At 70.1% G+C, this 112,184-nt stretch carries 105 protein-coding genes and 3 pseudogenes (1 of these 108 only partly in view); 57 read left to right on the forward strand and 51 right to left on the reverse strand.

What is annotated here, in order from left to right; translation table 11 throughout:
- A protein-coding gene (locus tag AB0B90_RS18445; RefSeq protein WP_350949709.1) for an Ig-like domain-containing protein crosses the window boundary here: on the reverse strand, positions 1-58 show its beginning. 1,136 nt of this gene lie to the left of the window's left edge; only the first 58 of its 1,194 coding nucleotides appear in the window; the start codon lies at positions 56-58; the stop codon falls past the left edge of the window.
- A gap of 382 nt (positions 59-440) precedes the next feature.
- Here AB0B90_RS18445 and AB0B90_RS18450 point away from each other — a divergent pair, with 382 nt between their 5' ends.
- The 4 genes from AB0B90_RS18450 (at position 441) to AB0B90_RS18465 (ending at position 4,419) form a co-directional block, all read left to right on the forward strand.
- Complete coding sequence (locus AB0B90_RS18450) at positions 441-2,114, forward strand: SpoIIE family protein phosphatase (protein ID WP_362923600.1); 1,674 nt, start codon at positions 441-443, stop codon at positions 2,112-2,114.
- A complete protein-coding gene (locus tag AB0B90_RS18455; RefSeq protein ID WP_362923602.1) occupies positions 2,111-3,196 on the forward strand; it encodes a cobalamin B12-binding domain-containing protein in 1,086 nt (361 codons plus the stop codon). The genes AB0B90_RS18450 and AB0B90_RS18455 overlap by 4 nt, the downstream gene beginning before the upstream one ends.
- Positions 3,197-3,202: 6 nt before the next feature.
- Positions 3,203-3,538 carry an STAS domain-containing protein gene (locus AB0B90_RS18460; RefSeq protein ID WP_350949706.1) on the forward strand — a complete coding sequence of 112 codons (336 nt, stop codon included), beginning with the start codon at positions 3,203-3,205 and terminating at the stop codon, positions 3,536-3,538.
- Between the two features lie 104 nt (positions 3,539-3,642).
- On the forward strand, positions 3,643-4,419 hold the full coding sequence (locus AB0B90_RS18465; protein WP_350949705.1) for a winged helix-turn-helix domain-containing protein: 777 nt from the start codon (positions 3,643-3,645) through the stop codon (positions 4,417-4,419).
- Here the strand turns inward: AB0B90_RS18465 and AB0B90_RS18470 are convergent.
- The gene (locus tag AB0B90_RS18470; protein ID WP_362923605.1) at positions 4,394-6,610 is read right to left on the reverse strand and encodes an ATP-dependent RecD-like DNA helicase; all 2,217 of its coding nucleotides are present in this window, start codon (positions 6,608-6,610) and stop codon (positions 4,394-4,396) included. The two genes, AB0B90_RS18465 and AB0B90_RS18470, sit on opposite strands and share 26 nt — an antisense overlap.
- A 365-nt stretch (positions 6,611-6,975) precedes the next feature.
- Between AB0B90_RS18470 and AB0B90_RS18475 the strand changes: the two genes are divergently transcribed.
- Positions 6,976-7,989 carry a DUF4394 domain-containing protein gene (locus AB0B90_RS18475; RefSeq protein WP_362923607.1) on the forward strand — a complete coding sequence of 338 codons (1,014 nt, stop codon included), beginning with the start codon at positions 6,976-6,978 and terminating at the stop codon, positions 7,987-7,989.
- Between the two features lie 394 nt (positions 7,990-8,383).
- Positions 8,384-9,121 (forward strand): sulfite exporter TauE/SafE family protein, encoded by a 738-nt coding sequence (locus AB0B90_RS18480; RefSeq protein ID WP_350949702.1) that lies wholly within the window; start codon positions 8,384-8,386, stop codon positions 9,119-9,121.
- Here the strand turns inward: AB0B90_RS18480 and AB0B90_RS18485 are convergent.
- The 5 genes from AB0B90_RS18485 to AB0B90_RS18505 form a co-directional block, all read right to left on the reverse strand.
- The gene (locus AB0B90_RS18485; protein WP_362923609.1) at positions 9,110-9,880 is read right to left on the reverse strand and encodes a glycosyltransferase; all 771 of its coding nucleotides are present in this window, start codon (positions 9,878-9,880) and stop codon (positions 9,110-9,112) included. The genes AB0B90_RS18480 and AB0B90_RS18485 overlap by 12 nt on opposite strands.
- A complete protein-coding gene (locus AB0B90_RS18490; RefSeq protein ID WP_362923611.1) occupies positions 9,877-10,512 on the reverse strand; it encodes a class I SAM-dependent methyltransferase in 636 nt (211 codons plus the stop codon). Before AB0B90_RS18490 ends, AB0B90_RS18485 begins: the two co-directional genes overlap by 4 nt.
- 49 nt (positions 10,513-10,561) lie before the next feature.
- Complete coding sequence (locus tag AB0B90_RS18495; RefSeq protein ID WP_350949699.1) at positions 10,562-11,329, reverse strand: PIG-L family deacetylase; 768 nt, start codon at positions 11,327-11,329, stop codon at positions 10,562-10,564.
- The gene (locus tag AB0B90_RS18500; RefSeq protein ID WP_362923614.1) at positions 11,326-12,306 is read right to left on the reverse strand and encodes an acyl-CoA dehydrogenase; all 981 of its coding nucleotides are present in this window, start codon (positions 12,304-12,306) and stop codon (positions 11,326-11,328) included. The genes AB0B90_RS18495 and AB0B90_RS18500 overlap by 4 nt, the downstream gene beginning before the upstream one ends.
- 191 nt (positions 12,307-12,497) lie before the next feature.
- The gene (locus AB0B90_RS18505) at positions 12,498-13,268 is read right to left on the reverse strand and encodes an SDR family oxidoreductase (RefSeq protein ID WP_362923616.1); all 771 of its coding nucleotides are present in this window, start codon (positions 13,266-13,268) and stop codon (positions 12,498-12,500) included.
- A gap of 222 nt (positions 13,269-13,490) precedes the next feature.
- Between AB0B90_RS18505 and AB0B90_RS18510 the strand changes: the two genes are divergently transcribed.
- Positions 13,491-14,489: a LacI family DNA-binding transcriptional regulator gene (locus AB0B90_RS18510; protein WP_350949696.1), complete on the forward strand. Its 999-nt coding sequence runs from the start codon at positions 13,491-13,493 to the stop codon at positions 14,487-14,489.
- A 15-nt stretch (positions 14,490-14,504) separates the two neighbouring features.
- Here the strand turns inward: AB0B90_RS18510 and AB0B90_RS18515 are convergent, their stop codons facing one another.
- Positions 14,505-15,188 carry a TioE family transcriptional regulator gene (locus tag AB0B90_RS18515; protein ID WP_362923619.1) on the reverse strand — a complete coding sequence of 228 codons (684 nt, stop codon included), beginning with the start codon at positions 15,186-15,188 and terminating at the stop codon, positions 14,505-14,507.
- Positions 15,189-15,278: 90 nt separating this feature from the next.
- Here AB0B90_RS18515 and AB0B90_RS18520 point away from each other — a divergent pair, with 90 nt between their 5' ends.
- The 4 genes from AB0B90_RS18520 to AB0B90_RS18535 all read left to right on the forward strand — a co-directional run bounded on the left by AB0B90_RS18520 (position 15,279) and on the right by AB0B90_RS18535 (position 20,400).
- The gene (locus tag AB0B90_RS18520) at positions 15,279-16,454 is read left to right on the forward strand and encodes an erythromycin esterase family protein (RefSeq protein WP_362923621.1); all 1,176 of its coding nucleotides are present in this window, start codon (positions 15,279-15,281) and stop codon (positions 16,452-16,454) included.
- Positions 16,455-16,679: 225 nt separating this feature from the next.
- Entirely contained in the window at positions 16,680-17,300 is a 621-nt protein-coding gene (locus AB0B90_RS18525) for a helix-turn-helix domain-containing protein (RefSeq protein ID WP_350949693.1), read from the forward strand.
- A gap of 125 nt (positions 17,301-17,425) precedes the next feature.
- The gene (locus AB0B90_RS18530) at positions 17,426-18,961 is read left to right on the forward strand and encodes an FAD-dependent monooxygenase (protein WP_362923624.1); all 1,536 of its coding nucleotides are present in this window, start codon (positions 17,426-17,428) and stop codon (positions 18,959-18,961) included.
- Between the two features lie 146 nt (positions 18,962-19,107).
- On the forward strand, positions 19,108-20,400 hold the full coding sequence (locus AB0B90_RS18535) for a YibE/F family protein (RefSeq protein ID WP_362923626.1): 1,293 nt from the start codon (positions 19,108-19,110) through the stop codon (positions 20,398-20,400).
- Positions 20,401-20,541: 141 nt separating this feature from the next.
- Here AB0B90_RS18535 and AB0B90_RS18540 read toward each other — a convergent pair whose 3' ends face one another.
- Positions 20,542-21,303, reverse strand: coding sequence for an NAD(P)H-binding protein (locus AB0B90_RS18540; protein ID WP_362904246.1), 762 nt, complete (start codon positions 21,301-21,303; stop codon positions 20,542-20,544).
- 105 nt (positions 21,304-21,408) lie between these two features.
- Here AB0B90_RS18540 and AB0B90_RS18545 point away from each other — a divergent pair, with 105 nt between their 5' ends.
- A complete protein-coding gene (locus AB0B90_RS18545; protein WP_362923628.1) occupies positions 21,409-22,302 on the forward strand; it encodes a sigma-70 family RNA polymerase sigma factor in 894 nt (297 codons plus the stop codon).
- A gap of 87 nt (positions 22,303-22,389) precedes the next feature.
- Here AB0B90_RS18545 and helR read toward each other — a convergent pair whose 3' ends face one another.
- On the reverse strand, positions 22,390-24,543 hold the full coding sequence (helR, locus tag AB0B90_RS18550) for an RNA polymerase recycling motor ATPase HelR (RefSeq protein WP_362923630.1): 2,154 nt from the start codon (positions 24,541-24,543) through the stop codon (positions 22,390-22,392).
- A gap of 593 nt (positions 24,544-25,136) precedes the next feature.
- Between helR and AB0B90_RS18555 the strand changes: the two genes are divergently transcribed.
- The 3 genes from AB0B90_RS18555 to AB0B90_RS18565 all read left to right on the forward strand — a co-directional run bounded on the left by AB0B90_RS18555 (position 25,137) and on the right by AB0B90_RS18565 (position 28,525).
- On the forward strand, positions 25,137-26,492 hold the full coding sequence (locus AB0B90_RS18555) for a serine hydrolase domain-containing protein (RefSeq protein ID WP_350949687.1): 1,356 nt from the start codon (positions 25,137-25,139) through the stop codon (positions 26,490-26,492).
- Positions 26,493-26,792: 300 nt separating this feature from the next.
- A complete protein-coding gene (locus AB0B90_RS18560) occupies positions 26,793-27,674 on the forward strand; it encodes a hypothetical protein (RefSeq protein ID WP_362923632.1) in 882 nt (293 codons plus the stop codon).
- Entirely contained in the window at positions 27,671-28,525 is an 855-nt protein-coding gene (locus AB0B90_RS18565; RefSeq protein ID WP_350949685.1) for an isocitrate lyase/phosphoenolpyruvate mutase family protein, read from the forward strand. The genes AB0B90_RS18560 and AB0B90_RS18565 overlap by 4 nt, the downstream gene beginning before the upstream one ends.
- Here AB0B90_RS18565 and AB0B90_RS18570 read toward each other — a convergent pair.
- Both AB0B90_RS18570 and AB0B90_RS18575 read right to left on the reverse strand, forming a co-directional pair.
- Entirely contained in the window at positions 28,489-29,151 is a 663-nt protein-coding gene (locus AB0B90_RS18570) for a response regulator transcription factor (RefSeq protein WP_350949684.1), read from the reverse strand. The genes AB0B90_RS18565 and AB0B90_RS18570 overlap by 37 nt on opposite strands.
- Positions 29,148-30,275: a histidine kinase gene (locus tag AB0B90_RS18575; protein ID WP_362923635.1), complete on the reverse strand. Its 1,128-nt coding sequence runs from the start codon at positions 30,273-30,275 to the stop codon at positions 29,148-29,150. The genes AB0B90_RS18570 and AB0B90_RS18575 overlap by 4 nt, the downstream gene beginning before the upstream one ends.
- 227 nt (positions 30,276-30,502) lie before the next feature.
- Here AB0B90_RS18575 and AB0B90_RS18580 point away from each other — a divergent pair, with 227 nt between their 5' ends.
- Entirely contained in the window at positions 30,503-30,922 is a 420-nt protein-coding gene (locus AB0B90_RS18580) for a DUF6223 family protein (RefSeq protein ID WP_350949682.1), read from the forward strand.
- Positions 30,923-31,424: 502 nt separating this feature from the next.
- Positions 31,425-32,012 carry a DUF1062 domain-containing protein gene (locus tag AB0B90_RS18585; RefSeq protein ID WP_362923638.1) on the forward strand — a complete coding sequence of 196 codons (588 nt, stop codon included), beginning with the start codon at positions 31,425-31,427 and terminating at the stop codon, positions 32,010-32,012.
- Positions 32,013-33,114: 1,102 nt separating this feature from the next.
- Here AB0B90_RS18585 and AB0B90_RS18590 read toward each other — a convergent pair.
- Positions 33,115-33,411, reverse strand: coding sequence for a hypothetical protein (locus tag AB0B90_RS18590; RefSeq protein ID WP_362923640.1), 297 nt, complete (start codon positions 33,409-33,411; stop codon positions 33,115-33,117).
- A 123-nt stretch (positions 33,412-33,534) separates the two neighbouring features.
- Between AB0B90_RS18590 and AB0B90_RS18595 the strand changes: the two are divergent.
- Positions 33,535-33,879, forward strand: a pseudogene (locus AB0B90_RS18595) (transposase); the annotation flags it as partial.
- A gap of 166 nt (positions 33,880-34,045) precedes the next feature.
- Here AB0B90_RS18595 and AB0B90_RS18600 read toward each other — a convergent pair.
- From AB0B90_RS18600 to AB0B90_RS18615, 4 genes are all read right to left on the reverse strand, one after another.
- A complete protein-coding gene (locus AB0B90_RS18600; protein ID WP_350949679.1) occupies positions 34,046-34,564 on the reverse strand; it encodes an SRPBCC domain-containing protein in 519 nt (172 codons plus the stop codon).
- Complete coding sequence (locus AB0B90_RS18605; RefSeq protein WP_362904284.1) at positions 34,561-34,863, reverse strand: metalloregulator ArsR/SmtB family transcription factor; 303 nt, start codon at positions 34,861-34,863, stop codon at positions 34,561-34,563. The genes AB0B90_RS18600 and AB0B90_RS18605 overlap by 4 nt, the downstream gene beginning before the upstream one ends.
- Positions 34,864-34,960: 97 nt before the next feature.
- On the reverse strand, positions 34,961-35,509 hold the full coding sequence (locus AB0B90_RS18610; protein ID WP_350949677.1) for a YciI family protein: 549 nt from the start codon (positions 35,507-35,509) through the stop codon (positions 34,961-34,963).
- Positions 35,510-35,680: 171 nt separating this feature from the next.
- Positions 35,681-36,544, reverse strand: a complete 864-nt coding sequence (locus AB0B90_RS18615) for a LysR family transcriptional regulator (RefSeq protein ID WP_350949676.1) — start codon at positions 36,542-36,544, stop codon at positions 35,681-35,683.
- Positions 36,545-36,637: 93 nt separating this feature from the next.
- On the opposite strand from AB0B90_RS18615, the gene AB0B90_RS18620 reads away from it, so the two are divergent.
- A complete protein-coding gene (locus tag AB0B90_RS18620; RefSeq protein WP_350949675.1) occupies positions 36,638-37,375 on the forward strand; it encodes an SDR family oxidoreductase in 738 nt (245 codons plus the stop codon).
- Between the two features lie 48 nt (positions 37,376-37,423).
- Here the strand turns inward: AB0B90_RS18620 and AB0B90_RS18625 are convergent, their stop codons facing one another.
- A complete protein-coding gene (locus AB0B90_RS18625) occupies positions 37,424-38,488 on the reverse strand; it encodes a hypothetical protein (protein ID WP_350949674.1) in 1,065 nt (354 codons plus the stop codon).
- Positions 38,489-39,190: 702 nt separating this feature from the next.
- Between AB0B90_RS18625 and AB0B90_RS18630 the strand changes: the two genes are divergently transcribed.
- Positions 39,191-39,844 carry a hypothetical protein gene (locus AB0B90_RS18630; protein ID WP_350950089.1) on the forward strand — a complete coding sequence of 218 codons (654 nt, stop codon included), beginning with the start codon at positions 39,191-39,193 and terminating at the stop codon, positions 39,842-39,844.
- 631 nt (positions 39,845-40,475) lie between these two features.
- Complete coding sequence (locus AB0B90_RS18635) at positions 40,476-41,036, forward strand: acyl-homoserine-lactone synthase (protein ID WP_362923643.1); 561 nt, start codon at positions 40,476-40,478, stop codon at positions 41,034-41,036.
- Between the two features lie 383 nt (positions 41,037-41,419).
- On the opposite strand, the gene AB0B90_RS18640 is transcribed toward AB0B90_RS18635, so the two are convergent.
- Positions 41,420-42,376, reverse strand: coding sequence for a nucleoside hydrolase (locus AB0B90_RS18640; protein ID WP_350950087.1), 957 nt, complete (start codon positions 42,374-42,376; stop codon positions 41,420-41,422).
- Between the two features lie 351 nt (positions 42,377-42,727).
- On the reverse strand, positions 42,728-43,315 hold the full coding sequence (locus AB0B90_RS18645) for an XRE family transcriptional regulator (RefSeq protein ID WP_350950086.1): 588 nt from the start codon (positions 43,313-43,315) through the stop codon (positions 42,728-42,730).
- Positions 43,316-43,395: 80 nt separating this feature from the next.
- Here AB0B90_RS18645 and AB0B90_RS18650 point away from each other — a divergent pair, with 80 nt between their 5' ends.
- The 3 genes from AB0B90_RS18650 to AB0B90_RS18660 all read left to right on the forward strand — a co-directional run bounded on the left by AB0B90_RS18650 (position 43,396) and on the right by AB0B90_RS18660 (position 45,416).
- Positions 43,396-44,460: an alpha/beta hydrolase gene (locus AB0B90_RS18650; RefSeq protein WP_350950085.1), complete on the forward strand. Its 1,065-nt coding sequence runs from the start codon at positions 43,396-43,398 to the stop codon at positions 44,458-44,460.
- Positions 44,457-44,621 (forward strand): hypothetical protein, encoded by a 165-nt coding sequence (locus AB0B90_RS18655; RefSeq protein ID WP_350950084.1) that lies wholly within the window; start codon positions 44,457-44,459, stop codon positions 44,619-44,621. Before AB0B90_RS18650 ends, AB0B90_RS18655 begins: the two co-directional genes overlap by 4 nt.
- Before the next feature lie 222 nt (positions 44,622-44,843).
- Entirely contained in the window at positions 44,844-45,416 is a 573-nt protein-coding gene (locus AB0B90_RS18660) for a hypothetical protein (RefSeq protein WP_350950083.1), read from the forward strand.
- On the opposite strand, the gene AB0B90_RS18665 is transcribed toward AB0B90_RS18660, so the two are convergent.
- The 6 genes from AB0B90_RS18665 to AB0B90_RS18690 all read right to left on the reverse strand — a co-directional run bounded on the left by AB0B90_RS18665 (position 45,343) and on the right by AB0B90_RS18690 (position 49,500).
- Positions 45,343-45,669 carry a DUF1048 domain-containing protein gene (locus tag AB0B90_RS18665; protein ID WP_350950082.1) on the reverse strand — a complete coding sequence of 109 codons (327 nt, stop codon included), beginning with the start codon at positions 45,667-45,669 and terminating at the stop codon, positions 45,343-45,345. The genes AB0B90_RS18660 and AB0B90_RS18665 overlap by 74 nt on opposite strands.
- A gap of 1 nt (position 45,670) precedes the next feature.
- Positions 45,671-46,027 (reverse strand): DUF1048 domain-containing protein, encoded by a 357-nt coding sequence (locus tag AB0B90_RS18670; protein ID WP_350950081.1) that lies wholly within the window; start codon positions 46,025-46,027, stop codon positions 45,671-45,673.
- Positions 46,024-46,353, reverse strand: coding sequence for a PadR family transcriptional regulator (locus AB0B90_RS18675; RefSeq protein ID WP_362923647.1), 330 nt, complete (start codon positions 46,351-46,353; stop codon positions 46,024-46,026). The genes AB0B90_RS18670 and AB0B90_RS18675 overlap by 4 nt, the downstream gene beginning before the upstream one ends.
- Before the next feature lie 570 nt (positions 46,354-46,923).
- A complete protein-coding gene (locus AB0B90_RS18680; RefSeq protein WP_362923649.1) occupies positions 46,924-47,781 on the reverse strand; it encodes a phosphotransferase in 858 nt (285 codons plus the stop codon).
- 489 nt (positions 47,782-48,270) lie between these two features.
- Positions 48,271-48,558: a hypothetical protein gene (locus tag AB0B90_RS18685; RefSeq protein ID WP_362923651.1), complete on the reverse strand. Its 288-nt coding sequence runs from the start codon at positions 48,556-48,558 to the stop codon at positions 48,271-48,273.
- Positions 48,559-48,639: 81 nt separating this feature from the next.
- Complete coding sequence (locus AB0B90_RS18690; RefSeq protein WP_362923653.1) at positions 48,640-49,500, reverse strand: alpha/beta hydrolase; 861 nt, start codon at positions 49,498-49,500, stop codon at positions 48,640-48,642.
- A 109-nt stretch (positions 49,501-49,609) separates the two neighbouring features.
- Between AB0B90_RS18690 and AB0B90_RS18695 the strand changes: the two genes are divergently transcribed.
- Genes AB0B90_RS18695 through AB0B90_RS18705 form a run of 3 tightly spaced genes read left to right on the forward strand, consistent with a single transcriptional unit; the run spans position 49,610 to position 51,857 of the window.
- The gene (locus AB0B90_RS18695; protein WP_362923655.1) at positions 49,610-50,239 is read left to right on the forward strand and encodes a TetR family transcriptional regulator; all 630 of its coding nucleotides are present in this window, start codon (positions 49,610-49,612) and stop codon (positions 50,237-50,239) included.
- Positions 50,236-51,495: a glycosyltransferase gene (locus tag AB0B90_RS18700; RefSeq protein WP_362923657.1), complete on the forward strand. Its 1,260-nt coding sequence runs from the start codon at positions 50,236-50,238 to the stop codon at positions 51,493-51,495. The genes AB0B90_RS18695 and AB0B90_RS18700 overlap by 4 nt, the downstream gene beginning before the upstream one ends.
- 35 nt (positions 51,496-51,530) lie before the next feature.
- Positions 51,531-51,857 (forward strand): site-specific integrase, encoded by a 327-nt coding sequence (locus tag AB0B90_RS18705; protein WP_362923849.1) that lies wholly within the window; start codon positions 51,531-51,533, stop codon positions 51,855-51,857.
- Positions 51,858-51,897: 40 nt separating this feature from the next.
- Here AB0B90_RS18705 and AB0B90_RS18710 read toward each other — a convergent pair whose 3' ends face one another.
- Positions 51,898-55,668 (reverse strand): tetratricopeptide repeat protein, encoded by a 3,771-nt coding sequence (locus tag AB0B90_RS18710; RefSeq protein ID WP_362923659.1) that lies wholly within the window; start codon positions 55,666-55,668, stop codon positions 51,898-51,900.
- A 171-nt stretch (positions 55,669-55,839) separates the two neighbouring features.
- Here AB0B90_RS18710 and AB0B90_RS18715 point away from each other — a divergent pair, with 171 nt between their 5' ends.
- On the forward strand, positions 55,840-56,007 hold the full coding sequence (locus AB0B90_RS18715; RefSeq protein ID WP_350950073.1) for a hypothetical protein: 168 nt from the start codon (positions 55,840-55,842) through the stop codon (positions 56,005-56,007).
- 79 nt (positions 56,008-56,086) lie between these two features.
- Positions 56,087-56,371, forward strand: coding sequence for a hypothetical protein (locus AB0B90_RS18720; RefSeq protein ID WP_362923661.1), 285 nt, complete (start codon positions 56,087-56,089; stop codon positions 56,369-56,371).
- A gap of 181 nt (positions 56,372-56,552) precedes the next feature.
- Here AB0B90_RS18720 and AB0B90_RS18725 read toward each other — a convergent pair whose 3' ends face one another.
- Both AB0B90_RS18725 and AB0B90_RS18730 read right to left on the reverse strand, forming a co-directional pair.
- Positions 56,553-57,218, reverse strand: coding sequence for a helix-turn-helix domain-containing protein (locus AB0B90_RS18725; RefSeq protein ID WP_362923663.1), 666 nt, complete (start codon positions 57,216-57,218; stop codon positions 56,553-56,555).
- 95 nt (positions 57,219-57,313) lie between these two features.
- Entirely contained in the window at positions 57,314-58,054 is a 741-nt protein-coding gene (locus tag AB0B90_RS18730; RefSeq protein WP_350950070.1) for an SDR family oxidoreductase, read from the reverse strand.
- Positions 58,055-58,152: 98 nt separating this feature from the next.
- On the opposite strand from AB0B90_RS18730, the gene AB0B90_RS18735 reads away from it, so the two are divergent.
- From AB0B90_RS18735 to AB0B90_RS18755, 5 genes and pseudogenes are all read left to right on the forward strand, one after another.
- On the forward strand, positions 58,153-58,704 hold the full coding sequence (locus AB0B90_RS18735; RefSeq protein WP_362923666.1) for a TetR/AcrR family transcriptional regulator: 552 nt from the start codon (positions 58,153-58,155) through the stop codon (positions 58,702-58,704).
- A 156-nt stretch (positions 58,705-58,860) separates the two neighbouring features.
- Entirely contained in the window at positions 58,861-59,073 is a 213-nt protein-coding gene (locus AB0B90_RS18740; protein WP_362923668.1) for a hypothetical protein, read from the forward strand.
- Positions 59,074-59,195: 122 nt separating this feature from the next.
- Positions 59,196-59,303, forward strand: a pseudogene (locus AB0B90_RS18745) (transcriptional regulator); the annotation flags it as partial.
- A gap of 49 nt (positions 59,304-59,352) precedes the next feature.
- A complete protein-coding gene (locus tag AB0B90_RS18750) occupies positions 59,353-59,595 on the forward strand; it encodes a hypothetical protein (protein WP_350950067.1) in 243 nt (80 codons plus the stop codon).
- A gap of 116 nt (positions 59,596-59,711) precedes the next feature.
- On the forward strand, positions 59,712-60,653 hold the full coding sequence (locus tag AB0B90_RS18755; protein ID WP_362923670.1) for an NADP-dependent oxidoreductase: 942 nt from the start codon (positions 59,712-59,714) through the stop codon (positions 60,651-60,653).
- A 138-nt stretch (positions 60,654-60,791) separates the two neighbouring features.
- On the opposite strand, the gene AB0B90_RS18760 is transcribed toward AB0B90_RS18755, so the two are convergent.
- The gene (locus AB0B90_RS18760) at positions 60,792-60,929 is read right to left on the reverse strand and encodes an SDR family oxidoreductase (RefSeq protein ID WP_350950065.1); all 138 of its coding nucleotides are present in this window, start codon (positions 60,927-60,929) and stop codon (positions 60,792-60,794) included.
- Positions 60,930-61,109: 180 nt separating this feature from the next.
- Complete coding sequence (locus AB0B90_RS18765) at positions 61,110-61,790, reverse strand: polymer-forming cytoskeletal protein (protein WP_350950064.1); 681 nt, start codon at positions 61,788-61,790, stop codon at positions 61,110-61,112.
- A 260-nt stretch (positions 61,791-62,050) separates the two neighbouring features.
- Between AB0B90_RS18765 and AB0B90_RS18770 the strand changes: the two genes are divergently transcribed.
- The 4 genes and pseudogenes from AB0B90_RS18770 to AB0B90_RS18785 all read left to right on the forward strand — a co-directional run bounded on the left by AB0B90_RS18770 (position 62,051) and on the right by AB0B90_RS18785 (position 65,063).
- On the forward strand, positions 62,051-63,403 hold the full coding sequence (locus tag AB0B90_RS18770) for a hypothetical protein (protein ID WP_362923673.1): 1,353 nt from the start codon (positions 62,051-62,053) through the stop codon (positions 63,401-63,403).
- A 293-nt stretch (positions 63,404-63,696) separates the two neighbouring features.
- Positions 63,697-64,208, forward strand: a pseudogene (locus AB0B90_RS18775) (SDR family NAD(P)-dependent oxidoreductase); the annotation flags it as partial.
- A 21-nt stretch (positions 64,209-64,229) separates the two neighbouring features.
- A complete protein-coding gene (locus tag AB0B90_RS18780) occupies positions 64,230-64,568 on the forward strand; it encodes a hypothetical protein (RefSeq protein ID WP_362923857.1) in 339 nt (112 codons plus the stop codon).
- A gap of 9 nt (positions 64,569-64,577) precedes the next feature.
- Entirely contained in the window at positions 64,578-65,063 is a 486-nt protein-coding gene (locus AB0B90_RS18785) for a MerR family transcriptional regulator (protein WP_362923675.1), read from the forward strand.
- A gap of 166 nt (positions 65,064-65,229) precedes the next feature.
- Here the strand turns inward: AB0B90_RS18785 and AB0B90_RS18790 are convergent, their stop codons facing one another.
- From AB0B90_RS18790 to AB0B90_RS18800, 3 genes are all read right to left on the reverse strand, one after another.
- Positions 65,230-66,051, reverse strand: coding sequence for an alpha/beta hydrolase (locus AB0B90_RS18790; RefSeq protein ID WP_350950060.1), 822 nt, complete (start codon positions 66,049-66,051; stop codon positions 65,230-65,232).
- A 19-nt stretch (positions 66,052-66,070) separates the two neighbouring features.
- On the reverse strand, positions 66,071-66,640 hold the full coding sequence (locus AB0B90_RS18795; protein ID WP_344744621.1) for a DJ-1/PfpI family protein: 570 nt from the start codon (positions 66,638-66,640) through the stop codon (positions 66,071-66,073).
- A gap of 96 nt (positions 66,641-66,736) precedes the next feature.
- Positions 66,737-67,480: a GntR family transcriptional regulator gene (locus tag AB0B90_RS18800; protein ID WP_350949955.1), complete on the reverse strand. Its 744-nt coding sequence runs from the start codon at positions 67,478-67,480 to the stop codon at positions 66,737-66,739.
- Between the two features lie 441 nt (positions 67,481-67,921).
- Between AB0B90_RS18800 and AB0B90_RS18805 the strand changes: the two genes are divergently transcribed.
- The 9 genes from AB0B90_RS18805 to AB0B90_RS18845 all read left to right on the forward strand — a co-directional run bounded on the left by AB0B90_RS18805 (position 67,922) and on the right by AB0B90_RS18845 (position 76,470).
- The gene (locus tag AB0B90_RS18805) at positions 67,922-69,298 is read left to right on the forward strand and encodes an extracellular solute-binding protein (protein ID WP_350949954.1); all 1,377 of its coding nucleotides are present in this window, start codon (positions 67,922-67,924) and stop codon (positions 69,296-69,298) included.
- Between the two features lie 47 nt (positions 69,299-69,345).
- Entirely contained in the window at positions 69,346-70,245 is a 900-nt protein-coding gene (locus AB0B90_RS18810) for a sugar ABC transporter permease (RefSeq protein ID WP_350949953.1), read from the forward strand.
- Positions 70,245-71,156 carry a carbohydrate ABC transporter permease gene (locus AB0B90_RS18815; protein ID WP_350949952.1) on the forward strand — a complete coding sequence of 304 codons (912 nt, stop codon included), beginning with the start codon at positions 70,245-70,247 and terminating at the stop codon, positions 71,154-71,156. Before AB0B90_RS18810 ends, AB0B90_RS18815 begins: the two co-directional genes overlap by 1 nt.
- Positions 71,156-72,223: an ABC transporter ATP-binding protein gene (locus AB0B90_RS18820; protein ID WP_350949951.1), complete on the forward strand. Its 1,068-nt coding sequence runs from the start codon at positions 71,156-71,158 to the stop codon at positions 72,221-72,223. The genes AB0B90_RS18815 and AB0B90_RS18820 overlap by 1 nt, the downstream gene beginning before the upstream one ends.
- Positions 72,223-73,299 (forward strand): ABC transporter ATP-binding protein, encoded by a 1,077-nt coding sequence (locus tag AB0B90_RS18825; RefSeq protein ID WP_350949950.1) that lies wholly within the window; start codon positions 72,223-72,225, stop codon positions 73,297-73,299. Before AB0B90_RS18820 ends, AB0B90_RS18825 begins: the two co-directional genes overlap by 1 nt.
- A 20-nt stretch (positions 73,300-73,319) precedes the next feature.
- On the forward strand, positions 73,320-73,496 hold the full coding sequence (locus AB0B90_RS18830; protein ID WP_362923679.1) for a hypothetical protein: 177 nt from the start codon (positions 73,320-73,322) through the stop codon (positions 73,494-73,496).
- A gap of 76 nt (positions 73,497-73,572) precedes the next feature.
- Positions 73,573-75,033 carry an NAD-dependent succinate-semialdehyde dehydrogenase gene (locus AB0B90_RS18835; RefSeq protein WP_350949948.1) on the forward strand — a complete coding sequence of 487 codons (1,461 nt, stop codon included), beginning with the start codon at positions 73,573-73,575 and terminating at the stop codon, positions 75,031-75,033.
- The gene (locus AB0B90_RS18840; RefSeq protein WP_350949947.1) at positions 75,030-75,230 is read left to right on the forward strand and encodes a hypothetical protein; all 201 of its coding nucleotides are present in this window, start codon (positions 75,030-75,032) and stop codon (positions 75,228-75,230) included. Before AB0B90_RS18835 ends, AB0B90_RS18840 begins: the two co-directional genes overlap by 4 nt.
- Position 75,231: 1 nt before the next feature.
- Positions 75,232-76,470 carry an iron-containing alcohol dehydrogenase gene (locus AB0B90_RS18845; RefSeq protein ID WP_350949946.1) on the forward strand — a complete coding sequence of 413 codons (1,239 nt, stop codon included), beginning with the start codon at positions 75,232-75,234 and terminating at the stop codon, positions 76,468-76,470.
- 257 nt (positions 76,471-76,727) lie between these two features.
- On the opposite strand, the gene AB0B90_RS18850 is transcribed toward AB0B90_RS18845, so the two are convergent.
- Positions 76,728-77,075, reverse strand: coding sequence for a DoxX family protein (locus AB0B90_RS18850; protein WP_350949945.1), 348 nt, complete (start codon positions 77,073-77,075; stop codon positions 76,728-76,730).
- Positions 77,076-77,171: 96 nt separating this feature from the next.
- Positions 77,172-78,098: an RNA polymerase sigma factor SigJ gene (gene sigJ / locus AB0B90_RS18855; protein WP_362923682.1), complete on the reverse strand. Its 927-nt coding sequence runs from the start codon at positions 78,096-78,098 to the stop codon at positions 77,172-77,174.
- 41 nt (positions 78,099-78,139) lie between these two features.
- On the opposite strand from sigJ, the gene AB0B90_RS18860 reads away from it, so the two are divergent.
- Entirely contained in the window at positions 78,140-78,304 is a 165-nt protein-coding gene (locus AB0B90_RS18860) for a hypothetical protein (protein ID WP_362923684.1), read from the forward strand.
- Positions 78,305-78,644: 340 nt separating this feature from the next.
- Here AB0B90_RS18860 and AB0B90_RS18865 read toward each other — a convergent pair whose 3' ends face one another.
- Positions 78,645-79,607 (reverse strand): NAD(P)-dependent alcohol dehydrogenase, encoded by a 963-nt coding sequence (locus AB0B90_RS18865; RefSeq protein ID WP_362923686.1) that lies wholly within the window; start codon positions 79,605-79,607, stop codon positions 78,645-78,647.
- Positions 79,608-79,709: 102 nt separating this feature from the next.
- Here AB0B90_RS18865 and AB0B90_RS18870 point away from each other — a divergent pair, with 102 nt between their 5' ends.
- Entirely contained in the window at positions 79,710-80,387 is a 678-nt protein-coding gene (locus AB0B90_RS18870) for a helix-turn-helix domain-containing protein (RefSeq protein ID WP_350949941.1), read from the forward strand.
- A 32-nt stretch (positions 80,388-80,419) separates the two neighbouring features.
- Here AB0B90_RS18870 and AB0B90_RS18875 read toward each other — a convergent pair whose 3' ends face one another.
- Both AB0B90_RS18875 and AB0B90_RS18880 read right to left on the reverse strand, forming a co-directional pair.
- On the reverse strand, positions 80,420-81,412 hold the full coding sequence (locus tag AB0B90_RS18875) for a MerR family transcriptional regulator (RefSeq protein WP_350949940.1): 993 nt from the start codon (positions 81,410-81,412) through the stop codon (positions 80,420-80,422).
- A 111-nt stretch (positions 81,413-81,523) separates the two neighbouring features.
- Positions 81,524-83,461 (reverse strand): AfsR/SARP family transcriptional regulator, encoded by a 1,938-nt coding sequence (locus AB0B90_RS18880; protein WP_350949939.1) that lies wholly within the window; start codon positions 83,459-83,461, stop codon positions 81,524-81,526.
- Positions 83,462-83,573: 112 nt separating this feature from the next.
- Between AB0B90_RS18880 and AB0B90_RS18885 the strand changes: the two genes are divergently transcribed.
- The 6 genes from AB0B90_RS18885 (at position 83,574) to AB0B90_RS18910 (ending at position 88,922) form a co-directional block, all read left to right on the forward strand.
- Positions 83,574-84,452 carry an alpha/beta hydrolase gene (locus tag AB0B90_RS18885; protein WP_362923689.1) on the forward strand — a complete coding sequence of 293 codons (879 nt, stop codon included), beginning with the start codon at positions 83,574-83,576 and terminating at the stop codon, positions 84,450-84,452.
- Positions 84,453-84,568: 116 nt separating this feature from the next.
- Positions 84,569-85,804, forward strand: coding sequence for an epoxide hydrolase family protein (locus AB0B90_RS18890; RefSeq protein ID WP_362923691.1), 1,236 nt, complete (start codon positions 84,569-84,571; stop codon positions 85,802-85,804).
- 251 nt (positions 85,805-86,055) lie between these two features.
- Positions 86,056-86,613 carry a hypothetical protein gene (locus AB0B90_RS18895; protein ID WP_362923693.1) on the forward strand — a complete coding sequence of 186 codons (558 nt, stop codon included), beginning with the start codon at positions 86,056-86,058 and terminating at the stop codon, positions 86,611-86,613.
- Between the two features lie 144 nt (positions 86,614-86,757).
- Positions 86,758-87,411 (forward strand): copper resistance protein CopC, encoded by a 654-nt coding sequence (locus tag AB0B90_RS18900; protein ID WP_350949935.1) that lies wholly within the window; start codon positions 86,758-86,760, stop codon positions 87,409-87,411.
- Positions 87,401-87,982, forward strand: coding sequence for an MFS transporter (locus AB0B90_RS18905; RefSeq protein ID WP_362923695.1), 582 nt, complete (start codon positions 87,401-87,403; stop codon positions 87,980-87,982). The genes AB0B90_RS18900 and AB0B90_RS18905 overlap by 11 nt, the downstream gene beginning before the upstream one ends.
- Before the next feature lie 340 nt (positions 87,983-88,322).
- Positions 88,323-88,922, forward strand: coding sequence for a sigma-70 family RNA polymerase sigma factor (locus AB0B90_RS18910; protein WP_350949933.1), 600 nt, complete (start codon positions 88,323-88,325; stop codon positions 88,920-88,922).
- 158 nt (positions 88,923-89,080) lie between these two features.
- Here AB0B90_RS18910 and AB0B90_RS18915 read toward each other — a convergent pair whose 3' ends face one another.
- The 5 genes from AB0B90_RS18915 to AB0B90_RS18935 all read right to left on the reverse strand — a co-directional run bounded on the left by AB0B90_RS18915 (position 89,081) and on the right by AB0B90_RS18935 (position 96,915).
- Positions 89,081-89,881, reverse strand: a complete 801-nt coding sequence (locus AB0B90_RS18915) for an alpha/beta fold hydrolase (protein ID WP_362923698.1) — start codon at positions 89,879-89,881, stop codon at positions 89,081-89,083.
- Between the two features lie 28 nt (positions 89,882-89,909).
- A complete protein-coding gene (locus AB0B90_RS18920) occupies positions 89,910-90,680 on the reverse strand; it encodes an alpha/beta hydrolase (RefSeq protein ID WP_362923700.1) in 771 nt (256 codons plus the stop codon).
- A gap of 62 nt (positions 90,681-90,742) precedes the next feature.
- On the reverse strand, positions 90,743-93,673 hold the full coding sequence (locus AB0B90_RS18925; protein WP_362923702.1) for an AAA family ATPase: 2,931 nt from the start codon (positions 93,671-93,673) through the stop codon (positions 90,743-90,745).
- Between the two features lie 151 nt (positions 93,674-93,824).
- Positions 93,825-94,505 carry an alpha/beta hydrolase gene (locus AB0B90_RS18930; protein WP_350949929.1) on the reverse strand — a complete coding sequence of 227 codons (681 nt, stop codon included), beginning with the start codon at positions 94,503-94,505 and terminating at the stop codon, positions 93,825-93,827.
- Between the two features lie 115 nt (positions 94,506-94,620).
- Entirely contained in the window at positions 94,621-96,915 is a 2,295-nt protein-coding gene (locus AB0B90_RS18935; RefSeq protein WP_362923704.1) for a helix-turn-helix domain-containing protein, read from the reverse strand.
- A 329-nt stretch (positions 96,916-97,244) separates the two neighbouring features.
- On the opposite strand from AB0B90_RS18935, the gene AB0B90_RS18940 reads away from it, so the two are divergent.
- Positions 97,245-98,276, forward strand: a complete 1,032-nt coding sequence (locus tag AB0B90_RS18940) for an alpha/beta hydrolase (protein WP_362923706.1) — start codon at positions 97,245-97,247, stop codon at positions 98,274-98,276.
- Positions 98,277-98,831: 555 nt separating this feature from the next.
- Here the strand turns inward: AB0B90_RS18940 and AB0B90_RS18945 are convergent.
- From AB0B90_RS18945 to AB0B90_RS18960, 4 genes are all read right to left on the reverse strand, one after another.
- Positions 98,832-99,467: an RICIN domain-containing protein gene (locus AB0B90_RS18945; protein ID WP_362923708.1), complete on the reverse strand. Its 636-nt coding sequence runs from the start codon at positions 99,465-99,467 to the stop codon at positions 98,832-98,834.
- A gap of 498 nt (positions 99,468-99,965) precedes the next feature.
- The gene (locus AB0B90_RS18950; protein WP_362923710.1) at positions 99,966-101,111 is read right to left on the reverse strand and encodes a DUF6596 domain-containing protein; all 1,146 of its coding nucleotides are present in this window, start codon (positions 101,109-101,111) and stop codon (positions 99,966-99,968) included.
- Positions 101,108-101,512, reverse strand: coding sequence for a YciI family protein (locus AB0B90_RS18955; RefSeq protein ID WP_362906167.1), 405 nt, complete (start codon positions 101,510-101,512; stop codon positions 101,108-101,110). Before AB0B90_RS18955 ends, AB0B90_RS18950 begins: the two co-directional genes overlap by 4 nt.
- 254 nt (positions 101,513-101,766) lie before the next feature.
- Entirely contained in the window at positions 101,767-102,192 is a 426-nt protein-coding gene (locus AB0B90_RS18960) for a VOC family protein (RefSeq protein ID WP_362923851.1), read from the reverse strand.
- A gap of 262 nt (positions 102,193-102,454) precedes the next feature.
- On the opposite strand from AB0B90_RS18960, the gene AB0B90_RS18965 reads away from it, so the two are divergent.
- On the forward strand, positions 102,455-102,841 hold the full coding sequence (locus AB0B90_RS18965; protein WP_362923712.1) for a MarR family winged helix-turn-helix transcriptional regulator: 387 nt from the start codon (positions 102,455-102,457) through the stop codon (positions 102,839-102,841).
- A 473-nt stretch (positions 102,842-103,314) separates the two neighbouring features.
- Here the strand turns inward: AB0B90_RS18965 and AB0B90_RS18970 are convergent, their stop codons facing one another.
- The 3 genes from AB0B90_RS18970 to AB0B90_RS18980 form a co-directional block, all read right to left on the reverse strand.
- On the reverse strand, positions 103,315-109,986 hold the full coding sequence (locus AB0B90_RS18970; protein ID WP_362923714.1) for a LamG-like jellyroll fold domain-containing protein: 6,672 nt from the start codon (positions 109,984-109,986) through the stop codon (positions 103,315-103,317).
- 918 nt (positions 109,987-110,904) lie between these two features.
- The gene (locus AB0B90_RS18975) at positions 110,905-111,450 is read right to left on the reverse strand and encodes a hypothetical protein (protein ID WP_362923716.1); all 546 of its coding nucleotides are present in this window, start codon (positions 111,448-111,450) and stop codon (positions 110,905-110,907) included.
- Between the two features lie 245 nt (positions 111,451-111,695).
- A complete protein-coding gene (locus tag AB0B90_RS18980; RefSeq protein WP_350949921.1) occupies positions 111,696-112,169 on the reverse strand; it encodes a nuclear transport factor 2 family protein in 474 nt (157 codons plus the stop codon).
- Between the last annotated feature and the right edge of the window lie 15 nt (positions 112,170-112,184).

Below are 112,184 nucleotides of genomic sequence, written 5' to 3' on the forward strand. Positions count from 1 at the left end.
CCGTCGTGGTCGCCAGGGCCGCGGCGGCCAGTGGCGTCCTGAGGCGTCGGTGTTGCATGGTCAGCACAATGTCTCTCCCCCACTACAGCAAACTGCTCTTAAAACACTAATAGGAGATGCATGGTGACTCGGCATGGTTGCGGCGGGTTTGGTAACGTTTCGGACTCTTCGTAAAGTCGGAAAAATACCAACCGAGAGTCAGGGGACGGCGAAGTGCCCACGTCACCGGCCCCGACGTGAAAGCCCTGCTCCGGCGGGGTGGGCGGCCGCAGGCGCGGTTTCCCGCCGTAAACCGTCGCGCGCCGGCCGCATCAACGGCCCTGTGAGGGGCATGGGCAGCAAAGGACCCTCCGGCCTCACGCGCCGGTTCCCCGCCCCGTCCCGACGGCGCGGCGGGAAGATAGTCTGACCGATCCCTCTCAACACGGAAGCCCAGGGTGATGACAGGACCTCCCCCGCTGCGCGACCCCGGCCACGCGCTCACCGCCGCGGCCGGCCTCGACCGCGACACCGGCACCGGTGAGCGCGATCTTTCGCGTCCACCGGGTGAAGAGGTGCTGCGCGCCATCGTGGAGGCCAGCGGCGAGGGGGTCGTGTTGTGCGGCACCGACGGTGTCGTGGTGATGCTGAACGCCGCCGCGGCCGAGATGGCGCCGGAGATCGTCGTGGGCCGCCCGCTGTGCCAGGGGCCGGCCGCGTCCCTGTTCGAAGGTGAGCACCCCGACGGCGAGAGCCGCGAGAGCGATCACGGGCGGCACCGGATCCGGGTACGTCGCGAGGTCTTCGGCCTCAGCCACCGGGCCTGGTACCTGCGTGACGTCACCACCGATGCCGCCAGGACCGACGCGTTGCTGGCCGAGCGCCGGCGCGCCGACTTCCTCATCGAGGCGGGCCGCAGGCTGTCGGCCTCGCTCAACATGCGCCGCTGCGCCCGCACCACGATCGAGCTGGCCACCCCGTTCCTGGCCGATGCCGCCATGGTCGTGCTGCCGCCCTCGGGGCGCCGCCACGCCGGCTGGCTCCGCCTGACCAGCACCGACCGGTCCCTGCAGGAGGGCAACGTCGCCGTCGCCGACACCGCGCAGGTGCCCGGCCTGGCCGAGGCGCTGGCGGGTTTCCCGCCCGTGCCCAGCCGCTGGCTGGATCCTGGGCAGGTGCCCGGCTGGCTGCTGCCCGACAGGTTCGGGGCGGCCGGGCATCTGCTGGTCACCCCGCTGCCCGGCAACGGGGTGCCCGCCGGAGCGCTCGTGCTCGCCCGTCACGAAGACGGGCCGCCCTTCGACGAGGACGCCGAGACCCTGGTGCGGATCTTCGCCGCCCGGGCCGGGGCCGCCATCTCCGCCGCCGCCCTCTACCAGGAGCAAAGCGCCACCAACGCGATCCTCAGCAGCGACCTGCTGCCCCCGCCGCTGCCGGCGCTGGCCGGGGCGGAGCTGGCCGGATCGCTGCGCGCCGCCCGCCAGGCCGGGCTCATCGGCGGCGATTTCTACGACGTCTACCTGCCCGAGCCCGGCGAGTCCGGCGATCCGCTGGTGGTGCTGGGCGACGTCTGCGGCAAGGGCGCCCGCGCCGCCGTCCTGGCCGGGCACATCCGCCACTGCCTGCGCGCCCTGCTGCTGCTGGAAGAGCGCCCCGAGCATCTGGTCGCCCTGCTCAACCGCTCCCTGCGGGGCTCGCCCATCCCCAACTCCTACGCCACCCTCGTGCTCGGCGCGCTCAGCGCCGCCCCGGGCGGGCACGTCCAGGTGAACCTGGCGGTCGCCGGGCACCCGGCGCCGCTGATCCTGCGCCTGGACGGCACCGTGCAGGAGTGCACGGCCCACGGACCCATGCTCGGCGCGTTCGCCGGGGCCGACCTGGCCCCGGCCGGGGTCGACCTGGCCCCCGGCGAGGTGTGCCTGTTCTACAGCGACGGCATCACCGAGGCCTTCGGCGGCCCCACCGGCAGGGAGATGTACGGCGCCCAGCGGCTGAAGGCCGCCCTGGCCGGTTGCGCGGGCATGCCGGTCGCGGCACTGGTCGAGCGGCTGGAGCAGATCAGCACCGACTGGCTGGGCGGCGACGTCCAAGACGACCGGGCACTGCTGGCGGTGCAGGCGAGGCCGTCCCGATGAGCACCCTGAGCACCACGGATACGCCGGGCGCGACCGCACCGCGCGGGGCGGGCCCGCACGAGGCCCTCGGCCGGTACCTGGAGCACATCGGGCGCGCCGACGAGTTCGCCGCCATCGACCTGGTGCTCGACCTGCTGGAGCAGGGGGCGGACGCCGAGCGGCTGCTGCTCGATCTCATCGCCCCCGCCCAGCGGCGCGTCGGCGAGCTGTGGGCGGCCAACGAGTGGTCCATCGCCCGCGAGCACGGCGCCACCGCCGTCAGCGAGCGCGCCGTGGCCGCGATCGCCGCCCGCGTCCGGCCCGAGCCCACCCGCGGGCGCCTCACCGTCGCCTGCGCCGACGGCGAGTACCACGCGCTGCCCACCCGCCTGCTGGCCGAGGTCTTGCGCCTGCGCGGCTGGCGGGTCGACTTCCTGGGCGCCAGCGTGCCGGGCCCGCACCTGATCACCCACCTGCACCAGAGCGGGCCCGACGCGGTCGCGCTGGGCTGCGCATTGGCCACCCGGCTGCCCCGGGCGCACGCCACGCTCACCGCCTGCCAGGCCGTCGGTGTGCCGGTCATGGCCGGCGGGGCCGGCTTCGGCGCCGACGGCCGCTACGCCCGCCTGCTGGGCGCCGACGCCTGGGCGCCCAGCGCCGACGCCGCGGCCGACCTGCTGGAGCGCGGCGACCTGACCGGCCCGCCCCGCCAGGCCGCCGCGCCGGCCCATCTGGCCGACGAGGAGTACACCCATCTGACGCGCCGGCGCGCCGAGCTGCTCACCTGCGCCTTGGCGGCCCTGGCCCGCGCCTACCCGCCGATGGCGGCCTACGACCCGCAGCAGGTCGACGCCACCGCCGCCGACCTGGGCCATCTGCTCGACTTTCTGGCCGCGTCCCTGTACGTCGACGACGCGCAGCTGTTCACCGGCTTCATCGGCTGGACCGGTTCCGTGCTCGCCGCACGCGGCGTCCCCGCCGAGGCCGTGACGGTGGGATTGCGCGTTTTCCACGACGAACTGCGAGACTTCCCCCGTGCCCGTCACATGCTGGTCCAGGCAGCCGAGGCGGCACCTGTCCCCGGCCCCGATCAGGAGACCTGACGTTTGATGTTCGACAAGACCCCGTTGCGTACCGAGGTGCGCACCACCGCTGCGGACACCACCCTGCTCGTCCTCAGCGGTGACCTCGACTACGACACGGCCCCTGAGCTCTTCGGTTTCGCGCGAGAGCTGCTGTCGGGACAGATGCGCAACCTCGATCTGGACCTGTCGGGTCTGGAGTTCATCGACTCCTCGGGGGTGGCGGCGCTGATCAACGTCTACAACTCCGCGGGCGAGCACGACATCGCCATGCGCATCGTCGCCCTCACCCCCTACCTGCGCCATCTGCTGCGGGTCACCGCCTTGGACCGGGTCTTCCGGCTTCCCCAGGAGCAGGAGTGAGCGCCGGCGACCGCCACTAGAGCACCGAAGGCCACCGAAGGCCACGGAGGGCCACGGAGAAGGCTTCGGCCGGCGCCGAAGCGGTGCCGGCCGATGATGGGGACATGACACCTGCCATGACGCCGGGCGGGCCGGTGCCGCTGGCCGCGCTGGCGGCCCTGCTCGCCGACGCCACCCGTGCCACGTTCTGCCTGGCCCTGCTGGACGGGCGCGCCTGGAGCGCCGGGGAGCTGGCCGCTCACGCCGGGGTCGCCGCCTCCACCGCCAGCGAGCACCTGTCGCGGCTCGTCGCCGGTGGGTTGCTGGCCGAACAGCGCCGGGGACGCCGGCGCTACGTGCGCCTGGCCGGGCCGCGGGTGGCCCAGCTCATCGAGGATCTGGCCTCCCACGCGGCCCACACCGGCCCCGGGGGCGGGCCCCGGCCCGCGACGCTGCGCGCTGTGAGCGCGGCCCGCGCGCTGGCTGAGGCCCGCACCTGTTATGACCACCTGGCCGGGCGGCTCGGCGTGACGATCACCGACGCGCTCACCGCGCGCGGCCTGCTGCGCCAGGACGCCGGGTTCGCGCTCAGCGACGAGGGATTGTCGTGGTTCGCCGTCGAGCTGGGGGCGCCGCTGCCCGGCGGCGGGCGCCGCCCCCAGGCCCGGCCCTGCCTGGACTGGACCGAACGCCGCCCCCATCTGGCCGGCAGCGCCGGGGCCGTGCTGTGCACGACCGTGCTGGAGCGTGGCTGGGTCGTCCGCATCGGCTCAGGGCGCGCCGTGGCCGTCACCGGCGCCGGGGGCGAGGCCCTGGAACGCCTGCTGGGCCTCACCGCCTGGGCGAGCGCCGCGGCGCCGCGGCCGCAGGAGGTGCTCAGCGCACGCGCAGGCGGTGGGTGAGGCTGGTGTGGCGGCGCCCGGCGCCCCGGGTGCGTACCGCCTGGGCGAGCGCGCGGCGCGAGCCGACGATGACGACGAGCCTCTTGGCCCGGGTGATCGCGGTGTAGAGGAGGTTGCGCTGCAGCATCATCCACGCGCTGGTCGACAACGGGATGACCACCGCCGGGTACTCGCTGCCCTGGGATCGGTGGATCGACACCGCGTAGGCGTGGGTCAGCTCGTCCAGCTCGTCGAAGGCGTACTCGACGTTCTCGTCCTCGTCGGTCAGCACGGTCAGCTTGTGCTCGTCGGGCCTGATGTCGACCACCGTGCCCACGGTGCCGTTGAACACCCCCGCCGCGCCTTTCTCGTAGTTGTTGCGCAGCTGGGTGACCTTGTCGCCGACCCGGAAGACCCGCCCGCCGTAGCGGCGCTCGGGCATGCCCTCCCGGAAGGGGGTGAGCGCCTCCTGCAGCGCGTTGTTGAGGTTGCCGGCCCCGGCCGGGCCCCGGTGCATCGGGGAGAGGACCTGTACGTCGCGGCGCGGGTTGAGGCCGAACCGGCGCGGGATGCGGTTGGCGACCACGTCGACGGTCAGCGCCGCGATCTCCTCGGGCTCCTCGCAGGGAAACAGGAAGAAGTCGTTCATGCCCTCCAGCGCCGGGGGCAGGCCGGTGTTGATGCGGTGGGCGTTGACGACCACCCCCGACTCCTGGGCCTGGCGGAAGATGTGGGTCAGCCGCACCCGGGGGATCTCCTGCTCGGCGGCGAGCAGGTCGCGCAGCACCTCACCGGCGCCGACCGAGGGCAGCTGGTCGACGTCTCCGACGAAGAGCAGGTGTGTGCCCGGCGCCACGGCCTTGACCAGCTTGTTGGCCAGCAGCAGGTCCAGCATCGAGGCCTCGTCGACCACGACCAGGTCGGCGTCCAGGGGGTTGTCGCGGTCGAAGGTGGCCTCCCCGCCGGGACGCAGCTGCAGCAGCCGGTGCACGGTGGTGGCCTCGTGGCCGGTCAGCTCCGCCAGGCGCTTGGCCGCCCTGCCGGTGGGCGCGGCCAAGATGACCTTGGCCTTCTTGGCGCGGGCCAGGGTGACGATGGAGCGCACGGTGAAGCTCTTGCCGCAGCCGGGGCCGCCGGTCAGCACCGCGACCTTCTCGGTCAGCGCCAGCCGTACCGACTGGGCCTGCTCCTCGGCGAGGTCGGCGCCGGTCTTGGTCCGCAGCCACCTCAGCGCCGCGTCCCAGTCGACGCCGGCGAAGGCGCCCAGCCGATCGTGCTCGCAGGCCAGCAGGGAACGCAGCGCGCCGGCCAGGGACAGCTCGGCGCGGTGGAAGGGCACCAGGTAGACCGCGGGGACGCCGGCGTCGCCGACCGGGACCTCCTCGCGGACCACGCCCTCCTCGGCGATGAGCTCCTCCAGGCAGCGGGCGGTGAGCTCGGCGGGAACCTCCAAGATCTTCACCGCGTCGCCGACGAGGTTGGGTGCCGGCAGGTAGCAGTGGCCGTCGTCGGCGGCCTGCGACAGGGTGTAGCGCAGGCCCGCCTTGACGCGCTCGGGGCTGTCGTGCGGGATGCCCACGGCCTGGGCGATGGTGTCGGCGGTCTTGAAACCGATGCCCCACACGTCGTCGGCCAGCCGGTAGGGCTCGCTCTTGACGACGGTGATGGACTTGTCGCCGTACTGCTTGAAGATGCGGACCGCGATGGAGGTGGACACGCCGACCCCCTGCAGGAAGATCATCACCTCTTTGATGATCTTCTGTTCCTCCCAGGCGACGCCGATCATCTTGGTCCGCTTGGGGCCGAGCCCGGGAACCTCCACCAGCCGCTCGGGGGTGGTCTCGATGACCTCCAGGGTGTCGACGCCGAAGTGGTCGACGATCCGCTCGGCCATCTTCGGCCCGATGCCCTTGATCAGCCCGGAGCCCAGATAGCGGCGGATGCCCTGGATGGTGGCGGGCAGTACGGTGGCGTAGGACCACACCTCGAACTGCTTGCCGTACTTGGGGTGGGAGGCCCAGCGCCCGGTCAGCCGCAGCGACTCACCGGGCTGGGCACCCAGCAGCGGCCCGACCACGGTCAGCAGATCGGCGCCGGAGCGGTCGGTGGCCACCCGGGCGATGGTGTAGCCCGTCTCCTCGTTGGCGTAGGTGATGCGCTCGAGCACGGCCGAGATCGACACGCCCGCGACTGCCCGTTGCTCCGGCTGCACGCCACCTCCTTCGCGCTGGATCGGCTGGATCCGCTCGCGCAAGTGTAGGACAGCCTTCGCGGCCGGAAGACGCGTGTTTCCCCGTCCTGACCGCCCCCGCGCCGGGCCCGCCGGGAGGAAGTGGTCAGTGGCTCGCCGGATCGATGGGAGAGGCCGGTGGGGCGCGGGGCGGGGTTTCGCGGGTTTCGGCAGGCTCCGTCCGGGGGTGGGCGAGGTGGCTTGCCCGCCGATCCCCGACACGCCGGTGGCCGGCCGCGCCTTTCACGTGCGCGTCGTCGCGGTGTGTGATGAAGTCTTCGCGATCTGCGACGACCTGGTCGCCGAACAGGCCGGTGCTCCGGTAGCCGGTCGCGAAGGAGAGGCACATGCGAAGGACACTCCTGGCCGCCGTGGTGGCGCTGAGCACGATGGCGGGCCCTGCGACAGGAGCCGCGACAGGCCCTGTCGCAGGCCGGGCGGCAGACACTGCGGCAGACACCACGGCGGGCGCTGTGAGCGGCGGTGCGCCGGGCGGTGCGCCGGGGACGGCCAGGCGCGGCCTCGACGTCATCGGGCTGACCGCCGACCGGCGCCTGGTGGGGTTCGAGATCCGCTCCCCCGGCCGTACCCGCGACCTCGGCAGGGTCCGCGGGCTCGCCGGTGACACCACCCTGGTCGGCATCGACTACCGGGTGCGCGACGGCAGGCTGTACGGCGTCGGCGACCAGGGCGGCGTCTACACGCTCAGCGGGCGCTCCAGGGCGGTCAAGGTCTCGCAGCTGAGCGTGCCGCTGAGCGGCGCCGACTTCGGTGTCGACTTCGACCCCGCCACCGACCGGCTGCGGGTGATCAGTGACACCGGGCAGAATCTGCGCCACAACCTCGACGATCCGCGGGGCGCTCCGGCGGCGGGACAGAGCGTGGCCGACGATCCGCTGACCCGCCCGCGGCCAGGACCCGAGACCGACGTGCTCACCGCTTCGCAGGCCGGCTCCCCCGGCGGCCCGTTCCTGCCGCCGGCCGTCGCCGCGGTGGCCGCGACCGGCGTCACGGGCGCCGGGTACACCAACAACGACCTCAGCCCGGCCACCGCCACGACGCTCTTCGTCGTGGACACCACGGCCGCCCGGGTGTTGCTGCAGTCCCCGGCCAACACGGGCGTGCTGGTGGCGATCGGCAACCTGCGGGTGGCCGCGACCGGCGCGGCGGGCCTGGACGTGCACAGCTCCCTGCGCAACGGCGTCACCGTCTCCAACAGCGCCTTCGCCGCGCTGAGGGTCGGCGGGCGCTACGGGTTCTACGGCATCAACCTGCTCACCGGCGCCGTCAACTACAACTACGGCCTCTTTCCCGCCGACCGGCAGGTGTTCGACATCGCCATCCGGCCCGACCGTGGCTGACCAGCGCGCGGGGAGGCGCTGAAAGGTGTTCGTCTGACGGCCCACCGCCCCGGCCGTCGGCGAGCGTCACGGTCCGGGCTGCGGGACGCGCCTGAGCACCCCGAACCGCAGGTCCGCGAACTCGTTCGCCGCGGTCAGGGCGCGCCGGGCGGGGAAGGGTTCGCCGCGGCGTCCGCGAAAGGCGAGCAGCCGGACGCGAAGACGGCGGTGACCGCGGCCGGCCCGGCCTCGGGGATGGCCGGCGCTTTGAGCGGGCAGTTCGATCACCGGAGCCGCCCGCACCGCTGTGACCAGTGGATATCTCCCTCGGCGACCCCTTCCGCCGTGTTCGATTGCCACCCGTTGTACGGTCATCTGTGACCTCATATCCCCTTTCCTCCCGTCGGCGAGGCTGATGCCCTCCCTCGACGTCGTCCAGTGGGTGGTCCTGCTGGCCGCCCTGTTCCTGGTGGGCTTCTCCAAGACCGGTGTCTCCGGTACCGGGATGGTGGCGATCGCCCTGTTCGCGCTCGTGCTGCCGACCAAGCAGTCGACGGGCACCCTGTTGCCGCTGCTGCTCGTCGGCGACCTGGTCGCCGTGGCCTCCTACCGGCGGCACGCCGACTGGCCGAGGCTGATCAGGTTGTTCCCATGGGTCGCCCTGGGCGTGGTCGCCGGGGCGGTGGTGGTGCGCTGGGTCGACGACACGCAGATGAGACGGCTCATCGGGGCGATCCTGGTGGTGATCATCGCGGTGCACCTGTGGAACCGGCGCCAGGCGCCGCAGGACTCACTCGCCCACCGTCCCCCGGTGGCCGCCCTGGCGGGCGTCTTCGCGGGTTTCGCCACCATGACGGCGAACGCGGCCGGCCCCATCATGGCCGTCTACCTTCTGGCGGCGGGCCTGCCGATGCTGGGCTTCTTGGGCACCAGCGCCTGGTTCTTCCTGACGATCAACGCCTTCAAGGTGCCCTTCAGCGTCGCGCTGGGCCTCATCACCCCCTCCGGCCTCGTCTTCGCCGCGCTGGGCACCCCGGCGGTCCTGGCCGGGGCCGCGGTCGGGCGCGCGGTCATCAGCCGCATCGACCGCACCCTGTTCGAGTGGCTCACGCTGGGGCTCACGCTGCTGGCCGCGGTACGCCTACTGCTGTGAGACCTGCTGTGAGACGGTGTCGGCTTCGAGCCGGGCGAGGAAGTGGCCGAAGCCGTCCGGCGCCCGCGGGTCGCGGCGTGCCGAGGTCACCACGCTCACCCCGGTGGTGCGCAGGACCCGCCGGCCGGCCGACTCCAGGGCACCGACCAGGGCCCGGTCCTCACCGGTCGCCACCGGGCCGAACCCGCCGACGGCCAGGTAGGCGGCGGCGGTGACGCCGAGGTTGGCGCCGTGCACGTGCGGATGCCACCGCGCGCCGTCGCCTCTCCTGGCGGCGGCGTTCCCGCCGCTCGCCGGCGTCAGGCTCGCCGGCGTCGCGGCGTAGCTCTGGGCGTAGGCCAGGTGGAGGGGCGGCGGGTAGCCGGACCAGTCGGTGACCGTCACGGTGCCGACGACGGCCTCCCAGCCCTGGGCGGCGTGCCTGAGCTGGCGGCTGAGCCAGCAGGGCGGGACCAGGGTGTCGGCGTCGGTGGTGGCGACCCAGACGGTGGCCGGGTCCAGGGCGCGGGTCTGCCGCAACAGCACCCGGGTACCCGCCAGCCGCGCCCGCCCGACGTTGGTCATGGCGCCCTCGACGACGGTCGCACCGGCCCGCGTGGCCAGGAGCGCCGTACGGTCGGTGCAGGTGTCGGCGACGACGATCAGGTGGAACGCCACGCCGGGAACCATGCGCCCGGCCAGCTTCACCGAGGCCAGGCAGGCGGGCAGCAGTTTCTCCTCGTCGCGGGCGGGCACCACGACTCCGACGGCCTGGATCACACAAGTCCCTCGGCCTCGGCCACCGAGCGGGCCCCGGGGCCGGACAGGTAGACCTCGGCGAGGAAATCCGGTTCACGATGGTCGACAAGACGCCTCAGCCCCGCCCGCCCGGCAAGGGCCGCCAGGGCGCGGTGCGCGTCTTCGCCGCCGCGCGGATACTCCGCGACGGGATGCCTCCAGTGCACCGCGAGCAGGGTGCCCCCGGGGCTCAGCGCGCCGACCGCCAGGTCGAGCACCCGCTCCAGGTCCGCGTCGCCGAAGTAGTAGAGCACCTCCGACAGCACGACGAGGTCGAACCTCCCCTCGTCGGTGGGCCACTCCTCGGGCAGGACGCGCCGCTGCACCCGCGTCCCCGGGTGGGCGGCGGTGCGCCGCGAGGCCGCCTCGACCGCGGCGAAGGACAGGTCGCAGGCGAGCAGCCGCTCACAGCGCGGGGCGAGCAGGGCGGTGAACACCCCGATGGAGCAGCCGGCCTCGAAGGCGTCGCGGTAGCGGCGCGCGGGCAGCAGCGCGGCACTGATGGCGTACTTGCGCTCCTCGTACCAGCGGGAGGTGAATCCCCACGGGTCGGGTGAGGCCGAGTACATCTCCTCGAAGTACTGCGGCCCGAGCGTCTTGGGGCGGGACGTCATCGGACACCTCCGGCGTGGGGTCCGGTGGACTGCGGCGGTGGAAGGGATGTCAACGAAAGAGCACCTCGTACTCGCGGGTGAAGTGGGCGACGATGCCGGGGGGCAGCACCGCCTCCAGGCCGGCGGCGCGGGGTTCCAGCTGGCTGGCGAAACAGCCGATGGCCTCCCGTTTGCGCGCCAGGACCGCCGGCGGCAGGCAGATCCGCGACGCCCGCTCCCAGGGCAGCCGCCCGTCGCCGGGCCTGGCCCAGTGCCAGGCCCAGATCGGGTAGAAGTAGGGGCGCAACCCCGCGGCGGCCGCGGCCCTGCCGGCGGCCTCGTGGTCGGAGTGCGCGTCCGCCTCCCACGGGGCCAGGCACACCTGGAAGCCGGCCGAGGCCTCCTTCAGCGCCTGGGTGAGCTCGCCCTCGCGGGCCGCGAGAGCGGTGTCCGGCATGCCCAGCCGCACGATCTCGACGTCGCCGGCGCCCAGGGCCTCCAGCGCGGCCCCGGTCTCCCGCACCCGCCGCGCCGCCAGCGCCGCCGCGTCGGCGATGTCCGGATGGGAGGCCTCGCCGTCGGTGACGGCGACCAGGCGCAGCCGCACGCCCGAGGCCGCCAGCAGCGACAGCAGCCCGCCCACGCCCAGCACCTCGTCGTCGGGGTGGGCGGCGACCACCACCGCGCTGCGCCAGTTGTCGTGGGCGAGCGCCGAAAGCGCGCCGAGTCCCGGCCAGGCGCGCCACTCGGACTCGCGGGTGCCCGGGGCGTCGATGGGATTGGGGGGAAGGTCGTCCCCGGCGTCCCGCTCGGCGCGGTCGGCTCGTTCGGCGCTCACCATCGGGCTCCCTGCTCGGCGACGATCGCTCCCAGCGCGGCGAGGTCGCGTTCGGCGTGATGCTGGCGCAGGTAGACCGTGAGGTCGGCGACCCGGCGCCCGTGCGCGGCGTCGTGGCCGAGCGGCCCGGCGCCCAGCGCCCTGCCCACCCGCCCCATGACGTCGGTGGCCACGGCCTCCACCAGCGCCTTGAGCCGCAGGGAACGCGTTCTTCCCGCGTTCTTGAGGTCGCGTGGGTCGGCGTCGATCTCGTCGGCCGCCTCCTCCAAGGCGGCCTTCGCGGTCCGCAGCGCCACGTCGACCGCGCCCAGGTGGGCCAGGGCGTGCGGGCCGACCTCCCGCTCGGCCGCTGCGGCGAGCAACGCCTCGGCCACGCCTTTGGCCCCTCCGTACCAGCACGCGGCCACACCCGCGCCGCCCTGGTGGAAACCGGGCCTTCTGACATACCCCTCCACCGGCCCCACCGGCTCGCCCGCGACATCGTCGAAGCGGACGTCCAGGGTGTCACTGGCGGCCATTCCCGTCGCCGGCCAGCTGCCCTCCACCGGCCGCAGGTCCTCGGCCGCCACGGCGAACAGCCGGTGGCCGTCCGGAGTCTCGGCGGTCACCAGGGCGTGGGTGCACACCCGCGCTCCCGAGCAGTACCGTTTGGTCCCGCTCAGCCGCCATCCGGTGGCCACCGGACGCGCCGACAGGGACGGGCCGGGAGGCTGCGCGGCCCACACACCCCACCGGCTGCCGGCCGCCGGTGCGGGCCCGGCGAGTTCGGCGAGGATCGCGACGGCGTCGGTGTGCCCCTCGCACAGCCGCGCCAGCGACAGGTCCCGCCGGGCCAGCGCGGCCAGCGCCTCCCAGCGCAGCCTGGTCCGCCCGGCACCGGGCAGCGGAAGCTTCAGCCGTCCCGACTCCACCTCGGCGACGAATCCTCTTTCCACCTCGGCGCGCCAGGCAGCGCCGTCCTGCCGTTCCCCGTCCATGAATCCGGCCCTACCCTGCCGGAAGCGTTCATATCATTCCTGGTGAAAGGGGGTGTTCCGCCTCGGCGCGCTCGACGCCGGATCGCCCTATCGGGGCAGTGGTCGCTGGGCGCCCAGCGGCCGGGTGAGGAGGAGCGTCCCATCACCCGGGATCGGCGTGGGCCCGCACGGCGGCCGCCGTTGGCCGGAAATCATGACTCGGGATCGTGCGCGAGCACCGACCGGCCGCCGTCGACGGGCACGGTCGCGCCGGTGATGAAGCCGGCGTCGTCCGAGAGCAGGTAGACGATCGCGGCCGCGACCTCCGCGGAGCGCGCCACCCGGCCCAGCGGGTGCAACAGCGCCATCTGGCGCTGGATGCGGGCGGCCGCCGCGGGCTGCTGGGAGCCGAGGAAGTGCGCGTAGCGCTCGGTGTCCACCGAACCCGGCGCCACGACGTTGACGCGGATGCCGGACGGCCCGTACTCGACCGCGAGCGCACGGGTCATCCCCTCGACGGCCGCCTTGGCCGTCACGTACGGCAGGCAGCCGGGGACCGCCCGGCGCGCCTGGTGTGAGGAGAGGTTGACGATCGCCCCCGGTGTGCGGGCCGCGAGGAAGCGGCGGATCGCGGTGGCACAGCCGACGACGGCGGCGTCGAGGTTGGCCGCGATGAGCTCCAGCACGCGTGCGGTCGTGGCCGAGTGCAGGGAGGCGTCCCCGAACACGGCGGCGTTGTTGACCCAACCGGCGAGGGGGCCCGCGGCCTGCGCGGCGTCGGCGGCTCGCCGCGCCACGCTCTCGTCGGCCGCGTCGCCGACCACGCCGACCAGGCGTGCGCCGGCGGAATGGCCCTGCGTCCAGGTCAGGGCCGCCGGATCGCGCTCGACGGCGACCACGACGGCGCCCTCGCCGAGCAGGCGCTCGACGACGGCCCTGCCGATGCCTCGGCCCCCTCCCGTCACCACGTACGAACGGCTCATGCCCTCTCCTTTGTTCGTCGATGCGCAGGCTCGCCAAGACCCTCGACATGACGCGGTCGTGCCCTGTGCCATCCGGGCACCGGCCGCGCAGCCGTTTCCCCACCATGAGACGGGGCCTCCGGCGAAAATGTCAAACGCTTCTATCGAAGCACTTCGATCCTTTCCGGCACTTGATACGATTCCTGCCGACGGCGAGAGCACGTCTCGCGGGAGGAGGGGCACGTGGCGGCCAGGACGACCATCTACGACGTCGCCACCGCGGCGGGCGTCAGCATCTCCACCGTCTCGCTCGCCCTCAACTCCCCGGCCCGGGTCAGTCAGGAGACCAGGCGCAAGGTCCTCCAGGCCGCGGACGCGCTCGGCTTCGTGCCCAAGCAGGACGCGATCGCCAAGGCACGGCGAGGTGTGGGGCGCGTCGGCGTCATCGCGCCGTTCACCTCCTATCCGTCGGTCGCCCGGCGCCTGAACGGCATCCTGCGGGCCGTGGGCCACCGTCCCCTGGAAATCGTCCTGTTCGACCAGGAGTCGGCCGCGCAGAGCGCCTCCCCCCTGCTCGCCAGCCTGCCCATCACCGGACGCCTGGACGGGCTCGTCGTCATCAGTCTCACCCTGGACGAGGCGGTGGCCGGCCGCCTGAGCGGCATGCGGCTGCCGACGGTGCTGATCGACGTCCGCCACCCCCGCTTCGACTCCGTGCACACCGACGACGCCGTCGGCGGCCGGCTGGTGGCCGAACACCTGATCAGCCGTGGTCACCGCCGGTTCGGCTTCCTCGGCGAGACGCAGAGATCCGGCCTGTACCTCTCGCCCTCCCAGCAGCGCCTCGCCGGCTACCGCTCGGCCCTGGCCGAAGCGGGCCACCTTCTCCTCGACGGCGACGTGCGGCTGGCCGGACACGGCGTCGCACCGGCCCGCGCCGTCGCCAGGGAGCTGTTGTCGGCGCCGGATCGCCCCTCGGCCGTCTTCGCCGCCGACGACACCCTCGCGGCGGGAACACTGAGGGCCGCCCGCGACCTCGGCCTCACCGTCCCCGAGGACCTGGCGGTGGTCGGCTTCGACGACAGCGACCTGGCCGAGGCCCTGGAACTCACCACCGTGCGCCAGCCCTTGGAGGAGTCCGGCCGTGCCGCGATGGAACTTCTCATCCAACGCCTCGACCGGCCCGGCGCCGTCCGCGAGATGGCGTTGGGGCTGCAGCTGATCCCCCGTGACACGAGCTGACTCTCAAAGCCGCCTTCAGGCGTCGAGGGCCCGCAGGTAGGCGTCCAGTTCGGCGGCGCCCTTGAGCATGGCGCGGCCCCGGGCCGACAGGCGGGCGCGCCAGTCGCGCAACGTCGACTCCAGCGGGGCGACGCCTCCGGCGGAGCGGACCTGGGCGATCAGCGGGGCGATCTGCTCCAGAAGGTAGCCGCCGCGCCGCAGCTGGTGGACCAGCCGGACGTCGCGCACGTCGGCCGGACTGTAGACCCGGTAGCCCGTCCGCGGGTCGCGGCGCGGCTTGACCAGGCCTGCACCCTCCCATTTACGCAAGGTGGCGGGGCGGATGCCGAGCCTCCTGGCCAGGGGGCCGATGAAGGTGTCGCCGCGCTCCGGCGGCACCGGCGCCAGGTCACCCAGCGCGGCCTCGACGGCCTGCAGGGTGCGGCGGTCCTCCAGGAGCTGGCCATGGCTGTCGTCGATGAACCGCAGCGCCTCCTCGGTGGCACCCCGGTTGGCCGCCCGCATGATCGACGTGGCCCGCTGGTGGCCGTGCCCGGGCACCAGGGCGAGGAACGCGCGCAGGGCCTGGGCGTGCAACGGCGTGTAGCTGCGATAGCCGTGGACGCTGCGTCCGGCGGCGGGCAGGATGCCGGCCCCCTCGTAGTTTCTGATCGCCTGGGTGGACAGACCATGCTCGCGCGCCAGGTCCACCGGCCTCATGAATACACCATCGTTTGAAGGTCCGTCGCGACAACAGCGGGTAATTCCCGCAAAAGTTTACACCGAGTGTTCAACGATACCGTTTAAGGCATGGATATCAAGGACACGGCCCGGCCGCTCGACGGCACGGGCGTCTCGGCGTTCCTGCGCTCGCTCGCCGCCCGGCCCCTGCTCCTCGGCCTGGGCGAGGCCAGGCACTTCGTGGGGGAGCTGGGCGAGCTGCGCAACGAGATCTTCCGGCATCTGGCCGAGCACGAGGGATATCGGTCGTTCGCCATCGAGAGCGACTGCCTTAAGGGCCTGGTGGTGGACGACTACGTCACCACGGGCGTGGGCACGCTCGACGACGTCATGGAACGCGGCTTCAGCCACAACTTCGGCGCCTTCGCGGCCAACCGCGAACTCGTGCGCTGGATGCGCGCCCACAACGAGCAGCACGAGGAAAAGCTTCGGTTCTTCGGCTTCGACGGCCCGCTGGAGTACTGGGCCGAGAGCCCGCGCCAGGCGCTCACCGCCCTGTACGCCCTCCTGGAGGGCCCGCTGCCCTGCACCGTGGAAACCCTGGAGGCGCTGCTGGGCCCGGACCGGCGGTGGACGAACGAGGCCACGGTGATGGATCCGTCCCAGTCGATCGGCCAGTCCGCCGACGCCCGGCGGCTGCGGCTGATCGCCGACGACCTGGTGGCGCTGCTCGACATCCAGGCACCCGGGCTGAGCCGGCCCGACAGGGAGCAGGCGGCGCTGTACGGGCGCACCGCCGTCGGCCTGCTGCGCTACCACCACTGGATGGCCGACACCTCCCCGGCCCGGATGGCCAGGCTGTCGGGTCTGCGGGACGCGATGATGGCCGCCAACCTGCGCGCCGTCGCCGAGAGCGGTCCGGCCCTGGTCTTCGCCCACAACCTTCACCTGCATCGCGACAAGAGCCTCATGTCGCTCGGTGACCGGCAACTGGAGTGGTGGAGCGCGGGAGCGATCACCGAGGCGCACCTGGGCGACCGGTACGCCTTCCTGGCCTCGGCCTTCGGCACGTTCGGCGACGACACCCCGCCTCCGGACACCGTCGAGGGCCTGTTGTCCACCCTCCCGTGGGAGCACTCTCTCGTCGACGCCCGCCGCCTGGCCGAGACCCTCACGAAGCCCGTCCCGCGCGTCTCCCACGACTTCGCCTATTTCCCGCTGGACCCGGCCCGGCTCGGCAGGGTCGACGGCGTCGTCTTCCTCAAGCAGACCGTCACGCCGGACGACAGGGAGTGGAAGCGCTGACCCGGCCGCGCCTGATACGCCCCCTCCGTGCCCGGACGCGGTCCACACCGCCGTCACCGGCCACTGTCGTGGATACGGCGGGAGGGTTCGGTGACCTCGGTGACTTTGACGACTGACGCGCCACCGGGGCAGGCCCGGCCGCCCCTTGCCTCACACGAGGCAAGAGGTCATTTTTTGCGTGTCACGCATATTTGCGCGACACGCAACTAGTGCTAGTGTGGCGGTATGACGGGGCTGCGAGAGCGCAAGAAGGCCGAGACGCGGGCGGCGCTCGGCTGGGCCGCGATCCACCTCACCGTGGAGCGCGGCTACGACAACGTCCGCGTCGAGGACATCGCCGAGGCGGCCGGTGTCTCCCCGCGCACCTTCAACAACTACTTCTCCAGCAAGGCCGAGGCGATCGCCTTCCGCCACCTCGACCGCAGCCTGCGCACCGCCGCCGCGCTGCGCGAACGCCCCGCCGACGAGCCGCTGTGGGCCGCGCTCACCGGGGCCGCGCTGGAGCAGTTCACGCCCGGCCCCGAGGTCGAGGCGATGCCCTCCCCCGTACACACCCAGTGGGTGACCGGCGTACGCGCCATGCTCGCCGAGCCCGCGCTGCAGGGCGAGCGACTGCGCGCGGTCGCGGTCGCCGAGGCCGAGCTGGCCGCCGCGGTCGCCGAGCGCACCGGCACCGACCTCGCCACCGACATGTATCCAAGGCTCGTCGCGGCCGCGGCCAGCGCCGCCGTCGCCGTCGCCGTGCGGCACTATCTCGACAGCGCCGCCCCGCCCACCCCGATCGAGCGCCTCATCACCGACGCCTTCACCCAGGTCGCCGCCGGCCTCCCGGCGCCGCCCCGCTAAAGCTCTCACTCCTCGCCCAAGACACCGCCTCACCCACCCCCGCAGCCGCGTCACACCCCGCGGCGGGCCGGCCGCGTGCCGCGCCCGCCGTGGCGATGACGCACGCCCAGCAAAGGAAAACGATCATGATTGATGTCCTCATCGCCGGAGCCGGGCCCAACGGCCTCATGCTCGCCTGCGAACTGGCCCTCGCCGGCGTCCACCCCGTCGTCCTCGAACGCCACGCCGCGCCCACCGGCGAGTCCCGAGCCAACGGCCTGGTCGGGCAGGTCGTCCGCCTGCTCGACCGGCGCGGCCTCTACGCGCGGCTCAGCGGCGAGAGCACTCCGCCCTCCCCCCAGCCGGCCTTCACCTTCGGCGCGTTCCCGCTGGACCTCACGATGCTCGCGGACAACCCGCACTACGTGCTCGGTGTGCCGCAAGCCCGGCTCGAGGCCGCCCTCGCCGCCCGGGCCGCCGAGCTCGGAGTCGACCTGCGTCGCGGCCACGAGGTCGTCGACGTGTGCCAACACCCCGAAGCGGTCGAGGTCCGCCTGGCCGACGGCAGGCGGCTCACCTGCCGTTTCCTCGTCGGCGCCGACGGCGGCCGCAGCACGGTGCGCCGCCTGGCCGGCATCGACTTCCCCGGCGTCACCAACGACCGGTCGATCTCCCGCACCGCCACCGTGACCGTCCCGGACTCCTTCCTCGACCCCGGGACCGGCGGCCTGCGGGTCCCCGGCTACGGTGTCCTCCCGCCGTTCCAGCACACCCGCACCGCGCGCGGCCTCATCGCCTGGGCCCCGTTCCCCGGCCGCCCGGCGATCCTGAGCACGCATGAGTGGCCCGACGCGCCGGCGGGCGAGGAGACCCCGATGAACCTGGCCGAGCTACGCGCCAGCGTCGCCCGGGTGCTCGGCGCAGACGTCCCCATCGGTGCGCCCGACGGGCCCGGCCTGCTGCGGCGGCTGACCGGCGGCAACACCCGTATCGCCGCCCGCTACCGCGCCGGCCGGGTGCTGCTGGTCGGTGACGCCGCGCACGTGCACCCCGCGATGGGCGGCCCCGGCCTCAACCTGGGCCTGCAGGACGCCGCCAACCTGGGATGGAAGCTCGCGGCCACGGTGCGCGGCTGGGCGCCGCAGGGCCTGCTCGACACCTACGAGACCGAACGTCGCCCCGTCGCCGAACGGGTCGTCATGTCCACCCAGGCGCAGGCGGCGCTCATCGGCCCCGGCGAGGAGATCACCGGTCTGCGGGAACTCTTCGCCGAACTGCTGCGCAAGCCCGAGGTGACCGGGCACATCGCGGCGCTGATGTCCGGCGCGGACACCCGCTACCCCGCCGACCCCGCCGACCCGATGGCCGGCCGCTGCGCCCCCGACGTGGTCGTGCACGGTGAGCACGGCCCGAAACGCCTCGCCGAACTGACCCGCGCCGCCCGGCCGCTGCTGCTGGACTCCACGGGCGCCTACGCCGAGGTCACCGCGCCATGGCGAGACCGGGTCGACGTGGTCACCGGCCCACTGCAGGGCACGACAGCGACCGCGTTACTCGTGCGCCCCGACTGCTTCGTCGCCTGGTCCGCCTGGTCCGCCGGGTCCGCCGGGTCCGCCGGGTCCGCCGGGGACACCGCCACGCTGCGCGCCGCGCTCACCCACCACTTCGGCCTTCCACAATGACCCGAAAGCGCCATCCATCAGGATGAACGCGCAGGACACCCACGTTTGCCGCCCTCACCGGTCCTGTTGAGCCGCCGCGGCGCCACGGCCGCCTCCCAGGTGCGGTACTTTCGCCTTTACCGTCCCTGAGGAGAGCTTTTTCGACCATGGGTGCCAACCACTCGCACGGCCCGGCCGCCCCCAGCTCCCGTGGCACGGTGTGGGCGACGCTGGCCGTCATCGTCCCCCTGGCGCTGGCCACGCTGATCGCCCTGATCTGGATGTGGCCCGCGAAGCTCACCTCCAGCGGGCAGCAACCTGCCGGCCTGCAACGGGTGACCGGGACGATCACCGCCATCACCCTCACCCCGTGCCCGCAGGAGCCGCCCGCCGACGGGCAACCCTCCGGCGAGCAGCGGCCGGCCGACCCCGCCACCTGCGGCGACGCCAAGGTCGAGCTGACCAGCGGGCCCGAGGCCGGTCACTTCGTCACCAGCGGCCTTCCCAGCGGGCCCGGTTCGCAGAGGTTCGCCGCGGGCGACGACGTGATCCTGGTCCACACCCCCGGCGGTGACGGTGAGCTGGGCGGTGAGCTGGAGGTGCCGCCGTACCAGATCTCCGACCACGACCGCTCCTCGCCGCTGTGGCTGGCCGGTGCCGCGTTCGCCGCGGCGGTGGTCGCTTTTGGCCGCTGGCGCGGGGTGATGGCGCTGATCGGGCTGGCCGTCACCTTCGTACTGCTCCTGTTGTTCGTCATCCCGGCGATCCTGACCGGGCAGCAGCCGCTGCTGGTCGCCATCGTCGGCGCCGCGGCGATCATGCTCGCGGTGCTCTATCTCACCCACGGCTTCACCGTCCCCACCTCGATGGCCGTGGTCGGCACTCTGGTCAGCCTCAGCCTGACCGGCGTGCTGTCGTACGCGGCCATCGGCCTCGCCCAGCTCAACGGGATCACCGACGAGAGCTCGTTCTACCTGGACGTCAGCTACCGGATCAACACCGAGGGCCTGCTGCTGGCCAGCATCATCATCGGCTCGCTCGGTGTCCTGGACGACGTCACCGTCACCCAGGCCGCCACCGTCACCGAGCTCGCGCACGCCAACCCCGGCTACACCTTCGCCCAGCTGTACCGGGCCGCCGCCCGGGTCGGCCGCGCCCACATCGCCTCGGTGATCAACACGATCATCCTCGCCTACGCCGGAGCCTCCCTGCCGCTGCTGCTGCTGGTCAGCGTCGGCGACCAGCCCATCGGCGAGGTGGTGACCAACCCGGTCATCGCCACCGAGATCGTCCGCAGCGTGGTGGGCACCCTGGGACTCATCGCGGCCGTCCCGATCACCACGGCCCTGGCCGCGCTGGCCAGCGCCCGCAAGGCCGCCCCCGAGCACCGGCCACCCCCGGCGGCGCGCCACCGCCGCCGGACGGAGGATCCCCTCACCGGCTCGATCCCCCCCCCTTAGGCGACCCGGTCACCGCAGCCGCCCCTTGCACGCCGGCCGCCCCGAGGCGGCCGGCGTGCAAGGAACGACCGGCAGGGCGGGCGGCATGGAGCCGGACGTCCCCAAAGCCGCGCGCGTGTCACGGACGAAGACGCCGGCGCGCTAGCGCACCCGCTCCGCCAGGAACTCCTCCCAGGTCCGCCTGCCCACATCGGCCCCGTCCAGCGACAGGTTCTCCCCGGCCCGGTAGGCCTTGCCGGCCTTTCCCGGCATCCGCACCGGCATCATCATCCGGCGCTTGCCGCGCGCCCGCAGGTAGCCGCCGACCAGTTCCCCCATCCCGTACACCGCAGGTCCCGCGAGGTCGGGGACCAGGCCGGCCGGCCGCCCCAGCGTCAGCTGCACCAGCCGGGCCGCCACCTCACGCGAGTCGACCGGCTGGAAGCGCAGCCCGCCCGGGACCGGGACCACCGGCATCCTGCCCATCATCTCCGCGATCTTCAGGACGAGGTCGTGGAACTGGGCCGCGCGCAGCATCGTCCACGGAATACCGGAGTCCGTCACCGCCCGCTCCGCCTCCAGCTGGGTCTTGAACCAGCTCAGCGGCATCGTGTTCGCCCCGATCACCGAGATGTACACGATGTGCCGCACACCGGCCTTCGAGGCGGCGCCCACCAGGTTCCACGTCGCCTTGTCGTCGCCCTTGCTGCCGCCCGCCAGGTGCAGGACGGTCTCGACGCCCTTCACCGCGGGCTCGATCCCCTCGCCCTTGAGCAGGTCGGCGGAGAAGTGCTCGACGCCGTCGCCGGGCCCGTGATCACGGCGGCTCAGGGTCCGTACCTCGCGACCGGCCTCCCGTAAAAGGGGGACGACGTGGCCGCCGAGCGTGCCCGTGCCTCCGGTGACCAGGATGGGTGCCGTCATGGCTTCTCCAGTGTTCGTTCGGCCGGGAGTCGACCTCCCGGTACTTTCGGCTGGTGTTTTTCGGATGTACTGCTATGACCCCCGGCGGCGAAGGAATGTGACACGGTGGACGAACGCGAATGGCTGGCAGGGCGTTTCGAGGAGCATCGGCCTCGTCTGCGGTCGGTGGGCTACCGGATGCTCGGCTCGCTCAGTGAGGCCGACGACGCCGTGCAGGAGGCCTGGCTGCGCGTCAGCCGCGCGGGAGCCGGCGACGTGGACAACCTCGGCGGGTGGCTGACCACGGTGGTGGCGAGGGTGTGCCTGAACATGCTGCGTGCGCGCGAGCATCGGCGTGAGGACCCCATCGACGCGCAGGTGACCGGCACGCTCATCGGCCGGCAGGAGGCCGGGACCGACCCTGAACGGGAGGTGCTGATGGCCGACTCGGTCGGGGTGGCGCTGCTGGTGGTGCTCGACACGCTGGCACCGGCCGAACGTCTCGCCTTCGTGCTGCACGACATGTTCGCCGTGCCGTTCGAGGAGATCGCCCCGATGCTCGAGCGGTCGCCGGCCGCGACCAGGCAGCTCGCGAGCCGCGCCCGCCGCCGGGTCAAAGGGGCACCCGCGGCCCCCGACGCCGACCTGACCCGCCGGCGCCGGGTCGTCGACGCCTTTCTGGCCGCCACGCGCGCAGGGGACTTCGAGGCGCTGGTCGCCCTGCTCCATCCCGACGTGGTGCTCCGGGCCGACGCAGCGGTCATCCCCACCCCCGAGCCCTTCGTGGTCCGCGGCTCCCGTTCCGTGGCCGAGGGCGCGATGGCCGCGATGGAACGGGCCTGGTTCACCGGACCCGCCCTGCTCGACGGGGCGATCGGGCTCGCGATGGCCCCCTACGGTCACCTGCGCCTGGTGCTCGGCTTCACGATCACCGAGGACGGGATCACCGAGATCGACGTGATCGCGGAGCCGGACCGCCTTCGCCGGATCGACCTCGCCGTACCCGGGCCCGACGCCTGACCTTCGCCGGCCTGCGCGCCGGACGCGGCGGCGGACACGGCCGGGGTGCGGGGGATCCCCCGCACCCCGGCCGGACAGGGCGGGCGATCAGGGTGTTGACAGGATGACGAGCCGCTGGGTCGCCCGGGTCATCGCGACATAGCGGTCGACCGCTCCTTCGACACCCGTGCCGAACGTCTCCGGATCGACGAGGACGACCAGGTCGAACTCCAGCCCCTTGGACAACTCCGGGGTCAGCGACCGAACCCGAGAGGTCGCCTGGAACGTGGGGTCACCGATGACACAGGCGATGCCCTCGGCATGCTCGGCGAGCCAGGTCTCAAGGACCGAGCCCAGCTCCGAGACCAATCCGTGGACGACGGGGACGGCACCGCCGCGGATGGAGGTCGGCACGTTGGCGTCCGGGAGCACGGCCCGGATGACCGGCTCGGCCTCCGCCATGATCTCCTTCGGCGTCCGGTAGTTGATGCTCAGGGAGGCCAGGGTGATCCGGTCGAGCCCGACACGCTCAAGCCGTTCGCTCCACGACTCGGTGAAACCGCCCCTGGACTGGGCACGGTCCCCGACGATGGTGAAGCTCCGCGACGGGCAGCGCAGCAGCAACATCTGCCACTGCGCGTCGGTGAGTTCCTGGGCCTCGTCCACGACGATGTGCGCGAACGGGCCGGCGAGCAGGTCGGGTTCGAAGGTGGGCAGCTCGGACTCGTCGATCAGATTTCGCTGCAGGTCCGCGCGGCGCAACTGCGTCACGAGCCCTTCACCGTCGTCGTCGGCCTCGATCAGGTTGTCGACGACCTGGGCCATCCGCTCGCGCTGGGCGGCGAGAGCGGCTTCCTGCCGGCGCCTGCGTCGTGACGTCTCCGGGTCGCCGAGACGTTGTCGCGCCGCGTCCAGGAACGGCAGGTCCGACACCGTCCATGCCTGGGCGTCGGCGCGCTGCAGTCGCCGGACGTCCTCAGGGTCGAGCCAGGGAGCGCACATCCGCAGGTAGGCCGGCACCGACCACAGGTCTCCGACGAGGTCGGCCGCCTCCAGCAGCGGCCACGCGCGGTTGAAGGTGGTGAGCAGTTCCTCGTCTCGCAGCAGCGATCTGCGCAGCAGGTCGGCCGAGACCTCGTCGTCGTGCTTGTCGATCAGGATCCTGAGCAGTTCCTCCCAGATCTGGTCGCGTGCCTCGTTGTGCGAGGTGCCGGGTTCGGCCGCCCCGAACGCCTCGGCCCAATCGTCGGGGCCCAGCCAGATGTCGGACCAGTGGGTCGTGACCGTCATCCCCTTGGCGGGCGGGTTCTCGTAGAACCTGACGGCCGGCTCGATCGCCTTCAGCAGGTCCGCCGACGCCTTCAGGCGGGCCACCCGCGGGTCGGTCTCGACCGTCGCGCCGGCTCCCTCGGCGACGAGGTCTCGCAGGGTGCAGGTGCGCACGCCCTCCTCTCCGAGGCTGGGCAGGACGTCGGCGACGTAGGCCAGATAGGGCTGGTGCGGGCCGACGAACAACACACCGCCCCGGTGGTGGCCGAGACGGGGATCGGAGTAGAGCAGGTAGGCGGAGCGGTGCAGGGCGACGACGGTCTTGCCCGTCCCCGGACCGCCGTCGACGACGAGAGCCCCGCGAGATCCCGCGCGGATGATGGCGTCCTGGTCGGCCTGGATGGTGCCGAGCACGTCTCGCATCCGGGCCGACCGGTCACCGCCCAGGCTGGCGATGAAGGCGGACTGGTCGTCAAGGGCCGCGTGGTGTCCTTCGAATCCCTCCGGGGTGAACACCTCGTCCCAGTAGTCGCTGATCCGGCCGCGACTCCAGCGGTACCTGCGGCGGCTCGCGAGCCCCATCGGGTTGGCGTGGGTCGCTCCGAAGAACGGCTCGGCCGCCGGAGAGCGCCAGTCGAGCAGCAGGCGGCGGCCCGCGCTGTCGGTGAGGCCGAGCCGTCCGATGTACACGGGCTCGGAATCGTCCGCGCCGACCATGTGGCCAAGACACAGGTCCAGGCCGAAGCGACGCAGGGTGCGCAGGCGAGCCGACAGCCGGTGGATCTCCAGGTCCCGGTCCAGCGCCTGCCGGCCTTTGCCGCCGGGCGCCCTGCGTTCGGTGTCGAGGCGGCCGGACAGGTCGGCGATCGTGTGCTCAAGGCTTTGCGCGATGGCCACGAAGTGCCGTTCGTCGCCGGCGATCAGCGCCGGGTCGGCCTTGGCGGCGAGATGAGCGGGAAGGTCGAACGCGCTGCTGGTCAGCGGATTCGTCACCGGGTTCACGTCCTCGGCTCCGATCCGAGGTGGACGAGAGGCCTTCCCGGCCCCCTCATACGTCGGCGGCAACACACTCACTTCGCATCCCCCGTTTCCGCAACTTCCGGCTTCGGCCGACGATTCTGCGGCATGACCCGGGTCTTGTGGCAAGCCCCCCGGTGCGCTATACGTTAAGAGTGGAAAGGTGTGGATACTTCCCTTTCCTTGTCGTCCGCCGTGGACGGACGAGACCCTCGCGAAGCGGCGCTCCGCCTCCCCCGCAGCAGCGGCGATGTTCCAACGCGGAATCACCCGGATTGGCGAGATAGAGGGTTTCCCGGACGCCTGCTCGGGGCGGCGCCCCGGTGCCCAGGCCGAAAGTTCGGCACGCGCATCCGCTCGGACCGCCCGCTCGGCGTGCGCCGCCTTCTCGGCCGGTCACACCGCCGGCTTCGTCGCATTCGCCGTCGTACGGAGGCGAAAGCCCAGATGCTGTGGAGCCGCTGATCGCCCGTCGCGCCGAGCCGTCGGCGATGCCCTCCCGGTTCGGGCGGCACTAACCTGGGGGCACTTTTTCGCGTTGGGTTTCGTGTCGGGTGAGGAGCCATCTGATGTCGCCGGTTCTGGAGAGTACGGCTCGCGCGCTGCTGCGCAGGATCGCGGTCGAGCAGTCCCAGGGACGCCTGCCCTCGCTGACCGCCGCCGTGGTGCGTGACGGGGAGCTCGCCTGGTTCGGCGCGCGCGGCCGGGTGGATGGGGCCGCCCCCACCCCGGGCACCCAGTACCGCATCGGCTCGATCACCAAGAGCCTGGTCGCCGTCGTGGTGATGCGCCTGCGCGACGAGGGGAAGGTCGGCCTGCTCGACCCGGTCACCAAGCACCTTCCCGACCTGCGGGTCGGTGAGATGACCGTCGCCCAGCTGCTGTCGCACACCTCGGGGCTGAGCGCCGAGTCCCCCGGCCAGTGGTGGGAGCGGACCGAGGGCGTGCCGGCCGCCGACCTCGTCGCCGCGCTCGGGCCCGAGGCGGCCAGGCACCGGCCGGGACGCCGCTACCACTACTCCAACGTGGGCTTCGCCCTGCTGGGCGAGCTGGTCGCCCGCCACCGCGGCGTGAACTGGGCACAGGCCGTGCACGAGGAGATCCTGCTGCCCCTGGGCATGCGCGACACCACGCCCCGGCCACGCGCACCCCACGCCACCGGCTACGCCGTGCACCCCTGGGCGGACGTCCTGCTGCCGGAACCCGAACACGACGCGGTCGCCATGGCCCCGGCCGGGCAGCTGTGGTCCACCCCCGCCGACCTCGCCCGGTGGGCGGCGTTCGTCGCCGGAGACACCGGGGACGTGCTCGCCCCGGACACCGTGGCGGAGATGCGCGAGCCGGCGATCGTCGACGACGGCGACGCCTGGACGGGCGGATACGGCCTGGGCCTGCAACTGGCCCGGGCGGGCGGCCGCCGCCTGGCCGGTCACACCGGCTCCATGCCGGGCTTTTTGGCCACGGTGTGGGCCGACCCCGCCGACAAGGTCGGCGTGCTGTTCACCGCCAACTCCACCGCGGGCGTCGGCCGCACCCTGCTGAGCGACCTGCTGGCCATCCTCGACCAGCACGAGCCGCGCCTGCCCGACGAATGGCAGCCCGTCGCCGACACCGCAGGTCTGCTGGAGCTCACCGGTCCGTGGTACTGGGGGCCCAGCGCGTACGCGCTGCGGCTGTTGCCCGAGGGCGGTCTCTCCCTCAACCCGATCGGCGGCGCGGGACGGGCCTCGCGGTTCACCGCCCAGGACGACGGGACCTGGCTCGGGCTGGACGGCTACTACGCGGGCGAGACCCTCCGCGTGGTCCGCAGGCCCGACGGCTCCCTCAGCCACCTGGACCTCAACACCTTCGTCTTCACCCGTACCCCCTACGACCCGCAGGCGGAGGTGCCCGGCGGGGTGGACGAGGACGGCTGGCGCGGCTGAGCGGCGAGCGCCGTGGCCGGGACCACGACCTCGGTGTGCGCGGCCTCCACACAGCAGCCGCCCCCGGTCATCGCCGACTTCGCCTCGGGTGAGTGGACGCGGGTGAGTGGACGCGGGTGAGTGGACGCGGGTGAGTGGACGCGGGTGAGTGGACGCGGGTGAGTGGACGCGGGTGAGTGGACGCGGACGTTTCGGCAGGTGCCGAAACGTCCGGCGTCTAACCTTCTGAAGATCACCGAGTCCCGCGCCTTCTCCTTCGCCCACCGACCGAGAGGGGAGGCGCCCACTCAAGGAGAACCGATGACGTCCGACCCGCTGGTCGTGAGCCGTCCCGCCGAGATACGGGCCGTGCTGGCCGACTCCCGTTTCACCGTCGACCCCGTACCGCGCCCGCCGTTCGCGTTGACCGTGGCGTGGCTGCGCGGAGCGGTCGGCCGCTTCACCGAGGGGTCCATGCACGCCGAGCGCCGGGCCGCGGGGGTGGCGGTACTGGCCGAGCTGGACCCGGGCGCGTTGCGCGCCGAGGCGTTCCGGCTGGCCTCGTGGGACATCGCCCCTGCCCCCTGTCCCCCGGAACAGGTTCCGGTGCTGGTCCTCGCCATCGCGCTGGGCGTACGCGCCGAGGACGGGCCGAGTGCCGTGCGGGCCGTCGCGGCGATCGCCCCGGCCTACCTGCCCGGCGTCGGGGCCGGGCCTGGCGAGGAGAAGAGCAGGGACGTGGCCGACCAAGGGCTGGTGGAGCTCTCGCGCCTGCTGGGTGACCCGTCTTCCGAGCGGCTGGCCGTGCTGGCGGGACTGCTCGCCCAGGCATACGCTCCCACCGTCGCCCTGGTCCGCGGAGCCCTGGCCGCCGCAGCGACACGGTTTCCGGCGGGAGGGGGAACCACTCCCGCGAAGTCGCGCCCGGCCGAGGCGTGGTCGGTGGAGGAACTGCTGGACGAGACACTGCGCCACGATCCTCCGGTCCGGACGCTGCGCCGCAGGACGCCCGGCGACGGGAGGATCGTGGTGCTCGACGTCACGGAGGCCGGCCGGGATCCGCAGGCACTCCCTGACCGGGACCTCCCGCGCGCGGGAGGCGAAGCGGAGTACCTGACGTTCGGGGCGGGGCCGCGTGCCTGCCCGGGCAGGCACGTCGCGCTGGCACTGGCGGCCGGGACGATCGAGGCGGCGACCCGATGACGTTCGCGCGCTTCAGGGCGCTGCACCACGCGGACGAGCCGCTGCTGCTTCCCTGCGCGTGGGACCACGCCTCCGCGGCGGCCCTGGCACAGGCGGGGTTCGCCGCGATCGGGACGACGAGCCTGGGGGTGGCCGCCGCGGCGGGCAAGCCCGACGCCGGGCGGGCGACGCGGGAGGAGACACTGCGGCTGGCACGGACGATAACGAGACTGGGCGTCCCGGTGACGGTGGACATCGAGGCGGGCTTCGCCGAGGCGCCCGAGCGGGTCGCCGACCTGGTGGCGGAGCTGGCCGGACTGGGAGTGGCGGGGATCAACCTCGAAGACGGGCGCGGTGACCGCCTGGCCGGCCTTTCTGCGCAGGCCGAACTGGTCGCGGTGGTCAAGAGCCGGGTTCCCGAGGTGTTCCTCAACGCCCGTACCGACGCGTTCTGGCTGAACCTGCCCGATGCCCCGGCTCTGGCGCTGGAAAGGACCCGCGCCTACCGCGAGGCGGGGGCCGACGGGGTCTTCGTACCGGGCGCGAGTGCCGAGCGGGACATCGAGGCGCTGGTGGCCGGGGCCGGGGCACCGCTGAACGTGCTCGTCTCCCCCGGCGTGCCGATGCGACGGCTCGCCGAACTGGGGGTGGCCCGCGTCAGCTACGGGTCGCTGCTGTTTCGGGCGGCGTTGCGCACGGCCGTCACCACGGCGCTGGCGGTGGCCCGGGGCGAACCGGTCACCGGCGAGGTGCCGTCCTACGAGCAGGTCGAGGCGCTGCACCGGTACGGCCCGCGCGCCGGCGACGGCACGCGCGCGACGAGCGATCGCGAAGGTCAGGAGTCGTGTGGGACCACCAGGCCCGATTCGTAGGCGAGGACCACGAGTTGGGCGCGGTCGCGGGCATGAAGCTTGGTCATGGCCCGGTTGATGTGGGTTTTCGCGGTCAACGAGCTGATCACCATACGGTCGGCGATCTCGTCGTTGGACAGACCCCGCGCGACCAGGGCGACGGCCTCGCGTTCACGGTTGGTGAGCTCTTTCAGACCGGTGCCGGCGCCGGGCCGGGGCGACTGGGCGATGTACCGGTTGATGAGCCTGCGGGTGATCGAGGGGGCGAGCAGCGCGTCGCCCCGGGCGGCGACGCGTACCGCGTGCAGGAAGTCCTCGGGCACGATGTCCTTGACGAGGAATCCGGCCGCGCCGGCGCGTAGCGCGTTGAAGACGTGTTCGTCCAGGCCGTAGTTGGTCAGGATGACGACATGCACCCCGGCCAGGGCCGGGTCCGCGGCGATGAGCCGGGTCGCCTCGATGCCGTCGACGACCGGCATCTGGATGTCGACGAGAGCGACGTCGGGCAGGTGTTCCCTGGCCAGGGCGAGCCCCTGCCTGCCGTCGGCGGCCTCGGCCACCACCTCGATGTCGTCCTCGAGGTCGAGGAGCGCGCGAAATCCGCTGCGGACGAGCGGCTGGTCGTCGACGAGCAGGACCCGGATCACGACGTCCGCTCCACGGGAAGTTCGGCCTGGACGGTGAACCCGCCCTCCTCGCGCGGTGCCGCCCGCAGGTGCCCGCCGAGGGCGGTGACCCGTTCGCGCATCCCGAGCAGACCGACACCGGGCACCGGGGCCGCGTCCGACCTGGCCTTGCCGTCGTCGTCGACGCGTATCGCGAGGGTGTCGGGACGGTAGTCGATCCGGACCGACGCCGTCGCGGCGGCGGCGTGACGTGCGATGTTGGTCAACGACTCCTGAACGATCCGGTAGACGGTCCGCTCCACCGCGGCCGGCACGTCGTGTCGTCGCCCCTCGATCGTCAGCGTCGCCTCCAAACCGCCGGTCCGGGCCCGTTCCACCAGTTCGGCGACATGGTCGAGGCCGCGCGGCGGGGTCGGATCCTCCTCGCGCAGCGCCTCCAGGGTCGCCCGCAGTTCCCGGGTCGCCTCGCGACCGGCCTCCCGGATCGCCAGCAGGGCCTCCGGCACCTGCTCACCACGCTTGCGGGCCACATGGACGGCGACCTCGGACTGCACCTTGATGATCGAGATCTGGTGGGTGAGCGAATCGTGCAACTCCCGCGCGATGTGCAGCCGCTCCTCGTCGGCGCGGCGCCGCGCGGTCTCCTCCCGGGTGCGCTCGGCCTCGTCCGCCCGCCGCTCGGCCTGCCGCAGCGCCTCCCCCGCGGCGCCGGCCGCGATCAGCCAGGCCAGCTCAAGGGCACCTCGGGCCTGCGCGAACGCCTCACCCGTGTCGTGCGACCCCGCGGCCAGGGCCGCGAGCGGAAGAAGGGCCAGCATGATCACGCTCGCCGCCACCGTGAAGACGCGGTGCCCCGCCCGCACGGCCGCGTACACCGCGAACAGGTACGCGACGGCGGGCACGTCGAAACCGGCCGCCTGGTAACCCACCGCGCACAGCCCGGTGACGGCCAGGACGACGAGTGGAGCACGACGGCGCGCGACCAGCACCAGGCCGCCGGCCGCCAGCAGCGCGTAGCCGAGCAGCTCCAGGTGGGGGGTGGAGTGCCGCCCGGACAGCCCGGTGACCAGCAGTGTCGCCGCCACGCCGACGGCGATCACCCAGTCTGTGGCATTCGCCCGCACGCCGGACCGTCCTGTCCCCATGGGGGGACCTTAGCCGGATGTCCTCGCGGGCGACTCCTGCGCGCGGACCAGTCTCCGGCTACCGCATCCGCGGTATCTTTCGCGGCTCCTACGGCGTTCACGGCAACCGGGTGCGCGTCGGTGGCAGCGCGAAGTGCCCGCCCGTGCGGGACGACCGGCGACGGGTCCGGCGGACATGATCGGGCGACATCCGGTTCGCCGGAGAAGACACAGAAAAGGAGCGCCCCATGTCCGTCCGTCACCTGCTCGCCGTCGCGGCCGCCCCGATCGCGGTCCTCGCACTCGCCGCACCGGCGGCCGCGCACGCCTCGGCCCAACTGGACCCCGTCGGCGCCTACACCATGACCGCCGGGCGTCTGTGGTCCCTGATCGCCGTGCTGCTGGGGGTGGCCGGCGTGGTCGTCGGCGGGCTCGCCCTGGCACGCTCCGCGGGGCGTATCGGCTCCGGCTCCGGGAGAAGGGGGGCCGTCGTGGCTCTGGTGGCGGGGGCGGTCGGCGCGGTCGTCGGCGGGCTGGTCGTGGCCGCCGCGGACGGTGGTCCCGGCACCGGGTACGGAATAGTCGGGGGCTTCATGGCCCTGGCGGTGGGGCTGATCGCCATGGCACTCGGCGGGCTGGCCCTGACCCGCTCCCGCCGCGCCGTCTGACGTCGATACGGCGGTGACGTTCGCCCGCGGCCCATCAGGCGGAGTTGGTCGCGCGCCTGCGGGAGTCGGGGGCGACGCCCGCGGACGTGGGCCTGGGCAGTGAGGACGGACGTCTCGTGGATCGTTCTCACCGACCCGGCGGGCAACGAGTTCTGTGTCATCACCCAGGGCTGACACGAAGCCGTGGACACCGGCGACGGATGCCGGTCCCCTCGGAGGCCTTCGTCAGCCAGGGGCCGATAGCGCCGCCGGAAAACCGTTTGAGTCTTCTTTTCGCGTTCCCGTAGGTTGCCTCCCAGCCCCGTCGCAGTGAGGACAGAGGACAAAACCGCGTGCCCCCGCCTGCTTTCCAGACCTGACACCTTCTTTCGCTCACCTGTAGCCGACCTTCCCGTCGGTCCTGCCGGGCTGCCCGTGTGCGCCCGGTCCTACAGCGTTTGAGGTCGCGCGCAATCGGCCTCGTGTCAGGTCTAGAGAGATCATGTCTTCACAACCTCATATCGTGCTGCCCTGGGTCGTTCGCCGGACCAGGCTTCCTCTGCTGTCACTGCGGTGCGTGGACTGCCGGTCGGAGTCGGCCACCCCCGGCAAGGGCAGGTTCCGCGTCAACGCCAACGGCAAGCTGCTGGACGTGTGGCTGCTGGTGCGCTGCGTGTCCTGCGATCGGACGAGCAAGCTCACCGTGCACGAGCGGGCACCGGTCACATCCTTCGATCCGGCCGAACTTCACGGCTACCGCGTCAACGATCCGGAACTGGTGGTGTCCAGGCTGCTGGATCCGCTGCTCGCCAGGCGCAATCGCTTCGTCCTGGACTGGACAGGGGCCTGGCGGCTGGACATCCGGTCGGCATGGTCCGACGAGGCGTGGCCGGTGCGGGTGGAGGTCGTCTTCGAGGATCCGGTGCCGGTGCGTCCGGAACGGCTCCTCGCCCAGGGGTTGGGCATCAGCAGGAACGAGGTGCTGCGCCGGATCAAGTGCGACATTCCGCTGCGCCGTACGACGAGCACCGGATTCACCTTTACCGCGATGGCCGAGGACTGGGAACTGTTCAAAGTTCGGATCTTGGTGAGGGCTGGTCGTGGCTGGTAGAACTCGGGCTGGAGGTGGTCAGCGTGGACTCCACGATCGTGCGGGCGCACCAGGAGTCGGCCGGGCCGGCGGTGGCCGGACAGACCCTGGATGCGCTGGAACAGGCACTGACCGAGGAAAAGAGGGCTCCGCTGGCCAAGCAGCCGCCGGTCCTGCGGGGGGAACCTCACACCCGGCGCGGACGATACGTCGCCCGCGCCGGATCGTGCCGTCACGCGGCGACGTCGCAAGACCCGCGCGAAGACTGCCGGGCTCGGCCGCTCAGCTGCTGCTCAAGCCCTGAGTTCGTGCGAACCCAAAGGGCGAGCCCAGGCTGTTGGGGGGGCTGGGAGGTCGTGCATCCTTGGGTACGCCGGAACCCAAGGCCGTCTGCGGTCAGCCGTTCCCGGAGCGGCACCGGGTGGCGCCCAGGCCCCGGCGATGCGAGGCCACCTCTGCCCAGCGAGCGGTTGAGGCGCCTGAACTGGTGTACGGAGCCAACCTCTGCGTGAGCAGGCGTCCTCTGCCAGGGCGGCGCCCAGTACCAGACCGAGTCATCCTCAACCGGGGCTGACACACGACTCCTCGGCTTCGCCACCACGACGAAAACCTCAACGAAGAGGAAGAGGCTTCACCGATCCCGAGATCCCTTCCGGGGCGCGGTCACCTGCCGCCGCTGCCTGAAGCTGACCACGCAGGAGCCCGTCTCCGAGCAGCTGGAGCTGTTTCCCGTCACCGACCCCGAGCCGGGCAGCCGACTCGACGGACACAGCGACTGATCGCGGGCCGGGCCGCCGTCGTGCCAACTGTCACGAGATTGGAGGACACGACGGCCGCGACGTGCGCTTCACCAATCGGAAAGCTCATCCTCCTCCCCTCCTTTCCCGGCATATGAACGTTGAGGTCCAGGCCGGCGCCTCCGACTCGCCAGGATTGCGCAGCCGCAGCCCACACGCTCCGCATGTAAAACTCTCCGCTTGAAGAAATCTCCAGCCCCCGTCGACGTAGGACTCGCAACCACCTTCACCGTCGGGTTCGACATCGACAGAGACCTCGAAGTCCTCACGACCGAAGCAGGACGCCTCATCGAAAGGCTTCACTCTTGCCGCCCGAAGGAGACCGTTCAGTCCAGGATGCGGAGTCTCCACGGGTAGTTCGCGGGTCCCGCCTGATCGCAGGCGTACGACCTTGCGCCCATGGCGACCCATGCCGTGCCCGACTGGACGCACTCGTAATGGAACATGTAGTAGCCCTCCGTCCACCACACTGACGGTGCGGAGGCGCTCGCACCGTGCGTCGCCTCGGCACTCCGCGACGCCGTGATGGCGGTGGCCGCAGTCGCCGCCGGGCTTGCGAACAGCAGGATTCCCCCGGCCACCACCGAGGTGGTCGCCATGGTAAGCGTGTTCTTGACTCGCATTTGTACGTCCTCTCCGTTCCCACCGCTGATGACGTGAGTTGGCGGTCACGTGTCCCCCGATCCCGGCGGGCGCGTGGCTCGCTTTCCTCCAGCAGGTCTACGGCACGGCCACTCGCGCAGATCATGATCGTGCGCGTTCTTGTCCGTAATCCTGGAGTCCGTGTCCGTTTTCGACAGGGTGCGCGTTCCTGGACGAACCCCGCCCGGCCGACGATCGGCGTCAAGCGGGAGGGCTCGCGCTGGTACGTGATCGTGTCGTGTGACGACGTGCCCGCCGAACCGCTGCCCGCCACCGGCACCACCGTCGGGATCGACCTGGGCGTGGCGTCGCTGGCCACCACCGGCGACGGTGAGCACCTGGACAACCCGCGCCACCTGGCCGCCTCCGCCGGCCGTCTCGCCGGCGCCCAGCGCGACCTCGCCCGCAAGAAACGCGGCTCCGCGCGGTGGCGCAAGGCGGCGGCCCGTGTCGCCGCCCTGACCGAGTTCAGCGGGCCTCCAGCTCACCGCGGCTCCATTCCCGAAACCATGCCAATCCTGGACGTACGAGCCACGTCCCGTCACAGAACGCGAATGGAGTTGATGAGCGAGGACGCCACCGAATTGGGCGGGACGGCCGCCGTGGTGCGAGGGATCAGGTGTCGCCGTTGTCTGCGCGCAAAGCCGCCGCGAAGCGCCGACCCGGCGCGGGGTCGACCCCGAAGCGCTCGGCGTAGCGTTCGTGATTCTTCTCCCACCCCTCGTGCGCGTCCTCTTCCGAGAGGTCCTTGCCGGCGAGATGAGGCTCAAGCCGCGAAAGGTAGGCGTCCCAGCCGGTGGCGGTCTGCGCTGAGGTGTCGCGGTCGTCGAAGACGTGGGTGAAGACCAGGCGGCAGCCGTCTCCGTGAGCGGTCAGATCGAAGCTGTACGCCTGGCCGGCATAGGTCCAGGCCAGGCGGTGGGGTGGATCGACCTCTGTCACCTCGCCGGTCACGCCGGCGACTTCGAATCTCTCTCCCGTCGCCGGTGTCCAGTCCGCGGCCGCGGGAAACCAGCGCTCGAGCTCCGCGGGCACGCTGACGGCTCGCCACACGCGCTCGACCGGGTAGGCGAGCGTGCGCTCGAAGCGCAGCGCCGGGCGGCCGTCGATGGTTTCCAGGGTTCCGTCGATCATGGGTTCTCCTCCAGGTGTCGTTCCAGGGTGTCGAGGTGTCTGGACCAGAACACGCGATAGGGCTCCAGCCACTGGTCGACCTCGGCGAGGGGATCCGGGCGCAACGCGTACATGCGCTGCTTGCCGTTTTTGCGCACCACGACGAGTCCGGCCTCGCGCAATACCTTGAGGTGCTTCGACACGCCGGGTTGGCTGAGGTCGAGGCGTTTCACCAGTTCCCCGGCGGGCCGCTCGCCGTCACGCAACAGGTCGAGAATCTGTCTGCGGTGCGGCTCGGCCAGGGCTGCGTAGGCGCTCATGCACTCATATTGCCAGATGGAAATATGATGCCGCAACGTAGGGCCGAGGGCGGGTGACGATACTCGTCACCCGCCCTCGGCGCCGGTCAAGCACTTATCATCGCCGCCCGCCGAACCTCCAGTCGTGGACCTCGATGTCGGCGTACCGGCCCGCGGTCAGGACGTCGCGTGCCGCGTCCGGTCCCGGCGCCTGGACCAGCAGCGCCGTACCCAGCCAGGTGGTGCCGTCGTCCGACAGCAACGGTCCATAGGCGATCAGGCCGTCCCGGCCGGGCGGCGGGACGAGGTCGGCAGCCTGCCCGGAGCCGAGGCCCACCACCAGATACCGGTCACCGCCGTCTCGGTCGCCGGGAAAATCCCACATGGTGCGCCCCAGTACGTTGCGCCATCGGCGCAGCATCACGTCCCGATACACACCGGCCTGGTAGTTGGGCTCTTCGAAGGCGAAAGCACGCGCCGTGGCGAGATCGGGCAGATCGACGATGTGCACACTGCCGGTGGCCGTCTCGCCGCCGGGGCCGAGGGTCGGGCCACGCGCGATCATCGTTGCCGCGTACCCGTCCATGTAGGACCAGTGCTCTTCCACCAGTTCGTCGCGCAGGGCCGCTGAGTCAGGTCGATCGCGGTGATAACAGAAAAACTCCATGCGAGGAGTCTTACCTTGACTTTCTCCCTCTCGTGAACGACGGGGATTCCCGTTACGCCCTGACGCTGGCGTACCGGCCCGCGATGCGCCTTCGCGCTGCCGGAGAAGCCGTGGTCCGGCCAGAGGTCGTCATACCCGCATCGTCGGACCAGTGCGAAGGGCGGGAGAGCGTCACAGTCGTGTGGCCGTGCGGACCAGGCCGGCGAGGGCGAGGGAGCGGCTGTGCGCGGGCCAGGCGATGTGGGTGACGACGGGGGGCGCGTCGGTCAGGGGGACGGCGGTGTGCTCGGCCCACAGCCAGGAACGGGCGGAGTCGGGGAGGACGGCCACGGTGCGTCCGAGGGCGATCAGCTGGGCCAGCTGTGTCTGGTCGCGGATCTCGGGGCCCGGCCCCGGCGGGTAGACGCCGTGGCGGGGCCAGCGGGCGAGAGGAAGATCGGGGACATCGCCGACGTCGGCCAGGGACAGGGTCTTGCGCGCGGCGAGGGGGTGTCCGGCGGGCAGGATGGCGATCTGCCCTTCGGTCATCAGTTCCTCGCTGTCGAACCCGGCGAGGGAGTTGAACGGCGCGTGCATGAGCGCCACATCGGCGCGACCGTCGCGCAGCAGCCCTTCCTGCTCGCAGAGGCCGCACGGCAGCACCTCGATCTCGGCGGCGCCGGGTTCGGCCGCGTAGGCGTCGAGAAGCTTTCGCAGCAGCTCGTGGGAGCCGGCGGCCTTCACCGCCAGTACCAGGCGGTTGCGAGGGCCGTCCGGATCGTCGGCGCCACCGGCGCGGCGGGCGCGGCGGGCGGCGGCGGTGGTCGCGTCCAGGGCCGCGCGGCCCTCGTGCAGCAACACCTCGCCGGCGCCGGTCAGAAGGACGCCGCGGCGGTTACGTTTCAGCAGGGAGACGCCCAGGCGCCGCTCGAGCTGCTGGATCGCCCGGGACAGCGGTGGCTGGGCCATGCCGAGGCGTTCGGCGGCCCGGCCGAAGTGCAGTTCCTCGGCGACGGCCACGAAGTACCTCAACTCGCGGGTTTCCAGAGTGTCCACCGCCACAACATACCTCGGTGATACCTGTCGGGTATGACAGGATGCCGTATCGGTGTTGGATGCATCGCTTGTCCACCCGCGACCATCAACGGCATGAGTGAAACGAAGACCGCGCTGGTGACCGGCGCGAACAAGGGAATCGGGTACGAGATCGCGGCCGGGCTGGGCACCCTCGGATACCGCGTGGGCGTGGGAGCCCGCGACGAGGTTCGGCTCAAGACCGCCGTCGAGAAGCTGCGCGCCGCCGGGGTGGAGGCGTTCGGGGTGCCGCTGGACGTGACCGGCGACCAGAGCGTCACCGAGGCCGCGGAACTGGTCGAACGGCAGGCTGGGCGTCTGGACGTCCTGGTCAACAACGCCGGCATCTCAGGACCGGTGGGTCCGGGCTGGGTGCAGGACCCGACAGCGCTCGACCTCGATGTGGTCCGCACGGTCGTGGAGACCAACGTGATCGGCGTCATCCGGGTCACCAACGCGATGCTGCCGCTGCTACGGCGCTCGGCGTCGCCACGCATCGTCAACGTCTCCAGTAGCGTCGCCTCCCTCACCCGGCAGGCGGACCCGGACATCGAGATCGGCCCTGTCATGGCGGCCTACGCGCCGTCGAAGTCCTTCCTCAACGCCGTCACCGTGCAGTACGCCCGGCAGTTCGCCGGTACGGACATCCTGATCAACGCCGCCTGCCCGGGCCTGGTCGCGACCGACTTCACCGGCTTCCAGGGGCCCCGCACCCCCGAGCAGGGCGCGGCCACGGCGATCCGGCTCGCCACCCTGCCCGACGGGGGTCCGACCGGCTCGTTCTTCGAGGACGACGGCGTCATCCCCTGGTGATCTTCAACCTGTCGTGAACCTGCGGCAGGCCCCGCGCCCAGCCGCTCGTCAGCCCTCGGCCCCGGATGGCTCGGCCCGCAGTTCAGCGGCGACGGCGCGTTCCCTGAGCTGGGCGGACTCGGCGCGCAATGTCTCCATCTGGTCGCGTAGGTCCGACAGGCGCATCTGTTCCATGGCCAATCGCAGGCGCATCTCGTCACGTTCGGCGAGCGCCTCGGCGGCCCTGGCCGCCGCGCGCTCCTCCGCCTCGGCGATCTTCTCGGCGGCCCGTTCCTCGGCCTTGGCCACCCGGCGCGCCGTCCGCTTCTCCGCCTCGGCCGCCTGCTTGTCCGCCCGGTCGGCCCGTGTGCGCGCCTCGGCCGCCTCGGTCAGGGCTTCGGCATGGGCGGTCGCCGCGGCGTCGGCACGCGCCAGCGCCCGGTCCCGTTCCGCTTCGGCCGCCTCGGCACGCGCCGAGGCGGCCGAAGCGGAACGCTCGGCCTGTCCCTTGGCCTCCTGCGCGCTCGCGGCCTCCCGCAACGCCTGGTCGCGCTCGGCTCGTGCCCCCTCGGCCTGCTCCTGTTCGTGAACGGCCCGCGCCTCGGCCCGGCGCGCCTCGGCCTCCGCGGCCTCGACGCGCTCGGCCATCTCCCGCAGCGCCGCGTCTCTGGCCGCTTCGGCCCGCTGGGCCCTGCGAGTGGCCTCCTGCTCGGCCTGCCTGGCCCGGCGTTCGGTGCTGGCCGCCTCGTGCAGCGCGGCCAGTGCCTGCTCCCTGGCGGTCTCCGCGTCGGCCAGGGCGTTGTCACGTTCGGCATTGGCCTCCTCCACGCGGCGCGTCATCGCGTCCCGCTCGCGCCGGGCGTGCTCGGAAGCCTCCCGCGCCAGGCGTACCTGCTCGAAGGCCTGTTCCCGCTCGGTGCGCGCGATCGCCACCCGGGTGTGCGCCTCGGCCTGCACCGCGCTCACCTTGGCCTCCACCCCCGCCGGGCTCAGCTCCTGCGCCAGCACCTGCGCCAGCGGCGCGATCGCCGCGGTCATCCCCTTCTCCATGCGCTCGTAGAACTCCTCGGCTCTGGCCAGTGCCCCCTCAAGCCCCGGTGTCGCCCGCCGCATCTCGCGTTCGCGCTTGGCCACCGCCTGGCAGTCTCCCTGCGCGCAGTAGGCCCTCGGCCGTCCCCTCCCAGGCCTCTGCTCGATCGGCGTCCCACAGTGTTTACACGGCGTCATCGCACCCGGCTCCCGCATGCGCAGCAGCCTAGCATCTTTGATTTTCCAGAAATTAAAAATAAATAAACAAGATCTGTTGCGTCTCTCCCAGGTCCAAGTAACTACCGGGAATGTAAATTCCCGCAAGTTACTGTGCCGAACGGATTCCGGCGGCTGATGCAAAGACGACGGATGCCCCATCGGCTCGGATGCCCGTCTCTTCACCTGATCAGGCTCGATACCTGAAGCCCTTGAGTCGGGACGGGCACGGTGTCGGGAGAGGCGTTCTCCGGCGTCGACGGCCGCCGCAGCGGAAGAGCGTGAGCGTCTCAGTGACGCTCAGAGAAGTCTCCGCGATGCGCAGGGGTTGTCTTCGCTCCAGTTGGAGGACGGCCCGGGACCACGGCGCGGCCGAGGCTCCGACCCGGCCGATCGGCCGACTCACACGACAAGAAGATCGGGGAGGCTGAAGTACTGCCCGGCCTTCCCCGGCCGGTCCGGCTCGCAGGTTCCGCGTCGACCTTCTTGCTTGCGCGGAGCAGGCTGGCCTGAGCCGGACGCTGACGTGCCTTGACAGCACCCTTCCGGATGAAAGGCTGAGGTTCTTCTTTCTGGTCAAGGAGGACCACGATGACCGCGACGCCCCCCGAAGCTCTCACCTCAGACCCCGCGGCACCGCAGATCGCACAGTCGCTGGCAGAGATCCGTGCCAAGGGCACGGGCCTGTTCTCCCGGGCGCTGGTGATGGCCAACGGAGACCTCTCCTTCGACGAGGCGCACAGCTACAAGACCCCGGTCGCGGGAGCGCGTTCCGGGGGGACGACGCGCTACTCCCTGGCGGATACCAAAGACGCCAGCCGCAGCTACCAGGGACGCGTCGACAAGGCGCAGGCGCGCATGTCCAAACAGGACAGCGAGGTCGCCGTCCTGCAGGAAGCCTGGGACTGGATCGAGGCGCTTCATTCCTCGTTCCCTCATGACGCCCACATCCGGGTCGTGGTGGTCGGCAACATCGGGCCGTGCACCGGATGCAAGGCCCGCCTGAAGCTGTTCCGGCAGGACCTCATCGGCGTGTTCGGGCCCGGGCGGGTGATCGTGGAAAGCGTCTACGACACCAGCCAGATGTTCATCACGAAGAACTACGAAGAGAAGTACGAGGACTACGAGACGGGGGCCACGAGCACGGTCTCGACGACCTACGGGTACGAGGGCGCGACGGTGGAGGCCTACCAGCCGCCGGGTGCTTCGCAGAGCGTGTCGTACTGGCTGTACCAGGTGGGGTAGGCGGTCCCGGGGCAGTACGGCTGCCGAGCTCGTCGGCATGGTGATCACGCCGCCCACGACGCTTGGCCCTTTGAGCTGCAGCGAGGTCTTCCCCAGCGCCCGCGCCACGGAGGGGCCTGCCCCGGCGAGGGCGCGCGGCGCACTAACAAGATCCTAAAAGCGCAAGACCACCACATCGGAAGTCTCTACGGTTCAAGACATCGTCACTTCGCGACGATGCGGACACGGTCAGTTGCTCCCGGTTAATGCTGGTAGTAGCCACATCACACGGCAGACCACTAAAAAACGGCAGGCAACACCACACAACAGAATCACGGGGTGCTCCTGTCCTGGCGAGGGCATAGAAAGTGCTTGACCCGCCCCGCCCAGGGCGTATGGTCCGATCAGGACGGTTTCTTACCGGTTCGCCGGTGAGGTGGTCACGCTGGGGGTGTAGCCGGACTGCTCGTCAACGAGTGGCGCAACAAGGCGCAGCGCATGCCAAACGCCAGCCAGTGGGTGGCGCGGGACCCGATCACTGGAGAGATACGACATCGACGCCGGCAACCATTCATTGACCAGCCCTATGGGGTGCGTACAACGGATTGTCGTCGGCCGCACGGATGATCTCCCGGCGTGGTTACTCACCGGCATGTTCCGCCTCCGCTACGAGGTGTTCTACGAACGCCTCCGCTGGGACGTCGACAGCCTCCACGGAATGGAGCGAGATTCCTACGACGACTGCGATCCGGTCTATGTGATCAGCCATGGGGAGGTCTGCCGGGAGGTCACAGGGTGCTGTCGGCTCCTGCCCACCGACGGTCCTTATATGATCCCCGACGTCTTCTCCGAGACGCTGCGCGGCGCCCCTGCTCCTCGTGATCCGAGCATCTGGGAGCTCAGCCGCCTGGCCACCGGCCGGGCCTGGCCCCGCACTACGGCAGCGGGTTTCGGCACGCTTGCTTTTGCGCTGCTCCGGGACGCGTTTCGCTGGGTTGATCGGTACGGTGACACGGTGGTCGCGGTCTCAGGCGTGGCCCTGGAACGGCGCCTGCATGTCATGGGTGTTCCCACCCGGCGTTTCGGTGACGGCAGGGCGACGCGCCTTGGCCGGCTTCTGTGTTCCGCCTATGCCGTCTCAACCCAGGCCTTCCTTGAGAACGCGCCTGCCGCGCCAACGGCGGCGACGATTCCCTGCCAGGACGAGTCCTAGGTAGTACTTCGTTAGGTTGGTTCGGGTAGGTGGTGTTCTGGCCGTTCTGCGGCGGTTATCAGGCTTCACCATTCTGGACAAGGTGCTGGGGATCGAGGTGGCGTTCATCACCGCTGTGACGCTCTGCGCTTACGCGCGCGAACATTTCGGACCCCGGTCGCCAGCCGGATCAGCCGCCTTGAAGCTGACCGCCCGCGGTGTCCGGGGCGGGTAGGTCGCGGATGGGCCGGGAGCCGGCTCGGGCAGGACGAAGGTGTCCGCCAGTGGCGGTAAGCCGACCGTCGGCAGGTCGCCAACACCACTGGCCGTTCGGTTGCTGATCAACCCCCATGGCCCGTATGTAGACCTGTCGTCAAAGGGGCGTCGACCCTGTGGAGTTGTTCTCACTGACAGCACGTGCAGATTCGCTGACACTTCATGCAGAATGCGCAGGTGGCAGTACTGACATCCCGCTGCAGATTTGCACCCTCACCGACGAAGACCTCGAAGAGCCGCTCGTGGTCGAGCGCGGTCGTGACGAACGTCCCGCTGCCCGCCGCCGGCAGCGCACCCCATCCGCCTTCCTCCCGGACCATCTCGACCTCGGCCCACGTGGCGATGGCGCGGTCGATGGCCACGCAGGCCGCGGTGGGGTCGTGCAGCAGCTTCCCCCCGGGCCGCTTGCGCAGGTAGTGCTTCATGCCGGCGAATATCAGGGCGAGCCCGGCGGTACGGTCGCGGTGTGGTCGCAACCGCTCGTGGAACTCGCCGTCGTAGGCGACGCCGTGAGTGACGTTCTTGGACACCAGCTCGCGCCGTGCGATCCCGGTCGAGGACAGAGCGAGCAGGGCCGCCCGGGGCTCACCGTTGAAGTTGAACGTCGGGCATACCGTGCGGCCCTCGAACTTCGTCAACCGGTGCTCGGGCGGTACGACGTTGTCGCCCGCGAACCCGCCCTGGGCCACCCACCGGCTCAGACTCACTCCCGGATACATCTCGAGGAACCTCCGGAGGTTGTGCAGGGGTCCGCCGGTGAGGAGCGTGGCCCCGGGGTGACACCGTAGGGTCTCGGCGATGACGTCGGCGGGCGGGGCGTCCGGCTGGGCCTCGGGAGGGGTGCCGAGCCAGCGGTCATGGAAGCCCGACACATGGCTCTTACCCGTACCGGGATCGCTGGCGCCCACCGCGACATCGTCTCGCTCCAGCCGTCGCAGGACGTGCCGGACCAGTCCCACCTGCGTCGGCGACCCCGGAGTGACGGTGACCGCGCGCAGTCGTACGGCCGGATGTCCCGCTACCAGGCACAGGGTCAGTACGTCGTCGGGATCCTGGGTCTCCAGATCGAAGATCAGGTCTAGCATCGCGGAGATGTCCTTCCGTGAGTCCAGGCGCCCCCAGAGCGTGCCGTGATCGTATTCATCCGCGACAAAGCGAAGCGACCGATTTAATCGGGGGCGCGGCTTCACCGGCCGCCGGGCGGACATCGAGGCATGGGGTCTGGGGGCCGGTCTCGGCCCGCGCCGGGGATGGGGGTGGTCGGGGCTCCTCCGCTCCCTGCTCGCGGGCCTGGGCGAGCGCGGCCTCGAACCGCGGGCGCACCCGCATCAGGGTGGAGATCTTCTCGGAGAAGACCTTGTCCCGGGGGATGCTGTCGCTGGTCGCGCCACCCTCGACGCGGCTTGGGTGAAATGTTTACTCCAGAGCCGGTTCGTTCAGGTGGGCGATGTCAGGAAGGGCGATAGGTGGGCGCGTTCGCCTTGCGCGCCGAAGAGCGTGAGCAGCTCCGCGGCCTGAGAGTCGGCGCTGCCGATCTGGTGCGGGATACGGGTGTCGAACTCTGCGGCTTCGCCGGGGCCTAGCTGGTATTCCTGGTCACCGAGGACGAGCCTGACATATCCGTTGAGTACGTAGAACCATTCGTACCCCTCGTGGGTCTGCAGTGTCGTCGTAGCCGATTTCCCGGCCGGTGGATAGATCACTTTGTAGGCCTGGATGCCTCCGGGACGTCTGGTCAGCGGCACGACGGTGAAGCCGGATCGCCGTACTGGCCGCAGGTGGATACGTGGATCGCCGGTGGGCGGGGCCGCGACCAGTTCGTCGAGCGGGACGCCGTGCGCCCGCGCCAGCGGCAACAGTTGCTCCAGTGTCGGGCGCAGTTTCCCGTTCTCGAGACGCGACAGCGTGCTTGCGGTCAGGCCGGTCTCTGCCGCCAAGGCGGCCAGCGAGATGTTCCGGGCCTGACGTAGTGCGCGCAGGCGCGGGCCGACGCCCGCAAGGACGTCGTGCGATGTGACGTTCATGAACCCATGATGCGGATCCGCAACGTTTCTCGCAAATAGGCAACGCTGCTGGTCATGCTGGTAACGGAGGTAAGTAACCAATGCTCACATCAGCAGCAACTTCGAGACCAGCAACACGGTGGTCGCGCACCGTCGCAGCCGTCACGGCCGCGCTCGTCCTGACGACAGCTTGCACGACCACCGGCGGCAGGGCGCAGAACACGACGTCGCAGCAAGCGAGCGCCACCATCGCGGCAGGTTACGACGCGGCCACCCGGGATGACGCCCAGTTCAACCGTCGATTCAAGCACGAGACAGCCGACGTCGACGGCGTGAAGATGCACTACGTCACCGGCGGCACCGGCGAGCCGCTCGTCCTCCTGCACGGCTGGCCCCAGTCGTGGTACTCGTGGCGCGAGATCATGCCGGCGCTCGCCGAGAAATACACCGTGTATGCGCTTGATCTGCCGGGACTCGGCGACAGCGAGGGTGCGCCGTCCGGTTACGACAAGGCCACCCTGGCCCGCTACGTCCACCGGCTGCTCGCCGGCAAGCTGGGGCTGAACAAGATCAAGCTGGTCGGGCATGATCTCGGCGCCGGTGTGGCGTTCCAGTACGCCACACAGTTCCCGGACGAGGTCGTCAAGTACGCCCACCTCGACTATCCGATGCCCGGCCCCGCTCTCAGCGCGAACGCCTACCGGCAGGCGAGCTGGCACATGTCATTCCACAACCAGGACGGGTTCCCCGAGCTGCTGGTCGACGACGACGTCCGTGACTACCTGTCTCTTTTCTACGGGTATGTTGCCTATGGTGGGACCAGCTTCGGCGGGCCGGGCGCGAAGGCTCCCTTCACCGCACAACAGATTGACGAATACGCCCGCACATACCAGCGCCCGCAGGTCCTGACCGGTGGGTTTGAGCTTTACCGCGCCCTGGACCAGGACGAACGGGACAACAAGGCCGCGAAGCCGATCACCATGCCGACGATGCTGCTGACAGCCGAAGGCACGCTCGACTTCACCCGCTCGACGGTCCAGCCCCTCATGTCCAACATCACCCGCGCTGTCGAGGTGCCCAAGGCCGGGCACTGGCTGATCAAGGAGAACCCCGAGTTCGTCACCACCGAGCTGGTGAAATTCTTCGCGAGTGGGGCGGACCGATGACCGACGCACTCAATGCCGAGTCGTTCTGGGAACAGCACCACCCCGCCCGGCGCGGCGGCGGCACCGGGCACCCCAACCCGGTGTTGAAAGAGACAGCCGAGGCATTGCAGCCCGGCGATGCCCTCGACCTGGGATGTGGCGCCGGGCCGAGGCCCGGCTGAGGATCGCGACCTGGATCGCGGACTTCTACAACACGCGTAGGCGGCACAGCGCCAACGACGGGCTGCCACCGGTCACATTCGAGCGTCGGGTGATCGAGAACGGTCGTTGGCCTCGCCCTGCTCGCGTCAGACTGGGACGAGCAGGACATCGACCTGATCAAGCACATCGGTCTGCTGTCGGAGACCTTCGGCCCCCTGGCTGCACACGCGCTGAAACGGCGGATGGGCGGCGGCCAAGCGCTCCTTTGGCTCGCCCAGCGCACCGCGGGATGGGGCCGAGTCAACATCGTTGAGGCCCTCTGCCAGGTCGAAGGGCCCGCCGCCCGCCCGTGGCTGTTGCGCGAAGCCATCAACGGCGACATCCTCAACGGCTACTACGTCGGCGCCGTCGCCAAAGCAGCCGACGTCCACGAGGCCATCACCGCACCCGACCCCGACGATGACCTCATCGACCACACCGGCCGACTGCTCAGCCTCATGGCGAACAACAACGGCATGGGCCAGACCTGGGACTACTATCACGCGATCCGCCGGGTTCTGGACGCCCACGTCACCCACCTGGCCCACCAGCAACCGGTCGCGCGCCGCTACTACACCGCCGCCCACATCGCCGACCGAGCGGGAGGACTGGCGCGGCTTGGCGCGCGCAGCAGCAAACAGGGGGCTGAGGTGCTCTTTCGGCTCATCGGCCGGAGAACTCCGCCGGCACCGGGCGAGCGGGCTACTTCTCGTTCGCGCCGGGCTCCCCGCCGATGGATTCCCGGTAGATCTCCGCGTAGGTGGGAGAGTCCTTGATCAGGTCGTCGCAGAACGCGGCGACGTCGCTGCCGATGAGTTCCAGGACCCCCTTGCCCGCGGCGGCACCCTCCTCGAAGAAGTCGACGACCCCGGGGAGCAGTGGCCCGTCGGGCAGGTCGACCGGTCCGACCTTGAACAGGTACTTCTGCATCTCCTTGTAGACGATCCGGTAGTCGGGCGGGAGCGCCTTGACGCGTGCCGTGTGCGCCCGCCACTGCTTCTTGCCCTCGATGATGTCTTGGATGCCCACGTCAGCCTCCCAGCCGGCTCAGTTTCCTTGCGACGTTCCTGTTCAACTGCTTGCGCCACCGGTCGCGATAGGTGCGGGCCCCTTCTCCGCCGGTCAGCGCCGCGCAGAAGCCTGCGATGTCGTCGCCGAGCACCTCCTGGGCACTCTGCCTGTCCGCTGCCGTTTCCTCCAGCAGCCCCAGGACGGCGTCGAAGATCGGCATCAGGTTGCGGCCGGTGAAGCTTCCATAGGGGAACAGATGCCCTTTGATCTGCTCCCACGCCGCCCGGTGGTCGTCCGGCAGGGCCTCGGCCCGGGCTTCGAACGCCTTCCATTCTTTGGTGAGATCGCTGCCTGTGACGGTCTCCCAGAAGTTCATCTCCCGCTCTCCTTGAGGCTGTTGATGCGTGATGAGACGTATTGCCATTTCGCCCAGAACTTTGCGAGTTCTTCGCGTCCGGCGTCGTTGAGCGTGTAGAACTTGCGTGGCGGACCGACCTCAGAGGGCCGTTTCGTCGCCTGGACGAGCCCGTTCCGCTCCAACCGCAGCAGGATGGTGTACACCGTCCCCTCGACGACGTCGGCGAAGCCGAGTTCGTTCAGCCGGCGCGTGATGGCGTACCCGTAGGTCTCCTCGCCGCCGATGATTTCGAGCACGCAGCCCTCAAGTGTGCCTTTGAGCATCTCCGTCATCTGCTTGTCCATGGACCCCCTTCCGGCTACTCGGTACTACTGACTACCAGTACAAAGTAACACCAACTACCGCTATTCAGCAACACCGAGTAGCTGGGAATGTCAGCCGGGACCGCAAGCGCGTAAGGGCGGGTGGGCGGCTGGCCAACGCTGGGTGTCGGGAAAATGAGTAGCGGCGGGCGCGTTCGGCGCGGCGTATGTGACACAGAATCTGCATTACCTGTCGGGGTCCCCATAGCGAACAGCGAAAATCCAACAGATACGCCTCTGAGCTGCGGTTACGCAGGTTTCTGGGACGGTTGTCGATCTCCTCGACTACGGTTCGTCATGGTTGGTGTGTTCTGTGACGTACGAGGCGGTTGATGTCAACGCGGTTCCTGTCGGATGAGCAGTTGGAGCGTCCGGGGGTGTCACCGGAATATGGCAGAAACGGGCCGCGGGACGGCAGGGCCGCTGCTCAGCGCTGGGCCAGCGCCTCGTAGGCAGTGGAGCGGCCGATCTTGAGGGGGCGGGCGGCCTCGGTGACCGAGACGCCGTCGTCGACCAGACGGCGCAGTGTGGCCAGTTCGGCGGGGGCGCCGCTCAGTGGCCGCCACCGGCGGCGTGCTCCCGGCGGTCGAGGTCGGCCTGCATCTGGGCGAGCCACTCCCGGCCCCTTCTGCGCCCGTCGGGGAGTTGGTCGTCGCGGTCCCAACGCCAGGAGACCGCGAGGGCGAGGCTGAGGATCCGGCAGTCGGTGAGCAGCCCGGAGTCGGCGGCTGGGTAGTGCGCGGCGACGTCCTCCGGAGCATGCGCGAGGTCGAACTCGACGGGTCCGCGGCAGGCGGTCTCCAGGTCGATGAAGAGCGGTCCGTCCGCGGTGGCGAGCAGGTTGCCGGGGTGCGGTTCGCCGTGCAGGAGCTGTTGCCGCGTGCCGCGGTCCAGGATCGCGCGGCTGATTCCGTGGAGGGTGTCGCTCAGCAGGGCGCGTTCCGCGGCGCCGAGGTCCGGGCTGACGGCGGGGTCCTCGACCACCCGGAGGGCGTCGGTGACGCGGTCGGTGAAGTGCGGTGCGGCGAAGTCGATGCGGCGCAGGCCGGCGTGCAGCCGGGCCAGGGCGTCGGCGTAGGCGGCGGGTGGATGGTTCTCGGGTGCGGCGGTGGGCTCGTAGTAGGTCCAGAGGGTGACAGCGAAGCCATCGCGGACATGGACACGGGGCTCGGCCCTCGGATCCAGACCCGCCACCGGGCTGCCGGTCCCGACGAGGCGCCGGGCGATCTCGACCTCGAAGTCGAGGCGGTGCGCGAGGGGCGCGACCCGGGCGAGCAGGCCGCTGGGCCGCAGCCGGACGGCGATCCGGTTCGAGTTGTGCAGCACGGCGGCGTCGTCGGCGCCCAGAGCGTACTCGGCGGCCGTGTCGACGGCCGCGGCCACCGCCCGCGGGATCTCGGTGTCCTTCACGTGTTCGGTGCCTCTCCCTGCTGGAGGTGATGTGTGCGGCGCAGGCCCTTGGCCCGGCCGAGTGTCTGATGCGTCTGACCAGGTCAGCACGGCCGGGCACAGCGGACCTTGAGGCCGTAGTCGTCCCGTGCCGTCAGGGGCCGGTCACGGAGAGCGCTCACGTCCGGATCATTCCGAAGCAGCGCCGTGCGCTACACCCGCCTCGGCGGCGAGGCCGTGGCCGAGATCACCGGCTCCTCGCCCTACCACGCCGAACCCACTAACCGCAGGTCAGATCCATATCCGTTGGATTTTCGCTGTTCGCTACGGGGCCCCCTGGCGCACTGGCATCCGCCGGGCCGCTCCCACCCGGCTCTCCATCGGCCGGACCGGAGGCGACTCGGCAACGTCATGTGTCACATCCTCCCGCGGAGGTCTCGTGTCTGTCGTCGTGTTCCCCGGCTACCCCAACCCGTCCGGCGTTTGCACCATCACGGCCGCCGTCGACCGCTATCTGGACCAGATCCCCGCCGTCACCACCGCGCCAGCTACGACGACAGCCTCGCCCAGCTCATCGACGTCGGCGGCGCCAGCCCCGTCGCGGACCTGACGCCCGAAGGCTTCGCCGCAGTGATGGATCGGTGAAACGGAGCGGCGGCCGCCGGCCGCACCGCCGCCGAACTCCAGGCCGAGTCCCGCCACCAGCACCTGGCCAGCCTCGGCACCTATGTTCGCCTTGGTGAACAGACCTCGGTCAAGGTCACCGCCGACGCTGACCCCGCAAGCTCGCTGAGCCACCTGCTGACTTGTCGGCCTCGTCTTCCTGTCGCTACTGACCGTTCCGATCCTCCTCGCGGGCCTACTCCGGCCGCCCCGTGCTCAGGCCGTGGCGAGGAAGTCTTTGATCTTCTCGGTGATCGCGGGGTAGTCGGGGGCGAACCAGATCATGTGACCATCGGCCCGGCTTTCCACCAGTTCGGCCTGGGAGATGGCCGCGGCGAGGGATTCGGCGTGGGTGAAGGGGACCGAGCGGTCGGTGCGGGTGGCGATGATCAAGGCCGGTTGGGTGACCTGCGTGGTGCAGTCGGGCACAGGCAGCATGTCGTTGACGAAGCCCGCACCGGAACGCATGAGAGTGAACAGTGCGAGGAGTTCGGCCTGGTCGTGCTCGCTCAGGCCGTCCATGACCTGGCGAACGGGCCGGGTGGACAGGTCGCGCAGCAACAATCGCAACCCCGCCCGCGGCGCCGCGCGCATCAGCAGCCGAACCACCGCCCAGGACGCCGCTTCGACGCGGGCGTTGAACACCAGACGGCCCCCCAGATAGGTGCGTCGGTCGTCGGGCCAGGGGCCGAAGCCGACCGCGCTTTGCAGGATCACCCGGCGCACCAGGTGCGGGTGGCGGGCGGCCATGGTCACAGCGGTGCGCCCGCCCGCCGAGATGCCCACCACCGCGGCGACCTGCTCGGTGCCCAGAGTGTGGCACAGGTCTGCGGTGACGTCGGCGAAGGCGGCGGGCGTGGTGGCGGTGGCCAGGAGGGTCCGCCCGTATCCGGGGCGAGAAGGCGCGAGCACCCGGTGACCCGAGGTGGTGAAGACCTCCTCGCCCAGAGCCAGTGCGGCCCGCATGTGACCACCGTGAAAGATCACGACAGTCTGGGGGCCGTCACCTTCCAGCCGGTACTCCACCGGCCCCGCCGCCAGGTGGGCGGTGATCGTCTCTCGCTCCGAGATCGTCATGATCGCAATGCTCGCATGCCTGCCACCGGCGGTATAACCGGTTCGTTGACGCGTATTTGACGCCTCACCCCCTTCCCTCACGACTGAACGTTTGTTTAGCATGCTGAACATGCGTTTAGACAGTGATCTCACCGCGCGGGCCAGGATCGGGAACGCGGCCCTGGAGTTGTTCGGTTCTGAAGGCGTGGGCCGGGTGAGCATCCGGGCCATCGCCGCCAAAGCCGGGGTCTCGCCCGCCCTGGTGGTACACCACTTCGGCTCCAAGGAGGGCCTGCGCGCGGCGTGCGACCAGTACGTGATCTCGCTGGTGCGCGGTGACCCCGACGACCCGGTCGACCTGGCAGACGCCTCCGGCCTGGCCGCCATGCTGGAGGAGGCCGAACCGGTGCGGCGCTATCTGGCTCGCGCCTTCCTCGACGCCACCCCCGAGGCGGCCGCATTGTTCGACGAGATCGTCGAGACCACCCAAGCATGGCTGGACCAAGGCAGCGCCGAAGGGTGGGCCCGCCCCACCGGCGACGCCCGGGCCCGCGCCGCTTTGTATGTGACCTGGCTGCTGGCGCCGCTGGCCTTCGGCGAGCACCTGTCCCGAGTGCTGGGCGTAGCCGACCTGCACAGCACCGACGCCACCTTGCGCTATTCGCAGACCTCCCTGGACATGCTCACCCACGGCGTGTTCACCGACGAGCGCCTGCTCAGCGCTTGGAACTCCGCCGCCGCGAACCGAGGAACGCCATGAAAGTCCTTATCCTCACCCACGGCACCCGCGGCGACGTCCAGCCGTACGCCGCCCTGGCCCTGGCCCTGCAGAACGCCGGCCATCACGCGGTGCTGGCCGCTCCGGCCGCCTCGGCCTCCCTCGCCGAACCCCACAACCTGCCCTTCGCGCCGGTGCACGACGGCCCCAACACCCTCCTCGACGCCCCCCACATCCGCCAGGCGATCGAGACCAACTACCGCGGCCTGGCCGGCAAGAAGGTCGCCCTGCAGGTCATGCGGGCCAGCAAGCCGCTCATGGCGCGAGTGTTCACCGACATGGTCACCGTCGCACAGGCAGGCGCCGACCTCGTCGTGCACGGCCCGAGCATCCCGGGCCATCGCATCGCCGAGGCCTTGGGCGTGCCCGCCGTGGCGGCGCTGCTGCAACCGGTGTGGGTGCCCACCGCCTCCTTTGCCAACCCGATGATCCCGCTGCCGCTGCCGCGGGCGCTGAACCGCGCCTCCTACATGCCGTTCCGCATGATGCTGCGCTCCTTCGGCGCGGTGGCCGACAAGATGCTCGACCTGCCCCGCCGGCGCGGCCGCCACGATTTTCTGCGCCGCCCTGACGGTGGCCCGGCCACCGTGCTGCACGGCTTCAGCCGCCACCTGCTGCCCCCCGGCACTGATTACCCGGCCTGGGTGCACACCACCGGGTTCTGGTTCCTGCCCGCGGCCTCCACCTGGAGGCCGCCCGAGGACCTGGCGGCGTTCCTGGCCGCCGGAGCGCCACCGGTGTACATCGGGTTCGGCAGCATGGCCGGCACCGACCCTCACCGCATCGGCCGCGTCGTCACCGACGCGATTCGCTTGACCGGCATGCGCGCGGTGCTGGTGTCCGGGTGGGGCGGCATCGCCGTCGACGACCTGCCCGCTCGGACCGAGGAGGTGTTCGTGCTGGACCAGGCCCCGCACGACTGGCTGTTCCCGCGGATGGCCGTGATCGTCCACCACGGCGGCAGCGGCACCACCGGCGCGGCGCTGGCCTCGGGACGGCCGCAGGTCATCTGCCCCTTCGTCGCCGACCAACCCTTCTGGGCCGCCCGAGCCCACGCCGCAGGCGTCGCCTCCGCACCCCTGCCGCAACGCCACCTCACCGCGCAAGGACTCGCCGCCGCGATCCGCCAGGCCACCGGCGAGGAGACCATGGCCCGGCGCGCCGGCCAGCTCGCCGACGCCATCCGCGGCGAAGACGGCACGAAGAGCGCGATCACCGTCTTGGAATCACTGGCCTGACCGCCTACGACGTCGCGGCGTGGGACTCGATCGACATCGTCGGCCTCGACCCGCACCAGCTGCGCCATTCGGCCGCCACCCACCTGGGCGAGCAGAAGGTGCCGCTCCGACTCATCATGGCCAAGACCCGCCACAAGAACCCCCGCACCGCCGTGCGCTACACCCGCCTCGGCGGCGAGGACATGGCCGAGATCACCGGCATCCTCGCCCCACCACGTCGAACCCACCAACCGCAGGTCAGATCCACATCCGTTGGATTTTCGCTGTTCGCTACGGGCCCCCTCGTCGCGGTGGTAGTCGAAGCGGAACGCTGCGGAGTGGGTGCCCGGTGTTTGCCATGCCCGTTAGGACAGCGGGAATGAGGGCCGGACTGCAGGTCTCTCGGATGGGTCCGGATCTGAGTCATGATGTTGCTGGTGGGTGGGGGTTTGAGGTGATCTGATCCGGATCCGGAATGACAGCGTCCGCCTTGGCCAGCGCGTCCACCCGGAGTGCTTCGGTGAAATTTCCGAGCGAGGTCAGCGTTTTGGTCAGTCCGCCGTAACTTCGCGTCAGGAACTCGCGGAATCCCGGATCCTTGGTGACCAGGCGACGTGCGACCTCTACCTGTCGGCGCGCCACGGGCAGCGCATCCTCGATGCGTTCCGCAAAAACCAAAGTCGCGCGCAGGCTCTCGAGCGATCCGGCGTACCTGCCCAGGTAATGATCTTCGTTCGCGTCGGCGAGCTGTTCGTAAATCTGGTTGCCTTGCCGGCAACTGTCGGCGGCCTCGTGGTACTGGCGGGTCACGACCTGGAGGTCGGCGAGACTGTGCAGGGCTGCGGCGAGACCGGATCGGTGGTAGTCGCTGGCGTCGGCTTCGGCGAGTTCCCGATAGAGCTGCACCGCTCGGGCGAGGGGAGGAAGTCCGTCCGCGGGTCGTCCGAAGCTGCGGTGAATCTCGCTGAGCACTTTCAGGGCGTAGGCGTAGTCGATGCGGTGCCGGGTGGGATCGGACTGGTGTACGGCTTCGCTCAGCAGCACTGCCTTGAGGGCCGCGGCCAGCGCTTCAGTGCGGTGGTCGAGACGAGCGTGCCGGTCGGCGAGCTTGGCCAGGGCGGTCGCGAGCGCGGCCGGTTGGTCGGCCGTGCGCAACAGTTCTATCCCTTCCGCGGTGTGTAACAGCGCCTCTGGGAAGTGCTGCAATCGTGCATATCGGTCGCCGAGGTTGACCAAGGCACGTGCCAGCCTCGAATTTTCGGAGGTGTCGAGCCGTCTCGCGAAGTCCGTGGCCTCGCGCGCCGTGTCCAGGGCTTCGTCCGGTCGGCCGATGTTGTCCAGAACCTGACTGAGGTCGGTCAGCGCCGAGACCAGCAGGGGAAGTAAGTGCCGCCGGGAGTCGATGAGCCGCCGCAGCAGTGGTTCGGCTTCCAGGCAGACCGGCAAGGCGTCGGCGTATCGGCCCAGGCTGGTGAGCACCTTGATGAGCTGTGCCAGCGACTCGGCGAGTTCTGCTTCAGTGCCCTGTCTGGCGAGGACGACCGCTTCTTCGACCGCTGCGACCGCCTGCTCTGGCTGGGCGAGTCGGAGGTGAAGCTGGGCAACCTGGTTGAGGTTGCGAATCAGCAGGATCCGGTGGCGTCGTGGGTTCGCCGCGCAAGCCTCGCGGCTGATGGCGACCCCGCGAGCCGCATCCGCCAGCGCGTCGTCGTAGCGGCCGAGATTCTCCTTCCCGCGCGACAGGTTGTGCAGGCCGTATTGCAGGAGGGCCAGATCGGTGTCCGGCGACTGCTCGGCCAGGCGCTCACGCAGCCTAAATGCCTCAGTGATGGCGGCCAGGGCCTGCTCGCATCGGTGTTGACCGGTCAGGATGGCACCCCGGTGGGTGAGGGCTTCAGCCAGCAGGGGCAGATAGTAGCCGTCGCCCTGGTCGGCAAACCGTTGCAGCACAGGCAGCGCCACGGCGTTGGAGACCAGCGCCTGGTCATAGTTACCCAGCTCCACCTGAATACCGCTCAACCGGTGCAGTGCGATGGCGAGCCCGGTGTCCTTTCCCCCGCCACGCTCGGCGAGCTCTCGTTGCAGCGTGACGGCTTCTTCGGCGACCGCAAGCGCTTCCCTGCTCTGGCCGAGTTTTATGTGGGCGGCGGCGAGATTACTCAGATCGAAGGACAGTTGCGCAAGATACCGGTCGCGATCTCGGTCGACGAGCTGCCGACTCACCCGCACACTTTCCAGGTTCCACTCGAGCGCCTCCTCGGGCTGGCTCGCCTGCCCGCTGCGGAGGACCAACAGGTGCAGTGCCACGTGGAGAGCGTCAAGGCCGTCTTCTGGGTCGATCTTGGCCACTCCCCGGAAGACGGGTAGCGCCAACCGCATCGTGGTGTACAGCAGTTGCGCGCCACGTTCGTGGTGGGTGGGGACGGCTGTCTGAAGGTGGGCGCAGGCGAAGGCGAGTTTCAGTTCGGGGTCTCGTCGCTCACCGCAGAACACCAGTGCGCTGTCCAACATGGTCGCCAGGTGAGCGTCGGGGTCATCCAGCGCCTGCTTCAGGAGCGCAGGAAGGTTCTTGACCAGGTAGCCGCGTAGCGCTGAGAACACACCCGGTCGCCGCTCCGCGGCCAATCGCAAGGTCGCGAGCAGCCGACTGCGATGGCGTGCGCTCGTCGCGCCGTGGTCGTGCACGGCGGCGATCACATCGTCGAGGTCGGCGGTGTTGCCGGCCGCGGAATCGAGTAGTTGCTCGACCAGCAAATCCGGCCCGAACGATGCCAGCGGCCGCTGTCCTGGATAGAGGTCGGCCAGCCAGTAGCAGATACGACCACGCCGTTCCCGTTGCGCCGACCCGGAAAACTCCGGCAGGGCCGCGAGCAGCTCAGCCGCCTCACCGGCTGAGGGCCCGGCCAGCACCACGGCCAGCACGGCGCGCACAGCATGCGTCTCGTGCAAATCGGCGAGCTGGTGCGCGGGCCGCAGACGAGCCCATCGGCTCTGCTCCCGAGCCAGGAGGTACGCCAGCACTTCCTCACGCATGGAGCCGGCGGACTCTGTTCCGCGGCGCCGACCGTGCACGGCCAGCAAGGAGGCCACGTGCACGAGCAACGGATTGGCGAAGTCGTCGTCGGTCAGATCAGGCACTGCCCCGACCTCGTCGATCCCGAGGTAGCGGCCGAATGCCCGCATCGCGGTCTCGGCGTGCTCCCGGCGCTCGTTCGGGGAAAGCGCATGAGCGCCCAGGTCGAGGTGCAAATTGCCGAACCCCGTCGCGGTCCGGTGGCTGGTCCGGTCAAGTTCAGCCCACCAGTGCGACCGCGCCGCCTGTTGGCGGGTCAGCAGCAACACGCGCATTCGGGGCCCGGCCACTCGGCTGGCCAGCTGTTCCAGCACGCGGCCGAGGACGGCGAGCAACTGCTCCGGGTGGTCGATCACCAGCAAGGTGGCAGACCTCGGAGTGAACTCGGTCAGCGCCTCGACGTTCGGCACCTGGCCGCAGTCCCACCCGCGCTCCCGCATCCGGGTGCCCAACTCAGCGGCGAGCCGGCTCTTGCCGGACCCACCCTCGCCAGAGACGACGCCGATGCTGAACATGCGGTCCTCGGCACACCACGCCTCCAGCTCCTCAAGCAGACCTTCTCGCGCCAAGTACGGCACCACGCCGAAGCGGGGCTGTAACAACCACACTTCTGGCGCACCCGGGGGCAGCGGCTGATACAGCGGATCAAGCGATGACGGCGCTGTCCGGGGTGTTTTCGACTCGGCCGTCCGCCCCTCGTCGGCCGCGAGCAGCAAGCCCCCTGGACTGGGGCGGTCCTCATCCTCCCGGTCCTCTCGCCGCAGGGCTCTGCGGGGGCCAGAGGTGCCTGCCTTCTCCCAGTGCGTCTTCCACCAGCGAAACTCACTCAGCCACAAGGGGTGCTTCGGGTCGTACGGCGGCAGGCGCCCGGTCAGCTCCACCATGACCTGGAGCAGCACCCACAACTGCCGGAAATCCTGGGCGACGCTGCCCCTGGCCAGCCAGCCGCTCACCGTCTGCGGGGCCAGCACCTCCAACCCGAGCTCGGCAAGCCGCCGGTTGGCCAGGTTGATCAGATCCTGTTGGGACAGCTTTCGGCTGTTCTTGGTCTGGTCCCGCAGCGCCCGCAGCGCGTCACGCAACCTCTGCCGGTCGGGCGGCAGCTGCTTGGGCCCGCTCATGGGCCTCCCGCCCGTACGGCGCATCCGGCCCATCCGGCGTGAGAGGCCCCGGACACCCCCACCACCTGGGGCTTCATCACCTCCCTCCGGCGTCTCCGACCGTTCTTCCCGCCCTGCCAGCCATTGGCTGAACTGAGGAACGTCGCAATCGGACGAGAAAAGGACGACTCGATGAACCTTGACCCTCTGGCGCTGGCCCCGATCATCGGTGTGATGTGCACGGCTCTGGCCGCGGTGCTGATGGTCCTCATTACCACCCGCGCTTCCCGATCGGCCGACCTGGCTCAGGTGTTGCGCGCTCTTGCCGAAGTACTACGCGCCATCTGGGGCAGGCGATAACGATACGTACCGTAACCGCAAGACTTCCTCGCGTCGAGATCTCAGGCATGGTCGGCTCGCTTCCCCCGACCGTTACCTGTTGCACGCCTCCCAGCGCGGTGGCGGCCAGGGGCTCGCGCTCGCCATCTCTCAGCGCGAGCACACCAAACCGCCCAGCGCATCCTGGCCGAGCACCTGCGCTGCCAGGATCCGCCTGCCCACCCTTGGTCGCGAACGTCAGCTCCAGGGGCAGCCCGGTGGTGATCGCCTTGATCGGGTCGCTGATCTGCTCGGCGGGGATCCACTGCCGCGCACCGATCAGCGCGTGCCCGACGCCGGCGGGGGTGAGAAATCGATGGAGCAGCAGCGGGAGGCCGGCGGCTGAGGAGGCCAGGGCGGTAGCCTGCCGTTCGATCTCCCGATTGATGTTGCCAAGTCCACGAGCGGACCGTGGTGGATCAGCTCCACCGCCGGGACGTGCCCTGCGACGGTGGCAACATCCGCCACCTCTTCCTTCCAGCCAGCGGCGAGCGGCCCCCTCATCGCACGAGTCCCGGGGAGCATTTTCAGGGCTGAGGTCGCTCCAGCAAGCGGGCCTGGAGCGCTTCGCGCTGGGCGGCGGTCAGCCGGTCGGGCCTGGGCTCCATGGTGTAGGTACCGCCCTCAGCCTGCAGCATGAGCGGGTCGGCCAGGTCCGGATGCCGATCGATCGTGTCGAGGGCCTCGGCCGTACGCTCGGGTGGCCACCCCAGGGATGTGGCGAGTTCGTCCAGGGTGAGCGCTCGCGCGGCGTACACCAGTGCGGCGATGACGGTCAGGGCGTCACGCACGGCGGCATCGGTGAGGCTGCTGCCGTGCATCTGCTCGCTGAGCCTGGCGAAGAAGTGATTCATCTGGGTGAGCCGGACCCCGGCGGGCGTATCGGCGCCGAAGAGCTCGATCCCGCGCCGGGTGGCCTCCGTGACGTTCGCGTGCGCCTTGGTGTCGGCCTGCCAAGCCCGCAGCCAGGCGTCCTCGTGGACGGTGTAGCGCTCCCGCCGCCCGCCGGGGTCGGAGGTCCGCCCCACCAGTTCCATCGTCTCCAGGTAGCCGATGGACTTGGACACCGAAGCTGGGCTTACCTGCAGCCGTTTCACCAGGTCGGCCGCGGTGAGGCCGTCGGCTTCCGCGGTGAGCAGGCCGGCGAGGACCCGAGAGGCCATCCGCTGCAGGCCGGTCCCTGACAGCAGCACCGCGAACTCCTCCACGAACTCACGTACTCGCTCTTGCGCGGCGTCCGGCCGGGACGCGTATCGGAGGGCATCGCCCCTGGCCGCGGGCGACCGGCTCAGTTCTGGGTCGTCGGGCGGATGACGATCTCGCTGATCTCCACGTCGCGCGGCTGTTCGATGGCGAAGGCGACGGCACGGGCGACGGCTTCCGGCGCGATGGCGTACTGGTCCATGGTGCGGCGGATCTCCTCGCGGACCTCGAGGTTGTCGATGGAGTCGGCGAGTTCCGTATGTACGTAGCCCGGCGAGATCGCCGTTGTCCGCAGCACGCCGTCGGTGGACTCCTGCCGCAACCCTTCCAGGAGGGTGCGCACGGCGTTCTTGGTCGCGGCGTAGACCGCCATCGTAGGGGTGATCTTCAGACCGGCCGTCGACACCGTGGTCACGAGGTGGCCCTGCCCCTGCTCGCGGAACACCGGCAGCGCGGCGGCGATGCCGTGCAGCACGCCGCGCAGGTTGACATCGATCATCGCTGACCAGCCGGCCACGTCGAGGTCGGCCACAGGACCGATCTTGCTGATGCCGGCGTTGCCCACCAGCACGTCGAGCCGCCCGAACTCTGTCACGGTCAGGCCGACGAGCCGTTCGAGGTCCTCGCGAGCGGTGACGTCCACGGCGCGGGTGAGGGCGCGTCCGCCGCGGTCGCGGATCTGGCGGGCGATCTCGTCGAGCCGCTCCGTCCGCCGTGCGCCGAGCACGACGGCGGCGCCTCGCTCGGCGAGCAAGCGCGCGGTGGCCTCGCCGATCCCGCTGCTCGCCCCGGTGATGGCCACGACCTTGCCGCTGATGGCTGACATGGGGATTCCCTCCACAGTAAAATGGACACGTGTCCGGTTGGATGCTCTCACCGTACCGGACACGTGTCCGTTTAACCGGCCCGCGATGCAGAGGACCGATGAACGCACCCCGCCGCCGAGCCGACGCCACCGAGAACCGCGCACGGATCCTCCAGGCCGCGCGAGAGGTCATCGCCAACGCGAACGAGGTGAGACTCAATGAGATCGCCAAGCGGGCGGGCGTCGGCCAGGGCACCCTCTACCGACACTTCCCGACCCGCGAGGCCCTGCTCGCCGAGGTCTACCGCAACGACGTGGACGACCTCGTGGCCGCCGCGCCGGGACTGCTCGCCGAGCACGCGCCGCTGCCCGCCCTGGCCGCCTGGCTGGACCGGGTGGCCGAGTACGCGAAGATCAAGCGCGAGGTGTTCGCGGCCGTCGAGGTGGGGGTGTGGCAGGACCTGTCCGCGCACAGTCTCGGCCCGATCGGCGAGGCGCTGACCAGGCTCCTGGATGCGGGCAAGGCCGAGGGCGTCATCCGCCCCGATGTGGACGCCCGCGACGTCATCCTGCTCATCGGCTACCTGACCCGCCTGGAGCCCACGGAGTGGGACGCCCGCGCCCACCACCTCCTGCGCGTCATCCTCGACGGCCTGCGCCGTCACACCTGAAGCGATCGGATCGGGCCGGGTTGCTCTCGGCGTCGAGATCATCGAAGACGTCTGGTCCGGCCGGCACCGGCAAAGCGCAGGTCCTCGGCTTGAACCAGGTGCGAGCCGAACGCTTCCCCGTGCCCGGCTCGCCGACGCGCGCGGAGCGAGCTGCGGATGACCGACCTGGCCGACGATGTCGTGTACAGCCGCAGCGGGCCGGCCTATCAGGCGGGCTCGCTGGACAAACGCGGCCTGATCACCCGCTCTCCGTCGCCGGGTGACGAGCGCAGCGTCATGGTGGCGGCCACCGCCGTCGGCCGCGCCCTGTTCGCCCAGGTGCTCCCGGGCATGCCGGCCGCGTCCGGCACCTGTTGTTCGAACCCTTGACCGGCGACGACGTCACCGCGCTCGACGCCGTCCTGGGCCGGGTCCGCGACCACATGCGCGCCGCTCCCCCCGCTCCGCCAAGCCTCGCGCTCGGCACAACCACACCGACCGAGGAGAGAGTGATGGACCGCGCGTTGCTGGCGGACTTTCTCCGGGCCCGCCGGGAAGCACTGCAGCCGGAGGAGGTGGGGCTGCCGCGGGGCGCCCGGCGTCGTACCGGTGGGCTGCGGTGATTACCTCCGGACCGATGGATCGTCGCCTTTTCTGGTCGATCGCTGGTTGAGCGACCCGTCGGCGCGTGAACGCTACCTCGTCGAGGCGGGTGTCCCCGTTCGACACCGCCCGAGGTGCTATCGGCATGTCGCACTGGGCGGGTCGGCACTGTATCGCCACCTGCTGATCTGTCCGGCGGAGCGCCAGACGCTGCTGATCTTCACGGCTGCCCCCGGCTCCGCCGGCCACGAGAAGCTCCGTGCTCCGGCCGCCGCGAGCAACGAGGAGAGTTCTGCCGACCGGCGTTAACCCCGGCCGAGACGGATGTCACCCGCCACATCACATTTGCTTCGAATTCGAAACATGCTAGTTTCAGAAGTGCTTCGAAGTCGAAGCACAACGGATTCAGAAAGACGAGGCTCGTCATGAAGGCAGTGCGTTTCCACGAGTACGGCACCCCCGAGGTCCTGCGCTACGAAGACGTGGACCAGCCGGTCCCCGGCGCCGGCGAGGTCCGGATCCGGGTGGCGGCGACGTCGTTCAACCCGGTCGAGGGCAACATCCGCGCCGGTGTCATGCAAGGCCCCATCCCGATCCGGCTGCCGCACACCCCCGGCATCGACATCGCAGGCACGGTCGACGCGCTCGGCGAGGACGTGACCGGCTTCGACGTCGGCGACCGGGTGATCGGCGCCCTTCCGCTGACCAGCACCGGCGCGGCCGCCGAGTACGTCATCGCCCCGGCCCGGATTCTGGCGGCAGCCCCCACGAGCGTCCCGCTGGTGGACGCCGCCGGACTACCGCTGGTCGGGCTCACCGCGTGGCAGGCGCTGTTCGACCACGCGAAGCCGACCACCGGCCAGCGGGTGCTGATCAACGGCGCGGGCGGCGCCGTCGGCGGCTACGCGGTGCAGCTGGCCAAGAACGCCGGCGCGTACGTGATCGCAACGACCGGCCCACGCAGCTCCGAGCAGGCCAAGACGGCCGGCGCCGACGAGATCCACGGTCCCGGGATCCCGGAGCTGTCCGAGCCGGTCGACGTCGTGCTCAACTTCGCCCCGATCGCCCCGGAGCAGATGGCCGCTCTAACCACCGTGATCCGGGACGGCGGCGTGCTGGTCAACACCACCGTGTGGATGCCCGCTGCGTCCGACGAGGCCCGCGGCGTACGGGGGATCAATCTTTTCTTCCGTCCCGACGCCGAACAGCTCACCCAGCTGGCGACCCTGCTTGACGCCGGCAAGCTGCACCTCGGCGCGACCCGGCGGGTGCCGCTGGCCGGACTGGCGCAGGTGCACGCCGAAGTCGCCACCGCCCCGATCAACGGCAAGGTCGTCTTCGTCGCCCCCGGCGCCACCCTCGACTAGAGGAAGGCACTCGGTCCCCACCGCGCGTTCGCCGCAGTGCTCGCCCCTATGGCTGAAGCCGTGGCGGGTTGCACACCCCGGTGGCCGGTGACGTCCCCGCACACCGGCCACCGCGGACCGGATCCGTGTACCTCCTCGTCAGAGGAGTACGCCGCCGGAGACCTCGATACGCTGGGCAGTGACCCAGCGCAGGCTCTCGGAGGCCAGTGCGGCGATGGCGTCGCCGATCTCTTCGGGTTCGCCGACGCGGCCGAGCGCGTCCTGGCAACGTGACACCGGCGACACCGGCGCACGACCTCAGGCCGGGGACCTGCGCTCCGGGCTGACGTCCATTGGTCACCGCTACGCCGACCAGAGTGCGGGCCAGTGCTCCGGCCTTCAGGCCGGAGGTTGAGGCCCGCGCGGGAACGCCCGCCATGGCGCGAGCGTGCCCTGACCTTCCTGCGACGACGCGGATCAGAGGGTCGCGGCGAGGGGAAGACCGGCCAGCAGGCGGTCGCGCAGGGCGTCGCCGCGGATGCCGAGCTCGGCAAGGTCGTCGGGGCCGGGGGCGCCGGTGACCAGCAGTTCGGGTACGAGGAGGCGGCTGAGCGGAACCTCGGGTGCCGGGTCGACCAGAGCGCCGATGGAGGCGGTGGACAGGTCGAGGTAGGCCGGCGCGAGGGTCCTGCCGTGGAGGGTGCCGGTGACCAGGTCGGGGCAGAACTCGTTCCAGAAGAGCGAGACGGTGGTGCGCAGGTCCCCATGGATCATCACCAGCTTGTCGGTCATGTCGCCGACGAAGGTCTCGGCCGTCACGTGGCCGCGTACGACCAGCTTCGCGTCGCCGGCCAGGTAGATGTTCCGCGCCCGCAGGTTCCCGAGGACGACCAGAGCGGCGGCCCCGTCGTCCACATCGGTGATGTTCCCGTCGACGACCAGGTCACCGTCCACGATGTACCCGGTTGCCGCCTCGGGCGTGCCCTCCCGCCACGGCGTCCGCTCGTGCTCGTCGAGGGGGAGTTCTCCGGTCACCGCGGCCGACCCCGGAACCAGGATGTACTCCTCCTCGTAAAGGTTCTCGTAGGTCTCCTTCGGCAGCCCGCGCTGCTCGAACAGGTCCACCGCATCGTCCCAGGCGAGGTAATTCGATCGCATGCGCGCGACCATAGCAATGAAACGCAGTCGTACCGTCTCGAAACCGACGTTGGATGTGGCGCGTACATTGCTGCGGCCCCCAACGATCGAGCGGAGGCCCAGTGGCCTGCTCACGTATCCAACCGGCCCGCGACGGTCCGTTATGCCCGTGGCCTCATCCGGCCACCCGCACGCCCTTGCCGGTAGTGGGGCACGGCCGGATACTCAAGGCCGCTGACGAGCTTCGCGGCGGATCCTCCTACGGAATGGGACGTGATCGCATGCCCGATGAAAGCACCAGCCGGGACCAGGCCAGAGCCGAGGCCGACGCCCTCGCCGCTTGGCAGGCCATCCCGTACTCCGTCTCCCCCGAGGAGGCGCAGCGGATCTCCCGGGCGTATCTGGACGAGGCCCGCGAAGAATTCGAGGAGCAGACCAGCCGGCTCTCCCAAGCCGACCAGGACAGGACTCGCCAGATCGAGGCGCAGCTGAACGCCAACGGCAGGCAGGTGTACGCCAACGCGAGATGGTGGGGTTTTGAGATCGTCCTCAACGCCGCGGCCGCCCAAGCCGCCGCCGAGATCTCGGAGTTGGTAGGGGAGATCGTGGCCATGGCCGTCCGTCCCAGGACGCTCGGCCGGTTGATCGAGCTCTCCTTCCAGATCCGTTCTCTCATCATCCAGATCGTCGGCAGGGACCACGGTTGTCGGCTGGTGTCGCCCTGGTTCGCCCCGGGGATGCTTCTTCCCATCTCTCTGGCCCCCAGGCAGGACACCTCGCTGTGGTGGACGACCATGAACACCTCTCACAACTGGAGCGAGAACGAGAGATTCCCCGGCCACCTGTCCAGGTCCAATCCGGCGCTGGCCGAGTTCCGCGGCCGGCTGTACGCCGTGCACCGTGGTGACCGGGACGAATCGCTCTGGTGGACCGCCTACGACCCCGGCAGCAACGAGGGCTGGAGCGACAATGTCCCCTTCCCCGCCCATCGCAGCGCCGACGGCCCTGCCCTGGCCGTTTACAACAACTTCCTGTACTGCGTGCACCGCGGCGGCGGCAACGACAGGAGCCTGTGGTGGACCCGCTTCGACGGCAACCGCTGGAGCCCCGACACCCGCATGAACGGCGCGTCCAGCCGAGGCCCGGCCCTGACGACCTTCAACGGCATGCTGTACTGCGCCTACCGGGACGCCAACAGCGATCAGATGTGGTGGACCCGCTTCAACGGCACCAGTTGGAGCAACGACCAGCCGTTCGGTAGCCACTTCACGGCCTCCAACCCCGCTCTGGCCGTCTACGGCGGCGTGCTGTATTGCGTGTTTCGCGGTGGAGGCTCCGACCACTTCCTGTGGTGGACCAGTTTCGACGGCACGCGCTGGAGCAGCGCACGTCGGCTGCCCGCCCACCGGAGTGCGGAGGGCCCTGCCCTGGCCGTCTTCAACAACAGGCTGTACTGCGTGCACCGAGGCTCCGGCGACCAGAGCCTGTGGTGGACCAGCTTCAACTCAGCCAGCTGGAGCCCCGACATCCGGCTGCCCGGCCACCTGAGCGCTCAAGGTCCCGCCATCGTCTCCTACCGCGAACCCTACGGCACCGAAGACCAGCTCTTCTGCGTGCACCGCGGTCATGGGTAGAAGCCGCCACTGCCGCCTGTGAAAAGGCGTGCTGCGCGTTCTTCGCGTTCCACGTCACCAGCGACGGCGAGCAGGTGATCTGGGACTGCGCCGTCAGCGACAACGACGCCGCACGCGCTCTGCTGGAGGAAGTACTGCGATACCCATCGCGAACGGTTCGGTATGGAATCGATCTGTGCCGTGCCGGAGTTCGCGCCGTCCACGTACTGGGCGGGTGCTGTCAGGGCCGTCGACGAGCGGCGGCGGATGCCGCGCTTGCGTTCGAGCGCGCTCGAACTCCTAGCATCGCCGGCATGACATCTCAACCAGGGGCTCAAGAGACTCAGCGGACATGGATCATCACTGGCGCGTCGGCGGGCTTCGGTCGTGCCATCGCCGAGTGCGCGGTCGGGCGGGGCGACAACGTGGTGCTGGCCGTGCGGCGGCCCGGGACGGTGGCCGACCTGGTGGACGCCCATCGCGACCAGGTGCTGGTCGCCGAGTTCGACGTGCGTGACACCGGGCGCGCCGGGGACGTCGTACGGTCGGCGGCCGAACGGTTCGATCGGGTGGACGTGCTGGTGAACAACGCCGGCCGCGGGGTCGTCGGCGCGGCCGAGGAGGTCGGCGAGCAGGAGCTTCGCGCGTCTTTGGAACTGCACCTGCTGGGTCCGGCGGCGCTCGTGCGGGCCGTCCTGCCCTACTTTCGCGAGCAGGGGTCGGGCACGATCGCCAGGGCGGGCGCGTCTCCTTCCCCGGCGTCGGCGCCTACTCGGCCGGCAAGTTCGCGCTCGAAGGCTGGTCGGAGGCGCTGGCCGGCGAGGTCGCGCCGTTCGGGGTCCGGGTGATGATCGTCGAGCCGAGCCGGTTTCGCACCTCGTTCAACGCGCCCGGCGTGCTCGGGGTCGCCGACGCCGGCGCCGTGTACGCCGGGCTGCTGGAGGCCGTCCGCAACGACATGGCGAGCGCCGACGGGATTCAGGAGGGCGATCCGGTACGGGCCGCGGAGATCATCGTGGACCTGGTCGCCGGTGAGGAGCCGCCGCTGCGCCTTCCGCTCGGGCGTGAGGCGGTCGAGCGCATCGGAAGGTCCTACCGGCAGAACCTGGAGGAGCTCGAACGCTGGGCCCCTGCCGCGCGTGCCGCCGACTTTCCCGGCGCCCCCGCGTCCGTCCGGCCGATCTAGAGTGTCGCCATGGCCACGGACGATCTGATGTCGAGGGCGCTCGCCGCCCTCGACGAGGTCGACGGCCCGATGTCGGTCGAGGTGATCCACCGCCTCGTCGACGTCGGCGCCGCCACCGACCTCATGACCATCGCGGAGGTCGCCGACCTGCTTGACATGTCGCCGCACACGCTGCGCTACTACGAGCGGATCGGACTGGTCGAGGTGGCCCGCGACGCCGGCGGCCACCGCAGCTACGACGCGGAGACGGTACGGAGGCTGGTGTTCCTGACCCGCATGCGCCTGTCCGGGATGGCCATACGCGACCTTCAGCACTACGTGCGGCTGGCCGATGAGGGCGACGACACCGTCCCCGAGCGCCTGGACCTGCTGCTCGAACACCGCGAGACGATCCGCCGGCAGCTCAAGGAGCTGACCCTGTCGCTGGCGGCGACCGAATACAAGATCGCCACCTACGGCGGCCACGCCGGACCGTCGTCAGCGGGCAAGGCCTGACCCGTTCGGCACCGAACCGCGCCGAACGGGTCCACCGCGCCCAGTCGGCACGGTCCGCCTCGTCACTGCGGCGAGAGGCAAAGCCCCATCATCGTCCTGGCAGTTCTTGACGGTGGTGCAGCCGTGTCCGCCCTGCTTGAGCACGGCTGCGGACCTGTCGCAGCGATCAGTCACCTCGTTCCCGGCCGAGGAAGCACGACAGGAGTCGCCTGAAGTCGTGCGGGTGCTCGAGCGCCGGCACGTGCCCGCATCGGCCGAGCACGTGCAGACGGACATCGGCCAGGTGTTCGAGCAGGGGCAGGGCTGCCGTCTCGAGCGGGGTGACTCGGTCCTCGGCGCCGTGGACGAGCAGCACGGGCGCGCGGATCCCTGCCAGCGTCTGCGCCGAGAGGGTGAGATCGTCGGCCCAACGTGCCCTGGGAGGAGGGAACAACGACGCGAATGCGGCCGCCCCCTCTCGCATCGCGGCCGCACGGGCGGCGACGGCCGACTCGGTCACGAGCGCTTGGTCGAGGACGAGGCGACTCAACATGTCTCGTGCCCCGGGCACGCCGGCGGGGGCGGCCCAGAGCGCGTCGAGGTCGGCCGACAGCGGCGCCCCGGGGGCGCCCATCGTCGAGACCGCCACGACACGGGTGACCTGCCGGGGACGCGCGGCCGCCAACGCCAGCGCCACGGCACCGCCCATGGAGTGGCCCACCACGGCGTAGTGCTCGACACCGAGAGCATCCATCAGGCCCGCGGCCTGCTCGGTCCACAGCCGGAGCCCACCCCTGGAGCCCGCCGGCATCGGGGTACGGCCGAACCCCGCCTGGTCAGGAGCCACCAGGCGCCAGGACGTGCCCAGCGCCTGGGCCGTCGTCGCCCAGGCTCCGGACCCGGTCGTACCGGGTCCGGAGCCGTGCAGCATCAGCACCGCGGGCCCGGTGCCGCTCTCCATGACGTGGACGGGAGAGCCGTCGACGGTGACGGTCCGAAGTGTCGTCACCGAGACCGGCCAGGTGTGCTCATGCGGACGCGGAGTTGATGGACTTGGAGAAGACGTCCATCATCGCCCGGCCGAACTGCGGCATGTCGGGCCAGCCGCGGCAGGAGACGAGGTTGCCGTCCACGACGTCGGGGGCGTCGATGACCGTCGCGCCCGCGTTCTCCATGTCACCGGTGATGGGGGGAAAGCACGCCGTCTTCCGGCCCTTCAGCAGCCCGTACACGGCCGGGACCTGCGCGCCGTGGCACACCAGCGCGATCGGGAGGTTGCGCGCGAAGAAGTGCTCGGTGATGCGCCTGACGTCGGCGTCGACCCGGATCCACTCGGGGGCACGTCCCCCGGGGATGATGAGGGCGTCATAGCGCTCGACGTCGACGTCGGCCCAGGGCACGTCGACCGGCAGCTTTCGGCCGTTCTTCTCCACGTAGGCGTCGGAGTTGGGGTCGAACTCGTGGATGACAAGCTGAACGTCACGCATGGTGCGTGACGAGACGTCAACGTCCCAGCCCCCCTCCTGCACACGGTAGTAGGGATACATGGTGTCGAGCTCCTCGGCGGCGTCGCCGGTCAGGAGCAGCGCTCTGGGCACCTGCTTCTCCTCGCATCTGGGCGGGTGAGATGGATCCAATCCGATCCGATCCGATCCGCTCCGGTTGGGTTAGCATTCCTCGGCCCGGCCCGCTCGTCAAGCCTTTGCCGCCATCGAGTCCGCGTCCTGGGCCTCGTCGAACAATCGCCGGAACCGCTCACCCGACAGCAGGATGTGCCGACGCATGGCGTAGGCGGCGGCGTCGGGATCACGCGCGGCGATCGCGGCCAGAACCTCTTCGTGCTCGGCCATGGCCAGGTGAGTGACCTGGGTGTCGTGCAGAAGCCGGAACAGGTGCACGTGCGTGTGCAGGCGAGCGAGCGCTTCGCGGATGACCTGGTTCTCCGCGCTCAGGGCGATGAGATCGTGAAAAGCGGCGTCGCGTAGCCCGAAGGCGCCATAGGCCATGGCCCCGTCGCCCCCCTCCAGCTCCGCCATCTCCTCCAGCATTCGTCGCATACCGTCCACCTGCTTCGAGGATGCGCGTTCGGCGGATCTGCGCGCCGCCGCCGGCTCGAGGAGCAGGCGGACCTCAACCATGTCCTCGAATCGGTCACGGGTGATCTGGGGGGGAATGCGATAACCGGCATGGGGCACACGCACGACCAGGCCCTCGGCCTCCATGCGGTTCAGAGCGTCTCGGATCGGTGTCTGCGAGACCCCGAGCTCTCGCGCCAGGGCATCGATCGTGACGCGGGAGCCAGGCTCGATCCGTAGCGACATCAGCTGTCCGAGCAGCGTGTCGTACACCTCGTCGGCAAGCCGGCCGCGAGATCTTCCCGGCGGCGTTCCGCCTCTCATGGCCCCACGGCGCCGCGCGATCACCGCTTCGTCGTCCATCGTGACGTGAGGTCCTTTCTTGCGCCTTCGGGAACCTGTTGACATCGGTCGCAACGCTACGGGATATTGACGCCCCCACCCGGATCGTATAGGAAAGGTGACGGATGCCAGCCATCCTTCACCAATCGGGGAACCGCCCGCCATCGCTCCGCTTCGATCAGTTGGAGCTCCCATGAGCATGCTCGACGTCCTACTCGATTCGCCATCGGGCCCACAAGGACCGAAGGACCTCTCGACTGCCTGAAGCCCATCACGTCGCGGCGTACTCGTGACGCCGGTCCGCGGGTCAGCCCCTGCGACAGCCGGCAACACGCCCGAACAACCCAGCAACTGCTCGGCGAAGCACATAGCAGGGCTCCAGAAGTTCCCACCCCCCAGAAAGCAGGCAAGAGGATGCGGTATCCCAAGCGGATAGGACGACTGTCCGTTCCCACTCGAAAGGTGCAGCTGGCGACGATGGCCATGGTGATGGCCACGACCATGGCGGCTTGCGGTGGCCAGGACGACGGCGCGGCGAGCGCCCCCAAGGCGCCGGCGGACATCCCGGAGCTCACCAAGGACCCGCTGACCCTCAGCTTCATCTGGTTCGAGTGGCCCCCCGCCAAAGCTCTGGAAGACTTCGCGAACGCGGAGTACACCAAGGAGCGGTCGAACGTGACCATCAAGGTCAACACCGTGCCGAACGCGAACTGGCACGACGCGATGTTCACCCAGTTCGCAGCGAACAAGACCGACTTCGACATCCCGATCCTGGACTCGCAGCACATCGGCGAGGCCGTGACGAACGGCAACATCCTCGACATCACCGACTTCGTCAAGAAGAACATCGACGTCGACGCCTACAACCCGTACCTCCTGGCGGCCTACGGCCAGTACCCCCAGGCGGAGACCGGGCAGCGCGACGAGAACGCCAGCCTGTACGGCCTGCCACTGCTCGGCGACACCTGGACGATGATCTACCGCAAGGACCTGATCGGCGACAAGCCGCCGCAGACCTGGGACGAGATGATCGCAGCCGCCGAGAAGTGCCAGACGGACAACCCCGGCGTCAGCGGGCTGGCCTTCCACCAGGCCAACGGCTCCGACGCCGCGGCCGTGACCTACAACACGGTCAACGGCGTCTACGGCGGCAAACTCTGGGACTCCAAGGCGCGCAAGATCGAGGGCGTCATCAACGACGCCGCGGGCCAGGAGGCGATGGACGTCCTGGTCAACAAGATGAAGCCGCTGACCGCCGCGGGCTCCGGCAACTGGTTCATCGACGAGGTGAACGCGGCGGTCGCCCAGGGCAAGGCATGCATCGCGTTCAACTGGATCGCCGCGAGCGGTGGCCTGCTCGACCCGAAGGAGTCGACGCTCGGCACCACGCGGGAGGAGATCCTCCAGAAGCTGGGCTTCGCCACCCTGCCGAAGCAGAAGACGGACCTGGTGCCGCTCGGCGGCATGGGGATGCACGTGTCGGCCTACTCCTCCCCGGAGAAGCAGGCGGAGGCCCTGAACTTCATGAAGTGGTTCGAGCAGGCTGACATCCAGAAGAAGTGGGCGGCCGCCGGTGGTGTGCCCGCGCGTACGGACGCCCTGGCCTCGCCCGAGTTCCTCAATGCCGGGCCGTTCAACCAGGTGTACGCCGACTCGGTCACCCGGATGCGGGACATGTGGAACGTGCCCGAGTACGCGCGCCTCATCGACATCGAGAACACCAACGTGAACGCGGCTCTCAACGGCGCGAAGAACCCGAAGGACGCGCTCAACGACATCGCCAAGGAACAGCAGGGCGTGCTCGACTCCGCCGGCCGCAAGGGTGGCGGCGGACTGTGAGTGACCCCGTCTCTCTGACGACGGACCACCCGGTGCAGGAGGCGTCCGTGACGCCTCCTGCACCGGGGCGGTCCCGCCACCTGAGCGACCGCTGGCTCACGGTGGCCTTCATCTCCCCCGCGTTGCTGCTGTTGCTGGCGATGTCGGTTTTCCCGCTGCTGTGGGCTTTGTACCTGTCGTTCACCGACTACTCGGCCACCCGAGGGGGGGCCGCCACCTTCGTCTGGTTCGAGAACTTCACCGCCATCCTGACTTCGGCGCAGGTCCACCTGAGGGCCTTCACGACGTTGATCTACGTGGTCGGTGCGGTCACCCTGCAGACCGTGCTCGGTTTCTCCATCGCGTACCTGATCTCACGGCGCACGCACGGGCGAGGAGTGCTGACCACGCTGTTCCTGGTTCCGATGATGCTGTCGCCGGTCGTGGTCGGGCTGTTCTGGCGATTCATGCTCGACGCGCAGTTCGGCGTGATCAACAGCATGCTCGGCTCGCTCGGCCTGGGGCAGGTGGAGTGGCTCACCCGGCAGAACACGGCATTGATCTCCCTGATCGTGGTCGACACCTGGCAGTGGACGCCGTTCATCATGCTCATCGCACTCGCGGGCCTCACCGCGGTCCCCAAGTACCTGTACGAGGCCGCCTCGATCGACCGGGCGTCCGAGTGGTTCCGGTTCCGCACCATCACTCTTCCGCTGGTGTGGCCGCTGCTCCTCATCGCCGTGCTGTTCAGGGCCATCGAGGCATTCCGGCTGTTCGACCTCGTCTACATCCTCACCAGCGGAGGTCCGGGAGTCTCCACCGAGACGTTGTCGTTCCACGTCTACAAGGTCGCTTTCCTGGGCTTCAACACCGGAACCGCCTCGGCGTACGGGATCCTCATGGTCCTCGTCGTCATCGTCCTCGCGCAGCTCTACATGCGCTACCTGAACAAGCTCAAGGAGGACTGATGGCCGTCTCCGTCGACGAGGCCGTGTCCCCAGGTCCTGTCCAGGATCACCGGCCCCCAGGGCGCCGCTTCGGCGGCCGGGGACGCGCCGTGCTGGAGGTCGCGCTGCTGGCCGTGCTGGCCACCGTGATGCTCTTCCCGGTGCTGTGGATGATCGAGACGTCCATCAAGGAGAACCGGGACGTCTACGCCATCCCGGCCAAGTTCTTCAACTTCACGGTCACGTTGGACCATTTCAAGGACGTGTTCGTCGCCTCCGGTGGCGGTCCCTCGACCTTGTCCGGCGCGTTCCTCAACTCCGTCGTGGTCGCCGGGGTCTCCACGGTGCTGGCCACCGTGCTGGGGGTCCCGGCGGCCTGGGCCTACTCACGCTTCGCCGTGAAGGCCAAGAAGGACCAGCTGTTCTTCATCCTGTCCACCCGGTTCATGCCGCCCGTGGTGGTCGTGATCCCGATCTTCCTCATGTACCGCCAAGTCGGACTCTTCGACACCAAGCTCGGCCTGATCCTCATCTACACCGCGTTCAACGTCCCGTTCACGATCTGGATGATGAAGGGGTTCGTCGACGAGGTGCCCGCGGAGTACGAGGATGCCGCCATGCTCGACGGTTACACCCGCCTGCAGGCGTTCTGGAAATTCACTCTTCCCCTGCTCCTGCCCGGCATCGCCGCGACGGCGGTCTTCGCCCTCATCTTCTCGTGGAACGAGTTCGTGTTCGCCATCTTCCTCACCTCCAGCGACGCCGTGCGGACGGCCCCGCCCGCCATCGCCGGCCTCATCGGCGGAACCACTGTGGACTGGGGTCTCGTGGCCGCCGCCTCCATAGTGTTCGCCCTACCGGTGCTCGTCTTCGCCTACCTGGTGCGCAAGCACCTCGTCGCCGGTGTGACGCTCGGGGCGGTGCGACGCTGATGGCGGGCATCGAGGTGACCGCGCTGCACAAGCGCTACCCGGACGGGACGGTCGCGGTCGAGCACGTGGACCTGTCCATCGCCGACGGCGAGCTGTTCGTGATGCTCGGCCCTTCGGGCTGCGGCAAGACGACCACGCTGCGGGCCATAGCCGGCCTGGAGAGGCAGACGACGGGCGACATCCGCATCGGCGACACACTGGTCAACGACCTGCCGCCCGCCGAGCGCGACATCGCCATGGTGTTCCAGTTCTACGCTCTCTACCCGCATCTGAGAACCCGCGACAACCTGGCGTTCCCCCTGCGGGCCGAGGGACTGCCCAAGCAGGAGGTGCAGGAGCGGGTCGACGAGGCCGCCCGGCTGATGCGGCTCGGCCCGCTCATGGACCGGCGACCGCACCGGCTGTCCGGCGGGGAGCAGCAGCGCGTCGCGCTCGCTCGCGCCCTGGTGCGACGACCGCGCGCGTTCCTCATGGACGAACCCCTCACCAACCTGGACGCGGAGCTGAGGGCGGACATGCGCACGGAGATCAAGCACCTCCAAGGGGAGCTGGGGACGACGATGGTCTACGTCACCCACGACCAGGTCGAGGCGATGTCGCTCGGTCACAGAATCGCCATCCTCAACAAGGGCCGCGTCGAGCAGGTCGGCACGCCGCTGGAGGTCTACGACCGTCCGGCGAGTCTCTTCTGCGCCGCGTTCATCGGCTCCCCGCCGATGAACCTGATCGAGGTGGAGCTGGCCGACGGGCAACTGCGCAGCAAGAGCGGACTGGCCCTCACGCCACCGCCGAACCTGCCGCGCGACCGTTCCCTGATCGCGGGCGTCCGGCCGGAGGCGCTGGAAGTCACGGAACCGGGGGCGGAACGTTCGGTCCCGGCCCGCGTGGTCTCGGCGGAGTGGCTGGGCGACGAGATCATCTACGTGGTCGACCACGGCGACCGGCGCGACGCACGGGTTCGAATGCCACTGACCGTCCGTTTCGCCGCCGACGCGCCGGTCGGGCTGCGGCACACCGGCGGGCCCCCGCCCGTCTACGACGCGAGCACGGAAGAGCTGGTGGCCTGATGGGAACCGTGGCAGTGCACGGGCTGTCCAAGTCCTTCGGTAAAGTCCAGGCCCTCGACGGGGTGACGCTGGACGTGCCGGACGGCTCGTTCTTCGTCGTGCTGGGGCCCTCCGGGGCAGGCAAGACGACGACCCTGCGAGCGATCGCCGGCCTTGAGAAGCTCGACGCCGGGTCGGTGCACCTGGACGGGAGAGACGCGACCGGTGACACCCCGGCCGCACGCGACCTGGCCATGGTCTTCCAGAGCTACGCCCTCTACCCGCGACTCACGGCGTACGAGAACATCGCCTCGCCACTGCGGGCACGCCGCTGCTCTTCCAGCGAGATCGCCGCCGCCGTCGAGAAGATGTCGAGTCTGCTGCACATCGAACGCCTGCTGCAGCGTCGTCCCGCGCAGATGTCGGGCGGTGAGATGCAGCGTGTCGCCCTGGCCAGGGCACTGGTCCGTCGCCCGCGCGCGTTCCTCATGGACGAGCCGCTGACCAACCTCGACCTCAAGCTCCGCGTCGAGATGCGCACCGAGCTCACCCGCATCCACCGGAGCCTCGGGGGAACCTTCGTCTACGTGACCAACGACCAGGTCGAGGCCCTGTCCATGGCCGACCAGGTCGCGGTCCTCAAGGAGGGGAAGGTGCAACAGGTCGGAACGCCGGCCGAGGTGTACGAGCGTCCGGCCAACCAGTGGGTCGCGGGCTTCGTCGGGAGCCCGGCGATCAGCCTGCTCGCCTGCCACGCCGAGGGAGATCGCCTGGTCGGGGCGGAAGGCTGGACGCTGCCGCGGCCCCGCTGGACCACGGCCGAGGACGGTCGTCCGCTGCTGCTGGGCCTGCGCGCGGAGGACCTGTCCGTCGAGCGGCGTGGGAGCGCGTCGTTGCCGGGTGAGCTCTACGGCCTTGAGCCGCTCGGTGACCGGACGGTGGTCGACGTCCGGGTGGGGACGGAGATGCTCAAGATCAAGGCACGACCCACCGTCACCGGTACGCCGGGCGAGCGGCTGCTTGTCACGGTCGACCTGGACCGTGCGCACCTGTTCGACGCGGACACCGGGCTGGCGCTGTCCGAGGCCGGGAGGTAACCGCGCGGGGCGACGTCGACATGTGCCCCTACGAGGCGATCGAGCCTCGGCGGACCGTCACTGGTGAGCACGGCCTGACGACGCCGAAGCAGCCATGGCCCGAGAAGGCGATCGGTGGCGCGGGGCGTCGCCTCTCGGCCAGGGCCGAGGCCACGTTCGACCCGCTCGGCGACCTCGACCCCGACGAGGTCGTGTGACCCGTTCGTCAACGCGCGTGGCGCGACCGCGGAGGTCACGCCGGACATCACCAAGCACATCACAGGAGGCGACGCGATGAGTGACCCGATGAACGTCCTGGCCCCCGAGCACCGGCGGCTCCGGATCGGCGACGCCTGGCGCGACGCCGCCGGCGGAGCCACCTTCGCCGTCGAGGACCCGGCCACCGGCAAGACCATCGCCGAGGTGGCGGACGCCGACGTCGTGGACGGGCTCGCCGCTCTGGACGCGGCGAGCAAGGCGATGGCGGAGTGGGCGGCGACCTCGCCGCGAAAACGGTCGGAGTTGCTGACCGCGACGTACCGGGCACTGACCGAGCGATCCGAGGAGGTCGCCCGGCTGATAACGCTCGAGATGGGCAAGCCGCTCGCCGAGGCTCGCGGAGAGGTGGCCTACGGCGCCGAGTTCTTCCGTTGGTTCGCCGAGGAGGCGGTGCGCGTCGAGGGACGCTACAACACCGCTCCCGCCGGTGGATATCGCATCCTCACCGTACCGAAGCCGGTCGGACCGTGCGTCTTCGTGACGCCCTGGAACTTTCCGCTGGCCATGGGTGCCCGCAAGATCGCTCCTGCGCTGGCGGCGGGCTGCACGACGATCACCAAGCCGGCGGCCCAGACGCCACTCACCATGCTGTTCCTGGCCCGCATCATGGAGGAGGTCGGCGTTCCCCCGGGCGTCGTCAACGTCGTGACGACAAAGCGTTCCGGCAAGGTGGTCTCGGCACTGCTGGCCGACCGCCGGACCCGCAAGCTTTCGTTCACCGGGTCGACCGAGGTCGGGCGCGTGCTGCTCCGACAGGCGGCGGACAACGTGCTGCGCACCTCCATGGAACTGGGCGGCAACGCGGCCTTGATCGTGTGTGCCGACGCGGACCTGGATGTCGCGCTCGACGGTGCCATGGTGGCCAAGATGCGCAACATCGGGGAGTCCTGCATCGCGGCCAACCGGATCTACGTCGAGGAGCCGGTGCGCGAGGAGTTCACGGCGCGCTTCGCCGAGCGGATGGCCGCACTCTCGGTGGGCCACGGTCTCGACGACGGCGTGAACGTCGGGGCGCTGATCGACGAGCCCTCGGTCACCAAGATCGACGAGCTCGTCGCCGACGCGGTCGATCGCGGCGCCCGTGTCCTGGTGGGCGGCGAGCGTCCGGAGGGGCCGGGCCACTTCTACCCGCCTACGGTCCTCGTCGACGTGCCCGAAGACGCGCAGATACTGGAGGCGGAAATCTTCGGCCCGGTGGCGCCGATCATCTCGTTCACGTCCGACGACGAGGTGATGGCGAAGGCCAACGACACCGAGCACGGCCTGGCCGGATACGTCTTCACCCGTGACCTCCAGCGGGCGCTCCGGTTCGCCGAAGGGCTGGAGACGGGGATGATCGGCATCAACCGTGGCCTGATCTCGGACCCGTCGGCTCCGTTCGGAGGCGTGAAGCAGTCCGGGATCGGCAAGGAGGGGTCGCACGAGGGCATCTTCGAGTACCTCGACGTCACCTACGCCGCGATCGACCTACCGTGACCGGCCTGCGGCTCCGGGTGCCCGCCGAGGATCACCGCATCGCGATGGACCCGAGGGCGCCCGGGCACGACCGGATCCGGGAGTCCGGCACGCGCCTGCGCCACCCGGCAGCCAACCCTGCCGACGCCGTCCCGGTCTCGCAGGTGACCTGGACGTCCGCCCAGCAAATCACCGCCGACGTTCCAGAGAGGCACTGACATGCTTGAGACCGTCCGCGGACCACGCCAGCTGATAGTGGGCGAAGGGGTCGCGCAGAACATCCCACGAGTGGTGGCCGAGTGCGGCTCGCGACTCCTCATCGTGACCGACCGGGTTCTTCTGGGGCAGCCGGGCGTGGCCGAGATCGTGGCCGCAGTGCGGGAGAAGGTCGAAGTCGTCGGGGTGTTCGCCGACGCGACTCCGGACGTGCCACTCACCGATGTCGCCCTGGCCGTCTCGGTCGCCGCAGAGGTGGACGCCGACGTGATCCTCGCCATCGGGGGCGGCACGGTGATCGACCTCGCCAAAATCGTCGGCGTCATCCGGCGCCACGGTGGGACGCCGCGCGACTTCTACGGCGAGTCGAGGGTGCCGGGGCCGACGATTCCTCTCGTCGCGGTCCCGACGACGTCAGGCACCGGCTCCGAGCTCACGCCCGTCTCGGTGCTGACCGACCCGGACCGCGAGCTGAAGGTGGGGGTCTCCAGTGTCCACATCGTGCCCGACTTCGCCATCGTCGACCCCGAGCTCACCTACACCTGCCCCGCGACCGTCACCGCCCACTCCGGCATCGACGCGTTTTGCCACGCGGTGGAGAGCTACACCGCGCGGCCCCGGGCCCACGCACCTCGCGACCCGGTGGAGCAGGTCTTCCTCGGCCGCAACCCGATCACCGATCACTACGCGCTCCTGGCCGCGGAGCGGATCGCCCGCAGCTTGCCCCGTGCCGTCAGGGACGGAGGCGACAAGGACGCGCGCGCGGACATGTCCTATGGGTCCATGCTGGCCGGGCTCGCGTTCTCCCACGCGGGCAACGGGGCTCCGCACGCCCTCCAGTACCCCATCGGCGCAGCCACCCACACACCGCACGGCCTGGGCGTCGGGCTGCTGCTGCCCTACGCGCTGGACGCGGCCAAGGATGCCATCGGCGACCGGTTGGCCGTCCTCGCCGGGGCGTGCGGGCTCGACGTGACCGACGCCTCCGATGCCGAGGCCGCGGATACGTTCCTCACCTGGCTCGACGGGCTCCTTGCCGACATCGGCATCCCTGCCACCTTGGCGGACATCGGCGTGGCACGCGCCGACCTCCCGCGCTTCGCGGAGATGGCCAGTGGCGTCACCCGCTTGATCCAGAACCATCCGGGCCCGACCGACACCGCCAGCCTGACCGCGATCCTCGAAGCGGCCTGGACCGGGGACCGGACCCGACGCGTCCTGACTCCGGAGCAGAGACGGTGACGGGCCTTTCACCTGACGACGAGTTCCCTGCCCCACCCTGGGTATCGGAATTGTCGGCTACGCCGTAATGGGAGCCGCCCGTTCCCCGGCCTGGCGCACGGCTGCGCGCCCACCAGGCCGTTCGTCGCCGCCCCGCGATGCCCGGGTACCGGGCCTTCGGTGCGTCCGGGGCGGTGATCTGCCGGGTCCGCGGGTGGATGCCGTCGGTGCCGCTCATGACGTCCGCGTCGAGGCGATGTCTTCGCCCAAGTGATGAATCAGCGGCACGTCAGGTTGACGGCCAGGGCGGCCACCGCCATGCAGAAGAAGAGGCTCCAGGGGGCGAAGTGGTGGTCGTTGGCCCGTAGGTGTGCCGCGAATGCGCCGAGGAAGTACAGCACGAGCCCGCCGGCGGCGAGCGTGCCCAGGATCGGTACGGCGATTCCGGCCAGCAGCCCCAGCGCCCCGGCGGCCAGCAGCACCCCCAACAGGCGCATCCAGGACCGGGGAACGCCCAACATGTCCGCCTGGCTCTTGGGGTAGTCATGGCCGATGAGGTTGGCGATGGCTGCCATACCGTAGAGCGCCGCAGCGAGAAGTGTGACCGTGAGATAGACCGCGAACATCAAGCTGTTCCCTCTTCCGTGACAACGATCGGCTGGTTGATCGCCTCACGGACGAGACGGCGGCCCGAGGAGTGACGCGTCGCCGTGTGATCTGCGTTACAGCGCGACGCCGGTCAGCTTCTCCGGGTTGCTGACCACGTGGATCACCTCGATTTTCCCCTTCGCCAGGTGGAAGGTGGCCGCCAGCACCGGTGTGCGCCCCGAGTGGATGATGATTCCCGGGCCGTCGTTTACCTGGAAGATCTGCGCCAGCGAGTCGTACGGCCGACGTGCCGACAGGACGACGGCGGCGCGGGCCACACGCTCGCGGCCGTGGATGGCCCTGCGAGGGGCGCCGGTGAATCCGCCACCGTCGCTCACCATGGTCACATCCGGCGCCAATACCTCCATCAGGGCATTCAGGTCGCCGCCAAGGCAGGCCGCCAGAAACCGCTCGGTGGCCTGCCGCCTGGTCGCTTGATCGGTGTCATAGCGTCGGTGCCGCGTCTCCACCGCCTTCCTGGCGCGGAGCGCTATCTGACGCACTGTCGCGTGTTTGCGCCCGATGAGGTGCGCTATCTCGTGGTGGCCGTACCCGAAGGCCTCGCTGAGCACGAACACCGCGCGTTCCACCGGGGAGAGCATCTCGAGCACCAGCAGCATCGCGGTCGACACCGACTCCTTGAGCAGCACGTTCTGCGCGGCATCCGGATCGGTCAGAAGCGGCTCGGGCAGCCACGATCCCACATAGGACTCCCGCCGCACGCGTGCACTGCGCAGCCGGTCGATCGCCAGCCGGGTGGCCACCTTGACCAGATAGCCTTCGGCGTCCGCGACGGTCGCCACATCGACGCGACTCCAGCGTAACCACGCGTCCTGCACCACATCTTCGGCTTCGGCGACGCTGCCGAGCACCCGGTAGGCCACGGCGTGCAGCAGACCGCGGTGCTCGGCGAATGTCTGCTCGATTGCCAGGGGAAACATCTTGACCCGCTCCGATACGGCTCGCGTGAACCTCGGGTACGCCGTCCGATCGATCGGCACCACCTGAACCTTCGAAATGTGACGACCGCAGCTTGTCGGGGTTGGCGATGATGCGAATCCCGCTGATCCGGCCGTTCGACGTCTCCGGCACCAGCACGCCGACCAGCTTCCCACCGGCCCGGGCCAGCAGTCCCGGTGCGCCGTTCACCTCCGTAGCCGACAGCCGCCCCCCCTCACCGGCGATGCTCAACGACCCCACCAGGTAGCGCCACCTTGGAGACACCGGAGATGGGCCGCCGAGCGGCGCCGACCCTGCCGCCACCGTCCACCCACACGGTCACGTCCTCGGCCTCCTCAGCCGAACCCGGCATTCGATAGGCCAACCCGAACAGCTTCGAACGATGCCGCTCGAACTCCTCAACCGCATCAACTGTCACGCGCACCAGACTCTCAGCCCCCTTACGCGCCCGGTCGCCTGGAGGCCACGACGGGTGCCGCTCGCCCTGCCGCAGCGATCGGGGATGGGTGGAGCGAGTCGTGCGGTTCACCGAGCCGGAGGATGAAACCCGTCCCGGAAAGGCTGAGGAGCCTCTGCGATCGTGACGATCAGTCGATCCTGACCACGTACTTGCCCCGTACCCCGCCCGCCTCCAGCGCCCGGTGTGCCGCCGCCGTCTCCTCCAGCGGGAAGCACCTGTCCACCGCGGGGCGCAGTCCCCCGTCCGCCGCCTGGCGGGCGAGGTCGTCGAAGAGCGCCCGCGTGGGGTTGCCGCTGAAGAAGCGCACCCGGCCGCGTCCGTGTACGGCGCTGGCGGCGATGTAGCCGAGTGAGGCGGCGAGCCGTGTCAGGTCGAAGGAGATGGCGACCATGCGTCCGCCGGGCGTCAGCAGGCGCCGGAAGGACCGCAGGTCGGTGCCCGCGGTGTCGAGGACCACGTCGAACAGGCCCAGTTCCCCCGGCGGGACGGTCCGGTGGTCGATGGCGTGGTGGGCGCCGAGCGTGCGGACGAAGTCGAGGTTGGCGGCGCGGGCCAGGGCCGTGACTTCGGCACCGTATGCCCGTCCGAGCTGGACGGCGGCGTTGCCGACGCCACCTGCTGCGCCCCGTACGAGCAGTCGTTCGCCGGGGCGCAGCCTCGCCTTGTCGCGCAGCGCCGTGATGGCCGTGGTCGCGACCGGCAGCGCGGCGGCTGCCACCAGATCCAGTCCGTCCGGGACCCGGCCGAGCCGCTCGGCCCGGACCGCCACGTACTCGGCGGCGCTGCCGAATCCGGTACGGCCCACGACGCCCCACACCCGGTCGCCGACCGCGACGCCCGTGGTATCGGCGCCGAGCGCGGCGACCTCGCCGGTGAAGTCCAGCCCGACGCGTTGCGGGAACTTCTGTCCGGTGAAGAGACGGAGGCGGCCGGAACGGGCCGCCAGTTCGCCGCCGTTGACGCTGAACGCGCGCACCCGCACGAGTACCTCGCCGGGTGCCGGTTCGGGGCGTGGTACCCGGCCCACGTACAACACCTCGGGGCCGCCGAAGCGGTCGAAAAGCACTGCTCTCATCGTGCGGTCGTCCATCGTTCTCACCTTCGTCACCAGCGGCCGTGCGGGGGGCTGGCCCCGAGCGTAGGCTCTTAACCGGACGACACCGTCCGTTTAGGCCGGAGGTGAGAGACAGTGGTGGAGGAATCCTCTCGGATCGGGGGCCCGGGGCTGCGGGCCGACGCCCGGCGCAACCGGGGACGCATCCTCGTCGCCGCCCGTGCGGTCTTCGCCGAGCACGGGATCGACGCGCCCATGGCGGCCGTGGCGCGACGGGCCGGGGTCGGCGTCGCGACGCTGTACCGGCGTTTTCCGACCCGGGACGACCTGGTGCGGGCCGCGTTCGCGCAGCAGATGGAGACCTGCGCCCGAGCGCTCACCGAGGCGCTGGCCGACCCCGACCCCTGGCGGGGCTTCCAGCGGCTGGTCGAGACGGCCTGCGAGCTTCAGCGGGAGGAACAGGGGTTCTCGGCCGCGTTCGTCGCGGCCTTCCCGGACAGCACGGTGGAACACGCGCAGGCCCGGGAACGGGCCGAGCGGGACCTGATGACCCTGGTCCGCAGAGCCCAGGCAGCGGGCGCGCTGCGGGCCGACTTCCACCCCTCCGACCTCGCCGTGGCCCTGCTGTCCCATTGCGGGCTGGTCACCGCGCTGCCGCGTGACGGTGCCGCGTCTCGGCGCCTGGTGGCGTACCTGCTCCAGTCGTTCCGTGCCGAGGCGGCTCACGGGGCCCTGCCTCCGCCGAGTGCCCTGTCGCTGCGCGGCCTCCCGCTCGCGGCCGACGGCTCCCGGAGACAGCGGCCCTCCAAGAACTGACGCGAGGCGCCTGCGGCTTCGGGGCGAAGTGATCAGCGAGCCGGTGGGGCGGACGCGCGCAGTGCCGCGGCGAGCCATTCGTACGGGAACCGCTCCGTTGGCGCGTTGTTCACGGCGGTGACCAGCGCCATGTACCGGTCGAGCGGCCCCTCCGGCTCCGGTGGCGTGCGGTCCCACTCCGCGGCCACCAGCATGTGGTCGGCCGTCTGGATCCGGAACTCGGGCGTGTCCGGCATCCCGGGGCTGTCCGGTGTCGCGAAAATGCCGGTCAGCCACCCGATCCATCGATCGGCGATCTCCAGCCCTCGCGGCGAGTCCGGCGGCACCCGCTCCCGCGCCGCGTCCATCGCCGCCTGGCCGATCGGCGTGGCCGCCTCCAGGCTGTCCAGCATCGGCGACGAGGTCATCAGCGGTCCGGCCCCGGTGGTGCACACCTCGTGCAGCTCACGGCGCACGGCCTTCCGGGCCTCGGCGTCCCGGACCATCTCGGCCAGCTCGATCCACGCCTCCAGCTGGGCCGCGCTGGGATGTTCTGGCAGCTCAGGCCGGACCGCCCGCCACCACTCGACCATCCGCTCCGGCGGCTCCCAGCCGGTGGAGACCTCCGTCCAGAACTCGTCGATCAGCCGGTCGCGCTCCTCGTCCGGCATGCCGACGAGCTTGTGCATCAGCGTGACCTGCTCGGCCGTGGAGTCCTGTCGCAGGATGGTCGACAACACCGCGCGACGGCTGCGCAGCCGTGCCTCCTGCCGTGCCAGCAGGGCCAGGTGGGTGGCGGCCAGCTCGCGCAGCGTCGCCTCGCCGGCCAGCACCCGCCGGATCTCGTCCAGGCCGGCGTCGAGTTCCCGTAGCGTCCGGACCAGTTCCAGCCGGGCGATGGCCGACACGTCGTACAGGCGGTGGCCGGCCGACGTGCCGGCGGTCGGCGTGACGACACCGGCGTCCGCGTAGTACCGGACGGCGCTGACGCTCAGGCCGGTCCGCCGGGCGACATCCCCGATGGCATACAGCTCGTTCGTGTCCACGACGCCCACTATGCGACCTCAAGCGGCTTGAGATGCAAGCTCCCGATGCCGCGTTCCTGAACCGAGTCGAAGATCCCTGCTGAACCGGGGTCATAGGCGGATCGTCTTCGCCTACCTCGCTTCGGCGCATGCCTTCGCCTCGGCCAGATACCGCGACACCGGGCCCAGGGTCAGCATCCCGCTGGCGGCGCCGGCCTGTTCCGCGCGGGCACCGCTCAGGGCCGCCGCGGCGTGCGCGGCGATTTCGCGCTCGCCGAGGTGTACGGCGGCGCGGGCGGTCAGGCACCACATGGCCTCCTGCATGTGGTCACGCGGCGGTTCGGGCACCGCGGCGAGGGCGGTACGGGCCTGCTCGCCCCGGTCCTGGGCGAGCAGCACGAGGGGGCGTGCCCAGGGCCGGTACGGACCCCAGTCGAGGTGCGGGTCAACGGGCGCGGGCCGGTCGTGCAGCAGGCGCAGCCCCAGCAGGGCGAGCGGGAACAGGCCGCGGTGCAGCCCCGGCATTCCGGCCGCAAGGAGGGCGTCCTCGCAGGCGCGGTAGTGCGCTGCGGCCGTGGCGGCGCTCGGCCCACCGGGTTCGGTGCTGCGGGCGGCCGTGGCCCGGGCACTGAACCACCGGGTGAGGACGGCGACGAGGGGCGCCTCCGTGGTGGCGGCGAGCTGTTCGGCGGCCTCGGCGTGGGCGGTCGCGGCGTCGAGATCACCGAGGGCCGAGGCGGATTGCAGGCGGATGAGCCGGCCGAGTACGGCGAAGTCCGGCAGCTCGTGCCGGGTGGCCAGGTCGAGGATCTCGGCGCCGATCCCGTCTCGTACCGTCGCGAGTCCGGGGCGGGTGAAGGACTGCAGGAAGACCCCGTTGAGCGCGAACGCCAGCAGGGCCGGATCGGCCAGGTCCCGTGCCAGCGCCTCGGCCCGCAGCGCCGCCTGGTGCGCGCGTCTCAGCTCGGCCCCGGACAGATCGGCGCTGCGGCTCTCGACGGCGATCGTGGCCAGCAGGCGGCCCGACAGGTCGGGGGGACCGTCGGGGCCGAGTGCGGTGAGGGTGCGCTCGGCGGCCGTGACGACGGCGCGGGACTGTTCGGGGTCGTCGGCCCGGCTCCAGATGGCGGGCACGTCGTAGGCGCCGATGATCCGGGCGGTCAGAAAGAGGTCTCCCGTGCGTTCCGCCGCCTGGATGGCGGCGAGGCGGTCGCGCCGCGAGTGGATGAGGGCGTCGCCACCCGCCAGTGCGAGGGTGCGGGCCAGATTCACGGTGGTGCGCGGGCCGAGCCGGGCACCGGGACCGGTCCACGCGGTGCGCGCGCCTTCGAGGAGCGCGGATCCGCGGAGGATGTCCGTCTCCAGGCGCTGAAGATCGGCACCGGGGTCCAGTCCGAGTTGGTCGACGAGCATCGTGCGGGCGCGGCGGAGTGCGGCCAGCGCGTCGGCCTGGCGGCCCGCGCGGTACAGCGCGCGGGCGAGGAGCCCCCAGGCCGGCTCGCGCCACGGATGTTCGGCGACGTGAGCACCCAGTTCGGCGACGAGATCGGCCCCTTCCCCGGAGTCGAGGAGGATGCGGGCGCGCAGTTCCACCCCCTCCAACCTCAGTTCCTCCAGCCGGGTCCGCTCGCGCCGCACCCATGGGGAGCCGGGCACATCGGCGTAGGCGGGTCCGCGCCAGGCCGCGAGCGCCGCGTCGAGGTCGGCCACCGCGTCGGGGGTGCGGCGGGCGCGGGCCAGGGCGTCCTGGAACCGGTGGACGTCCACCTCCTCGCGTGACAGGCGCAGCGCGTAGCCGGGACCTTCGGTGACGATCACGCGCGGCGGGCTGCGCGGCGGCCGATCGGGTTCGAGGGCGCGGCGCAACGCGGCGACGAACGTCCGCAAAGCGCCCACGGCGCGGGCCGGTGGATCGGTCCACAGATCGTCGACGAGGGTGTCGGTGGTCACCATCCGCCCCTCGGCGGCGACGAGCCTGGCGAGCACCTCACGATGGCGAGGCCCGCCCAGGTCGGCCGGGCTGCCGTCGTCGCGGAGCGCCCGCACGGCGCCGAGCACGTCGATTCGCATGCCCCCATCCTCCCTGCCGGGGGTCGGCCGCGCCCAACCGCACTGATCGGCTGCTGATCGCCGTCGCCCAGGCTGATCGGGTCAGTTCCCCACCAGAAAAGGACGGCCCCTCATGACGCTCACCATTCCCGGCTTCGATCACATTCGCCTGCCCGGCGCGGACGGCGTTGAGCTGGCCACCGCTGTCGGCGGCAGCGGCAGCCCGGTCGTGCTGTTGCACGGTTTCCCTCAGACCCACCTGATGTGGCGACACGTCGCCGAGCGACTCGCCGACGAGCACACGGTGATCTGTCCTGACCTTCGAGGCTACGGCGCCAGCGACAAGCCGGCGGCCACCGACCCCGACGTGTACGCCAAGCGCGCCATGGCCGCCGACGTCGTGACCCTAGCGGCGGCGCTCGGGCACGAGCGTTTCGCCCTCGTCGGCCACGACCGGGGCGCCCTGGTCGCCTTCCGGGCGGGGTTGGACCATCCTGAGACCATCACGCACCTGGGCATCCTCGACATCGTGCCGACGCTCGACATGTGGAACGTCCTGCACGGCGTCTCGGCGGCGGTCGGCTACCACCTTTTCCTGATGGCGCAGCCGCCGGGCCTGCCGGAGACGATGATCGCAGGCAGCGCGGACGCGTTCTTCGGTTCCTTCCTCGACGCCTGGGCCAACGACCCGGCCGCCATGCCGGAGGATGTGCGTGCCGAATACCTGCGGGCGAGCGCCGCGGCGGTGCCGTCGATCGTCGCGGACTACCGGGCCTCGGCGGGCATCGACGTCCTGCACGACCAGGCGGACCTGGACGCCGGGTCGCAGCTGGCCATGCCCGTGACGGTCGTCCAGCAGGACTGGGGTGCGCGGCTGGGCTACGACGCCGCCGGCGTGTGGAAGGCATGGGCGCCGGACCTGGACCACCGGCTGACCCGGGCGGGGCACTTCATGGCCGAAGAGGCACCCGACGAGATCGCGGCGGTGATCCGGGGCCTGCTGGCCCGCTGACCCTCCTGTTCTCGGCTCGTCCGCACGGGTGGATCCGATCGGGGTGCCTGAGCGGCGACCGCCCCGTGACCGATTCAATGTCCCAAATAGTTGATGTCAGAGGAAGGAACCACGCGATGAGCACCCAGGACGTCTTCCCGCTGAAGCCCGTTGCGATCCACGTGTCCGACGAGGCCCTCGATGACCTGCGCGCCCGTCTCGCATTGACCCGTCCGCCGCTGGACGAGGGGAACGAGGACTGGTCCTACGGCGTCCCCGACGGCTATCTCCGTGACTTGGTCGCCTACTGGCGGGACGGCTACGACTGGCGCAAGGCCGAGGCCGCCATCAACGTCCACGACCACTACCAAGTGAGCGTCGACGGTGTCCCGGTGCACTTCATGCGCAAGGCCGGCCGCGGCCCCCGTCCGATCCCGCTGATCCTCACCCACGGCTGGCCGTGGACGTTCTGGCACTGGTCGAAGGTGATCGATCCGCTCGCCGACCCGGCCGCGTTCGGCGGTGACCCCGCCGACGCCTTCGACGTCATCGTGCCGTCTCTGCCCGGCTTCGGTTTCCCCGGCCCGCTCACCGGCTTTCCCGACGTCAACTTCTGGAAGGTCTCCGACCTCTGGCACACCCTGATGACCGAGACCCTGGGGTATGAGAAGTACGCCGCCGGAGGCTGCGACATCGGCGGAATCGTCACCAGCCAGCTCGGCCACAAGTACGCCGACGAGCTGTACGGCATCCACATCGGCTCCGGGCTGCCGCTCGGCTTCTTCACCGGCCCCCGGGCCTGGAACTTCGCCCGGAACCAGCCTCTCACCGACGACCAGCCCGCGGACATCCGCGCCCGCATCATCGAGCTGGACCATCGCTGGGCGTCCCACCTCGCCGTGCACATGCTCGACGGCGCCACCCTGGCCCACGGGCTGAGCGACTCCCCCGCCGGACTGCTCGCCTGGCTGCTGGAGCGCTGGAACGCCTGGAGCGACAACGGCGGCGACGTCGAAACCGTCTTCACCAGGGACGACCTGCTCACCCACGCCACGATCTACTGGGTGAACAACTCCATCGCCACGTCGATGCGCTACTACGCCAACGCCAACCGCTACCCCTGGGCCCCCGCCCACGACCGCACCCCGGTCGTGCAGGCCCCGGTCGGTCTTACCTTCGTCACGTACGAGAACCCTCCCGGCATCCATACCGCCGCCGAGCGCGTCCAGGCGTTCAAGACCGGCCCGCAGGGCGACTGGTTCAACCACGTCAACGTCAACGCCCACGACCACGGCGGCCACTTCATCCCCTGGGAGAACCCCGACGCCTGGGTGAAAGACCTGCGCCGTACCTTCCACGGCCGCAGACCCTGAACGACCTTCGCGGGCTCCTGTGGCGACGGGCCGCCGGCCGGCACAGTCCACGGGAGCCGCTCCCGCCTCGACCGGCGTCGGCTTCGTGGGTATGTCCGGCGCGGAGCGCCGGACATACCCCGGGTGAACCGCCGGACCGCCCATCCGCGTATCTCCGGACATGAGGTGTGCGCCCCAGGCAGCGACGGCCGATGACATGATCCACGGTCCCGGTCTTCTCGGCGGGCTACCCGCCTGACAGGATGTCGTTCGTGACCCCTCCGGCGTCGGCGCTGCGCGTGCCGCGAGCCGTCGTCTTCGCGACGATGTGCCTCGTGGTCTCCGCGGGCGGCCACGCCCTGGCCGGGGGTGGCCTGATCCCCCCGCACCTGGCCGTTCTCGGCGCGTTGATCGCTTTTTGCGTGGCGTACGCGCTGAACGGGCGTGAACGCGGGGTGGAGGCCGTGCTCGGCGCGACCATCGGCGCGCAGATCCTGCTGCACGAGCTGTTCGGCCGTGCCGCGCCCGCCTCGCACGTGATGTCGCCCGCCGAGCACGGCCATTCCGCGCTGGGCATGACGGTGGTCCATCTGGTGGTGGCGCTGGGCACCGGCTGGTGGCTGCACCGGGGTGAGAGCGCGCTGTGGCTGATGATCCGCCTGTACGGCGGGCCCAGGCCGCTGATCCGGCTGCTGTTCGCCGTCCCCGTCGAGGTGGCGGCACCGGTGTGGCGGGCCGTCCCGGCCGCAGAGGTTCGGCCGTACGGCGGCTGGGAGATCTCACCGGTGCTGCGGCGGCGCGGTCCGCCCGTGCCGCGACACGCCGGCTGAGGGACCTCGGAAGAAAGGGTCCGGCGGGCGGCGTGCCCCCGTGACCATGATGTCCTCCTCTCTTGTGTTTCGCCGGAGGCGTCTCTTCCGTTCTCGTCGGCCCGTATCGAGGGCGCGACGAAAGGTCCTTTTTCGGAGCCCACCATGGCATCCCTGCCGCGATCCGTCCGCACGACCGTTGTCACCACACTGTGCTGCGCCCTGTTCGTCCTGCTCAGCACCCCATTCGCCCCCGCCGCACTCGCCCACGACCGCCTCAAGAGCAGCTCCCCGGCCAAGGGTGCCAAGGTCTCGGCGGTCGAGCGGATCAAGTTGGAGTTCAGCTCCCGGATGCGCTTCCCCACGGTCGCGTTGCGCACGGCGGGCGATGTGGTCATCGACATCGGCAAGGCGAAGGGCGCGGGCGACACGGTCACCTCCGACGTTCCCGAGCCGCTGCCCGCAGGCAGATATGTGATCGCCTGGCGGGTGGTCTCCTCCGACGGTCACCCGATCGAAGGGGAGATCCCCTTCACCGTGACCGCCCCGGCAACCCCGTCTGCCATCCCCTCCCGCACGCCGATGTCGGAGTCGGACACCTCCGCCGTTCCTTCGGCGGACGCGCAGCCCTCCTCACCCGCCCCGACATCTCCTACCTCCGCCGTGGCCGACGCCCCCGTTTCCGCGGCCGACGACCGGCAGGCTTCCGAGGGGCTGCCGGGCTGGACCTGGATCGCGCTGGTCGCGCTCACGCTGATCGGCGCGGGCACCTGGTCGCTGATCTCGCGCCGGGGCCGTCCCGGCGGCGGTGCGGAGTGATCCACTGAGCACGCCCGCGCACCCGACGCTCCGCCTGGCCCGCGCCGCGGTCTTCGCCGTGGTGTGCCTGGGGCTGGGCGCGCTCGCCCATATCGTGGGCGGCGGCGTCGTCTCCGCGCCGGCGGCGGGAGCTCTGGCGCTGGCGTTCCTGACGGCGCTGCCCGCGACCGGCACCGAGCGCGGCCTGGCGGTGATCTGGCCGCTGCTGGCGGCCACGCAGGTGGCGCTGCACCTGCTCTTCTCCGCCGTTCACCTCATCACGCCACTGGCCGAGACCGGCGGACACGCGCATTCCGGTTCTGGGCTGGTGCCCGGCCTGGGCATGGTGGCGACACACGCCTGGGCCGCAGCGCTGGCCGCTTGGTGGCTGGCGCGCGGCGAGGCCGCGCTCTGGGCGGTGCTGCGCCGCCTCGCCGTCCGGGTTTTACGGTTGCTGACAGTCCGGTGCGACCGGACTGCAGAACCCGCCCGCCCCTGGCTCACCGCCTCCCCCGCACCGCCGCTGCTGCGCTCGGCGCTGTTGCGGTACGCGCTCAGCGGACGCGCCCCGCCGCTGTCGATCCGTAGCTGAACCGCTCCCCCATCACGGACCGACCTTCGTTCGAAGGCGGTTCCGTCTCCTCACGATGCCCTCCCGGGCGGACCCGTGTCCGTTCGGCCGCCGTCGTGCCCGAATTCACAGGCCGTACCCCTCACCGCAGGCCGGAGCAGGCCCATGCCCATCCCCCTTCTCGCCGCGAACACGAAACCCGATCGGTCCGGCCACGCGCCCCGATCCCGCTTCCGCGTTCCGCCTCGGCATTCGCGCTGTCCGGCCGCCCTCTTCCCGATCCCTGTCATGGCCGGCCCCTCCGGGGCCGCGCCTTCGACCCGTGTATCCGTTCTGCACCGTGACCCGAGGAACGATCACCATGATTTCCGCCACGTGCGATCAACCCACTGCCGACCACGACGTCACCACGTGTCCCGATGACGATTTGACGCTGCTCGCGCTGACCGCGCGCTCGGGAGCGCCCGCGGACGTCGAGGCCTTCACCCGCGCGGTCTACACCGAGGTCCGCAGGTTCGTCGCCCATCTGGCCGGGAGCGCGCCGGCCGAAGACCTGACCCAGGAGACGTTCGTACGCGTCCTGCGCAGCCTGCCCCACTTCGCGGGCCGCTCCTCGGCCAGGACCTGGTTGCTGTCCATCGCCCGGCGGGTCGTCGTCGACCGGTTCCGGTCCGCGTCCCGCCGCCCCGTAGTCGCCGATCTCGTCGACTGGCAGGGCGTCGCCGAACGCCGTCAACCCGTCGGGCTACCAGGCTGCGAGGATCAGGTGGCTCTGGCCGACCTGCTGGCCAAGGTGCCCCGCGAGCGGCGGGAGGCGTTCGTGCTCACCCAGGTCGTCGGCGTGCCCTACGCCGAGGCCGCCCTGCTGATCGGCTGCCCGATCGGCACGGTGCGCTCCCGGGTGGCGCGAGCCCGAACCCAGCTCATCGAGTCCTTGGAAGCCGCCGACCGAGCCGCCTGAGTCCCGCTTCACAGAACTTCGAAGGCCGGCAGGAGGGTGTGAAGGTTCAGCTGCGCCGGCGCGGCGGCGACGAGGCGGGCCGGGCCCGCGGCGGTGGCCAGGTCGACCTCGACGTTGACGGGTGACGAAGGCAGCGTCGCGGATCGTTTTCGGCTCGTCTAGAGGTTGTTCGCGGTGAGCCAGGCCAGACAGGCGTCGGCCACCTCACGCCAGCCGTGGTCGATGGTCAGGGAGTGGCCGCGGTCGGGGAAATCCTGGAAGTCGGTGATCGCGGTGGAGTCTCGGTACTGCTTGAGGGTCGCTTTGGTGACGGTCTCGGGGACGGTGTGGTCCTTGCCACCGGCGATCAGGAGCAGCGGTCCCCGGGAGTTGTTGCCGGTGTCGACCTTGGCGGGCGAATGAGGGGAGAAGTTGGCGGCGGCGACCTCGAACAGCGGTTTGCCCGGGGCGGGGATGGTCCAGCGTTCGTACAGTTCGGCGGCTTCCTGAGGCGGGATGGCGTTGCCGAACGCGTAGGTGAACTGGTCGAGGGTGAGGGAGACCGCCCGGTGCTTGTTGGCCGGGTTCTTGAACACCGGCAGGGTCGAGCGCAGCGCCGACAGCGGCAGCGGCAGCACCCCCTTGATCTGCGCGGCGTCGATCGCGATCGCGGCTCTGGCCAGGTTCTGCCCGAGCAGCTTCTCGGCGATCATGCCGCCGAAGGAGTGGCCGATCAGGATCGGCTTGACGCCCAGAGCGTTGATGATCTCTGTGTAGTGGGCGACGACGTCGTCGATGCCATGGTCGGCGATGCTCTCGGGGTTCTTGCGGGACAGTTCGACGCTTTCGCCGTCGCCCGGCCAGCCAGGGGCCGTCGCGTCGTAGCCGACGGTCGTGAACAGCTCGATCCAGGAGGACCAGGAGGTGGCGTGCAGCCAGAGGCCGTGGATGAAGATGACGGGAACGGTCGGTGCGGTCATGGGGTGTGGCTCCTTGGGAACAGGGCTGTTATGCCGGATGGGTGTGCTTGACCGCCCCGGTCGTGGTCGTGGTCGCGGCGGTGCGGATGTGGTCGGCCACGGCTGCCGGTCGCGACAGCGCGATCGCGTGTGACGCGTCGACCTCGATGGTCTCGGCCCCGGCGCGCCGGGCCATGAAACGCTGGGCGGCGGGATGGATCGCCTGATCGGCGGTCGCCACGACGTACCAGGACGGGAGAATCTTCCAGCTCGCGTCGGGAGAGCTGTCCTCGAACGCCGTAGCCGCGATGGGGCGTTGCGCGGCGGCCGCCACCGAGGTGAAGGGCCCGGGCAGGTCGGCGGCGAACACCGCGGGAAACCGCTCGTCCCTGAGGAACAACTCCACGGTCTCCTCCCCGTCGGCTGCGCGCAAGACGGCCGGCCGCAGCGCCGGGCCCAGCAGGCTGCCGGGGAAGTGGCCCGTGACGTCCAGCAGGCTCTCCCCCGCCTCCAGCGCGAAGGCGGTCACGTAGACCAGCCCAACCACGTTGCCCGGTCGTGTTCCGGCCCAGGTGATGACCGCACCGCCGTAGGAGTGGCCCACCAGCAGGACCGGACCGTCGATCGCGGCGACGACGCCGGTGAGGTAGGCGGCGTCGGTGGCCAGGCCGCGCAGCGGGTTGGCCACCGCGGTCACGGGTATCCCGGAATCCTGAAGTTCGGCGATCACGCCCGACCAGCTCGACCCGTCCGCGAAGGCGCCGTGGACCAGGACGACGGTCGGCGTGCTGCCGTTCTTGAAGGATCTCTCTGCTGTCATGGCCTCACCGTAGGAAGTCCCGTGCGCGCCTCGCGAGCGTCACATGACTGTGTCACCGAGCGTCACCCGAGCAGGCGGTGAGGTGGGGCCGATACACGTAGCGCTGTGCTCAGAGCCGATCGTGAGGTGACCCCCAGCTTGGGGAAGATCCTGTAGAGGTGGGAGCTGACGGTTCGGTGAGACAGGTAGAGCTTCTCGCCGATCTCCCGGTTCGTCAGGCCGTCGGCCGCCATCTGGGCGATCTGGAGTTCCTGCGGGGTCAGCACGTCGCGCGCTTCGCTGCTGCGACTGTGGCTGCTCTCGCCCGAGGCCCTCAGCTCCTGGCGCGCTCGTTCGCTCCAGGGGATCACTCCCAAGGCGTCGAACGTCTCGCGAGCCATCCGCAAGGGCGCCCGCGACTCGGCCGTACGCCGCCGACGCCGCAGCCATTCCCCGTACGCCAGCTGCACCCGGGCCCGCACGAAGGGCCATCGCCGCAGGTCGGCGCCGAGCGCGGCATCGAAGAAGGGTCCTGCCACCGCCTCGTCGGCCAGCACGGCCCGCGCGTGGCGCAGGTCGGCGTGCAGGGACGGCGACGGTGTGGTGAGCGCCACCGTCTCCATTTCCCGGAGGATGCCGGCGACCGCGTGGTTCTGGCCGCTGTGCGCCGCGGCGTCTGCGAGTTCGGCGATGGAAAAGCAGCGTAGCGCCAGGTGGAAGGCCGGATCGGCGGGGTCGTGCATTCTTCGCAGCTGGTCGAAGGCGTCGGCGTAACGTCCTTCGCCCAGCGCGGCGAGCCCGCGCGCGAGCTGTACCGTGGCCAGTACGGGGCGGGCTCCGATGGGCAGGGCCACCTGCTCGGCCGCCGCCGCGAGGCTCTCCACCCGATCCTGTTCGCCGCGTAGCGCGGCGAGCACCGCGCCCGAGGCCTGAGCGATGGCGTGCATCAGCGGCTGGGATGTCTCGTGCGCCAGACGGGCGGCCTCCTCGGCAGCGGGAATGGCCACGCTCAGGTCGGCCAGCCGGGCCGCGCTCCATGCCTGTGCCCCGAGGTCTCGTGCCAGGAGGCTGAGCCGGCCCTGTGCGCGCAGGGCCGGTAGCGACGCGGCGCAAAACTTCTCTGACAGGTCGAATGCCCCCACCATCAACGCCGAACTGCCGAGCAGTCCTGCCACCGGCCTGCCGTCGGCCGGGTGGGCGGCCAGGTGGCGTAATCGCTCGATCACGACCTTGCCACGCTCGATGGGAGCCGCGAACGCCAAGACCGTCAGCAACCGCCCGTCCATATCGTCGACGGGCAGGCCCTCGGCCACGGTGACGACGCGTTGCCGTGACTCCTCGTCGGCATGAGCCCAGAAACATCGCAAGGCCGCACTGGACAGGAGTTTCAGCGCGAGATCGACGTCTCCCTGCGCCGCCATGCTCTCGGCGAGGTCGGCCAGTGAGTGCGCTGCCTCGCTGTCGTCACGGATGCCGTCCTCGAAGTTCTCACGGATCCACACGATACGGGCCCGCTGCCGGGCCGAAGGCCGCAGCCGCTCGCCTTCGCCCAGCAGCCGCACGACGATGTCGCGCCGTCCCATCTCAGCCGCGTACTCGGCGGCCCGCACAAGCCGTTCACACCGGTGAGCGGGATTCTCGCTGAGCCTGACCGCGTGCTCCAGCGCCGCGACGGCCGACAACAGGTCGCCTCGGCGTCGCACGCCTTTGGCCGCGGTCTCCAGCTCGGCGGCGATGCTCTCATCCGGTCTGGGGGTGGATGCCGCGCGGTGCCAGAGGCGACGGTCGGGCCGGCCGATGAGGACGTCGGCCAGGGCGGCGTGCACCGCGTGCCTCTGGGAGATGCTCGCCCCCTGGTAGATCGCCGAGCGCATGAGCGGGTGCCGGAAGGACACCCCGGCTTCGTGCACGTCGATCAGCCGTACGCTGACAGCGGGAGCCAGATCGTCTGCCGTGACCGCTACAGCGGTGATCAGCGCAGTGGCGTCGAGGGTCTCGGAAAGAGCGGTGCTGTCGTTGAGCGCGGCCACCAGCAGCAAGGTCCGAAGGGTCGGCGACAATCCCGACATGCGGGCGGTGAAAGCCTGCTCCAGCCGGGTGGTCAGCGGGAGCCATCCCGGCGGCAGGGGCCCCTTCCCGTCCCGCGTGTCCGAGGCGATCGGCAGTTCGACGAGGGCCAACGGATTTCCCGCCGCCTCCCGCAGCAACCGTGCGCGCACCGTCGGCGCCAGGGCGGGGCTGTGGGCGTCCAGCAGGGCGGTCGCGGCGGTGTCGTCGAGCCGATCGAGGAGCAACTCCTGCAGCCCCACCCTGTCGAGAGGACTCTGGAAACCGTCGCGTATCGCGGCCAACAGCACGATCGGTTCGGAGTCCAGCCGCCGCGCGACGAACGCGAGCACGTCGGCGCTGGCACGGTCCAGCCAGTGAGCGTCCTCGACGAGGAACAGGACGGGCGAGCGGACGGCGGCCTCGCCCAGGAGATTCAGCGCAGCCAGGGCGATGAGGAACGGGTCCGGCACCCGGGCGTCGGTCAAGCCGAACGCCGCTCCCAGCGCGTCGCGCTGCGGAGCGGGCAGTTTTCCGATCTCGGCACGAAGCGGAAGCAGTACCTGATGCAGGCCGGCGAAGGGCATGTGTGTCTCTGATTCCACACCGGCCGTCCGCAGGACGCGCATGCCACGCGCGGCCGCGATCTCCGCCGTGTCCAGCAACAGGGCCGACTTTCCGATCCCCGCCTCGCCACGCACCAGCAACGCCCCGCCGCTGGTGTGGACGCCGTCCACGAACTCGCGGAGACGCCGCTGTTCGGACTCTCGCCCGAAAAGTGATCTTCCTGGCGGGTTCGCTGGCATATATGGCCATGATTGCCTGCGCCAGAGGTCCCGTCCAGCGAGCCCACTGTCAGGCCCGTTGACAGGTCGCTTCTGACCGGGCCGGTCTTGCGCAGCGGCGAAATCCGCCGGGGCGGCGTTCCTGCGGTCGGATATCGCGCTTTCTTCGGAAACGCGGGTCATGAGGATTCCGGCCTTTCACTGATGCGTTCAGTGCTGCGGGTGTCCGTGTTCTGGGCGGCTCGCATGCGGCGGCCGCGATCTGTGCTGCGGCGAGGGCTCCCAGGCCGGCGGGAAGAACATGGCCTGGCCTCCCGCGCGAGGGCGGACGTCGTCAGGCGGCGGCCTCACGGATGAGGTCGGCGACCACGGCGGGCTGGGAGACGTGGACGGCATGGCTGCCGATGACCTCGACGACCTTCGCCCCGGCACGCTCGGCCATCCTGTGCTGAGCCGGCGGCGGGATCATCCGGTCCTCGGTCGCGATGAGGTACCAGCTGGGCCTGTGCCGCCAGGCCGGTTCGGTGACCGGCCCGCCGAAAGCGTCCACGCCCCACGGGACCTGGGAGTCCGCCATGAACGCGGCCACCCGGCCGGGCAGGTCGGCGGCGAACGCGGCGGCGAACCTGTCACGGTCGAGGAGGAGAAAGCCCTCCACCGCGGGCAGGATGGGCGGCGCCGGCGCGCCAGGGGGTGCGGCGGCGATGAGGGTGCCGACCGACTCACCCCTGTCGGGGGCGAACGCGGCGACGTACACCAGCGACGTGACGTTGGGGTGGGTGCCGGCCTCGCTGATGACGACCCCGCCGTAGGAGTGGCCGACCAGGACGGCTGGACCATCGAGGCCGTCCAACACCCGGCGGGTCACCGCGGCGTCGTCCTCCAGCGACAGCGTCGGGTTCTGCACGACGTGGACGCGGAGTCCATCCCTGGTCAGCTCGTCGTGGACGCCCCGCCAGCCGGATCCGTCCACGAAGCCCCCGTGCACGAGCACGATGTTCCCGACAGCGGTCATGGTCGCTCCTGACCTGGACGGACAGGCCCGGCGCCTGTCCCTGACGCTCTCCATCCAAGTCGCGCGCGCGTGGTCAGGCCACGCAGAACAGGACGCAGAAGTGGCGCGGAAACCGTCAGGGCGCGGCGGTCGCCAGGCTCCGGCAGCGGCCGCTCGCCTCGGCGTCGCCGACGGCCTGGTACACCTCGGCCGCCCGCGCGTAGGCACGGCGACTCTCCCCGATCCGGTCCTCCTCGGCCAGCAGGACCGCCAGTGTCTCCAGGGAGCGGGCCTGCGGGACGGGCAACTGCCCCTGCTCCATGAGGCTGATCGCCTCGGTGAGCTTGAGGATCGCCTCGGCCCGGCGGCCGAGCAGTCCCAGACAGTCGCCGACGCGGGCCAGCGCGATCGGCCGGATGATCGCCACGACGCTCGGCGTCACCCCCGAGCGGTCGTCGTTCAGCAGAGCCAGCAGGCCGAGGTAGCGCTCCAGTGCCTCGGCGTGGTGCCCGGCGTCGCGCAGGCAGGTGCCGATGGCGCCGAGAGAGTGGCAGTACCGGTCCATGTCGCCGTTGGACCTGTGTAACTCCGCCGCCCGGGTTTCCGACGCGATGGCCTCGTCGAGGCGCCCGAGCCGCCGAAGCGCGCCCCCCGCATGGTGGTGGGCCAAGGCGATCTGGATCGAGGCACCGCTGCGGGTCGCCAGGTCCATCGCCTGGGCCGTGTAGCGCAGTGTGGCCTCCGGGTCGTCTCGCGACAGCAGATGAGCCCAGGCCAGCATGTTCAGCTGCACGGCCTGCCTGGCAGGGTCGCCCAGGGCGGCGGCGGCCTCGGCACCGAGGGTGAACACCTCGTACCAGAGCGGCGCGTGCATCCACCGGTCGGAGAACCAGTCCATCGACTCGGCGCAGTCGAGGACGACGTCGAACCGGCCGATGCTCGTCGCGTGACGTAACGCGCCCAGCCAGTTGTCCGCGTTCACGCGCAGCCAGTGGTCGGCCTTCTCCGCGGAGGACAGCTCGGCGGCGTCGGGGGCGGCTTGGCCGGGATCGCCGTACCCGGGCTCGAACCACCGCCCGGCGGTCGTGGCCGTCGACAGCAGCCACGACGTCAGCGTCACGCTGAGCGCGTCGCACTCGGCCGTGGTCTCCTCCTTGCGAAGCCGGTCGCGGGCGAACAGCCGGACCAGGTCGTGGAAGCGGTAGCGCCCCGACGTGTTGTCCTGCAGCAGGCCGAGGTCGACGAGTTCGTCGAGGGCGTTCCATGCCTCCTCGATCGATGTGCCGCCCGCCACGGCGGCCAGAGCGGCGTCGAAGTCACGGCCAGGAACCAGGGCGAGGCGGCGGAAGAGGCGTCGCGTCGAGATGGCCAGCTGCTCGTAGGACAACCCGAACGCGGTGGCGATCTTGAGGTCGCCGGCGCTGAGCTGGTCCAGGCGGCGCTCCTCGTTCGTCAGCCGGGCGGCGAGATCGGCGGCGTTCCAGCCGGGCCGGCTGACCAGCCGATTTCCGGCGATCCGCAGCGCGAGCGGCAGACCACCGCACAACTGCGCGAGCCGCCCGACGGCCGATTCTTCGTCCGGGGCGCCGCGATCTTTCAGGATTCCGGTCAGCAGCATGGTGGCTTCCAGCGGGGGCAAGGGCCCGAGGGCGAGTCTGCGCACTCCTTCCAGACCGGCCAGCAGGCGACGGCTGGTCACCAGGGCCTTTCCCGCACCACCGCCCGGCAGCAGCGGCCGGACCTGCTCCTCGGAGGCGGCATTGTCGAGCACGATCAGCGCGCGCCGGTCGCGCAGCAGGGAGCGGTACAGGGACGCACGCTCGGCGACGTCGCCCGGGATCTGCTGATCCGCGATGCCGAGTGCGCGAAGGAGCATGCCCAAGGCATCGTCGACGGGTAAGGGCTGCGGAGACATACCGAACAGGTCGAGGAAGAACACCCCGCGGGGGAAATCCGGCCGCAGGACGTGCCCGGCGCGGACGGCCAACGTGGTCTTGCCCAGCCCGGCGGAACCGGTGATGAGCCCGACCCCCGCCGCGCCCGGCGCGTCCCCGGCGCGTAGGAGTTCGCTCGTCCAGGCCAGTCCCGCGGCTCGACCGGTGAAGTCGCCGACGGAGCGCGGCAGCTCGCACAGCCCGGTCGGCCGGGCCCAGCGATCACGCAGGCGGCCCTCACGCGCCAGCTCGACGAGCTGGTCGCGGTCGGCGTCGTCCAGGCCGAGAGCGTCGGCCAGCGCGGTGACGGTCCGATGCTGGGAACCCTTGCTGCGTCCGCGTTCCATGTCCGACAACGTCCGGGCGCTGACCCCGGAGGCCTCGGCGAGCTGCTCCAGTGTCAGACGTACCGCGTGCCGATGACGACGCAGCACCTCCGCGAAGCTGGGTGTGGTGATCGGGTGCTCCTTCTCCGCGACCTGGTGGAGATGCCCCAAAGCCTATGGGAAGACCGGTGACAGCCACAGGTCACCGCATGATCGAGGGTGAGACGCCGCTTCGTGCGCCTTCGGCCTGGAACAAGACCCGCAGTCACGTGGCGCTCGGTGACGCAGTCAGGTGACGCTCGCGCGGCCGGCGAGCCGGTTTCTACGGTTTGCCCCATGAACACCCAGTGCTCCATCGCTCCTTGAGCGGCGACGCCGAGGCTCTCGGCGAACCGTGCGCGACGTCCCGGTCCACCGTGGAGAGACCGGAGAGCCGGACCGCACGGTCGGCACGTTCAGCAGCCTACGACCCTCACCCGCCTCGGAAAGGGAAACGTCCTGTGAAAACGATCCAATCCGCTCCTGCCCCGAAGATCCGCGGCCGCGCCGTCATCCCGATCGCGGTGATCGGCCTGCTCGCCTCCCTCACCCCTGCCGCCTCCGCCCTGGCCACGCCGGCGCCCATCACGGCCATCGCCGCCGAGACGCCCTCGAAGAGCGGCGATGAGCCACGCGTTCCGGCGGGTTTCCGCGAGCGGAGAGTTCGGGTCGGCGACATCTCGATCAACTACGTGCGCGGTGGACGCGGGCCGACGCTGGTGCTGCTGCACGGATATCCGCAGACCTGGTACACCTGGCGCGAAGTCCTGCCCGAGCTCGCCAAGCACTACACCGTCATCGCTCCGGATCTACGCGGAGCGGGCCAGAGCGACGCACCCGCCGACGGCTACGACAAGAAGACCCTCGCCGCCGACCTGCACGGCTTGTTGACCGAACTCGGCCTCAAGCGGGACATCAGGCTCGTGGGCCACGACATCGGCACGATGGTCGCCTACGCCTACGCCGCCGCCCACCGCCGCGACGTCACCAAGCTGGTCCTCAGCGAGGCCCCCATCCCCGACAAGTCCCTCTACACCTTCCCCGCCCTCACCGCGAAGGGGCCGGGCTTCTGGAACTTCGGCTACTTCAGCCTCACCAACGGCCTGCCCGAGCGCATGGTGAACGGCAGGGAGGAGCAGTGGGTGGAGCGTTTCGTCGACTCCCTCGAAGTCAGGAAGAACGGCGTCAGCGACAAGCAGGTCCGCGAGTACGCGCGCTGGCTGCGCGACGACGCGCACCTGCGGGCGAGTTTCGAATGGTTTCGTGCCCTGCCACAGGACGTCACCGACAACCGCGCGTACGGCGCGAAGAAGCTCACCATGCCCGTGCTCGCCATCGGCGCCCGCGGCAGCCTCGGTGACTTCGTCCCCGCCCAGGTCCGCCGATACGCCGACCGCGTGACCGGGGTCGTCATCGAAGACTCCGGTCACTGGATCTTCGAGGAACACCCCGAACAGCTCACCCGCACACTTCTGCGCTTCCTCAAGAACTGACCCGACGCCGAAACAGGAGCAACCGCATGAACAAGAGGCACCCACCCCATACCGGCGACACGCAGAACTTCTTAGCCTCCCGCTGCCTCAGCGCCTCGCCTGACACCTTCACCTCTGACCAAGGAGATCCGCCATGTCGGCCTTCGGGGAGTCTGAGTACAGAAATTAGCGGTAGAGGCCGCTAACTGCGGAAATGCGGGTACATGACCATTCTGCCCGGTATGGCCAGCCCGGAATTGATGGCCGTGAGCTGGAGAAACGTCTCCGCCCTCAGCTCTACCGCCAAAATCTGTACCGATCCTCCCGGGAGGTATGGAAACCCCAGAGTTCCCGCGAACCCAAGGGTCGAGCCCAGGCGCTTGGGGTGGTCTGGGAGGTTGTGCGCCCTTGGGTTCGCCGGAACCCAAGGGCGTTGAGGAAGAAGCTTCACCGATCCCGAAATCCCTTCAACCGCCAGAGCGACGTGCCCTGTACGGAGAATGCCCAGGTCCTGAAGCTATGGCGAAGATGGAAGGCTCAGGGAACTGTGGGGTTATTCCTTACTCAGGAGAATACTTAGGAGAATCGCCACTCCTGGTTCTGTGCCCCGGAGGTGCAGGTCCACTGGATGAGGGGGTCCCCATCCTTGTTGTTGCTGTCACCGGTGTAGCGGCCCGTCACGGTCAGACACTTATTGCTGTGACGGGCGACGACGAGGAAGTACCCGTTGGCCTGCTGCTCGAATCGCCACTCTTGGTTCTGTGCCCCGGAGGTGCAGGTCCACTGGATGAGGGGGTCCCCATCCTTGTTGTTGCTGTCACCGGTGTAGCGGCCCGTCACGGTCAGACACTTATTGCTGTGACGGGCGACGACGAGGAAGTACCCGTTGGCCTGCTGCTCGAGCCGCCACTCTTGGTTCTGTGCCCCGGAGGTGCAGGTCCACTGGATGAGGGGGTCCCCATCCTTGTTGTTGCTGTCACCGGTGTAGCGGCCCGTCACGGTCAGACACTTATTGCTGTGACGGGCTGCCAGGTTTGTGGTGACCTGGGCAGTGACGGCGTTCGCTGCCGGCATCGCAACGACCGGGCCGGCGAGCAGAGCGACAGCGAGAACTACGGCTTGACCAGCGTGAGTGAATTTCCTCGAATCCCCTTCCTTCCACTCCTTAATCGCACGCCTCTCCGCCGGAGACTTGCGGCGAAACCAAGACATCTTCGATCCTTCCGGTCGCGCGGACAGCACTGAGAGTCCTCCATCGTTATGGAACCTCGACCACAGGAATCCGTAAAGCCGCTGGCCGAAAGAATCGAGTGGTCTAAGAAATAACCCTTGAGTTCGTTGGGCTCGTTTTGGCCTGCGTAAACCCAGGAACTGGGCTTATTGGCTGGCGCTCCGGCTTCTTCTTCGAGAGTTGCTGAGATTTCAGAGATTCTGAAGGTCTACCGTCCTCGTCGTTCGTCTTGCTCCAACGGTGAAGGCGAGGAGGCCGGAGTCGGTGCTGGCGGTAGTGAAGGACCTTCGAGTGGTGCGTGCCCGGCTCCTCATGCTCCCGGACGGCAGCACGCGCACGCACGGGCCGGTGTTCCTGTCCGAACGCCGCCCCGTCCCCGCCCGCCGCCCAGACGCCGGCGACATCTGCCCGCACACCGGCCGCGCCACACCCGCGTCGGCGACGACAGCGGTCTTGGGTGAACGCCCGGTGTCCGCGGCTCAACCGCGCAGTCGCGCGTTGAGCCGTGCGGCCTGTCGCGTGAGGTGGTCGCGTTCGGAGAGGTTGGGTGCCGATCGGGCGGCTTCGGCGTAGAGACGTGCCGCGGTCACCGGGTCGCCGTCACGTTCGCGCAGGTACGCCGCGGCGGCGGTGTGGCGGGGCAGGGAGGGGTCGAGTTCCGCGAGGGCGGCCAGACCGGCCCGCGGGCCGTCGGCCTCGCCGACCGCGACGGCCCGGTTGAGGCGGGCCACCGGATTGCCGGTGAGGCGCACCAGTTCGTCGTACCACTCGACGATCTGCACCCAGTCGGTCTCCTCGACCGTTCGGGCGTCGGCGTGCAGCGCGGCGATGGCGGCCTGGGCCTGGAACTCGCCCAGCCGGTCACGGGCGAGGGCCGCCTGGAGCACGTCGACGCCCTCGGCGATCAGGCGGGTGTCCCACAGGCCGCGGTCCTGTTCGGCCAGAGGGACGAGCCTGCCGTCGGGGCCGGTTCGTGCCGGTCGCCGGGCGTGGTGCAGCAGCATGAGCGCGAGCAGGCCCGCGACCTCCTCGTGCCTGGTCGCCGCGGCCAGCCGGCGAGTGAGCCGGATCGCCTCGGCGGCGAGGTCGACGTCGCCGGAGTAGCCCTCGTTGAAGACCAGGTAGAGCACGCGCAAAACCGTGGCGACGTCTCCAGGCCGGTCGAACCGGACGTCCGAGACGGTTCGCTTGGCCCTGCTGATCCGCTGGGCCATGGTCGCCTCCGGCACGAGGTATGCCTGCGCGATCTGACGCGTCGTGAGGCCGCCGACCGCGCGCAGCGTGAGCGCGACGGCCGAGGCCGGTGTCAGGGACGGGTGCGCGCACAGGAAGTACAGGCGGAGTGTGTCGTCCACCGCCTTCCCCGGGCCGGGTACGGGCTCGGTCTCGACGCGCACCTCGCGGTGCCGCCGCGAGGCGTCGGCGCGGGCGGCGTCGAGGAACTTCCGCCACGCCACGGTGATCAGCCACCCACGGGGATCCCGTGGTGGATCGCCCGGCCACACACGTACGGCCTCGACCAGGGCGTCCTGCACGGCGTCCTCGGCCGCCGCGAAGTCGGCTCCACGACGGACGAGAACGCCGATCACCGCGGGCACCAGCTCCCGCAGCAGCGACTCGTTCACTCGACCACCGTGGGCTGCCCGTAGAACGGTCGCAGCTCAAGCCACTCGTGGATCGGCTTCCCGCCCGCTCCCGGCGCCGCGGACAACTCACCGGCCAGCTCAAGCGCCCGCTCGTAGGTCTCGACGTCGATCACCATCCAGCCGGCGATCAGGTCCTTGGTCTCCGCGAACGGGCCGTCGGTGACCGGCGGACGCCCTTCGCCGTCGTAGCGGACAAAGGTGCCCTCCGGGGAGAGCGCCTGGCTGTCGACGAACTCGCCGGTGCTCTCAAGCCGGGCGGCGAAGTCACGCATGTACTGCATGTGGGCCGAGATCTCCTCCGGCTCCCACTGGTCCATCGGCACGTCGTTCACCGATGCCGGCGCGCCCCGGTAGTGCTTGAGCAGCAGGTACTTGGCCATCGTGTTCTCCTTGGTGAGGTACGGCCCATTGTGGCGGTGTTCACCACGGGGACGGAGCGGCGCGCGGCTTCTCGACATCCCGTCGCGACATTTTCCGGCGGACTTCACGGAGTCCGCGTACCGCTGCGGGGTCGAGGCGTGGGAGATCCATCCCACGCGAGCGATCGTGTGTTGCCCGGCCGCCCTCTTCGCTGTCGTTCTCGGTCCATCCGGCGGATCGTTCCGGTTGGTCGCGGGTCGGCCGCGACGGGCCGTCAGCCGAGTTGCTCGGCCAGCGCGAGGATGATCCCGCCGGGGCCGCGAAGGTAGCAGAGCAGGTAGATGTTCTCGTAGCGCACCAGATCTCCGAGGAGTTCGGCGCCGTGGGCGCGCAGGCGGGCGACGGTGTCGTCGATGTCGTCGACGGCGAACATGACCCGATGCAGGCCCAGCGTGTTGGGCGGCGGGTTCTGCGGCCCGGCGCTGATCGCCGCGGGGGCGTGGTACTTCATCAGCTCCAGTTTGTTGTGACCGTCCGGGGTCCGCATCATCGCGATGTCGCTCCGGATACCGTCGAGTCCGACGGTACGGTCCGCCCAGAGGCCTTCGATCTGCGCCTCGCTTTCCAGCTCCATGCCGAGTTCCACGAAGAACGCGATCGCGGCCTCGAGGTCGTCGACGACGATGCCGACGTTGTCCATCCGCTGAATCGCCATGGTGGTTCTCCTTCTTCGCTGGGCGGTCCGTTGTGGCCACCGGTGTACCTGGGACGGAGCCGGCACCACATTCTCGACATCCGGTAACGTACCGAGTTCGATCGCCCTGGCGCGGATCATCTCGGTCACGCCGGATTCGGCCGCGACGAGCCATATTCTCTGCATCTTCGTGAACCGCTCGCGGAGCGGGAAGGCGCGCCGGCCGGAGCCGCCCTGACGCGAAGGAGAGTGACGTGCGACCGCCTCGATGTGCGAGAACGGGATCAGCCGTCGACGATCACACCTCCGATCTCGCCCCCGTCACCTGTCGCTGCTCGCCTACCTGCAGTACGACGGCCCCAGCACGGTGAACCGCCTGGCGGAACGACTGGAGGTCGCTCCCACGACCATCAGCCTCATGGTCGGCGACCTGTCTCGACGCGGTGTCCTGACACGGGAGGAGGACGACGCCGACCGGCGGCGGCGGGTCGTCGCGATCGCACCGGAGTACGCCGAGCCGATCCGCGAGTGGCTGGCGGGCAGCGCGCTGGCGTGGGCCGAGGTCCTGGCCGACCTCACACCGGCCGAGCGCGCCACGATCGTACGGACGATGCGTGCCTACGAGACCGCCCTGGGCAGGCGGATGCACACCTGACGCGAAACCGCCCACGTCGACGGTGACGGCTCACGGAGGTTTCCCGGCCATCAGCCAGGTCGGCGCCTACGACCTGCCGCGTATGGTCGCCCGAAGCGGCGGTGTCCGGTCTGGGCCAAGGGGCTGGGAAACATCGGGGTGGGTGGCTGTGCCGACTGGGCGGACCCACGATCAGCCGGTCTCGTTGAGACCACCGAGGGAGGCGGGCGGTGCCGGCATCCCAGTACACCCATTCGGTGTCGCCGCCCTTGGACGTCAGTGGCGCTTTGCGGTTCTCCAGGTCGAGGTCTTCGACGTTTCATTCGACGACGCCCCTGACCGGCGCACGACTATGCCAGGTGATCTACATGAGCCGTTGGGTGTCTGCCACGTCAGCTGGGACGTTTTCCAATGTAGGCAAGGTGTGTCGAATCGGTCCTGCGGCGTCGGGCGAGGTCGCCCGGCGCCGCAGGTAGCTCGTCAGTGACGATGGGTCATGTCACGGTGAACATGAGTACGCCTGTCAGGGCGGTGTAGCCGTCGTTGTGGAGGTACCAGGCCGCGTAGGTGCCCGGGCCGGGCAGGGCGGTGGTGGGAATGGCGATGGTGCCGTCGGCCCCAGGGGCATATCCCCAGGCGAGGGCCTCCACCTCCGAGGGCTTCTTGTCGACCGGATACAGGCCGACCCAGTTCTTGGCGCTGACGGTGCCGGCCGGGGTGGAGTAGTGGACGGTGAAGTTCGTCCCCTTGGCGACGGACTTGGTGGTGCTGGTCAGGGTGCTCACGGGCGCCGGTGCGGCGGGCGTGAGGGCAGGGGCGTCGGAGGGGAGGCTGTAATAGGCCGCCAGGCGGCCCACGATGGTCTCGGCGTAGGGGACAAGGCTGGCGAAGTGTGTGGCCAGAGCGGTTTTGGCTGCCCCGCTCAACGCGTTGAAGTCGCCGGTGGCGCCGGTCAGGTAGGGCTGCAGGCGGTGGATGAGCCCATAATCGCTGGTGATGCCGAGGGCGCCCATGGCTTGGGCCAGGGACGGGGTGGTGGTGGCGGTGTCCAGGACGCGGCTGACGAAGGTGACGCGGTGCATGATGCGCCAGCAGGGGGGTTTGCGGTCGGATTGCTGGGCGCGCTTGAGCGCCAGCGCGTTGGGGTCCTTGCCGCGGTCCAGCCATTCGGGGTCGATGACCTTGCCGTAGAAGTCCTCGAAGTTGTCGGTGGTGGTGTCGAGATAGAGGGTCATGAAGCGGTAGGCGTCGACGCGACCGGGCACCAGGATCGGTTTGCCGTCGGCGTCGAACACCGGAATGTCGCCGTTGTGTTTTTGTAACTGGTTGCCGGGGGCGCAGGTGACGTCCAGGCTGAAGGTGCGGGTGGCGTCCTTGGATTTGCTGCGGGTGACGCTGTAGCCGGTGGTCGTGGTGGACTCGAAACCGAACTTGGCGCCGACGTTGCCAATCGCGAAGCCCCCGACTTCGCTCCAGCCGATGGCGGCGGTGAAGGTGAAGGAGCCGGCCGTGGTCTCGGTGACCTGGTCGGTGGTGCCGGTGGTCTCGGCGAAGAACCCGCCGGCGGCTGTCCACACGTAGGTGTTGACGATGTTGCGGCGTGAGGCGGCCCGGGTGGCCGCGCGTCCGGCCTCGGGGTTGCCGCCCTGGGCGATTTCGGCGCCGGTGCCGCCCATCATGCCGTTCAGTACCTTGGCCGCCTGGCCGTGGGTAGGGTCGGGGGCGTGGGTCTCGGTGGACACCGATTCGTAGAAGCCCTGCAGCTGCTGCTGTTCGCGCTGGATCCGCTTCTTGATCCGGTAGGCCTCCACCGGCCGGTAATAGCTGAACTCGCCGCGCTCCCCCTGGCCCGCCTTGGGGAAGTGCGGGTCGGGGAAGGCACGCAGTCCTGGGGCCGTCTCGTGCTTGGCGTAGCCGACGACGCCGTCCAGGGTGCCCTGCTTGGTGTAGCGGGGGTTGATCGGGAAGGGGATCAGGTTCCAGTCGCGGGGGATGTCGGGGCTGGGCAGCATCCGGTAGGCGACCAGGGCGCCGCTGTGGACCAGGCGCAGCGCGTACAGGTCGGCGGTCTCGGACTGCACCACGGCGAATCCGGTGTTGGCCGGCACCCAGCGTCGCCCGGCGGTGGGGTTGACCTGCTTGGTCGGGTCGGGGTCCTCCCAGCCGCCGGTGACCTCCACCTTGCTGGTACGGGTGGTGTTGGTGCCTTGGGAGACCTTGGTCTCGTTGCTCCAGGTGTTGGCGTACTTGAGTTCGATGTTGAGCCCGAGATCCAAGGTGGCTTCGGCCAGGGGTTGTGCCGTACCGGCGCCCAGGGGGGCGGCGACGGTCCAGATGCTCTGGGCGGTCGCTATCTCGAATTTCACCTTCGCGGACGTGTCGATGCTGTTGTTCTTGTTCGACGACAGGGCGTTGACGACGTTGTCGGCCTGGACGAAGGCGACTGAGGAGGCGCCCTTGTAGTCGCCGGCGGTGCCGGCGATGAGGTTCTCCGACGGGATCGGCGGGGCGCCTTCGATGTAGCCGATCAGTTGCGGGTCGAACTGGGCCTGGCCCACCCAGGTGGTGGTCAGCTCACCGACCTTGTACCCGGTGTTGAGCACCCACGATTTGTCGGCCTGCAGGTAGGTGTAGGCCCGTTTCAGCACCCCGATGAGCGAATCGTCGGTGAGGCGCTGGATGTCGCCGTATTCGGTGGCGGCCGGGGTGGCTGCGATCAAGGTGTGGAAGGCGGTGCGGATGCCGGTCAGCGCGGAGCGGACCTGGGCGGTGTCGGTGGAGATCGGCGCGGTGGACAGCACGATCTTGGGGGGCGGACTCGACTGGGTCAGGTGATGGCCACTCAGGCCGGCGTCCTTCACCACCACCCCGGCCACGGTGTCATCGGCATCGAAGGGATAGTAGGCCAGCAGATCCTGGCGGTCGCCGCGGACGCGGCCGAACATGTTGTCCAGGATCTGCTCCTGGGTGCGGGCGGTGCGCCACACCCGGATCTCGTCCAGGTCACCGGTGAACCCGTCGGCCACCACCGAGCGCGAGGAGGTGGGCCGCACCACGCTCGACGTCGTCGAGATCGTCTTCCCCGAGGGGACGGGGCTGCCGTTGCGGTAGAAGGTGAACCGGTTCCCGTCGGGGTCGGGGGTGCGGACGCGGGTCACCGCGTGCAGCGTGGCCGGGTAGGAGCCGCACAGGTCCTGGGTCTGGGAGCCCTTGCTCTCAGGGAAGGTCCACCACGCGGTCAGGCCGGAGGCCTTGGCGGTGATCGGCACGCCGATCTGGTCGCCGTTCCTGACGACGGTCCAGATCCGCACCTCCGACAGCGCGCCCTTCAGACCGGAGGCCGTCTTGCCCACCATCATCCGGCCCAGCTCGGCCGGCGCGTCGTTGCCCACGGGCTTGGCGCCGCCGTACCACTGCGAGTCGCCGACCTTCTTGCCGTTGATGAAGAAACAGATCTCCACCTCGGTCGTGGTACCCGTCGGGTTCTTGCGGGTGACGGCGACCTTGTTGAAAGTGCCCGCCGTCAGGGCCGTCGTCGACTTGTAGACCTTCGCCGCGTCCGAGCCGGAGCCGGGTTCGAAGGTGAAGGCGAGGCGACCGTCGGTGTCCACATACAGGCAGTAGGGGACGGCGGTGTGGTTGCCGGCGCCGAACGTGCCTTTGCCGACCAGTCCCTGCTTGGCGCCGATGGAGTCGAGTTTGACGAACGCCTCGATGGTCAGGTCGTCCACGAGGTCCAGGCCGCCCGCGCCGCCGGCGTTGAGGTGGCCGGTGCCGTCCATCTGGATCGCCCAGTCCTGCTCGAACGAAACCGCCAGATGCGCCCATTCGGCCAGGGGGAACACCTCGGAGCTGCGGAAGACCTGCTTGTTGATGTTCGCGTTGATGACGTAGCCGGACTCCCCGTTGGTCCGGGTGCCGTGCTCCACCCCCAGCGCGTACCAGGTGTCGCCGACATCGGTGTGCAAGATGGTGTCCAAGCCGTCGACGAACGTCGGCTTGGCCCAGGCCTCAAGCGTCAGGTTCCCGGCCGCGGCCAGGGCGGAGATGTTCGCCGTACTCGTCAGTTCCAGACGGTGCTTTTGGGCGGCGTCAAAGGAGAACGCCCGTCCCGGCGCGTCACCGTGCCAGCGCGGCCCCAGCGGTTCGCTGAGATTGGACGCGGTTCCCGCGGGCACCGACGCGGTGAGAGACCCGGCGTAGGCGCTGATGAGCAGCGAGCCGTGAGCCGGCGACATGCCGGCCACGTTGCACGAGGCCAGCGTGTAATCGTAGGCTGCGATGCGGACCTTGGCGCCCGTGCCGGCGGTGAGGTTGCCGGTGGTGAGGGTGATCTGCGCCGACCCCGACTGCCCGCCTGCGACCGTGCGGCTGTCCCCGCCCACCGTGATGACCGAGCCCGCCGTCAGCGTGGTCGTCAGCGGCTCGGCCAGCGTCACGGTCTTGTCCTGGAGCGACAAGACCGTCCCCAGGTCCGATCCTCGTGCCGAGCCGTTCAGCACCGCGGCCAGGAGGTCGGCCCGGTCGGGTACCGAGGGAAACGTCTCGACCGTCGTACCCCGGCTCACCTCCACCTTGCACATGCCGGTCCCGGTCGCGGTCACCTTCACGTCGAAGTCGGCCAGTTTCATCGCCACATCGCGGCCGGACAGGCGCAACGTGCCGCCCGTCATGGCGATCTCCTTGACAGCGGGGGAAATGGTGGTCGCGTAGTAGACGGCGAAGAACTGGCCCTCCCCGCCACGGAAGTACAGCGCCACCTCACCGGTGGAGCTGTCCAGCAGCGCGGGGGCGTGACTTGTCCAGGCGACCGACAACAGGGCACCCAGCACGGTCAGGCCCGAGCGGTCGATGCACACCTTGGGCATCGCCAAGACCGCCTCGGCCGCACCGAGCAGCGCCCCGGTCAGCGTGGCCTGCGCGTTGAGAGCCGTCTCCAAGGCCGCCTTGTCCGCACCGAGTCGCTTCTGGGCCTCGAACTGGCGATCAGCTTCCGGATTCAGGACGGCCGCCTCGGCGAAGAGATTTCTCTCCCTCTCCCGGTGGCCGCCCCAGTCGCGGGCCGGGCCAACGATGGTCCGGTTGAGCGTGTACAAGCTGATGGCGCCTCCGTCGTACAGCTCGTGATCGATCTGGGCCAACCGCGCCCTGGTGCCCGCGAGCCGCGCAGCGAGCACCTGGTCGTTGTAGAGCTGACCGCGGGCCGTGGTGACGGCCTCCTGGGCGGCCCGCAGCTTGTCGCTGTCCTTGGTGGGGTCGGGCACGCCGATCCAGGTCAGATCGATCACTCCCGGCGCCGTGGCCAGTCTCCCCTCCCGCGACAGTGCGAAGTCCAGGGTCGCGACGTAGGAGCGGCCGGTCGGCTCACCCGTCGGCGGCGGCCCCGAGGTGGCGAAGGCCAGCAGTACCCGCGCCTGCCCCTTCTCCGGCGACGGCGTGTGGCCGTATCCCGTCACCGCTGGTTGCTGCTGGTAGTACAGGGTCGCGGTCAGACCGCAGACCACCTTGCGCCCGGTGATCGAGAACGACTGGCGGCTCACCCCCGGGCCGTCGAACAACGGTGCGTCCGAATCCGTCCACACCGGACCGGCCTCGAACGTGCCCTCGAACTTGTTGACACCGCGGTCGTGCACCTTGGTGCCCGAGCCCTCGTCGAAGGGAAAGTAGGCATACAGCCCGGCCTCCGTGCCGGCCGGCCGTTGCCCCCGCGCCGAGAAATCACCGCGGGAAAGCGTCCAGATCCGCACCTCGTCGATGTGCCCGTTAAAGGGATCAGCCTGTGCCGGGCCAGAAACGACCCGTTTGCCGACCATGAGCTGGGCGGTGACCTCGACTTTCGTGGCCGTGGCGAGGGTCCCCACGGCCACGCCGTCCAGGAACAGTTGCATCTGCGACCCGTCGAAGACCGCCGCCACATGCGAGTAGACACTCATCGGCACCGCCGAGGTGGAGGTGAGAGTCTGAGAGCCGTGGCCGAACAGCAGCTTGCCGTCGGCCTTCAGACTCAAATAGGCCGGGGTGGCCAAGCCGGTCGTGTCGGTGCGGCCCACGATGAGCCCGGTGGTGGTGGCGGTGGCGGGCTTGATCCAGGCTTCCATCGTGTACGGCCCGGCGGTCACCGCCGTAGAGGTCTTCCCCGCGATGACCGGGGCGCTGGCCGTGTTGTCGAATCGCAGCGCGGTGCCTCCCCGGTTCTGCGGTGGGCGCACCGGCACCAGCAGTTTCCCGGTGTGGGAGTCGATGCCCGGGGCCCGCTCCAGCACTGAGCTGGCGAATTTGGGGTCGGGACTGGTGTAGAGCTGGGTGCCGGCGACGTTGAACAGCCCTTCGGGACTTTGCTCCAGGTTGTAGCTGTGCAGGAGGCCGGCGTCGTCGGCGGTGAAGATCTGCCAGCGCGAGAACCCCGAGATCGCGGTCGGCAGCGACAACACCGAGAAGATCCCGCCGCTGAGCTTGCCCGCGAACGACAGCTTCAGGGTCGGCTCGTAAAACAGCCGCCCCTCCATGTCGCGGGTGCCGAGTGTGTCTCCGCCCGAAGCGGGGGCGATTCGGCTGCGGCTGCGCTGGTAGCGCGCCTCTACGACCGGTTTGAGTTCGGCGCCGACCAGCACGAACCGGTCGCACAGCAACGCGGAGTCGGCTGCGGCGACCTTGGCCTCGCCGACCAGGGTGTAGTCCTTGCGCGCCGAGTCCCCCGACCACAGGCCCCCGGTCGTCTTGTACACCGACCCCGAGTCACCGGCCGCGACCGACTGGCGAAACACCAGGATGTGCCGGCCGTCGGAGAGCACCTGGATGGGGAAGGTAGAGGTCAGCCGAGCCGTCGTCGACAGGAACGGGTCGTCCTCTCCCGGCAGCAGCTTCTCCGAGAACGATGCCTCCACCGAGCCGCGCCTCTTCACCGTCGGCATGACCGCCGTCAGCGGCGTCTCCGTGCTCACCTCGACCATCTCGGTGGGGAAGGGCAGAAGTCCCGGGTCGCTGTTCCAGTAGGCCGCATCCAGTGCTCCCCGCGCCCGGTCGGCCTGGTCCAGGCTCAGCACGCTGTAGTAGATACGCCGGTCGGCCCCCACCGCGAAGGCGACGACCATGCCGTCGTGGCGGACCATTGTCGTGGAGGTGTACTCGCGGTCCTTGTAGACCTTCACCAGGTTTTTGTCGTGCACGAAGAAAACTCCTGACCATTGACGCCCGAGAAACACGTGAAGACATCCGCGCACCACAAAACAAAACGTGATGCGGCCGGATTGAATGCGTGCGTGAACATGCGCACGCGAAAGAATTAGATTTGCGCGCCCGTCAAGGGGGTGCGCAACAACGGCTCAAATATCACACGTCGGCGCCGTGAGCCGACGTGTACGACCTATGCCCGGCGGCGCCGTAGAGCTTCTACCTCATCACCTAGACAGACAGCGCCACCCCCAGTTCGACTTCCTCTCTCCGTAGGACTGAGGCGCGTCTTAGGCGACAGCGATGCACATCCCGCCGATACCACCTGCCCAACACGAACCATCAACTAAGACATCACATTGCGTGGCAAATAACAACAGACGGTTTCGGTATGTTGTGCCGATTTTCGGCGTGGCTGCGATTTCCGCATCGCCGACTCTCGATCCTTACTATCTCAACTGTCGCCAGAAATATTACCTGACCTTTTCCTCTGTGGGTCGCGGCCGATATCATGCAGCAGAGACAGCTGTTTTGATGTGCGTTTTCTGATGGTTTCACTGCGCCTCGGTCAGTCCGAAATAAGGGATTGTCCACCTGCCGTAATTTGCGCCTCGCCGATACCCGTTCCGTCGACGGGCAGTGCGCCCGCGCACGGCACAACCGTCGAGGCCACCGTGGACCGGCATCGACTGGCGCCCTGGAGCGCGACGAAGATCCGTTATCACGCCGCCACACGCCAAACCGTCACCTGGTCAGTGGCTACACGCCTTCGTACGGTCTGGGAATGGGCAAACGACCGGTTAGGTCCCACATGCGCAGGCTGTCTAGCGGTCGGCGAATCCGGGTGCGTACTCACTCCCGCAGGACCGCGGCAGCAGCGATTGACATCAGCGCGGCCGCCGTCCTGGTCATCGTCATGGCCGCTCTCTTGACCCGTTCCTCGACGAGTGACCCAGCCCCAGGCCCCAAGGCCGGCCGTCCCCGCCGAAACCAGCACGGCGCCGGCGGACCCAGTAACCGAACCTCCGCCGCCAGAACCAACCTGATCCCCCGGCCCATGTTGGCAAGGGGCGGTTGCGCCCAAGGTGGGTGAGGTCAGGAAGTGATGGGCAGGTCGCGGCGGGCCTGGTCCAGATCGGTGGTCCAGATCCACAGCCGCTGCGCGGGGGCACCTGGTGGTAGCCGTAGAGGCCGACCTCGGCCAGGGTGCGCAGGTCCACACACACCCGCTGAAACGCCTGCCCGATCGTGGCGGCCGGGCCGTCGGGCAGGTCGCGGGCGCCGAGTTTGATGCAGGCCCGGTACTCATAGCCCAGCAGCAGATCCTCGCCGAACTGCGCCCACACTCCGCGTTTTTCGGCCCAGGCGGTCTCGGCGTCGGCGACCAGCAGCGTCAGGTCGGCCGTTGAGGGCAGAGAGGGGTAGATGAGGAAGGTCGCGGCCCAGCCGGAGGCGACCATGTCGAGGTTGAAGGTGCGCCGGCGCGGGTCATCGCGTGGCGGCAGCGGGTCGCTGGCGCTGCCGGTGAATCAGGCCCTTTGTCGGTGTGAATGGCTGCCCGCGGGTTCCTCCACCCCATCGTCGGCGGGCTTGACGAGCAGCACCCGCCCGGCGTCCTCGGTGATCAGCGGGACTCACACGTTCAGACCGCCACTCAGCGGTCCGTGGGACTGTACGGTTTTCGGTGGTTGCCGAGAAGGCGCCCTCAGAAGCCGAGATCGCTGAGGCCGGGGTGGTCGTCGGGACGGCGGCCCAGCGGCCAGAAGTACTTGCGCTCGGATTCGGCGATGGGGAGGGTGTTGATGGAGGCGTGGCGGGTGTGCATCAGGCCGTGCTCGTCGTATTCCCAGTTCTCGTTGCCGTAGGAGCGGTACCAGTTCCCGGCATCGTCGCGGTGCTCGTAGGCGAAGCGCACGGCGATGCGGTTGCCGTCGTAGGCCCACAGCTCCTTGATCAGCCGGTAGTCGAGCTCGGTGTTCCACTTGCGGGTCAGCAACGCGACGATCTCGTCTCGGCCCGTGGCGAACTCCGAGCGGTTGCGCCAGCGGGAGTCCACCGTGTAGCCCAGCGACACCTTCTGTGGGTCGCGGGTGTTCCACGCGTCCTCGGCCAATCGGACCTTCTCGATGGCCGTCTCCCGGGTGAACGGTGGCACCGGCGGGCGGGTCGTGTCAGCCATGTCGACTCAACTCCT

This window comes from Streptosporangium sp. NPDC049078 (genome assembly GCF_040648855.1).
Taxonomy (GTDB): domain Bacteria; phylum Actinomycetota; class Actinomycetes; order Streptosporangiales; family Streptosporangiaceae; genus Streptosporangium.

What these genes read in the sequence shown, in the direction of transcription:
- AB0B90_RS18900 (WP_350949935.1), top strand. Translation starts at nt 86,758, where the DNA reads ATGGCATCCCTGCCGCGATCCGTCCGCACGACCGTTGTCACCACACTG.
- AB0B90_RS18865 (WP_362923686.1), bottom strand. Translation starts at nt 79,607, where the DNA reads ATGGACGACCGCACGATGAGAGCAGTGCTTTTCGACCGCTTCGGCGGC.
- AB0B90_RS18490 (WP_362923611.1), bottom strand. Translation starts at nt 10,512, where the DNA reads ATGACGTCCCGCCCCAAGACGCTCGGGCCGCAGTACTTCGAGGAGATG.
- AB0B90_RS18925 (WP_362923702.1), bottom strand. Translation starts at nt 93,673, where the DNA reads ATGACCCGCGTTTCCGAAGAAAGCGCGATATCCGACCGCAGGAACGCC.
- AB0B90_RS18500 (WP_362923614.1), bottom strand. Translation starts at nt 12,306, where the DNA reads ATGGACGGGGAACGGCAGGACGGCGCTGCCTGGCGCGCCGAGGTGGAA.
- AB0B90_RS18600 (WP_350949679.1), bottom strand. Translation starts at nt 34,564, where the DNA reads ATGATCGACGGAACCCTGGAAACCATCGACGGCCGCCCGGCGCTGCGC.
- AB0B90_RS18655 (WP_350950084.1), top strand. Translation starts at nt 44,457, where the DNA reads ATGACCGACGCACTCAATGCCGAGTCGTTCTGGGAACAGCACCACCCC.
- AB0B90_RS18480 (WP_350949702.1), top strand. Translation starts at nt 8,384, where the DNA reads ATGCCCTCCCTCGACGTCGTCCAGTGGGTGGTCCTGCTGGCCGCCCTG.
- AB0B90_RS18650 (WP_350950085.1), top strand. Translation starts at nt 43,396, where the DNA reads ATGCTCACATCAGCAGCAACTTCGAGACCAGCAACACGGTGGTCGCGC.
- AB0B90_RS18560 (WP_362923632.1), top strand. Translation starts at nt 26,793, where the DNA reads ATGACGTCCGACCCGCTGGTCGTGAGCCGTCCCGCCGAGATACGGGCC.
- AB0B90_RS18475 (WP_362923607.1), top strand. Translation starts at nt 6,976, where the DNA reads ATGCGAAGGACACTCCTGGCCGCCGTGGTGGCGCTGAGCACGATGGCG.
- AB0B90_RS18450 (WP_362923600.1), top strand. Translation starts at nt 441, where the DNA reads ATGACAGGACCTCCCCCGCTGCGCGACCCCGGCCACGCGCTCACCGCC.
- AB0B90_RS18535 (WP_362923626.1), top strand. Translation starts at nt 19,108, where the DNA reads ATGGGTGCCAACCACTCGCACGGCCCGGCCGCCCCCAGCTCCCGTGGC.
- AB0B90_RS18830 (WP_362923679.1), top strand. Translation starts at nt 73,320, where the DNA reads ATGTGCCCCTACGAGGCGATCGAGCCTCGGCGGACCGTCACTGGTGAG.
- AB0B90_RS18715 (WP_350950073.1), top strand. Translation starts at nt 55,840, where the DNA reads ATGAACCTTGACCCTCTGGCGCTGGCCCCGATCATCGGTGTGATGTGC.
- AB0B90_RS18955 (WP_362906167.1), bottom strand. Translation starts at nt 101,512, where the DNA reads ATGGCCAAGTACCTGCTGCTCAAGCACTACCGGGGCGCGCCGGCATCG.
- AB0B90_RS18780 (WP_362923857.1), top strand. Translation starts at nt 64,230, where the DNA reads ATGATCGTCGAGCCGAGCCGGTTTCGCACCTCGTTCAACGCGCCCGGC.
- AB0B90_RS18670 (WP_350950081.1), bottom strand. Translation starts at nt 46,027, where the DNA reads ATGAACTTCTGGGAGACCGTCACAGGCAGCGATCTCACCAAAGAATGG.
- AB0B90_RS18610 (WP_350949677.1), bottom strand. Translation starts at nt 35,509, where the DNA reads ATGGAGTTTTTCTGTTATCACCGCGATCGACCTGACTCAGCGGCCCTG.
- AB0B90_RS18505 (WP_362923616.1), bottom strand. Translation starts at nt 13,268, where the DNA reads ATGAGCCGTTCGTACGTGGTGACGGGAGGGGGCCGAGGCATCGGCAGG.
- AB0B90_RS18845 (WP_350949946.1), top strand. Translation starts at nt 75,232, where the DNA reads ATGCTTGAGACCGTCCGCGGACCACGCCAGCTGATAGTGGGCGAAGGG.
- AB0B90_RS18605 (WP_362904284.1), bottom strand. Translation starts at nt 34,863, where the DNA reads ATGAGCGCCTACGCAGCCCTGGCCGAGCCGCACCGCAGACAGATTCTC.
- AB0B90_RS18465 (WP_350949705.1), top strand. Translation starts at nt 3,643, where the DNA reads ATGACACCTGCCATGACGCCGGGCGGGCCGGTGCCGCTGGCCGCGCTG.
- AB0B90_RS18630 (WP_350950089.1), top strand. Translation starts at nt 39,191, where the DNA reads ATGACCGCGACGCCCCCCGAAGCTCTCACCTCAGACCCCGCGGCACCG.
- AB0B90_RS18640 (WP_350950087.1), bottom strand. Translation starts at nt 42,376, where the DNA reads ATGCTAGACCTGATCTTCGATCTGGAGACCCAGGATCCCGACGACGTA.
- AB0B90_RS18965 (WP_362923712.1), top strand. Translation starts at nt 102,455, where the DNA reads ATGTGCGAGAACGGGATCAGCCGTCGACGATCACACCTCCGATCTCGC.
- AB0B90_RS18710 (WP_362923659.1), bottom strand. Translation starts at nt 55,668, where the DNA reads ATGAGCGGGCCCAAGCAGCTGCCGCCCGACCGGCAGAGGTTGCGTGAC.
- AB0B90_RS18575 (WP_362923635.1), bottom strand. Translation starts at nt 30,275, where the DNA reads ATGGGGACAGGACGGTCCGGCGTGCGGGCGAATGCCACAGACTGGGTG.
- AB0B90_RS18915 (WP_362923698.1), bottom strand. Translation starts at nt 89,881, where the DNA reads ATGACCGCACCGACCGTTCCCGTCATCTTCATCCACGGCCTCTGGCTG.
- AB0B90_RS18975 (WP_362923716.1), bottom strand. Translation starts at nt 111,450, where the DNA reads ATGGTCGCCTCCGGCTGGGCCGCGACCTTCCTCATCTACCCCTCTCTG.
- AB0B90_RS18660 (WP_350950083.1), top strand. Translation starts at nt 44,844, where the DNA reads ATGGGCGGCGGCCAAGCGCTCCTTTGGCTCGCCCAGCGCACCGCGGGA.
- AB0B90_RS18885 (WP_362923689.1), top strand. Translation starts at nt 83,574, where the DNA reads ATGACGCTCACCATTCCCGGCTTCGATCACATTCGCCTGCCCGGCGCG.
- AB0B90_RS18515 (WP_362923619.1), bottom strand. Translation starts at nt 15,188, where the DNA reads ATGAGGCCGGTGGACCTGGCGCGCGAGCATGGTCTGTCCACCCAGGCG.
- AB0B90_RS18460 (WP_350949706.1), top strand. Translation starts at nt 3,203, where the DNA reads ATGTTCGACAAGACCCCGTTGCGTACCGAGGTGCGCACCACCGCTGCG.
- AB0B90_RS18730 (WP_350950070.1), bottom strand. Translation starts at nt 58,054, where the DNA reads ATGTCAGCCATCAGCGGCAAGGTCGTGGCCATCACCGGGGCGAGCAGC.
- AB0B90_RS18690 (WP_362923653.1), bottom strand. Translation starts at nt 49,500, where the DNA reads ATGACGATCTCGGAGCGAGAGACGATCACCGCCCACCTGGCGGCGGGG.
- AB0B90_RS18540 (WP_362904246.1), bottom strand. Translation starts at nt 21,303, where the DNA reads ATGACGGCACCCATCCTGGTCACCGGAGGCACGGGCACGCTCGGCGGC.
- AB0B90_RS18825 (WP_350949950.1), top strand. Translation starts at nt 72,223, where the DNA reads ATGGGAACCGTGGCAGTGCACGGGCTGTCCAAGTCCTTCGGTAAAGTC.
- AB0B90_RS18735 (WP_362923666.1), top strand. Translation starts at nt 58,153, where the DNA reads ATGAACGCACCCCGCCGCCGAGCCGACGCCACCGAGAACCGCGCACGG.
- AB0B90_RS18645 (WP_350950086.1), bottom strand. Translation starts at nt 43,315, where the DNA reads ATGAACGTCACATCGCACGACGTCCTTGCGGGCGTCGGCCCGCGCCTG.
- AB0B90_RS18520 (WP_362923621.1), top strand. Translation starts at nt 15,279, where the DNA reads ATGGATATCAAGGACACGGCCCGGCCGCTCGACGGCACGGGCGTCTCG.
- AB0B90_RS18980 (WP_350949921.1), bottom strand. Translation starts at nt 112,169, where the DNA reads ATGGCTGACACGACCCGCCCGCCGGTGCCACCGTTCACCCGGGAGACG.
- AB0B90_RS18820 (WP_350949951.1), top strand. Translation starts at nt 71,156, where the DNA reads ATGGCGGGCATCGAGGTGACCGCGCTGCACAAGCGCTACCCGGACGGG.
- AB0B90_RS18530 (WP_362923624.1), top strand. Translation starts at nt 17,426, where the DNA reads ATGATTGATGTCCTCATCGCCGGAGCCGGGCCCAACGGCCTCATGCTC.
- AB0B90_RS18635 (WP_362923643.1), top strand. Translation starts at nt 40,476, where the DNA reads ATGTTCCGCCTCCGCTACGAGGTGTTCTACGAACGCCTCCGCTGGGAC.
- AB0B90_RS18565 (WP_350949685.1), top strand. Translation starts at nt 27,671, where the DNA reads ATGACGTTCGCGCGCTTCAGGGCGCTGCACCACGCGGACGAGCCGCTG.
- AB0B90_RS18740 (WP_362923668.1), top strand. Translation starts at nt 58,861, where the DNA reads ATGACCGACCTGGCCGACGATGTCGTGTACAGCCGCAGCGGGCCGGCC.
- AB0B90_RS18785 (WP_362923675.1), top strand. Translation starts at nt 64,578, where the DNA reads ATGGCCACGGACGATCTGATGTCGAGGGCGCTCGCCGCCCTCGACGAG.
- AB0B90_RS18675 (WP_362923647.1), bottom strand. Translation starts at nt 46,353, where the DNA reads ATGGACAAGCAGATGACGGAGATGCTCAAAGGCACACTTGAGGGCTGC.
- AB0B90_RS18920 (WP_362923700.1), bottom strand. Translation starts at nt 90,680, where the DNA reads ATGACAGCAGAGAGATCCTTCAAGAACGGCAGCACGCCGACCGTCGTC.
- AB0B90_RS18960 (WP_362923851.1), bottom strand. Translation starts at nt 102,192, where the DNA reads ATGGACAACGTCGGCATCGTCGTCGACGACCTCGAGGCCGCGATCGCG.
- AB0B90_RS18590 (WP_362923640.1), bottom strand. Translation starts at nt 33,411, where the DNA reads ATGCGAGTCAAGAACACGCTTACCATGGCGACCACCTCGGTGGTGGCC.
- AB0B90_RS18455 (WP_362923602.1), top strand. Translation starts at nt 2,111, where the DNA reads ATGAGCACCCTGAGCACCACGGATACGCCGGGCGCGACCGCACCGCGC.
- AB0B90_RS18850 (WP_350949945.1), bottom strand. Translation starts at nt 77,075, where the DNA reads ATGTTCGCGGTCTATCTCACGGTCACACTTCTCGCTGCGGCGCTCTAC.
- AB0B90_RS18835 (WP_350949948.1), top strand. Translation starts at nt 73,573, where the DNA reads ATGAGTGACCCGATGAACGTCCTGGCCCCCGAGCACCGGCGGCTCCGG.
- AB0B90_RS18695 (WP_362923655.1), top strand. Translation starts at nt 49,610, where the DNA reads ATGCGTTTAGACAGTGATCTCACCGCGCGGGCCAGGATCGGGAACGCG.
- AB0B90_RS18880 (WP_350949939.1), bottom strand. Translation starts at nt 83,461, where the DNA reads ATGCGAATCGACGTGCTCGGCGCCGTGCGGGCGCTCCGCGACGACGGC.
- AB0B90_RS18770 (WP_362923673.1), top strand. Translation starts at nt 62,051, where the DNA reads ATGCCCGATGAAAGCACCAGCCGGGACCAGGCCAGAGCCGAGGCCGAC.
- AB0B90_RS18525 (WP_350949693.1), top strand. Translation starts at nt 16,680, where the DNA reads ATGACGGGGCTGCGAGAGCGCAAGAAGGCCGAGACGCGGGCGGCGCTC.
- AB0B90_RS18890 (WP_362923691.1), top strand. Translation starts at nt 84,569, where the DNA reads ATGAGCACCCAGGACGTCTTCCCGCTGAAGCCCGTTGCGATCCACGTG.
- AB0B90_RS18755 (WP_362923670.1), top strand. Translation starts at nt 59,712, where the DNA reads ATGAAGGCAGTGCGTTTCCACGAGTACGGCACCCCCGAGGTCCTGCGC.
- AB0B90_RS18765 (WP_350950064.1), bottom strand. Translation starts at nt 61,790, where the DNA reads ATGCGATCGAATTACCTCGCCTGGGACGATGCGGTGGACCTGTTCGAG.
- AB0B90_RS18580 (WP_350949682.1), top strand. Translation starts at nt 30,503, where the DNA reads ATGTCCGTCCGTCACCTGCTCGCCGTCGCGGCCGCCCCGATCGCGGTC.
- AB0B90_RS18620 (WP_350949675.1), top strand. Translation starts at nt 36,638, where the DNA reads ATGAGTGAAACGAAGACCGCGCTGGTGACCGGCGCGAACAAGGGAATC.
- AB0B90_RS18930 (WP_350949929.1), bottom strand. Translation starts at nt 94,505, where the DNA reads ATGACCGCTGTCGGGAACATCGTGCTCGTGCACGGGGGCTTCGTGGAC.
- AB0B90_RS18910 (WP_350949933.1), top strand. Translation starts at nt 88,323, where the DNA reads ATGATTTCCGCCACGTGCGATCAACCCACTGCCGACCACGACGTCACC.
- AB0B90_RS18700 (WP_362923657.1), top strand. Translation starts at nt 50,236, where the DNA reads ATGAAAGTCCTTATCCTCACCCACGGCACCCGCGGCGACGTCCAGCCG.
- AB0B90_RS18555 (WP_350949687.1), top strand. Translation starts at nt 25,137, where the DNA reads ATGTCGCCGGTTCTGGAGAGTACGGCTCGCGCGCTGCTGCGCAGGATC.
- AB0B90_RS18800 (WP_350949955.1), bottom strand. Translation starts at nt 67,480, where the DNA reads ATGGACGACGAAGCGGTGATCGCGCGGCGCCGTGGGGCCATGAGAGGC.
- AB0B90_RS18815 (WP_350949952.1), top strand. Translation starts at nt 70,245, where the DNA reads ATGGCCGTCTCCGTCGACGAGGCCGTGTCCCCAGGTCCTGTCCAGGAT.
- AB0B90_RS18945 (WP_362923708.1), bottom strand. Translation starts at nt 99,467, where the DNA reads ATGTCTTGGTTTCGCCGCAAGTCTCCGGCGGAGAGGCGTGCGATTAAG.